The 115,343-nt window shown below is 41.1% G+C and carries 96 protein-coding genes and 2 tRNA genes (1 of these 98 cut by a window edge); 47 read left to right on the plus strand and 51 right to left on the minus strand.

Going from position 1 to position 115,343, the window contains the following annotated elements; all coding sequences use genetic code 11:
* The first annotated feature begins 307 nt into the window (after nt 1-307).
* A complete protein-coding gene (locus tag H589_RS20580; RefSeq protein WP_051249820.1) occupies nt 308-4,567 on the plus strand; it encodes a response regulator in 4,260 nt (1,419 codons plus the stop codon).
* Nucleotides 4,568-4,735: 168 nt separating this feature from the next.
* Here the strand turns inward: H589_RS20580 and H589_RS0118230 are convergent, their stop codons facing one another.
* From H589_RS0118230 to H589_RS0118240, 3 genes are all read right to left on the minus strand, one after another.
* Nucleotides 4,736-7,414 (minus strand): PAS domain S-box protein, encoded by a 2,679-nt coding sequence (locus H589_RS0118230; RefSeq protein ID WP_027723358.1) that lies wholly within the window; start codon nt 7,412-7,414, stop codon nt 4,736-4,738.
* Entirely contained in the window at nt 7,414-8,538 is a 1,125-nt protein-coding gene (locus tag H589_RS0118235; RefSeq protein ID WP_027723359.1) for a substrate-binding domain-containing protein, read from the minus strand. Before H589_RS0118235 ends, H589_RS0118230 begins: the two co-directional genes overlap by 1 nt.
* A 230-nt stretch (nt 8,539-8,768) precedes the next feature.
* Nucleotides 8,769-9,407: a queuosine precursor transporter gene (locus tag H589_RS0118240; RefSeq protein ID WP_027723360.1), complete on the minus strand. Its 639-nt coding sequence runs from the start codon at nt 9,405-9,407 to the stop codon at nt 8,769-8,771.
* Between the two features lie 246 nt (nt 9,408-9,653).
* Here H589_RS0118240 and queF point away from each other — a divergent pair, with 246 nt between their 5' ends.
* The 6 genes from queF (at nt 9,654) to H589_RS20120 (ending at nt 17,212) form a co-directional block, all read left to right on the plus strand.
* Nucleotides 9,654-10,190, plus strand: coding sequence for a preQ(1) synthase (queF, locus tag H589_RS0118245; protein WP_051249821.1), 537 nt, complete (start codon nt 9,654-9,656; stop codon nt 10,188-10,190).
* A 229-nt stretch (nt 10,191-10,419) separates the two neighbouring features.
* Entirely contained in the window at nt 10,420-10,836 is a 417-nt protein-coding gene (locus tag H589_RS0118250) for a putative zinc-binding protein (protein ID WP_027723362.1), read from the plus strand.
* 106 nt (nt 10,837-10,942) lie between these two features.
* A complete protein-coding gene (locus H589_RS0118255; RefSeq protein ID WP_027723363.1) occupies nt 10,943-12,184 on the plus strand; it encodes a diguanylate cyclase in 1,242 nt (413 codons plus the stop codon).
* A gap of 150 nt (nt 12,185-12,334) precedes the next feature.
* Nucleotides 12,335-12,637, plus strand: a complete 303-nt coding sequence (locus H589_RS0118260) for a late competence development ComFB family protein (RefSeq protein WP_027723364.1) — start codon at nt 12,335-12,337, stop codon at nt 12,635-12,637.
* A gap of 164 nt (nt 12,638-12,801) precedes the next feature.
* Nucleotides 12,802-13,986, plus strand: a complete 1,185-nt coding sequence (locus tag H589_RS0118265; protein ID WP_027723365.1) for an efflux RND transporter periplasmic adaptor subunit — start codon at nt 12,802-12,804, stop codon at nt 13,984-13,986.
* 79 nt (nt 13,987-14,065) lie between these two features.
* Nucleotides 14,066-17,212, plus strand: coding sequence for an efflux RND transporter permease subunit (locus H589_RS20120; RefSeq protein WP_035076716.1), 3,147 nt, complete (start codon nt 14,066-14,068; stop codon nt 17,210-17,212).
* Between the two features lie 194 nt (nt 17,213-17,406).
* Here the strand turns inward: H589_RS20120 and H589_RS20585 are convergent, their stop codons facing one another.
* The 5 genes from H589_RS20585 to greA form a co-directional block, all read right to left on the minus strand.
* A complete protein-coding gene (locus tag H589_RS20585; protein ID WP_051249822.1) occupies nt 17,407-18,045 on the minus strand; it encodes a phosphatase PAP2 family protein in 639 nt (212 codons plus the stop codon).
* A gap of 50 nt (nt 18,046-18,095) precedes the next feature.
* Complete coding sequence (locus H589_RS0118280) at nt 18,096-18,920, minus strand: sensor histidine kinase (protein ID WP_245577216.1); 825 nt, start codon at nt 18,918-18,920, stop codon at nt 18,096-18,098.
* 328 nt (nt 18,921-19,248) lie between these two features.
* Entirely contained in the window at nt 19,249-19,683 is a 435-nt protein-coding gene (locus H589_RS0118285) for an META domain-containing protein (RefSeq protein ID WP_051249823.1), read from the minus strand.
* Nucleotides 19,684-19,750: 67 nt separating this feature from the next.
* On the minus strand, nt 19,751-20,509 hold the full coding sequence (locus H589_RS0118290; RefSeq protein WP_027723368.1) for a hypothetical protein: 759 nt from the start codon (nt 20,507-20,509) through the stop codon (nt 19,751-19,753).
* 115 nt (nt 20,510-20,624) lie between these two features.
* The gene (gene greA / locus H589_RS0118295) at nt 20,625-21,104 is read right to left on the minus strand and encodes a transcription elongation factor GreA (RefSeq protein WP_027723369.1); all 480 of its coding nucleotides are present in this window, start codon (nt 21,102-21,104) and stop codon (nt 20,625-20,627) included.
* 373 nt (nt 21,105-21,477) lie between these two features.
* Here greA and H589_RS0118300 point away from each other — a divergent pair, with 373 nt between their 5' ends.
* From H589_RS0118300 to H589_RS20590, 3 genes are all read left to right on the plus strand, one after another.
* The gene (locus tag H589_RS0118300; protein WP_027723370.1) at nt 21,478-22,665 is read left to right on the plus strand and encodes an HD-GYP domain-containing protein; all 1,188 of its coding nucleotides are present in this window, start codon (nt 21,478-21,480) and stop codon (nt 22,663-22,665) included.
* Between the two features lie 176 nt (nt 22,666-22,841).
* Nucleotides 22,842-23,411, plus strand: a complete 570-nt coding sequence (locus H589_RS20130; protein WP_051249824.1) for a class I SAM-dependent methyltransferase — start codon at nt 22,842-22,844, stop codon at nt 23,409-23,411.
* A gap of 9 nt (nt 23,412-23,420) precedes the next feature.
* Nucleotides 23,421-24,038 carry a TetR/AcrR family transcriptional regulator gene (locus tag H589_RS20590; protein ID WP_027723371.1) on the plus strand — a complete coding sequence of 206 codons (618 nt, stop codon included), beginning with the start codon at nt 23,421-23,423 and terminating at the stop codon, nt 24,036-24,038.
* A gap of 11 nt (nt 24,039-24,049) precedes the next feature.
* On the opposite strand, the gene H589_RS0118315 is transcribed toward H589_RS20590, so the two are convergent.
* Nucleotides 24,050-24,349 carry a hypothetical protein gene (locus H589_RS0118315; RefSeq protein ID WP_027723372.1) on the minus strand — a complete coding sequence of 100 codons (300 nt, stop codon included), beginning with the start codon at nt 24,347-24,349 and terminating at the stop codon, nt 24,050-24,052.
* 935 nt (nt 24,350-25,284) lie between these two features.
* Here H589_RS0118315 and H589_RS0118320 point away from each other — a divergent pair.
* The 5 genes from H589_RS0118320 (at nt 25,285) to H589_RS0118340 (ending at nt 31,639) form a co-directional block, all read left to right on the plus strand.
* On the plus strand, nt 25,285-26,421 hold the full coding sequence (locus H589_RS0118320) for a class II glutamine amidotransferase domain-containing protein (protein WP_027723373.1): 1,137 nt from the start codon (nt 25,285-25,287) through the stop codon (nt 26,419-26,421).
* Complete coding sequence (locus H589_RS0118325; RefSeq protein ID WP_027723374.1) at nt 26,385-28,019, plus strand: glutamate synthase-related protein; 1,635 nt, start codon at nt 26,385-26,387, stop codon at nt 28,017-28,019. Before H589_RS0118320 ends, H589_RS0118325 begins: the two co-directional genes overlap by 37 nt.
* Before the next feature lie 30 nt (nt 28,020-28,049).
* On the plus strand, nt 28,050-30,377 hold the full coding sequence (locus H589_RS0118330; protein ID WP_027723375.1) for an FAD-dependent oxidoreductase: 2,328 nt from the start codon (nt 28,050-28,052) through the stop codon (nt 30,375-30,377).
* A 182-nt stretch (nt 30,378-30,559) separates the two neighbouring features.
* On the plus strand, nt 30,560-31,048 hold the full coding sequence (locus H589_RS0118335) for a GNAT family N-acetyltransferase (protein ID WP_027723376.1): 489 nt from the start codon (nt 30,560-30,562) through the stop codon (nt 31,046-31,048).
* A 27-nt stretch (nt 31,049-31,075) separates the two neighbouring features.
* Entirely contained in the window at nt 31,076-31,639 is a 564-nt protein-coding gene (locus H589_RS0118340; RefSeq protein ID WP_027723377.1) for a GrpB family protein, read from the plus strand.
* A 23-nt stretch (nt 31,640-31,662) separates the two neighbouring features.
* Here the strand turns inward: H589_RS0118340 and H589_RS0118345 are convergent, their stop codons facing one another.
* Complete coding sequence (locus tag H589_RS0118345) at nt 31,663-32,307, minus strand: RluA family pseudouridine synthase (RefSeq protein ID WP_027723378.1); 645 nt, start codon at nt 32,305-32,307, stop codon at nt 31,663-31,665.
* A 593-nt stretch (nt 32,308-32,900) separates the two neighbouring features.
* Between H589_RS0118345 and H589_RS0118350 the strand changes: the two genes are divergently transcribed.
* Complete coding sequence (locus tag H589_RS0118350) at nt 32,901-33,233, plus strand: NirD/YgiW/YdeI family stress tolerance protein (protein WP_027723379.1); 333 nt, start codon at nt 32,901-32,903, stop codon at nt 33,231-33,233.
* Nucleotides 33,234-33,393: 160 nt separating this feature from the next.
* On the opposite strand, the gene H589_RS0118355 is transcribed toward H589_RS0118350, so the two are convergent.
* The 4 genes from H589_RS0118355 to H589_RS0118370 all read right to left on the minus strand — a co-directional run bounded on the left by H589_RS0118355 (nt 33,394) and on the right by H589_RS0118370 (nt 39,060).
* Complete coding sequence (locus H589_RS0118355) at nt 33,394-35,712, minus strand: ATP-binding protein (RefSeq protein ID WP_027723380.1); 2,319 nt, start codon at nt 35,710-35,712, stop codon at nt 33,394-33,396.
* A gap of 34 nt (nt 35,713-35,746) precedes the next feature.
* Nucleotides 35,747-36,754 (minus strand): BMP family lipoprotein, encoded by a 1,008-nt coding sequence (locus tag H589_RS20140; protein ID WP_035076724.1) that lies wholly within the window; start codon nt 36,752-36,754, stop codon nt 35,747-35,749.
* 281 nt (nt 36,755-37,035) lie between these two features.
* Nucleotides 37,036-37,986: a DMT family transporter gene (locus H589_RS0118365; protein ID WP_027723381.1), complete on the minus strand. Its 951-nt coding sequence runs from the start codon at nt 37,984-37,986 to the stop codon at nt 37,036-37,038.
* Nucleotides 37,987-38,244: 258 nt separating this feature from the next.
* A complete protein-coding gene (locus H589_RS0118370) occupies nt 38,245-39,060 on the minus strand; it encodes a helix-turn-helix domain-containing protein (protein ID WP_027723382.1) in 816 nt (271 codons plus the stop codon).
* A 305-nt stretch (nt 39,061-39,365) separates the two neighbouring features.
* Between H589_RS0118370 and H589_RS0118375 the strand changes: the two genes are divergently transcribed.
* Nucleotides 39,366-39,677: an MGMT family protein gene (locus H589_RS0118375; RefSeq protein WP_027723383.1), complete on the plus strand. Its 312-nt coding sequence runs from the start codon at nt 39,366-39,368 to the stop codon at nt 39,675-39,677.
* 79 nt (nt 39,678-39,756) lie between these two features.
* On the opposite strand, the gene H589_RS20595 is transcribed toward H589_RS0118375, so the two are convergent.
* Both H589_RS20595 and H589_RS0118385 read right to left on the minus strand, forming a co-directional pair.
* Nucleotides 39,757-41,697, minus strand: a complete 1,941-nt coding sequence (locus tag H589_RS20595) for a PAS domain-containing sensor histidine kinase (protein WP_169433133.1) — start codon at nt 41,695-41,697, stop codon at nt 39,757-39,759.
* Nucleotides 41,698-41,836: 139 nt separating this feature from the next.
* Nucleotides 41,837-43,000, minus strand: a complete 1,164-nt coding sequence (locus H589_RS0118385) for a substrate-binding domain-containing protein (RefSeq protein WP_027723384.1) — start codon at nt 42,998-43,000, stop codon at nt 41,837-41,839.
* 377 nt (nt 43,001-43,377) lie between these two features.
* Between H589_RS0118385 and H589_RS20150 the strand changes: the two genes are divergently transcribed.
* Complete coding sequence (locus tag H589_RS20150; protein ID WP_051249826.1) at nt 43,378-44,613, plus strand: glycosyltransferase family 2 protein; 1,236 nt, start codon at nt 43,378-43,380, stop codon at nt 44,611-44,613.
* 172 nt (nt 44,614-44,785) lie between these two features.
* Here the strand turns inward: H589_RS20150 and H589_RS0118395 are convergent, their stop codons facing one another.
* From H589_RS0118395 to H589_RS20600, 4 genes are all read right to left on the minus strand, one after another.
* Nucleotides 44,786-45,586, minus strand: coding sequence for a hypothetical protein (locus H589_RS0118395; RefSeq protein WP_027723385.1), 801 nt, complete (start codon nt 45,584-45,586; stop codon nt 44,786-44,788).
* A gap of 36 nt (nt 45,587-45,622) precedes the next feature.
* Nucleotides 45,623-46,858, minus strand: coding sequence for a beta-1,3-glucanase family protein (locus H589_RS0118400; protein WP_027723386.1), 1,236 nt, complete (start codon nt 46,856-46,858; stop codon nt 45,623-45,625).
* 117 nt (nt 46,859-46,975) lie between these two features.
* Nucleotides 46,976-49,051 carry an amidohydrolase gene (locus H589_RS0118405; protein WP_027723387.1) on the minus strand — a complete coding sequence of 692 codons (2,076 nt, stop codon included), beginning with the start codon at nt 49,049-49,051 and terminating at the stop codon, nt 46,976-46,978.
* Nucleotides 49,052-49,258: 207 nt separating this feature from the next.
* On the minus strand, nt 49,259-51,388 hold the full coding sequence (locus H589_RS20600; protein ID WP_051249827.1) for a mechanosensitive ion channel family protein: 2,130 nt from the start codon (nt 51,386-51,388) through the stop codon (nt 49,259-49,261).
* Nucleotides 51,389-51,766: 378 nt separating this feature from the next.
* On the opposite strand from H589_RS20600, the gene H589_RS0118415 reads away from it, so the two are divergent.
* Nucleotides 51,767-53,257, plus strand: a complete 1,491-nt coding sequence (locus H589_RS0118415) for a S41 family peptidase (protein ID WP_027723388.1) — start codon at nt 51,767-51,769, stop codon at nt 53,255-53,257.
* Between the two features lie 469 nt (nt 53,258-53,726).
* On the opposite strand, the gene H589_RS0118420 is transcribed toward H589_RS0118415, so the two are convergent.
* Nucleotides 53,727-55,034 (minus strand): agmatine deiminase family protein, encoded by a 1,308-nt coding sequence (locus H589_RS0118420; protein ID WP_245577217.1) that lies wholly within the window; start codon nt 55,032-55,034, stop codon nt 53,727-53,729.
* A gap of 243 nt (nt 55,035-55,277) precedes the next feature.
* Between H589_RS0118420 and H589_RS0118425 the strand changes: the two genes are divergently transcribed.
* Complete coding sequence (locus H589_RS0118425) at nt 55,278-56,936, plus strand: CgeB family protein (protein ID WP_035076728.1); 1,659 nt, start codon at nt 55,278-55,280, stop codon at nt 56,934-56,936.
* A 93-nt stretch (nt 56,937-57,029) separates the two neighbouring features.
* Here H589_RS0118425 and H589_RS0118430 read toward each other — a convergent pair.
* The 4 genes from H589_RS0118430 to H589_RS0118445 form a co-directional block, all read right to left on the minus strand.
* Nucleotides 57,030-57,106: transfer RNA gene (locus H589_RS0118430), tRNA-Asp, on the minus strand.
* Between the two features lie 41 nt (nt 57,107-57,147).
* Nucleotides 57,148-57,223: transfer RNA gene (locus tag H589_RS0118435), tRNA-Val, on the minus strand.
* 161 nt (nt 57,224-57,384) lie between these two features.
* Nucleotides 57,385-58,143: a class I fructose-bisphosphate aldolase gene (locus tag H589_RS0118440; RefSeq protein ID WP_027723391.1), complete on the minus strand. Its 759-nt coding sequence runs from the start codon at nt 58,141-58,143 to the stop codon at nt 57,385-57,387.
* Between the two features lie 19 nt (nt 58,144-58,162).
* Nucleotides 58,163-59,419, minus strand: coding sequence for an RsmB/NOP family class I SAM-dependent RNA methyltransferase (locus H589_RS0118445; protein WP_027723392.1), 1,257 nt, complete (start codon nt 59,417-59,419; stop codon nt 58,163-58,165).
* Between the two features lie 401 nt (nt 59,420-59,820).
* Here H589_RS0118445 and H589_RS0118450 point away from each other — a divergent pair, with 401 nt between their 5' ends.
* The 7 genes from H589_RS0118450 to H589_RS0118480 all read left to right on the plus strand — a co-directional run bounded on the left by H589_RS0118450 (nt 59,821) and on the right by H589_RS0118480 (nt 66,509).
* Nucleotides 59,821-61,470: an FG-GAP-like repeat-containing protein gene (locus H589_RS0118450; protein ID WP_027723393.1), complete on the plus strand. Its 1,650-nt coding sequence runs from the start codon at nt 59,821-59,823 to the stop codon at nt 61,468-61,470.
* An 80-nt stretch (nt 61,471-61,550) separates the two neighbouring features.
* Nucleotides 61,551-62,582 carry a TRAP transporter substrate-binding protein gene (locus tag H589_RS0118455; RefSeq protein WP_027723394.1) on the plus strand — a complete coding sequence of 344 codons (1,032 nt, stop codon included), beginning with the start codon at nt 61,551-61,553 and terminating at the stop codon, nt 62,580-62,582.
* Nucleotides 62,583-62,780: 198 nt separating this feature from the next.
* Nucleotides 62,781-63,278 carry a TRAP transporter small permease gene (locus tag H589_RS0118460; RefSeq protein ID WP_027723395.1) on the plus strand — a complete coding sequence of 166 codons (498 nt, stop codon included), beginning with the start codon at nt 62,781-62,783 and terminating at the stop codon, nt 63,276-63,278.
* Nucleotides 63,279-63,294: 16 nt separating this feature from the next.
* Nucleotides 63,295-64,596, plus strand: coding sequence for a TRAP transporter large permease (locus H589_RS0118465; protein WP_027723396.1), 1,302 nt, complete (start codon nt 63,295-63,297; stop codon nt 64,594-64,596).
* A gap of 6 nt (nt 64,597-64,602) precedes the next feature.
* Nucleotides 64,603-65,472 carry an RluA family pseudouridine synthase gene (locus H589_RS0118470; protein ID WP_027723397.1) on the plus strand — a complete coding sequence of 290 codons (870 nt, stop codon included), beginning with the start codon at nt 64,603-64,605 and terminating at the stop codon, nt 65,470-65,472.
* A 266-nt stretch (nt 65,473-65,738) separates the two neighbouring features.
* On the plus strand, nt 65,739-66,278 hold the full coding sequence (locus H589_RS0118475) for a DUF2975 domain-containing protein (RefSeq protein ID WP_027723398.1): 540 nt from the start codon (nt 65,739-65,741) through the stop codon (nt 66,276-66,278).
* 9 nt (nt 66,279-66,287) lie between these two features.
* Entirely contained in the window at nt 66,288-66,509 is a 222-nt protein-coding gene (locus H589_RS0118480; protein ID WP_027723399.1) for a helix-turn-helix domain-containing protein, read from the plus strand.
* Between the two features lie 130 nt (nt 66,510-66,639).
* On the opposite strand, the gene H589_RS0118485 is transcribed toward H589_RS0118480, so the two are convergent.
* Genes H589_RS0118485 through H589_RS0118510 form a run of 6 tightly spaced genes read right to left on the minus strand, consistent with a single transcriptional unit; the run spans nt 66,640 to nt 71,732 of the window.
* Entirely contained in the window at nt 66,640-67,011 is a 372-nt protein-coding gene (locus H589_RS0118485) for a 4Fe-4S dicluster domain-containing protein (RefSeq protein WP_027723400.1), read from the minus strand.
* Between the two features lie 11 nt (nt 67,012-67,022).
* Nucleotides 67,023-68,099, minus strand: coding sequence for a hydrogenase large subunit (locus H589_RS0118490; RefSeq protein WP_027723401.1), 1,077 nt, complete (start codon nt 68,097-68,099; stop codon nt 67,023-67,025).
* Nucleotides 68,100-68,148: 49 nt separating this feature from the next.
* Entirely contained in the window at nt 68,149-68,520 is a 372-nt protein-coding gene (locus H589_RS0118495) for an NADH-quinone oxidoreductase subunit C (protein ID WP_027723402.1), read from the minus strand.
* 20 nt (nt 68,521-68,540) lie between these two features.
* Nucleotides 68,541-68,975 carry an NADH-quinone oxidoreductase subunit B family protein gene (locus H589_RS0118500; protein ID WP_027723403.1) on the minus strand — a complete coding sequence of 145 codons (435 nt, stop codon included), beginning with the start codon at nt 68,973-68,975 and terminating at the stop codon, nt 68,541-68,543.
* Nucleotides 68,976-68,979: 4 nt separating this feature from the next.
* Complete coding sequence (locus tag H589_RS0118505) at nt 68,980-69,828, minus strand: respiratory chain complex I subunit 1 family protein (protein ID WP_027723404.1); 849 nt, start codon at nt 69,826-69,828, stop codon at nt 68,980-68,982.
* Nucleotides 69,828-71,732 carry an NADH-quinone oxidoreductase subunit 5 family protein gene (locus H589_RS0118510; RefSeq protein WP_027723405.1) on the minus strand — a complete coding sequence of 635 codons (1,905 nt, stop codon included), beginning with the start codon at nt 71,730-71,732 and terminating at the stop codon, nt 69,828-69,830. Before H589_RS0118510 ends, H589_RS0118505 begins: the two co-directional genes overlap by 1 nt.
* A gap of 386 nt (nt 71,733-72,118) precedes the next feature.
* On the opposite strand from H589_RS0118510, the gene H589_RS0118515 reads away from it, so the two are divergent.
* The gene (locus H589_RS0118515; RefSeq protein ID WP_245577218.1) at nt 72,119-72,550 is read left to right on the plus strand and encodes a C40 family peptidase; all 432 of its coding nucleotides are present in this window, start codon (nt 72,119-72,121) and stop codon (nt 72,548-72,550) included.
* Nucleotides 72,551-72,621: 71 nt separating this feature from the next.
* Here H589_RS0118515 and H589_RS20160 read toward each other — a convergent pair whose 3' ends face one another.
* Nucleotides 72,622-73,140, minus strand: a complete 519-nt coding sequence (locus H589_RS20160; protein WP_027723407.1) for a hypothetical protein — start codon at nt 73,138-73,140, stop codon at nt 72,622-72,624.
* A gap of 559 nt (nt 73,141-73,699) precedes the next feature.
* Between H589_RS20160 and H589_RS0118530 the strand changes: the two genes are divergently transcribed.
* The 6 genes from H589_RS0118530 (at nt 73,700) to H589_RS0118555 (ending at nt 80,274) form a co-directional block, all read left to right on the plus strand.
* Nucleotides 73,700-73,987 (plus strand): FmdB family zinc ribbon protein, encoded by a 288-nt coding sequence (locus H589_RS0118530; protein ID WP_027723408.1) that lies wholly within the window; start codon nt 73,700-73,702, stop codon nt 73,985-73,987.
* Nucleotides 73,988-74,153: 166 nt separating this feature from the next.
* Nucleotides 74,154-75,449 carry an adenylosuccinate lyase gene (gene purB, locus H589_RS0118535; RefSeq protein ID WP_027723409.1) on the plus strand — a complete coding sequence of 432 codons (1,296 nt, stop codon included), beginning with the start codon at nt 74,154-74,156 and terminating at the stop codon, nt 75,447-75,449.
* Nucleotides 75,450-75,777: 328 nt separating this feature from the next.
* Entirely contained in the window at nt 75,778-77,007 is a 1,230-nt protein-coding gene (locus H589_RS0118540; RefSeq protein ID WP_245577219.1) for a L,D-transpeptidase family protein, read from the plus strand.
* Entirely contained in the window at nt 77,007-77,714 is a 708-nt protein-coding gene (locus H589_RS0118545; protein ID WP_027723411.1) for a hypothetical protein, read from the plus strand. The genes H589_RS0118540 and H589_RS0118545 overlap by 1 nt, the downstream gene beginning before the upstream one ends.
* Nucleotides 77,680-79,419 carry a M14/M99 family metallopeptidase gene (locus tag H589_RS0118550; RefSeq protein WP_027723412.1) on the plus strand — a complete coding sequence of 580 codons (1,740 nt, stop codon included), beginning with the start codon at nt 77,680-77,682 and terminating at the stop codon, nt 79,417-79,419. The genes H589_RS0118545 and H589_RS0118550 overlap by 35 nt, the downstream gene beginning before the upstream one ends.
* A gap of 45 nt (nt 79,420-79,464) precedes the next feature.
* Nucleotides 79,465-80,274, plus strand: coding sequence for a sugar phosphate isomerase/epimerase family protein (locus H589_RS0118555; protein ID WP_027723413.1), 810 nt, complete (start codon nt 79,465-79,467; stop codon nt 80,272-80,274).
* A 96-nt stretch (nt 80,275-80,370) separates the two neighbouring features.
* On the opposite strand, the gene H589_RS0118560 is transcribed toward H589_RS0118555, so the two are convergent.
* Together H589_RS0118560 and H589_RS0118565 are read right to left on the minus strand one after the other, a co-directional pair.
* Nucleotides 80,371-80,694, minus strand: a complete 324-nt coding sequence (locus tag H589_RS0118560) for an AzlD domain-containing protein (protein ID WP_027723414.1) — start codon at nt 80,692-80,694, stop codon at nt 80,371-80,373.
* Entirely contained in the window at nt 80,679-81,389 is a 711-nt protein-coding gene (locus H589_RS0118565; RefSeq protein ID WP_027723415.1) for an AzlC family ABC transporter permease, read from the minus strand. Before H589_RS0118565 ends, H589_RS0118560 begins: the two co-directional genes overlap by 16 nt.
* A 135-nt stretch (nt 81,390-81,524) precedes the next feature.
* On the opposite strand from H589_RS0118565, the gene H589_RS0118570 reads away from it, so the two are divergent.
* Nucleotides 81,525-82,958, plus strand: coding sequence for an aminotransferase-like domain-containing protein (locus tag H589_RS0118570; protein ID WP_027723416.1), 1,434 nt, complete (start codon nt 81,525-81,527; stop codon nt 82,956-82,958).
* Here H589_RS0118570 and H589_RS0118575 read toward each other — a convergent pair.
* The 5 genes from H589_RS0118575 to H589_RS0118595 form a co-directional block, all read right to left on the minus strand.
* Nucleotides 82,955-84,061 carry an HD domain-containing phosphohydrolase gene (locus H589_RS0118575; RefSeq protein ID WP_027723417.1) on the minus strand — a complete coding sequence of 369 codons (1,107 nt, stop codon included), beginning with the start codon at nt 84,059-84,061 and terminating at the stop codon, nt 82,955-82,957. The two genes, H589_RS0118570 and H589_RS0118575, sit on opposite strands and share 4 nt — an antisense overlap.
* 183 nt (nt 84,062-84,244) lie before the next feature.
* Complete coding sequence (locus H589_RS0118580; protein WP_027723418.1) at nt 84,245-84,754, minus strand: peptidylprolyl isomerase; 510 nt, start codon at nt 84,752-84,754, stop codon at nt 84,245-84,247.
* A 46-nt stretch (nt 84,755-84,800) separates the two neighbouring features.
* The gene (locus H589_RS0118585; protein WP_027723419.1) at nt 84,801-86,087 is read right to left on the minus strand and encodes a DUF401 family protein; all 1,287 of its coding nucleotides are present in this window, start codon (nt 86,085-86,087) and stop codon (nt 84,801-84,803) included.
* Nucleotides 86,088-86,227: 140 nt separating this feature from the next.
* Nucleotides 86,228-87,943: a tetratricopeptide repeat protein gene (locus tag H589_RS0118590; RefSeq protein ID WP_027723420.1), complete on the minus strand. Its 1,716-nt coding sequence runs from the start codon at nt 87,941-87,943 to the stop codon at nt 86,228-86,230.
* A 12-nt stretch (nt 87,944-87,955) separates the two neighbouring features.
* A complete protein-coding gene (locus H589_RS0118595; RefSeq protein WP_027723421.1) occupies nt 87,956-88,723 on the minus strand; it encodes a glycosyltransferase family 2 protein in 768 nt (255 codons plus the stop codon).
* Between the two features lie 225 nt (nt 88,724-88,948).
* On the opposite strand from H589_RS0118595, the gene H589_RS0118600 reads away from it, so the two are divergent.
* Complete coding sequence (locus H589_RS0118600; RefSeq protein ID WP_035076743.1) at nt 88,949-89,407, plus strand: hypothetical protein; 459 nt, start codon at nt 88,949-88,951, stop codon at nt 89,405-89,407.
* Between the two features lie 22 nt (nt 89,408-89,429).
* Nucleotides 89,430-90,206 (plus strand): dimethylarginine dimethylaminohydrolase family protein, encoded by a 777-nt coding sequence (locus H589_RS0118605; protein WP_027723423.1) that lies wholly within the window; start codon nt 89,430-89,432, stop codon nt 90,204-90,206.
* Nucleotides 90,207-90,221: 15 nt separating this feature from the next.
* On the opposite strand, the gene H589_RS0118610 is transcribed toward H589_RS0118605, so the two are convergent.
* The 4 genes from H589_RS0118610 to cbiQ all read right to left on the minus strand — a co-directional run bounded on the left by H589_RS0118610 (nt 90,222) and on the right by cbiQ (nt 92,668).
* Entirely contained in the window at nt 90,222-90,557 is a 336-nt protein-coding gene (locus tag H589_RS0118610) for a hypothetical protein (RefSeq protein ID WP_027723424.1), read from the minus strand.
* A 220-nt stretch (nt 90,558-90,777) separates the two neighbouring features.
* The gene (locus H589_RS0118615) at nt 90,778-91,173 is read right to left on the minus strand and encodes a 3D domain-containing protein (protein ID WP_156891789.1); all 396 of its coding nucleotides are present in this window, start codon (nt 91,171-91,173) and stop codon (nt 90,778-90,780) included.
* A gap of 23 nt (nt 91,174-91,196) precedes the next feature.
* Entirely contained in the window at nt 91,197-91,898 is a 702-nt protein-coding gene (locus H589_RS0118620) for an energy-coupling factor ABC transporter ATP-binding protein (RefSeq protein WP_027723426.1), read from the minus strand.
* The gene (gene cbiQ, locus H589_RS0118625) at nt 91,895-92,668 is read right to left on the minus strand and encodes a cobalt ECF transporter T component CbiQ (RefSeq protein WP_027723427.1); all 774 of its coding nucleotides are present in this window, start codon (nt 92,666-92,668) and stop codon (nt 91,895-91,897) included. Before cbiQ ends, H589_RS0118620 begins: the two co-directional genes overlap by 4 nt.
* Before the next feature lie 189 nt (nt 92,669-92,857).
* Between cbiQ and H589_RS0118630 the strand changes: the two genes are divergently transcribed.
* Nucleotides 92,858-93,538 carry a class I SAM-dependent methyltransferase gene (locus H589_RS0118630; protein ID WP_027723428.1) on the plus strand — a complete coding sequence of 227 codons (681 nt, stop codon included), beginning with the start codon at nt 92,858-92,860 and terminating at the stop codon, nt 93,536-93,538.
* Between the two features lie 58 nt (nt 93,539-93,596).
* Entirely contained in the window at nt 93,597-94,121 is a 525-nt protein-coding gene (locus H589_RS0118635; protein ID WP_027723429.1) for a shikimate kinase, read from the plus strand.
* Between the two features lie 38 nt (nt 94,122-94,159).
* Here H589_RS0118635 and H589_RS0118640 read toward each other — a convergent pair whose 3' ends face one another.
* The 3 genes from H589_RS0118640 to H589_RS0118650 form a co-directional block, all read right to left on the minus strand.
* Nucleotides 94,160-96,310, minus strand: a complete 2,151-nt coding sequence (locus H589_RS0118640) for a Tex family protein (RefSeq protein WP_027723430.1) — start codon at nt 96,308-96,310, stop codon at nt 94,160-94,162.
* Between the two features lie 140 nt (nt 96,311-96,450).
* Nucleotides 96,451-96,942, minus strand: a complete 492-nt coding sequence (locus tag H589_RS0118645; RefSeq protein WP_027723431.1) for a MamS/MamX family magnetosome protein — start codon at nt 96,940-96,942, stop codon at nt 96,451-96,453.
* 37 nt (nt 96,943-96,979) lie between these two features.
* Nucleotides 96,980-97,564 carry a hypothetical protein gene (locus H589_RS0118650; protein WP_027723432.1) on the minus strand — a complete coding sequence of 195 codons (585 nt, stop codon included), beginning with the start codon at nt 97,562-97,564 and terminating at the stop codon, nt 96,980-96,982.
* A gap of 140 nt (nt 97,565-97,704) precedes the next feature.
* On the opposite strand from H589_RS0118650, the gene H589_RS0118655 reads away from it, so the two are divergent.
* Entirely contained in the window at nt 97,705-98,241 is a 537-nt protein-coding gene (locus H589_RS0118655; protein WP_027723433.1) for a tetratricopeptide repeat protein, read from the plus strand.
* Between the two features lie 14 nt (nt 98,242-98,255).
* Here H589_RS0118655 and H589_RS0118660 read toward each other — a convergent pair whose 3' ends face one another.
* The gene (locus H589_RS0118660) at nt 98,256-99,176 is read right to left on the minus strand and encodes a 4Fe-4S binding protein (RefSeq protein ID WP_027723434.1); all 921 of its coding nucleotides are present in this window, start codon (nt 99,174-99,176) and stop codon (nt 98,256-98,258) included.
* Between the two features lie 147 nt (nt 99,177-99,323).
* Here H589_RS0118660 and H589_RS0118665 point away from each other — a divergent pair, with 147 nt between their 5' ends.
* The 3 genes from H589_RS0118665 (at nt 99,324) to H589_RS0118675 (ending at nt 103,610) form a co-directional block, all read left to right on the plus strand.
* The gene (locus H589_RS0118665) at nt 99,324-100,805 is read left to right on the plus strand and encodes an STAS domain-containing protein (RefSeq protein ID WP_027723435.1); all 1,482 of its coding nucleotides are present in this window, start codon (nt 99,324-99,326) and stop codon (nt 100,803-100,805) included.
* Nucleotides 100,806-100,937: 132 nt separating this feature from the next.
* Entirely contained in the window at nt 100,938-102,062 is a 1,125-nt protein-coding gene (locus tag H589_RS0118670) for an ABC transporter substrate-binding protein (protein ID WP_027723436.1), read from the plus strand.
* 42 nt (nt 102,063-102,104) lie between these two features.
* Nucleotides 102,105-103,610 carry a leucyl aminopeptidase gene (locus H589_RS0118675; protein WP_027723437.1) on the plus strand — a complete coding sequence of 502 codons (1,506 nt, stop codon included), beginning with the start codon at nt 102,105-102,107 and terminating at the stop codon, nt 103,608-103,610.
* A gap of 141 nt (nt 103,611-103,751) precedes the next feature.
* On the opposite strand, the gene H589_RS0118680 is transcribed toward H589_RS0118675, so the two are convergent.
* Complete coding sequence (locus H589_RS0118680; protein ID WP_027723438.1) at nt 103,752-104,762, minus strand: asparaginase; 1,011 nt, start codon at nt 104,760-104,762, stop codon at nt 103,752-103,754.
* Between the two features lie 174 nt (nt 104,763-104,936).
* Here H589_RS0118680 and H589_RS0118685 point away from each other — a divergent pair, with 174 nt between their 5' ends.
* Nucleotides 104,937-106,910 (plus strand): PAS domain-containing sensor histidine kinase, encoded by a 1,974-nt coding sequence (locus tag H589_RS0118685; protein ID WP_027723439.1) that lies wholly within the window; start codon nt 104,937-104,939, stop codon nt 106,908-106,910.
* Between the two features lie 68 nt (nt 106,911-106,978).
* Here H589_RS0118685 and typA read toward each other — a convergent pair whose 3' ends face one another.
* The gene (gene typA / locus H589_RS0118690) at nt 106,979-108,820 is read right to left on the minus strand and encodes a translational GTPase TypA (RefSeq protein ID WP_027723440.1); all 1,842 of its coding nucleotides are present in this window, start codon (nt 108,818-108,820) and stop codon (nt 106,979-106,981) included.
* Nucleotides 108,821-109,102: 282 nt separating this feature from the next.
* Here typA and thyX point away from each other — a divergent pair, with 282 nt between their 5' ends.
* From thyX to H589_RS0118705, 3 genes are all read left to right on the plus strand, one after another.
* Nucleotides 109,103-109,846 (plus strand): FAD-dependent thymidylate synthase, encoded by a 744-nt coding sequence (thyX, locus tag H589_RS0118695; RefSeq protein WP_027723441.1) that lies wholly within the window; start codon nt 109,103-109,105, stop codon nt 109,844-109,846.
* Between the two features lie 1,014 nt (nt 109,847-110,860).
* The gene (locus H589_RS0118700) at nt 110,861-112,213 is read left to right on the plus strand and encodes a chromosomal replication initiator protein DnaA (RefSeq protein WP_027723442.1); all 1,353 of its coding nucleotides are present in this window, start codon (nt 110,861-110,863) and stop codon (nt 112,211-112,213) included.
* Nucleotides 112,214-112,487: 274 nt separating this feature from the next.
* The gene (locus H589_RS0118705) at nt 112,488-113,186 is read left to right on the plus strand and encodes a DnaA N-terminal domain-containing protein (RefSeq protein WP_027723443.1); all 699 of its coding nucleotides are present in this window, start codon (nt 112,488-112,490) and stop codon (nt 113,184-113,186) included.
* Nucleotides 113,187-113,364: 178 nt separating this feature from the next.
* Here H589_RS0118705 and H589_RS0118710 read toward each other — a convergent pair whose 3' ends face one another.
* Complete coding sequence (locus H589_RS0118710) at nt 113,365-114,555, minus strand: PhoH family protein (RefSeq protein WP_027723444.1); 1,191 nt, start codon at nt 114,553-114,555, stop codon at nt 113,365-113,367.
* A 293-nt stretch (nt 114,556-114,848) separates the two neighbouring features.
* On the minus strand, nt 114,849-115,343 hold the end of the coding sequence (locus tag H589_RS0118715) for a molybdopterin molybdotransferase MoeA (protein WP_027723445.1). The gene runs 735 nt beyond the window's last position; the window shows 495 of its 1,230 coding nt (coding positions 736-1,230); its start codon lies beyond the right edge, outside the window; it ends in the stop codon at nt 114,849-114,851.

Below are 115,343 nucleotides of genomic sequence, written 5' to 3' on the forward strand. Positions count from 1 at the left end.
TATATCTCAGCGTACCCCCCTTTCTATATTCTCTGTTTTTTTCACGACCATTCTATTTATATTTTTAATCATAAGAGTTGATTATGCGTTTTTTATTAGCATGTTATTGCTGTCTTGAGCTCTCTTAGAGCAAATGCTATTGATTATAAATCAAGTCATCGGAGGGGAACGTTGATTCTTAAAATGAATAAAATATATTTCGTTTTGGTCTCTGTGTCTTTTGCAGTGGGACAGGCCGGAGTTTCGTATGCTTATTTTGAGTCTCAATTTTCTGTCCTTAATTAAGTAAAGTGTATCAGAGCCATAAATGAAAATTAATCCCAAGATTCATTATCAATATCTTGTCAGCGATCCTGAATACAGTGTTCTTGCTCAGCTTATACTTCTGCTTTTTATTATTATTTTGCTGGTTTTTATTTGGAATAGAAAGCTATCTAAACTTAATGGGTTTCTTAATGCAGAAGTTGCTCAGCGTAGACGAATGGAGCGTGTGCATTCTGTTTTGAATTGTATTGCTCTTGCAGTCACTGATGTGAGCGGTATTGAAGAGTTTTATCTGATTTTACAGCAACAGATCGGTAATTTGATGTTTGCCAGTAATTTCTTTGTAGTCTCATACGATAAAGAGTCCGATATTATCAGTTATCCATATTTTTCTGATGAGCTGGAATCCATGCCGTGCAAACGTAAACTTGGCTATGGGTTAACGGATCATGTTCTGAGAACTGGAGACTCTTTGTATGTGGATAAAGAGATACGTAAGGAGTTACTTGCCCGTGGCGAGGTTTACGAAATTATCGGTAAAGAGGCTTTCTATTGGATTGGTACTCCGCTTATATTTAAAGGAGATATTGTCGGAGCTATTGTTCTTCAAAGCTATGATGAACAGCATGTTTTGACCAGATCAGATCTTGATGTTTTAACCTTTCTTTCTTCTTATGTAAGTATCGCCGTTGAGCGGCTTTATTTACTTGAGCAAGGCAAAGAACAGACCGTCGCGCTAAAGGAAAGTGAGGAACGTTTCAGAAGCCTTTTTGAGGATTCAGCTGATGCAACAGTCCTTCTCGAATCCCAAAGCATTATTGAGTGCAATGCGGCTGCATATAAATTATTAGGAATGTCATCATGTGAAGACTTATTAGGTATGAATCCGTATCAATTTTCACCAGAATTTCAAGATGATGGAAATCTGTCCAGAGATTTAGTCGGAGTTATTCTTGATGAAGCTACACAAAAAGGAAGTATTCGTTTTGAGTGGAATATTAAGAGAAAGCTTGGAGAAATAATTCCAATAGAGGTATTGGCCACTCCTATTTCATATCGTAGTCGTGATATTTTCCATGTCGTTATGCGTGATATATCTGATCGAAAAGCCAGAGAAGCTGTACTTGCTGAAAGGGAAGTGATGTATCGATCATTGTTCGATCATGCCAGTGATGCAATTGTGCTGATGGATGAAAACAGAAATATGATCAGTGCTAATCCAGAAGCGGTATCAATGTTTCGCTGCTCATCAGAAAAGGAATTTACTTCGTATCATCCAGAAATATTTATGCCTAAGTTCCAGCCTGGAGGAGAGTCGTCTTCAAAAATTTTTGAGGGCAATATGAAAACTATTCTTGAAACTGGTGGGCTGGATTATGAAGTTATTTTAAGGCGTCTTGATGGAGATGAATTTTTTGCAAGGGTAAGGGCAAGAAAGTTGGTGATCAGCGGTAAAATTGTGCTGCTGGGTACATTTAATGATATTACAGAACGTCATCGTTCCAGAGCTGAAATTGAACGTTCTGTTTCACTTCTTACTGCAACAATTGAATCTTCCGCTGACGGTATTCTTGCGGTTGATGGATATGGCCGGGTTGTCGCATGGAACAGTTTACTTGCCGATATGTGGAGCTTGTCGGAGTATGATCTTAATTCAGGGATTATTTCAGATATTTTTGGATTTATTGTGGAGCAGGTCGACGAAGATCAATCCAGTATTTTTAACCTGTGTGATTTTTTTCTTGATTCAAATGAGGGGCAGGTTGATGAACTAGTACTTAAGGACGGGAGAATTATAGAAAAATATTCAAACCCGCAACGCATCGGAAATGATGTCGTGGGGCGTGTCTGGAGTTTTAGGGATGTAACCGATCGTCGTCTGGGTGAAGATGCTCTTCGCAGCTCTTATCACCAACTGAATGATATTATAGAATTTTTACCTGATCCGACACTTGTTGTTAATAATAAAGGGATTGTTGTTGCCTGGAATAAAGCTATTGAGATTGTTTCCGGAGTCCTCAAAGAAGATATTCTTGGCAAAGGAAATTATGAGTACTCATTGCCGTTTTATGATAAGCGCAGACCTATTCTGGTTGATTGTGCTCTCTCTGGATCTTTTGATATATTGACTGAGATGTATGAATCCGTGGAAAGTAAAGGGGATTCCTTGTACGGAGAAGTATACACCCCTTATGTTTTTGAAGGAGAGGGAGCTTATTTTTGGGGAGTTGCAGGGCCTCTTAAAGATGATTCTGGAAATGTTGTCGGTGCAATTGAGTGTATGCGCAATGTTACAGATCGCAAAATTGTTGAGCAAGAGCTTCACCGTGCGAAACTTGCTGCTGAAGCGGCAACCAGAGCTAAGTCTGAATTTCTTGCTAATATGAGTCATGAAATCCGAACTCCCATGAATAGTATTGTGGGTTTTGGCCATCTGTTGCAAAGCTCTGATCTTGATTTGATTCAGGAAGAATATCTTAAAAAAATGATGTCTTCAGCTGGTTTTCTGCTCTCAATTATTGATGAAATTTTAGATTTTTCTAAGATTGAAGCCGGGAAGTTTGTTCTTGAAGAAGTTGAGTTTGAACTTGATAGCGTTCTTGCCAAAATTTGCAATATGGTCGCTGTTAAGTCGGAGCAGAAGGACATTGAGTTCGTTCTTTCCGTAGCACCGGACGTACCTCATAAGATTGTGGGTGACCCGCTGCGACTTGAACAGATTCTAACTAATCTTTCAAATAATGCGGTTAAGTTTACTGAAAAAGGTGAAGTTAACCTTCTGATATCCAGTAAAGGGCAGAGCGATAAGTGTGCTGAAATTGAGTTTATAATTAAGGATAGTGGCATTGGTCTCAGTGAGGATGAGGTTAGTGATCTTTTCAGGTCATTTTCACAGGCTGATGCCTCAATTACCCGTAAATATGGTGGAACCGGACTTGGGCTGGCCATTACACACAGTCTTGTCACTCAAATGGGCGGCGATATACACGTTGAAAGTGAACTTGATCAGGGCAGTTCTTTTTCATTCACTGTTTCATTTGATATTGTTGAGAGTGATGTCTGTTTTTATCTTTCAAATAATATACGGCGGCCTAGAGTTCTTGTTGTTGACGATAATAAACTATCACAATTTTTCATAGCTTCAACGCTTCGAGATATTTCATTCGATGTTGTTTTAGAGTCTTCAGCAGTCAGTGCTATTAAAGTTTTAAAGAGTGCAGCTGACGAGAAGAATGCATTTGATCTAATTTATATGTCTTTTAGAATGTCGGGAATTAGTGGATTGGAGGCAGTCCAACTCGTCAAAGAAATACCTGTCATTAAAAATATCCCTATTATATTGATGGTTCCGGTGAGTGCTGATGAGGAATTTAGACAGGACGCTCTGGGAAAAGGAACTGCTGGTTTTATTAGTAAACCGGTTACTCGTTTGTCTCTTTATGAATCTCTTCGCAATAATTTTGATATAGAAGGAAATTATACTTCTGATTGTGTTGTCGAAGAGTCTGAACTTATTCAGGATAATGAAAGCCCAAAAAAGCGAGTGCTGCTGGTTGAGGATAATTTATTGAATCAGCAGGTAGCAAAGAGGATGCTTGAAGGTCTCGGTTGTACTGTGGATGTTGCCGTTAACGGTCAAAAGGGAGTGGAGGCTCTCTGGGCGAATTCGTATGATTTGGTTCTGATGGATATTCAAATGCCCGAGATGGACGGGTTAACCGCAACAAGGCTTATTCGTTCGGACAAACGGTATGATGATCTTCCTATTTTAGCTATGACTGCCCATGCTATGCAGGGAGATCGTGAAAAGAGTCTGAATGCAGGAATGAATGAGCATCTTACGAAACCGATCAACCCGAAGGTCTTAAGGGCTGCATTACGTAAGTATATAGATAAAGACTCGTCGTCTTACAAAGCAATTGGTAATTTTATTGATATTGGAGATGTTGCCTTGCCTCAAATCTCAGGCATAGACTGTGAAGGGGGGCTGAAAAATATCGGAGGAAATTATCCCAGTTATATTAGAGTGCTATATGGGTTTAGAAGTGAGTACACCGGGGTTGTTTCTGAACTGCAGGAAATGGTTGAAAAATCAGATTTTGATACGGCCTTAGTTGTTTTGCATTCTTTGAAAAGTGTAGCTGGGAATATAGGTGCAGTCCATCTTTGTGAGCTGTGCGGTGCTCTTGAAAAGGGTATAAAAGATAAAAATTACAGAAAAATTGAGCTTGATTTTCAGTTTTTTTCTGCGGAACTTGATATGATTATTGATAGCCTTGCAACTGTAGAAGACATTTTATAATCCAAATTTGACAAGCATATTTTTGATGAAGAAAGACCTTTTTGAATTATAAAAATGTATCAGAAACTAAAAGAAGGTGAAGTCGATTCCCTAGCTTATGAGACTATGTACAAAGTCCTGAATCTGACTGGCTGGACGCAGATTAATTGATATAAGTTGTGATAAAATTTATTCTCCGCTGTTCATGGGAAACCATATCTCATATGAAGTCCCTTCACCAAGGGAGCTGCTGCATTCTATTCTTCCTTTCAGGGCACGGGTAATAATATTGTAGACAAGGTGCATTCCAAGTCCGGCGCTGCCAGAACTTCTTGCTGTCGTATAAAATGGTTCAAAAACTTTCAGAAGTTGTTCAGTTCCCATACCTATCCCATCGTCTGAAAATTGTAATAGAATGCCGTTTCCATTCTGTTTTGCTACAATCGAAATATTACCGTTATCTCTATCTGGAAAGGCATGAGTGAGAGAATTAATTACCAGATTAGTAATGACCTGCATCAGTGATCCTGGCGGGATTTTGACTTCAAGCCCATTCGGGCAATTTACTTTGAGGTTATGGTTATGTTCTTTTAATTTAGGTTTTAAAGATAGGACAATTCCCTGAATATACTCATTAAGGTTAATTCGTCTTATATCATCAGAGGCCTGATCAACTGCCAGTTGTTTAAAGTTACTGATCAGGCGTGCTGATCTTTCAAGATTTTTCATGATATTTCCGATTGCCTCTGTTCCTGTTTGAAGACATTTTTCAAGATCTGATCTTTTCATCTCTCCAGATTCAAAAGAATTTTTAAGGTTAGCAATCATTTCTTTCATAAAAGATGCACTTGTAACACTTATGCCTAGCGGAGTATTTATTTCATGAGCTACTCCTGCGACTAACTCTCCAAGTGAAGCCATTTTTTCGGTTTCAACAAGTTTGTCTTGAGTCTGGCGCAGTTCATCCATTGATTTAAGCAGGGCTGTGTTCGCATTTTCGAGTTCCGTAGTTCGCATTGTAACCCGTTCTACCAGTTCTTTGTTCAAGGATTGAAGCTCCTGTTCAACTTCCTTTATGCGCGTAATGTCCATAGAAATTGTTAAAACGGCCGGTGTGTTGGTCTCGGCTGAGATATAAGGGACGCGAGTTGTTGACATCCAGTGTGTATCGCGATTTTCATCAAGAAAACTTTCTTCAGTGAGCATTTTTTCATTGCGTGAGAGTACCAGCTTGTCGTCTTCAAGTATGCGGTTCATTTCTACTGAGTCCAGAATAACATCATGAATATCTTTTCCGGTAATTTCTTCAACGTTTAAGCCCAGTTTTAAAGCCTTTATACGATTAACAAGCAAAAATTTACCATCCATGTCATTGGCGAAAATATCTTGCGGCAGAAGGTCAATAATCTGCCTGAGTCGAGCCTCACTCTCGTGGGCTTTTTTCATCGCTCTTCTATTCTGAGTGACATCTAACCCCTGTAAAAGAATAAAGTTCGGGTCAATATCTCTATCCATTTGTACTGGCGAAAATGTCCAGATAAAGAATTGCTCATCACCTGTCCCTGAATACACTGGTATCTCGACAACTGGAGGGGATTCTTCACTTGCAGCTAATTTTATGCTTTCCTTAAGTATTTCAGCATACTGTGCTGGAAATATTTTTGAAAGATTATAATCTGTGATGTTGTTGCTGAAACCGATAAGCTTTTCAGCTGCTGGATTCATATCCAGAATTACTCCATTCAAGTCGCAGTTTATTATAGGTGCTTTCGCTGCAGAAAAAAGCCGTGAGATATATGTGCTGTTTTCATCAAGTCTTGATACCATTGTCTCAAGGGTTTTACCCAGTTGGTTGAATTCTCTCACTTGTCCTTCCTTAAAGGACAAACCTTGCTCTCCTGTTGCGACAGCATGCGCATAATCAGTAAGGTTCTTGAGGGCTTTCAATATCCTTTTTTGCAATGCCCATGAGGTGAATATAGCCAGCAGCGTTGCAAGGGAAAGCAGTATCCCAAGGTTTTTCATATAATTTTTTTTGAGTGACTGGAATGATGGGTTTTTTCTTGAGAACGTGAAAAACAAAGGGGTGCCTGATTGCTGTGGCATTAGCTGTACTGTGGAATATACCAGATTATCATAAATCTTGAATTGATTTTGTTTAACTTCTCCTGCCCAGTCGAGAAGCTTTTTCATAGTTTCTTTGGAGGGATTAGAGCTTGAAATAATGAGGCGGTTTCGGCTAAAGAGTGCTGCATCAATTGAAGAAGAAACTTTCTTTAACATATCGATAAAGGATACATTCGAATTAAGATCAATCCCTCCATATAGAATGCCCGTGATTTCCCCTGTTTGCTCGTCAAATATTGGTATAGCACAAAACAATATTGTTTGTAACTTCTCCAGTGATCTGTATGAAATATGGGCCCATGTCGGGGTCGTGTTTATATTGTTATTGAAGCTGTTGCGTAGTTGGAGCATAGGAAGTTCAATGCTTCCTTCCTCTATCCAGTTTTTGCCGTTTTTATATATAGAAAGAACATCTAACAGATACCCTTGGCGTGAACTCATGAAGTCATACATTTTTTGACTGATGTATTCAGAATCATTGTTTTTAGCTGCTCTTTTAAATTCGGGAGTGACAGTCATTTCTATAAGGTCGTCTGTCATGTCTGTCAGAGTGTTACTCATTGCCAGATCGATGATAGTCTCTGTCTTGTCTAGATCAATTTTCAATTCATCTTCTAACGTTGTTTTGGACAGATAGAATGACCATGAGAAAATAAAAATCCCCATAACCATGACCAGTGCAAGCATGGGAATTAAAAGCTGCGCTGTCAGCCCTAATGTTCTTTGGGGATATTTATACATTAGTCTTTACCGGAAAAGCCAGAGTAGCGAAAACTTTCTCTTTGCAATTGTTCAAGATTTATGGGGTCAATGTCTTTTCCAATAAGCATCAGTCTTCCTGAGTAAATGAGAGGAAGTCTTTTGGTCTGCCCAAGCAGGTCCAAAATTATTGCATCTGCCATAGCAATACCATTGTCATCATTTATGCGCATTATCGTGAAATCAAGTTCTCCATTTTTAATTGCCTGCAGCTCAGGGGAGCCTCCTCCCCAACCGTTAACCATAATCTTACCAAGTAGAGATTTTTCTTTCAATGCTTCAACCGCGCCGAGAGCAATGTCTGTAGAACATGCATATATGAAACTGATATCAGGATGCTCTTTAACTATTTTAAGTGTTGCTCTACGCGACTTCTGTTTATTTATACCGGTCTGATAAACTGTAACAAGTTCAAGTTCTGTGTTTGCATCAAGCCATGTTGTAAATGATTTACCTCTTTCTTCGCTTAGATAGCCTGGACTTGGGAGAAGAACTGCGTATTTACCTTTTCCTCCGGTTTTGTTGGCATACTGTTGAGCAAGTTTGATAGAACCTGTCTCATGGTCAAAGCCAATATACATGAGAGGCTGTTTATCATTCCAAGCTTTTAGAGGTGTCGTAATATTTTGTAATATCACACGCGGTTTATTTCGGATTAATAATGGCTCAATCATGCGCTGATGACGCAAAGCATCGAGGGTGAATATCAGATAGTCCGGATTTGTTTTTAAGGCTTGTTTTAGTATTTTTCTCTGGATGTGTAACGGGTCTGTCGGGCTCATGAAGAAGGAGTTTATTTCTGTCTTTATTCCATACTGTTTAATTCTTTTGTCAAAGGCTTTATAACTTCTTCGCCAATAGTCTGAGATTTGATTTCCGGGATAAACAATTGATATTTTGACTTTCAGGTTATTCTTGATTTTTGCTACAATATTCCTCTTCACCAGTCTGTTAAAGCTTTTTAATTTAACTTCTTCATTTGGGTTTTCCTGTATAAATTCTTCCAGTGAGTAGTATTTTCCTGCAAAAACAGGGCGAACTGTAAGGCATAAGAATAATGCTACGAAAATTGTCAGGAGATATTTATTTTTTTTAACTGAACCCATGTTTATGTCACCATTTAGTGTAGGTTTAGCTAACCATATCAAAATTTTTTAGAAAAAGTAACGCTGGATAGAGACTTAAAGAAGTATATTATCTTATGAGGCGTATGCAGTAATTATCAATGTATACGCTGTTATGGTCAAAAAAAGGTTGAAAGCTACAGATTTGTTTGCGTAGCTTTCAACCGTATGTTTTTAGATATTAAGATCTAATTCTGGAATAGGATGAGTCTTTATGAGGCAGTGGCAAAGGCTGTCTTTTGTCTTAAAATGGAAACTCCTAAGTAGACAAACGGGGTATCGATCAGGGCTATAGCTACCTTTGCAAACCACTGACCAATGATAATATCTGTCACCGGCATGACTCCGTAAAAGGCAATAGTCACAAAGATAGTGGAATCAATTAGTTGTGAGATTACTGTCGAGAGGTTGTTGCGCAGCCATAGGTGTGAGCCATCTGTTTTCTGGCGTAGCATATGAAAAAGCCATACGTCATGTGTCTGACTGACAAGATAGGCTATGAGAGATGCCAGGACAATTCTGGGAGTACTTGCAAGGACGCTGGCAAAGCCTTCCTGACCGTGCCAGAAAGGAGCTGAGGCCCAGTGTAAAGCTGTCCATGAAAGAATGATGGCTGTGATAAGTGCAATGAACCCGCAATGAATGACTTCATTCGCCCGTTCTTTTCCCCAGATTTCGCTGATGATATCAGAAACAATAAAGGTAACTGAATATGCAAGAACGCCTGCCGGAGCATAAAAGCCGAAGATGTTGATTATTTTGGTGGAGACCACCGCAGCAATGACCAGCGAGCTTATGAAAAGACCCGTGAGTAGAGTGAACGCTTTGCGTTCAAAAGTAGAAGAGAGCATTTGATTCCCTTGTGTTGAAGATTCTTGTCATGAAACAGAGCCTCCCCGGCACAAGCAAAAGGGAGAAAGTCTTATGCCTCGGCAGTTCTGTTTCGGGGTATTAATTTATGTCAGAAATGGCCTGCCTGCATTTTGGATGGAAGTCAAAGCATAATTTAGAGTGCAAATTTATTTTTGTAGTACTTGCGTAGTTTTCTTTTGTGTTGCAACCTGTTATCAGCCCAAAATTAAAATAGTTAACAGCAGATGGCTGCTGTAGCAAATACATGGAGAAGAATTGTGAAGACAACTAAAAGTCAGGATAATACAGAATCGTTAGTTTCTCTTGGGAAAGCCGGAGCAACAAAGTACAATTATGACACCCCGTCTCCTGAGATACTTGAAACTTTCCCGAATAATTTTCCGGAACGTAACTACATTATCAGTATTGAATTTCCTGAATATACATCTTTATGTCCAGTAACTGGACAGCCTGATTTCGCCAATATCATTATTGAGTATATTCCCGATGAAGTTTGTGTTGAGTCAAAGAGTTTCAAACTTTACATGGGGTCATACCGCAATCATCAGTCTTTTATGGAAACTATTACAAATAACATGCTTGACCATTTTGTAGATAGGCTTTCACCTCTGTGGATGCGCGTAAAAGGTATTTTCTCTCCTCGTGGTGGTACCAGTCTGCATGTTTTTGCAGAACATTATAACAAAGAAAGTGCTCGGTATGATGAGGTTCGCGAGGCTGTAAGAGAATGGAAGATGGAGTGCGGAAGACATAACGCATAAAAAATGATTTGTTACATTCCCTGCTGTATTTTGTATCTGGCAGAATTTACACAAAGGGTTCTTTTCGGAAGCAATTATCTTAAAGATATTATTAGGCTATTCTTGATAACGTCTATATATGCCCGCAGCGTCATTACTGACTCTGCGGGTTTTTCTTGTCGAAAAGTTTTTTCTGTTTAATATTTATGGTAATAAGAAATCAGATAAATAATATCAGGAGGATTTGTTTATGGAGGAGAAGTACGAAACAGGTTTTATGGTTTTAAGTTGTTCGGGAGGTTCAAGTTCTGGACAGGCCGCAAATAACCTTGCTGTTGAGCTTAACAAGAGTGGATTTGCAAAGATGGTGTGCCTGGCTGGTGTGGGGGCCGGGAAGGAGGATTGCGTGGAAGATGCTGGTAAGGTTCATGATCTTATAGTTATTGACGGGTGTGATAAGGTCTGTTCAAAGAAGATGCTCGAAAAAATAGGTATTAATCCTGTTCATACTTTTTGCCTGACTAATATGGGGGTTGAGTGTCCAGCTGCCGATGTAGATCCTGAACTGCTTACTGAGTTACGTAAGAAAATAAAATTACTTTTCGGTCAAAACCGGGCAGATGTGAAATATGCTGTCTGCGGTTGTGATACTTGCGTCAGAGATTAATATTACACAATGGAGAAAGTAATATACATATAAATAATGTATTTTTTATTTAAACTATATAAATAGAACTAAGGCGCAAAGTTAAAAGTTGTTTGGGAGCAAAATAGTGGACAAGGTTTTAATTGTTGATTCCAGTAAAGTAACGGCTTCTTTTATTGAATATATATTGAAGCAGGAAGGATTCTTATGTGACCTGGCCTATACATACGATGAAGCCAAGGAACTGATCGCTCATAATGATTATTTTATTGCTTTAAGCAGCATCGTTTTAGAAGGAGTAAGTTCAGGTAAAGGTATTGATCTCTTATTAGAAAATGACGTTCCCACAATTGCAGTTACTTCTTCTCTAGACGATGAAATATTAAATGATATTTTCAAGAAAGATATAGTGGATTATGTGCTTAAGAAAAATGAACATGCTGAGTACATAGCCAGAATAGTACGCCGCATTCATAAGAATAAGGGGTTGAAGATTATGGTGGTGGATGATTCCTCTGCCGTACGAAATTGGATTTCTAATATTTTAAGGAGGCAGGGGTTAACCGTTCTTACTGCTTCAGATGGTAAAGAAGCATGTAAAATATTTTATAAAAATCCTGATATAAAATTGGTTCTCACCGATTATGCCATGCCGCAAATGGATGGAATAAGGCTTACAGCCCATTTACGGTCTATTAAGCGTATGGACGAACTTAGCATTATAGTTCTTTCATCTGATTCCAATTCTCGCACAGCTCCTTTATTTCTAAAGACCGGAGCCAATGATTTTATACACAAAAGTGCCAGTGTAGAAGAAATTTTTTGTCGGGTTAATTCTAACCTTGAATCTCTTGAACTGATTGCTGAATCACGTGATCTAGCGAATAGAGATTTTCTGACAGGTATATGGAACAGGCGTTATTTTTTCGAGTATGCAAATCCACTATACAATGAGTTTACATCGTTGGACCATGATCTATGTCTTGCTATTATGGATATTGATAATTTCAAGCATGTTAACGATACATATGGTCATGATGCAGGGGATGCTGTGCTCAAAATTTTCTCCCGTAAACTGTTTAATTACGTTGCAGATAGAGGTCTTGTCGCGAGGTTTGGAGGGGAGGAATTCATAGTCCTTTTAGACAGTGTTTCAAAAAATGATTTATATGTTTTTCTTGATGATTTCAGGCGGGCAGTAGAGAAATCCAGCGTGGAATACAATAGTGAAAGAATTTCATTTACTGTCTCAATCGGGGCTACTGCGGTCAAAGGGAATAGCCTAGAGAGTATGATAAGCTGCGCAGATGAGTTGCTTTATGGAGCCAAGGCTTCTGGTCGTAACAAAGTCATTTGTGAAAATAAATGATGATTTTTATTTCTGTTGAGCTGAGATTTACTGTTCAAGCCGATTATTTTATGCTGAAATTTTTGAAATTGGCTTTAAATCATCTTAGTAATGTTATATGATGAAGCAAAAGTATCACGATTGTAATTGCATAGAACATAGGAGTGAAAGATGTTGACACGAGATGAGTTCTTTAAATCCGGTGAGATTGTTAATTTGTCGGAACTTGCTGTCTATGATGAGTTGAAATCTTTTATTGATAAGAAGGAAGTTGAATTTTGTCAGTGTGATAAATGTCTTTTTGATATAGTGTGCGTTGTTTTGAATTCTATTCCCAGTCTCTATTCTTCCAGTCTTGTAGATAGAAATTATCCAAATTCTGAATTTAAAGCTGAGTATGGACAACTTAAAAGCCTTGCTGCAGTGGAGATTCCAAAAGCAATTATTCAAATTAAGGATAAATTACATCATTAAAAAATGATATCTAGTGGCTGCTTTTGTTGGATATGAATAATTTGCTTTTTATTGAAGTAGTATTCAGTTAGTGTCTCGTTGGTTTTTTTGATGAGCATATGTTGACAGATAGCTATCTACGTATGATGGCCTTATCAATTTGAAGTTATATTAAGGGGGCACTGGTGAGTGTAATAAATTTGGTGGATAAAAATGTATATGTGGGAAAAGTTTTATTCTTGTGCTCGCTTTTGTTCCTTGTTGCGGTCATCAGCGGTTGTATAGGAGATGATAGTAAAGCAAAGGTAAAAGCTCAAGCTATGCCTGTGAAGGTTTTTGAAGTTAAAGAAGTAAAATTTCCGATCATGGGTGAATACGTTGCCCAGATTCAAGCTATTAAAACTGTTGAAATTCGTTCCCGGGTTCAGGGGCATCTTGAAGAGCGGCACTTTGAAGAGGGGCAGGTTGTAGAAGAAGGACAACTTCTTTTTGTCATAGATGATCGACCATATATCGAAGCCTTAAAAAAAGCGGAAGCCGAACTTGCCAGCAGCAAGGCTTCTCTCAGTAAAGCTTTAAAGGATTATAAAAGGTTCAAGGCTCTTTTTGAGCAGGGTGCTGTGAGCCGGGAAGAGTATGATTCAAAAATTACAGATAAACAGGTTCTTGAAGCAAATGTAAGAACAGCCAAGTCTCAAGTTGCAGATGCAAAGATTAATCTTGGTTTTACTAAGATACATGCACCTATGACTGGGATTATTGGACGTACTCAGGTCGACCATGGTGCGCTGATCGCAAAAGAATCTACTGTGATGGCGACTATTTCAACTGTTGATCCTGTATATGTTAACTTCAGTATTCCCGAGAAAGAATATCTTGTTGCTGTAAGAGAAATGGATGCCCGCCGAGAAAAAGGACTTCCTCCTAGAAGCGATAATCTGCAGATTATTCTGGCTGACGGAAAATTTTATGCACACAACGGGACATTCAATATGGCCGATCGGGCTGTAGATTCTTCTACGGGAACATTAGGTCTTCGCGCTGAATTTCCCAATCCTGAAAGAATTCTGCGTGATGGTCAGTATGCCAAGATAGTGGCTTTGCTCAAAACGTATGACCATGCTCTGGTCGTTCCAACTCGCGCTGTTCTTGATGTGCAGGGCCGTAAATCTCTGTTGACCGTTTCTTCGAACGGAACGGTTGTTGAGAAACCAGTCGTGCAGGATTATTCTAATGATAGTGATACAGTTATCACTAAGGGGATCAGTGCTGGAGAACTTATTATTGCAGACGGTGTAAACAAAATTCGTCCTGGAATTTTAGTTGTTCCCAAGGTTGAAAATGCTACCTCAGCTAACCAGGTAGAGTAATTCAATTATTTGATCTGAATAAATCTCCCTGCGCTCGTAGGGAGATAATTTTTTTGCCCAGCTAATACAGGAAGTCGTCATGGTCAATTTCTTTATCGACAGACCCATTTTCTCTTCAGTTATCTCTATAATAATTACTATGGTGGGATTGCTTAGTATTTTTACTCTGCCAATCGCTCAATATCCTGAGATAGCTCCGCCCACAGTACAGATTTCAACTGTTTATACAGGTGCCAGCGCAGATGTTGTTGAGCAGACTGTTGCCACTCCAATTGAAGAGCAGGTCAACGGCGCACAGGATATGCTGTATATGAACTCAATCAGTTCAAACGATGGGCGCATGGTTCTTAATGTTACTTTTGATCTTGGCCGTGACTTAGAGCTTGCTACCGTCGATGTTCAGAACAGAGTCAGTCTTGCCACTCCACAGCTTCCAGCTGAAGTAACCAAGTCCGGCGTTTCAGTTAAGAAACAATCTCCAAGTATGATCTGCGTGGTTAGCCTCCTTTCTCCTGACGGTGTTTTTGATTCTCTGTTTCTTAACAACTATGCCAAGATTAATCTTTTTGATGCACTTTCCCGTATTCCAGGGGTTGGTAGTGTCTCCCTTTTCGGTGATCAGGACTATGGTATGCGTATCTGGCTTAATCCCGATAAGATGGCGCGTATGTCTATCACATCTGATGATGTGGTTAAAGCTGTACAGGAGCAGAACCTGCAGGCGCCAGCCGGACAGGTGGGTCAGCCTCCTGCTTCAGCAGGGCAGCAGTTCCAGCTTACAGTCAGGGTTAAAGGGCGTCTTAGCGAACCTGAGGAATTCGGAAATATTATAATCAAAGCTCTACCTGACGGCAGCACAGTTCGAATCCGCGATATAGCCCGTGTCGAGATGGGATCTAAGTCTTATTCCGCATTCGGTAGACAGGGTAAATCTGAAGCGGCAATGTTACTTATTTATCAGCTCCCCGGTGCAAATGCGCTTGATATTGTTAAAAGTGTCAGATCAACAATGAAAGATCTTTCAGGGTATTTTCCGACAGGGATGAAATATGACATTCCGTATGACACAACTCTGTTTGTAACCGCCTCAATTGATGAAGTTCTGCAAACTCTTTACGAAGCGATGGCGCTGGTTTTTATTGTTGTTTTTATCTTTTTGCAGAATTTGCGGGCAACCATTGTTCCGATGATTGCGGTACCAGTGTCACTTGTCGGAACTTTTGCTTTTTTTCAGGTGCTTGGTTTTTCCATTAATACGCTGACTCTTTTTGGTATGGTTCTGGCCATTGGTATTGTTGTCGATGATGCCATTGTTGTGGTTGAGGCTGTGCAGTTAAAAATAGATGAGCTGGGTATGGACCCAAAAGCGGCGACAAAAGCGGCCATGAAGGAAGTTTCAGGACCTATTGTAGCAACAACGGCAGTACTTATTGCCGTATTTGTTCCTGTTGCTTTCATGGGAGGTATTACAGGGCAGCTATATAAACAGTTTGCTTTGACACTTGCCGTTTCTGTGGCCATTTCTTCAATTAATGCTTTGACTTTTTCTCCAGCAATGTCTGCCTTGCTGCTTCGCCCTCAGCATGAAATGCGCGGTCCTTTGGGATCTTTTTTCAGGCTGTTTAATAAGTACTTCAGCGCAGTAACTTCCGGCTATACTTCAGGTGTAAAACTCATAATCAGGAAATCGGTTTTAGCTCTGGGCGTTTTTGCCGCGCTCATGGTTGGCGCGTATACTCTATTTAATACGGTCCCGACCGGATTTGTTCCAAATGAAGACCAGGGCTATTTCATGATCAATGTACAGCTGCCGGAAGGGGCGTCGCTTGAACGCTCTGACGCAGTTGTTAAAAAGGTTGAGGCAATTCTTGCGAAAGAAGCCGGAGTTAAAGACTATTTTACGCTTGGCGGTTTTAACCTTATTACTGCAGCATACTCATCCTATACATCCACTTTGTTCGCTATTCTTGAACCTTGGGATGCCCGTAAGGACCCTTCTTTAAATGTAAATTCTATTTTGCAGAAAGTGCAGAAAGAGCTCATGGGTATTCAGGAAGCCAGAATTATCTGCTTCAACCCTCCGCCTATCAACGGTATCGGTTCAACTGGGGGATTGCAGTTTGAATTGCAGGATCGTAGTGGCGGAAGCATTGAAGATCTTTCGCAAGTTGCATCAGATTATATGGCTGAACTGTATAAGCACCCAGAATTAACAGGTATTTTCACCACTTTCAGTGCAAACGTTCCACAGCTATATGTAGATGTTGACCGTGACAAGGTTCAGAAACTTGGTATTCCACTTAATGAAGTTTTCAGTGCCATGCAGACTTTCCTTGGTGGGTACTATATTAACGACTTTAACAAATACGGCAGGACATTCCGCGTAATGGCACAGGCTGATGCTCAGTTTAGAAAAAGCCCTGATGATGTGGCCAATTTCTATGTACGAAGTAACACAGGCAAAATGATTCCCCTGACAACTCTTCTTAATCAGAAGAAAATTTATGGTCCGGAATATATTCAGCGATATAACCTGTTCAGAACAATTGAGATAACAGCTGCGACAGCTCCTGGTTATAGTACTGGACAGGGCATAGCACTCATGGAAGAAATTGCCCGTAAAACTTTACCCAGAGGTTATGGTTTTGACTGGACCAACATTGCCTATCAGGAAAAGAAATCCGGTGGTGAGATTATAGTCATTTTTGCCCTTGCGGTTCTAATGGTTTTTCTTGTACTTGCCGCGCAATACGAGAGCTGGATTATTCCGCTGGCGATTGTTTTTGCTGTGCCGCTTGGTGTTTTCGGTGCAATTTCAGGACAGTTTCTACGAGGGCTTGATAACAACGTGTATGCACAGATCGGGCTCATTATGCTGGTTGGACTGGCGGCTAAGAATGCTATTCTGATCGTAGAATTTGCAAGGCAGAAACATGAGCACGGAATGACGTTGATTGAGGCGGCTGTAGAAGCTGCACATGTTCGTTTTCGTCCGATTCTCATGACCTCATTTGCTTTTATCCTTGGTGTCGTTCCCTTGGTAATCGCGCAGGGGGCAGGATCTTCAAGCCGACATGCGCTTGGAACTTCCGTTTTTTCCGGCATGATTGCAGCAACTATTCTCGGCGTGCTTTTTGTCCCACTGTTCTTTGTACTGCTTTCAAATATACAGCAAAAAACGAATAAGTTGAAAGATGGTCATTCGGATACAGATCAGAAGGAATAGTCTTCTTAAATGGGGTACCTGCGAATGTTCGGCATATATTTGATAATTATTAAGTAAAGAAAAGAGCCGTGCAGATTTCTAAATCTGTACGGCTCTTTTTAGTTTTTATTAACTAGTATCGTTTAATTTGCCTTTGCTGCTATTGGGAAAGCGTTTATGAAATTAGCTTATCTGAAAAGTCATCTGGAGAGTTTTTACTCGTTTTTACTGTTCCGCTGAAAAATAAAATAGTATGACCAGACGGCGCAAGTTGCCCCTATAAAACTTCCGAATATTATATCTGCAGGATAATGCTTACCGACAATGACACGGCTGATGGCTATCAGAGCTGCTATTAACAGCGGAATATACTTTTTCCTTGGTAAAAGCAGAGCTATGGATGTAGCAACGGAGAAAGCTCGCAGAGAGTGCCCGGATGGAAATGAATTTTGCAGATAGCGGTCAGAAAACCAAGTGAAACCATATGATCCGTTTTTGAAGTAAACTGGAGGTCTGAAACGTCCGAAAAACCATTTCAGCTCATCTCCGATCAGCATTGCTGTGATAGTAGAAAGAGCAATTAACAGTAATGCTTTTGAGCGGGTACTAAATCCGTAGAGCATCGTATCAATAGAGCCTGCAATCAGTGTAATAAATGAGATAGTCTGGATTATGTGTTGTGAGGCAAGATCACTGATAAAAGTACCTATGGTCACTGCAAAGGTTCCTTTCAGGATATGGGCTGCCTTTGCAATTGGTAGGTCGAAGGATTGATAAAAAAGTACAATTAAAGCTATAATGATAAGTCCTGCAAGGGCAGTATAGGCACTTAATTTTCGGCTACTACTGAACATTTTATTCTCCTTTATTAGAATAGGAAAATGGATGCTTTTCTGATCCAAATCTAATGTGGCATTAAGGGGAGTTTGACGTAAAAATTTGTTCCTTCCTCTTCAGATGAATCAAACCAGACTTTACCGGAAAGATAATTTTCTGTGAACAGTTTTACGCTATATGTTCCAAGTCCTCGTCCTGTGCCTTTGGTCGAGAATGACCTTTTGAATATCTGACTTGCTACTGTTCTTTGAATAGTCTTTTCATTACTTATGCAGAAAGTCGCAAACTCCTTGTCTCTGCTCGCTTTTACTGTGATCGTTTTATGTTCAGGAGAGCTTTCAAGTGCATTCTTGATTAGATTTTCAAGAATACGATAAAGAATTCTTTGGTCTGTGACAATTTTAAATTCATCAACTTTTTGAGATATGGTTATATTCAGTTTTTTTACTATACTGCTGTTGGCAAAAAAAGTGCAAACAGAATCGATTGTTTTTCGTGCATCCACAGTCTCATATTGAAGCTTAAGCTGTTTGTTTTCGGCAGAAATAAACAGGCGATGGGCATTAATTTCATTAACCATCAATCCGGCTCTGTCTACCACCATACCAGCCAGTTCATTAATGGTTTCAGGCGATGTTTTTTCTTTCAGCAGATTTCCAGCACAGGTTATTCCGTTTACCGCATTCATTAAATCGTGGAGGAATATCTTTTCCATGATTTCTTTATTCTTACGATCAGTTATGTCGGTAAGGTGAATAATAGCATAGGACTCGTCATCGATAGTCATAGGAGATGAGTGAACCATAAACGTGTGCGAATTCATTACACCGTCTGACTCAGAGAGCAGCATGCACTCTTCTGTCACTTTATGTCCTGCAAAAGCTGACAGCATAGCCTTATTCGCTCCACATTGAGCGCAGGATAAGGATTCTCCACAATTAAATTTGAGGGCATTTGTACATTGTAACAAATCTCCTGGATAGCTTCCAAGAATTCTTCCTTTTAGATGCTCATTTAGGATTTCCATGAATGCTTGATTGTAAAGTACAATTTCTCTTTGTCTGTTTACAAAGAATGTCACATGGGGCAGGGAGTTTAGAAAAGTCAGTGAGAACTTCTTCTTTAACTTCTCGTGCTGTTCCAAAATATATGGGGAACATAAGTTGTTCTCTGGCTTCATATTCTCTTAATTACCTGTCTTGAATAGTATTTAAAGGTAGTTATTTTTTTGAAAAGCGAAGTTTATGAGTGCTGCCGGTCATGTAGAGTATGTTGTCTTGTGTATGCATGGTCCGGATGTTTCTAAGAGCTTGCATGAATTTGGATTCTTGGATGTTGAGTGATGGAGAGCATGCTTTTCTTGTCATCGCAAAAGGCTGTGTTTTAAACTCGTTATTTTCAATGAAGTAGTTGCTTCGGAAATTATTACACCCACCGGACCCGTATATTTTTCTGTCACCATCGAATCTGAGCCAGATATGGGCGAAGTCAGTTATACCATGCCCGTCGATGTCTTCCAGCACCCATTTAGTATTCATGGCAGAACTGTAATCTGTTTTCATGCTTGGGACGTGGTTAGCACATCCAATGGAAAGCAGTATTGATAAAGATAAAAATAGGGTGCTGGCTTTTCCGATTATATTTATTTTTGACATTTTATGTACCTCTATTTCAATACTAACTGTAACTTGTATGATTTGATAGAGAAAATTCAAAATAGAATTAACTTAATCCGCAAAGCATATAACCGAGAATTAATCCGCATTTATCTGAACATGACGGGTAGAAATTCTTATGGATTTTAGTACCCGAACGATTCTCTTTACCATAATAAAATTCGGCGATGGAAATAGGTATCAGATTATTGCGGGCTGCATAATTGAGCAGCTTTGGAGCACAGCAATCTCCTGTTCCAGTTGGGATGCCTTTATTATTATTTACAATTTCAGGTATACTTCTTGTCTCACCGTTAAAGTTTTTGATTCGGTATATGGCGTGTATTTTACGCATCAGCTCCCTTGATAATTTTTTGCGTTCCATACCCAGTTCATGATGTTCTGGAGTTTCTTTGGATATTTTGTCCATTTCCCGTCCGATACTTTTAATCTTACGCTCGGTGGAACCCGTCAGTTCGTCGAACTCTTTCACATCAATAATAGGTGGAACCCAGCCGTTAGCCTGCCATTTCCCGTTATATTGGCCTGAAAAAGCTTTGGCTGTGTGAGTTTTTCCGGCAGTATCCAGATAAACCATGACTCCGAACATCTGCCCCCTAGCTTTTCCGAATAGATAGTCAGTAGAAAAAGAGTGGTCTGACTGACTATCGCATGAATCAAAATCAATCCGTCCGAATTTATCAAATTTATTTATCAGGTTATGGCAATGAGGAACGGCTATAGACGCACTTAAAGTGTGGGTGGTATTGCATACGGTACAGAAACCTGAACTATTCAGCTCTGGATTGTTTTGGGAGTTGTTCATCTGTTTGTCACAATATTAAAAAACGGGAATGCGCTAAAAGCGCATCCCCGTCTGAATTATTTAGTTTCTAAGCCCGTAAGCCCTGTCTGTTGGCAACGGAAAAGTTGAACTGCTATTATGCAGCTCCATTAAATTCAATAGAAACAATGCCGTATTCGATTTTGCCACGGGGGGCATTAACGATGACCTCATCACCTTCTTCTTTACCTAAAAGCGCCTTACCTACAGGGGATTCAATGGAGATAATTCCTTTTTTGAAATCGCTTTCATCAGGTCCCATGATGATATAGGTTTTCTCGTCACCGGTTTCGATATCTTCGAGTTTTACAGTGGCACCAAATGTTACTTTAGGGCCACCAAGTGTAGACATATCGATAACATTAAACTGGGGGATGCGTGATTCAATATAATTGATTTTTGCTTCAAGCATTCCCTGTCTTTCGCGTGCAGCATGGTAGCCGCCGTTTTCTTTCAGGTCGCCTTCTTCACGGGCTTCTTTAATAGCCTGAATTACTTCTGGACGTTCTTTTTTGAGCTGGGCCAGCTCTTTCTTTAACTTGTCAAAGCCTTCTTTTGAAATGGGGATGTTGCTCATTCCATAAACCTCAAATTATTCCGTCGTTGTCAATAAAAATGCAGCCACTAACAGGAACATATTTCCCGAAAGTGAAGCTGCGGGGTACAGGGCAATATTGGTGCGTATAAATCTGCCTAGAACATCCTTGCCGCTTGGTCAAGTTGCTTCTTTACCATTCAATTCTTGGCAGAGGTTATCTTTTCTAAAATTTGCAAAATGTTGATATCATATTTTAATTCTACAAAATAATAAGTCAATACCTTCTAGGTAATAAAATTATAATTGTTTAAGCAACAATTTTTATTATCATTTGAGCAAAATTAATATTTATTTACGAATTTAAATGAAGTGTGACCGTATACTTTTTTAGATGCAGTCAGGGAGGCGTATAGTGACCAGTGAGATCCGTTCAATTAAAAAAAGAGATGTTAAACCTGGTATGTTCGTGCATGGCTACGGTTGCGGAACCTTTCATGACCCGTTTGTTGCGGTCGGCCGTTTTGTCGAGACCTATGATGATATTGCAAAGTATTTGCCTGAAGAAACTGAGCAGGTGGAAATTTTAACAGATAAAATTTTTGAGAAGAAGATTAAGAATGATCATTCTGTTCGCAGTGCGGCTACTGCCGCTGCTGACTTGGCTGAAGCTCTTCCAGCGGCGCGTAGAATTCACGAAGATGCGTTAGACTACGCCCGTAAATTTATTGATGATGTACGAAATGGAAAAGAAATAAATATAGCTGAAGCAGAACCGATAATAGGGCAGGTTATTGAAAGTATCTCTACCAACGAATCTGCAGCGATTACACTGGCTTTTTTGAAAAGTTATGATGAATATACATTTACGCACTGTATAAATGTAAACCTCTACTCTCTCTTGCTTGGAAAAGCTCTTGGCCTTGATAGCGATGAACTCAAGGATCTGGGGCTTGCAGCTATGTTTCATGATGTCGGAAAGGGGCGTATTTCTAACACCTTGCTTAATAAACCCGGCAAACTTACTGATTCTGAGTTCGAAACGATGAAGGGACATTCGTTGCAAGGGCTTAAAGTTTTAAGTAATATTAAAGGTCTTAGTGAAGATGTGCTATGTGGAGTTTTTGAGCATCATGAAAGATATGACGGAAAAGGTTATCCCCAAAAAATTAAGGGTGATGAAATTCATAAATTTGCACGGATAATCGCAATTTGCGATGTCTATGATGCATTAACCAGTGTTCGGGTTTATAAACAAGCCATGACTCCTGCAAAAAGCTTAAGTCTTATGTTCAAGTGGAAGGGTACTGACTTTGATCCAGAATATTTTAATATTTTTATCAGGATTATGGGTGTTTACCCTCCAGGTTCCATGGTTCAGCTTGAAGACAAACGGTATGCAATTGTTCTTGAAACAAATGAGGCATTTCCTTTAAAGCCTAAAGTTAAGATTCTCTTTAACCATAGGATGCAACCAATCATTTCAGAATGTGTTGATCTGGCATCCTGTAGTGATGATGGTAGAGAATTGAAAGTCCTGCGTCAGCCTTTTCCTGCTTCCATGGGGATTGATATGAAACAGCTTAGCCGTTTTTTAGTCTAGTCCAAGACAGATATAAGTACATTCTCAGCCGGAATCAGATAATTATGATTCCGGCTATTTTTATTTATTTTAGACTCTTAGTTCTGTTTGTATTTAAAATGAACTAAGGTTCATATAATTTATTGACTAAAAATGAACTTTAGTTCATTTTATTAAAAAAACGGAGAAAAATAACTATGGCAAAGACTACGACTAATAATGAAGAAATGCATGTCTGCCCATGGTGGGTCGCTTATGCTTTTGACAACAAATTGCGCCGGATGATCGATCCGGCGGAAAAAGCATTGGAAAAATGGGTAGGCCCGGGTATGAAAGTGCTCGATTTCGGATGTGGATTAGGGCACTATTCTATAGGCGCAGCAAAGCTCGTGGGAGAGACTGGAGTAGTTGTGGCTGTCGATTTGCAGGAGAAGATGCTCAAGATCGCCATGAAAAAGGCGAGGAGGGCAGGAGTGGCCGGAAGAATAACCCCGCACCAATGCAGCGCGAACGGTATCGGTTATCCTAGTAAGGTTGATTTTGTGGTTGCCGGGAATGTGATTCACGAAACTCCTGATTGCCGCAAAGCTTTGCAGCAAATATATGATGTTCTGCTGCCCGGAGGCGGTTTTTTCTTTACTGAGCCACGCAATCATGTAAGGGCTGATTTGTTTGCACAAGAGTTGAAGCTAGCCGCTGAGATCGGCTTTATGATTGAAATTCTGCCTACATCATTCATGGGGCGCAGGGCATATTTGAATAAGTAAGGGTAGTAAATGATTCGCAAGCATGGAAACTTCGATACAGTACAGGAACGTGCCGATGTGACCAGAAATGATATTTTGGAGGCGGCTCTGACTGTGTTTTCCGATAAGGGGTACACAGTGGCCAATACCAAAAATATCGCTGCTGCTGCCGGTGTAGCGACTGGGTCGGTCTACCGTTACTTCAAGAATAAGAAGGCCATATTCATTGAAGTGGTTAATATGCTCCAAGGGCAGATGAGTTTCGATATTTTCGCCAAGGCTCAGGCCATGCTTGATGAGGGGAAATCATTGCGGGAGGTAATGCGTATGCTCGGTGTTTATTCAGTTGAGTCCCATCGCAGTAACCGGATGTTCTTCCGTGAAGTTATAGCTCTTGAAGCTACTGATGAGGAAATAGCGGATATCGGCAGGGAGCGTGACCGCAGGATACGCGAGAAATTACATGATTTTTTGAGCTCACAGCAGAAGGCTTTGAAAGTTAGTGACCTTGAAGCTGCTGTAGAACTCGTTCATCTGCTGGTGGAAGAGGTTTCGCATCGTGCAGTGATTTTTGATTCCGACGTAGGTGAAGATCGTCTTGTTTTTCAGATGGTGATGATGCTTGAAACCTATCTGCTTAAATCCTGATTCTAAATAGATCAAATTGCAAATTCCATTTCGCTGAATATGCGATCCTCATCATAGAGGCCGGGGTATTTGGCCGTTATTTCGTTCATTGTTGCGAAATAAGCATCCCAGCCCAAAACCTGCGCTTCTTTTTTTTTGTTCACAAATATTTTAAATGTTGTCCCTTTGGGGCATTTTGTCATGTTTAGCTCAATTACTCCTGCCTTGTTTGTTTCAAGCCATACTGTTGACCATGCACTGCGATCCCCTTCAGTCTTTTTGTATTTTTCGAAGTAAGCCTCAAATGTTTTTTCAATTTTCTTACGTTCCATTTTTACTCCATTTTTAGTCATATATTCTGTTATGTCGTGAATAATATCCTGATAAAATTGTCCATTGCAAGTTTAATGAGCAATTATGAAGATTAAAATTTATTTATTTGCCGTACTTTTTGGCATTCATTGAGCTCTTTAATACAACCTACAAAAATGTATTTTTTTGAGTATTTTTTAGTGCCGTATTTCAAAATTGTTAAATTTGCTGATGAGTCTATCTTTTAAAGCAGCCTTATGGCGTGGCCTTAGGGCTTACAGGGGGGAGAAGATCATTTTGTGTGCAATGTTTTGTGAAAAATTAAGTATTGCCAATCCTTTTATATCTGTTCATTTGTATTTTTTGACAAATAAAATACAAACCTGCGTCTTGGTAATAAAAGGGGATTAATTATAAAAATACACAGTTTTTTTATTGTGCAGATATTAAGTTTTATTAAAAAAATAGTTAATTAAACTGGCCACTTATTTACGATTTCAAAGTAGTTTTTTAGACTGATAGAATTGTATATCATCTAGTTGGGTGATGTTTTGCAGAGTTCTTATTCTGGCACTTGTTATTAAAAAACTTCATTTTCGTATTTTTGTTTGCCAAAATTGTTTCTTTCTGCCATGCTTTACTTCCTGAATCGCTCTAATCTACAAAAAATGCCTTTGTTATCTTGATTTCGAGTCAACTTCAGAACACTGAAACAGCTACAGGGTCGGTTTTGAGAGGTGGAAAGAACTCAAAATGTCAAAAATGATCAGATCCATTAAAGCATGCTTCGAAATATAGCTGATTAGAGCTACCATGGCTGATACACTTTTCTGCCACACCGCCAGCGGCCACGTCAAAATTAACCGGGACTTACCTTTCTGGGAAACGACCTGTATAAGCCAGTTTCAGCCGCTGCAATCGGTGTAAACTTATAATCATGGAGTGAGCAGACAATATGTGCCGTTTATTTGCGCTTACAAGTCGCGATCCAATTTCACCCATGCGGGCCATCAACGCTCTTAATGTAATGAAGGAAGGGCATGATGGTTCCGGAGTTGGGCTTTGTCTACGAGGATTGGGCGGACGTTTTGAAGAAGAATTTGAAGGCTGTCCAATTCTATCCGGAATTTTTACTGAATCCGGTCTGCGTAGACTGGAACAGTATACAATGGACCATGGATTCAAGTCACAATACAGTATCCTGTATACCCCTGATCATGAACCGCCGACAGGAACCCCTGTTCGTGGTACATACGCAGCCATTGCCTACAAAGTACCTAGAGGCTGGAATGATTTGACTGAAGCCCAGCAGGGTCAGAAACTTGTTCAGATGAGGCTTGATCTCAAAAAAATGGGCGAGGAAGAAGGAGACATTATGGTCTTCTCCTTTTGGCCTGATACAATTATTGTCAAAGAAGTCGGAGATCCTCTTGAAATCGGTGAATATCTCCAGCTCGATGCAAATAAAAATATTTACGCTCGTAGAATCTTGGCACAGGGCAGGCAGAATACAAACTATGCAATCAACCTGTACGCCTGCCATCCTTTCTTCATTGAAGGGGTTGCATCTATGACTAATGGTGAGAATACAGCCTTTATTCCCATTAAAGAATATCTGCAGTCCAGAGGTGTGCTTGGTTACTCCGGTTATCAGTCCGACTCTGTTGTTTTCACTCATATCGCACATTTTGTTACAAAACGTCTGGGTCTTGATATCAGAGCCTACAAGCATGTAATCACACCTTTGAGTGATCTTGAACTTGAAGACCACCCTGATCGTGATTTTCTGGCTACCATCAAGAAGTCATGCCGTAAGCTGGCTATTGACGGTCCTAACTGCATTATCGGAACTCTCGATGACGGTTCCATGTTTATGGCTCAGGATCGTAAGAAACTTCGCCCCGGTATAGTGGGTGGTAAAGACGGAATCTACGGATTTTCATCAGAAGTATGCGGGCTTGATGCTGCTATTCCTGATCGTGACCGTACAAAAGATTTCCAGCCCATGCACCTCGATACAGTAATTGTCGGACCCGACTGCAAGGAGATAAGCACATGCTCACAGAAAGACCAATTACCCCGTCAACTTTAGGCGTCAAGGATCTCCCTTGGCAAATTGAGTGGGACAAAGATCTTTGTACCCAGTGCGGCCGCTGTACATCGGTTTGCCCGGTAAACGCCATTGAGCTGGGAGTTTTTCGTAAACGTGAAATCAAGACTCCTGCGGGATTACGCACTAAAGCGGAAAACAGTTATTCAATTTTTTATGGAATCCGTCAGAAAACAGATCCTGCATATGCGTGCATCGGTTGCTCCATGTGCAACACTGTCTGTCCAAATAATGCCATAGGCCCTAAACGAGACGAGACCTCAGATACACTGAAATTTCATAATAATCGTGGTGGGCAGCCTAGAACACGCGGCGGACGTAGAAACTCCGGGGAGTCATTGCTGGATCAGATTAAGTTTATCCGTATTTCCATGCTCACTGACCCCGCACTTGATGCAGGGCGTCATGAGTTCCGGCTTAATACTCTTCTGGGGCGTGTTCAGTCTCCTGAAGAAAGTCTTAAGACTTATTCTGAACAGGGCTGGAAACCTCCTGTTCGTGAAATTTATCCGATGATCATCGGTGGTATGTCTTTCGGTGCTCTTTCCCCAAATATGTGGGAAGGCCTTCAGATGGGGGTTGCTTATCTGAACGAAGAAATGAATATGCCTGTACGCATCAGCACCGGTGAAGGGGGATGTCCTCCCAGATTGCTCCGTTCCAGATTTCTCAAATATGTAATCCTTCAGATTGCATCCGGTTATTTTGGATGGGATGAAATTATTCACGCCATTCCTGAAATGAAAGTCGATCCCTGTGCAATTGAGATCAAATACGGACAGGGCGCAAAGCCTGGCGATGGCGGATTGCTTATGTGGTATAAGGTCAACAAACTTATCGCAGCAATTCGCGGTGTACCTGAGCGCGTGAGCCTCCCCAGTCCCCCGACTCATCAGACCCAGTATTCCATTGAGGAGTCTGTAGCTAAGATGATTCAGTCCATGAGTATGGCCTGGGGATTCAGAGTTCCGGTTTATCCGAAGATTTCAGCTTCCTCCACATCTCTTGCTGTCCTTAACAACCTGACTCGTAACCCTTACGCCGCAGGTCTGGCCATTGACGGCGAAGACGGCGGAACAGGTGCAGCTTATAATGTGTCCATGAACCATATGGGGCATCCTATCGCCAGCAATCTGCGTGACTGCTACAACGCATTGGTTACTATAGGTAAGCAGAATGAGCTTCCTCTAATTGCAGGCGGCGGTATCGGTAAATCCGGTAACCTCGCAGCCAACGCTGCTGCATTGATTATGCTTGGTGCAAGTGCTGTACAGGTGGGTAAGTATGTAATGCAGGCCGGTGCAGGCTGTCTCGGTTCTGAAAAAGACCGCTGTAATGTCTGTAACATCGGAGTTTGTCCTAAGGGTATTACTTCTCAGGATCCCAGACTTTATCGTCGTCTTGATCCTGAAAAGGTCGCCGAAAGGGTTGTTGACTTCTATCTGAGTTTTGACACTGAAATTAAAAAGATTATTGCACCTCTCGGACGTTCATCCGCACTTCCTGTGGGAATGTCCGATGCGCTTGGAATCAGTGATCGCGCTGCTGCTGACAGACTCGGCATCAAGTACGTGGTGTAACTCTTGGGTCAAGACAGGGAGATAAAAAAAATGGCAACAGAAAAAATATGCATAAGCGGCCTCGAAGAAGGCGCCCGTGTTGAATCCCGTATCCTTGAGGAGCGGATTCAAAAAGCGGTGGCAGATGGAGCCCGCAGGCTTGAAATAGACGCCATGGGTCAACATGGCATTGGCGGAAGATTATGGATTTCAAAAGAAGAGCCTATTGAAATTGATGTGATCGGAACATCTGGTCAACGTCTTGGTTCAAAAGGATTCCCCGGAACAGTTATCAACGTTTACGGCTCTGTTTCCGATGATGTTGGCTGGCTGAATGCGGGAGCTGAAATCATTGTGCATGGCAATGGCTCCAACGGAGCCTGTAACGCCATGGCGCAGGGCAAGGTTATTATCGGGGGAGATTTAGGTGCCCGCGCAATGACCATGACTAAAACCAACCCTCGTTTTGAGCCTCCTGAGCTCTGGGTACTCGGTTCTGTAGGTGACTATTTTGCAGAATTTATGGCCGGGGGTACTGCCGTTGTCTGTGGATATGATCCTCAGGACACGGAGAATGTTCTCGGTTTCCGTCCCTGTGTTGGAATGGTTGGCGGACGTATTTTTGTCCGTGGACCGCATGGAGAATTTTCCACTGCTGACTCTATTCTTGCCCCGATAAGCGATGCTGATTGGGAATGGCTGACAGAAAATCTTAAAGAAAATCTTGCTAAGATTGGTAAATCAGAACTTTTTGATCTTCTTACGGACAGAAAAGAATGGCAGCTTATCCGGGCCAAGACTCCTTTTGAAAAGACTGGTAAAGTTCGTCTTTCCATGTCTAAGTTCCGTTCTGATGTTTGGGATAACGAGCTTGGACAGGGAGGTCTTATCGGGGATCTTACTGATCTTGATCGTTCTCCTATTCCGCTTATTACAAATGGAGAACTCAGAAGATTTGTTCCTGTGTGGGAAAATCGCAAATATCAGGCTCCATGTCAGTCATCTTGTCCTACAGGAATGCCGGTTCAAAAACGCTGGCAGCTTGTTAGAGACGGTCTGGTTGATGAAGCTGTTGATCTCGCTCTGGCTTACACTCCTTTTCCGGCAACAGTGTGTGGTTATCTTTGTCCTAATCTGTGCATGGACGGATGTACCCGCGGGGTTAAGGAAATGCTCTCCGTGGATATCACTAAGCTCGGACGTGAAGGCGTGAAAAGTCCTGCACCCAAATTACCGCCTCTTTCCGGCAAGAAAGTTGCTGTTATCGGCGGTGGGGCAGCAGGTATTTCTGTTGCATGGCAGATTCGCAGGAAGGGCCATGAAGCTGTTATCTACGATATGTCTGAGAAACTGGGTGGTAAAATTTCATCCGCTATTCCTGCCAGCCGTATCCCTAAAGAAGTTGTTGATGCAGAACTTGAACGTGTAGCAAAGGTCATTCCTCATGTTCATATGCAGAAAAAACTTACAGCTGCTGATTTTGCTGAGCTTAAGCAGAATAATGATGCTGTAGTACTTGCGATTGGTGCTCAGAAACCACGTATTATACCTATCCCGGGGCATGAACGTCTCAAGCCTGCTTTAACCTTTCTTAAAGATGTTATGAAAGGTAAAGCTGAGGTCGGTGAGCGCGTTGTCATCATTGGTGCTGGTAACGTAGGTTGTGACGTGGCAACTGAGTGCGGTCGTTTGGGCGCTAAAGATATTCTACTGATAGATATTCAAAAGCCTGCTGCTTTTGGTAAAGAAAGGGATGAAGCAGAAAAAGCAGGAGCTAAATTCCGCTATCCCTGCTTCACTCAGGAAATTACCGCTGAAGGTGTTTTGCTAAAATCCGGCGAGGTTTTGCCTGCTGACACAGTTATTATGTCTATCGGTGATACTCCTGATATTGATTTTCTGCCCGACACAATTGCTCTTGATCGTGGTCATATCGTGGTTAATGAAGATTATCAGACTACCGATCCCGGTGTATACGCCATCGGTGATGCTGTACGCCCCGGGCTGTTGACTCATGCCATCGGTCATGGTCGTCATGCCGCTGAAACTCTGGACGAAATTTTCACAGGAAAACGTCCGGCAGCTGAGGCTAAAGAGGTAATTGATTACAATAGAATGACTCTGGAGTATTTTGATCCTCGCCTTACCGAGTTCTCAGACATGAAGCAGTGTGCTGAGGAATGTTCATCCTGTGGATCGTGTAGAGATTGCGGACTTTGCGAAACAGTTTGTCCGCAGACTGCAATTTCTCGCAAGACACTTGAAGGCAAAGATTTTGAAATGGCTGTTAATTCTGATAAATGTATAGGCTGCGGCTTCTGTGCTAATGTCTGCCCTTGCGGTATTTGGAATTTAGTGGAGAACAGTCCTTTGGGTTAATTATATATAATATAAATAATAGAAGTTGAGCGCAGTACCTACCAATGCATTCAGTTTCAGAGTTAAAATAGAGATGGCTGCCTGATTTAATCAGGCAGCCATCTTGTTTTTGTAGACATCTATGACAGGATTTATCAGAATTAATTTATGCTTGAATTGGATAAATGCTTGGAGAATAAGAAATGAGAGACGCTGAGAGAATTGATTTATCTCGTATCGTAGAAATATATAATGCTGCGGTCCCGACCCGTTTTGCGACAGCAGATACTGATAAAGTGAGCGTTGAGGAAAAACGGGAGTGGTTTGAAAAACATGTTCCCGGTAAAAGACCTCTTTTAGTTCATGAGGAAGGCGGTCAAATTATCGGCTGGTTAAGTTTTGAATCTTTTTATGGGCGACCTGCTTATGATTATACAGCTGAAATAAGTATTTATATTGATCCTGCTCACTGTTCAAATGGAGTAGGTACAAGACTTATGCAGGAAGCAATAGAGCTGACTCCTAAACTTGGACTTAAAACAGTCGTTGGTTATATTTTTTCGCATAATGAATTGAGCATTGGGTTGTTCAAAAAATTTGGATTTGAAGAATGGGGCAGGCTGCCATATATCGCAGAAATGGATGGCGAAGAGTATAGCCTTTCAATACTGGGCAGGCGGATAGTTCCTTAAAAATCTTTATAAGGCATTAGTCGATTTATGATAAATGAGACTCTTCACGAAAAAATAAAGCGTGTAACAGCAGAATCTGTTGAAATTGAGGCTTATAATCCATGCTGGGTCAATCTTTTTGAACATGAAAAACAACATATCTATGAATGTATGCCTGAAGACTTAATCATCCGGATTGAACATTTCGGGTCTACTGCTGTACCAGGTCTTGCAGCTAAATCCATAGTTGATATGGTTATTGAAATTTACGATGAAGAGCTGGGTAGAATCATTATTCCAAAAGTCCTAGAGCCGCAGGGATATGATTGTTTCTGGCGGCCATTAGGCAATGAGAATGTACCTCCATATTTTACATGGTGTATTAAACGTGATGGACGCGGATCAAGGACACATCATTTGCATTTTGTGAAGGCTGGTTTCAAGAATAATGAATTACGATTTCGGGATATACTCAGGTCAAATCAGGCTATTGCAGCCGAATATGGAGCATTAAAAATAAGGCTTTCACAAGAGTATTCGAAAGACCGCATAAAATATACTCAGGCCAAAGGTGATTTTATTTGCGGTGTTTTGAATGCAGAAAACAAATAAAGATGCTGTTTTAAGGGTATAGTTTAGAACAGCGGTGGAATATCAAACTCCATGACCTCATTGGTTTTAGGATGTGTAAATGATAAGTAGCGTGCATGCAGTTTAAGCTGTCCCGGGGCTGTTCCTGAACCATACAGCCTGTCTCCAACAATAGGATATCCTAACCCTTGAGGATGTGCCGAGTGAACTCTCAGCTGATGGGTTCGGCCTGTATGTGGTGTGAATTCTATTCTGGTTAGTCCGTTTTCAATACCCAGCTTACGCCAGTGGGTAATACCAAGTTTTCCATGTATCGGATCATAGACCTGATACGGGCGATTAAATGGATCAAGACGGAAAGCCATCTCGATAACTCCTTCGTCTTCTTTTACAATACCCTCAAGTAATGCTTCGTAACGTTTCTTAACAAGTCTTTTTTGGAACTGATCCACTAATTCGCGCACAGCTCTGGCTGTAAGTCCTAGTACCAGCAGGCCGGATGTATCCATATCGAGTCTATGAACAGTGGGGAATTTTCGGCACTCAGGGAACATTTGTTGCACTCTGGTCACAACACAATCCTGATTTTCTGGGCCGCGTCCGGGTACAGATAGAAGTCCGCTGGGCTTGTTGACAACGACAATCTTGCGGTCAGCATATATTATATCGAGAAGTTCTGAGCTGTTCATAGATAAGAAGTGATTTTTGATGTTAATTTTTATTATCAGTCTTTATGATAGGTAAAAGTCTTTAACTTAAATAAGTTTAGATATAAAGAAATATCTTTGTGAATGAAATAACAGAATTGTAAGTCCGTATAATAGTGTTTTTATCGTCTTTAATTCATAAAAAAGAATATTTTTATGAATTTTATTCGTGATTTTTGATGTAATTTGAAATTTGAGTTTTATTCATACTAAATTGGTATTGAATAATTGCTTATAATGTGCGGTTGGACATTAAATAGTCTGAAAAATAGTAACACGAAACAGTAGGTAGTTATGCGTCTGAGCTGGTCAGAGTATGTGAAAAAAATATTTATAAGTAATTAGAGTAGTTAAATACTAGATTGTAATAAATTTCACAATCTACCTCTTTTTTTGATTGCATAATCAAATGAAGCTGGATATTAACTGATTAACGGATCAACACAAACTTCGAGATATAAATTCGGGGAAAGTTAGTAGCCGAAAGTTTTTAGTCAGGAATCAAAAGATAATTTATAATATTTTTTAAAATTTTACTTCCATTCTAAATGGAACAGGTAGCAGAGATGAAAAAAATGAGTGTTCTTTTTTTATTACTACTCGTGATTGTGGCTGCAGCAGCAACTTCTGAAACTATTGATTTTAAATCCAACGATGTAACAACCGTTGCCGAAGCAAGAGTTTCCGGGGCAGATACAAAGGCTGTCGTTAAAGGTCATATCGTAAGAAAGATCAACGACAATAAATACGTATTTCAGGACAAGACTGGCGAAATCATTATTGACCTCAGCCCTAAAGCGGGATCCCTCCCTGCTGATACTACTGCTGAGATTGAGATTGAAGGCCGGGTCGAGCAGGACCTCGTTTTCGCCGGAATCGAAGCCCAGAAAATATCCGTCCTTAACTAGTACGGACCTCACAGGAATTACCATTCCACCCTCAGAAAGGTCGTAAATCAGACTTCTTGAAACTGAATTGTCAGCAGTTATCAGGGCCGCGTCAGATGATGCGGCCTTTCTGTTTTTAAGAGAGTCATATACGGCAATTGATATTGAATTCTAGAGAAGTCTAATTAATTTCCATGATTGTTGATAGCAGTTTATCTTTTGATATCGGCTTGGTTAAGAATGAGTCACAGCCAGCAGCAAGAATTTTTTCCTTAGCTTCAGTTAACGCATGAGCTGTAAGAGCTACAATTATACAAGGATCGAAGAACTTATCTTTTTCCCATTCCCTGATTCTGCGCGTACATTCATAGCCATCCATAATAGGCATCTCAATGTCCATGAAGATTATATCAAAATGTAAATTCTGAACTTTTTTGAAGCCTTCTTCTCCATTATGGGCAATGCTCAGATTATGAGGCAGATCTTTTAAAAACATTTTAATCAGCATGCAATTTGCCTTATTGTCTTCAATCAGGAGTATATTAAGTGACCGGACTTTAAGCGTTTTGTCGTATATTTTATTGTCCGGAGTCTCCTTTGAGCTGTCTGTGCTGTTAAAGACTTCTTTCGCACAACTCTCAAGATTGAGCATATTTAGCGGACACAATTGTACACAGCCTTTAAAGTTATCAATATAGTCATGTCCTACTGTTGTCAGCAATACTATAAGTTCTTCCGGGACATTCAAACTTACTAACGATGACACTGTCTGCTGCCAGGACCATCCGTGAATTGAATCCTTGATAAGATAAAGGTCATACGGAGAGCCTTGTTTTATGCTGCCACCAATCAAAGATCTAGCGACATCTATGTTTTCTGCTTTATCAACTGTTTTTACCCGTGTCTTCAATCTGGTGGCAAGTGACAGTCTTGAGTAATCTTGATCGTTAATGAGTAGAATTGATTTATTTTTGAGTGTGGATTTATTATCAAAGTTATTCTGAACTATTGTAAATGGAATTTCCATATACACGGTAGTACCGAATCCTTTTTGACTTTCAATCCATATTTTGCCTTGCATAGCCTCACAAAGTGATCTGCAGATAGAAAGTCCCAATCCTGTGCCACCATATTTTCTGGTTGTGGAGGAGTCGGCTTGCGTGAATTGATCGAATATAGCCTCAACCTTGTCTTCAGGGATTCCTATCCCGCTGTCTTTAACCTCAAAGTGAACAAATATTTGATTTTCAGAATTCTGGCTTGCAGTCTTATTGATTGAAGTCTCAACGACTACAAATCCTCGTTCTGTAAATTTAATGGCATTTCCAATGAGATTTACAAATATCTGTTGAAGTCTTGATGGGTCGCCTGATACTTGCGTTGGAACATCGCTGTTGATGGTGTATGCCAATTCAAGCCCCTTGCTGTGCCCTGCATGAGCTGTAACTTTAAATGCTTTACCTATAATGTGGTCTAGATCGATTGTTTTATTTTCAAAAGCAAATTTGCCAGACTCTATTTTACTAAGATCAAGAATTTCATTTATTAGATGTAGTAAAGCATCTCCTGATTCCTGCAATATTCCAACTATTCTTAGCTGTTCTCTATCAAGGCCAGATTCAGCCAGTATGCTTGCCATGCCGAGAATAGCATTCATCGGAGTTCTTATCTCGTGACTCATTGCTGCTAAAAATTGGGATTTTGCAATAGTTCCTTTTGCGGCCTCAACGGCCATGGCTTCTGATTTTGCAATGGCTTTAACTAACTGCTCATTAGCTGCTTCCAATTCAAATGTCCGCTCTTGCACATTCACTTCAAGGTGTTTGTATAGGCTTTGCAATTTTTTGCTCATATGGTTGAAATTCAGGGCAAGTATCCCGATTTCATCCATCCTTTCTCCTATATCAACTGTTACAAACTCTCGGCGGGCAATTTTTCGAGTACTGTTTGCAAGAAGTCGTATCGGAGAAATAAGAATACGCTGGAAGAAGGCATCAAGAACTATAATGGTGCAAAGCATGCACGCACTGAACAGAATAATCAGGCTTATAGTTTTGTCCCTGATTTCTTTTTTTACTTTTTCAAGCTTAATGCCGATCTCAACTCGCCCAATATTCTCATTATCGACAACGATCGGATGTGAGACGATCATGATATTGTCAGAGTATGTAGGTCTGTTTTTTACCGTATGTACTTTGGAAAATATATTTCCAGACTGAAGAAGTGAGGTGCCTCCTTGATCAAATACTTCACAAAAAGCTACTTGGGGTGACTGTTCTATCGATAAAGCAAGGTCTTCCACTAAGAAGAAACTGAACCGGGGAAGATATTCCGCACATGATCTTGCTGCAAGAGCTGCAATTGCATTTCCATTCTCGTAGAGGTTGCTTTTCAACAATCTTTTTTGAGTTTCTACGATATAGTACCCAAGAATAAAAAAGAATATAATAAGAACTATGCCGGTCCCTAATGATATTTTTAACCGTAAACTGTTTTTCATATGGATTAATTGTATATTTTAAATTCAGTGATTATTATTTTAGTGAATTATGTGATGGGGTGTCTGTTTTTAAATCAATTGTGATTTTCCCATTGATAATCTTATTTTTTATGATGCTTATGTTGTTTAATATTTGATCAGATATTTTATCACGGGTGTATTTCATCTTACTTAATCCGACACCGTTCTCTTTTAGTCCGTAAAAAGATGGACCTGCATTAAAGCGATTTTTCATCAGGGCTTTAAGCTCTTCATAACAGGCCATATCAAGTTTTTTTATCATGCTTGTCAGCACAAATCCTTTGGCCAGAGAATCTTGATCAGAGTCAACACCTATAGCATATTTTCCGTTACGCCGTGCTGCTTCAATTACACCGTTACCTGTCAGGCCTGCTACTGTGAAAATAATATCTGCTCCGTCAGCGTACTGATTCATAGCAATTGCATTCCCTTTATCCGGTGCGTTAAAACCGGAAAAATCTCCAATAGGAGAGACGTAAGAAATTTCAATGTCTATATCAGGAACTGCGAACTTGGCCCCTTGTACATATCCTTTCTGAAACTTTAAGACAGGAGGTACAGGTGTCCCGCCGATGAATCCTATTTTCCCAGTCTTACTCATGTAAGCAGCAAGTGCTCCTGCCAGAAAGGAGCCTTCCTCCTGCTTAAATTCTACTGAAGAAACATTTGGTATTTTATTAAGCGGTATCTCAAGAAGAATAAATTTCTTTTCAGGAAATTTAGGTGCGAGAGTCTTTACAAGTTGAGCATGTTGTATACCTATCAAGATAACTGCATCACATTGTTTTATCAGCTTTAGAAAATCTTTTTCAGTGGTTTCGCCATTCTTTTCAGGTTCAAGAATAATTAGTTTAAATTTGAATTCTTGCTGGGCTTTTCTCACTCCACCGTAACTCATGTCGTTGTATGACAGGTCGCCCAGACCTGGTGACCCCGTGACAAATCCCACAGTCAGCGGCGAAGCGTAGGCTGTACCAGCAAGAATGACGGTTATCAGAATTGCAGAAATATATTTTTTCATTATCCACTCTAACTTTAGTGATATTAATTTAATAATTGGGACTGTCAATTTTGAAATAGTGAGAACCAAACCCGTTACTTTTAATTAAATATCATTAGATGTTCAAAACCAAAAGCCTTGTCTTTAGAGATAAATTATCTATCAGAGTATAATAAAAGATTGGATAATAGGTTAAATGCGTGAAAAGTTATTCAACCTGAATATAGTAGAAATGAAAAAGCCTTTAAACATGGGTGTTTAAAGGCTATATGTTTTACTGTAATATACGGTAGTTTATCTTTCTAGTCGAAGCGGGGTTTTTTCCGTAAAAAAGATAGTGGATTAGTTTTGATGTTGATTTTGTCACCACGCTGGGCCAATCCGACCCCCGCAAAGATGATTCCCGAGGCAATTATTTGAGTGAAAGTCAGAGTCTCATCCAGTATAGCCCATCCAAAAAAAGCAGCAATTGCCGGTACCAGGTTAATGAATGCAGAAGCTTTTCCTGCCGGAAGTCTGCTCATTCCAACATTATACAACCCAAATGCTCCGAGGGTTACAAATGCTCCGAGGTAACCAGCTATAGCCAGCGTATGCATGGGATCTGCACCGATTCCATCACGGATTAAAAGATATAGCCCCGGAAGAAAGAATACGCACCCAGCAGCATTTTGAACTGCAGTAAGTGTCCATGGGCCATAGCTGGCAGAGAGTCTTTTAACCAGAAGCATATATCCTGCAGCGCAGCACATAGCTAAAAGTTCAAGAAAATTACCTAAAGCTGGATTATTTGCATTTGCCGAAGGATTTCCGCTCATAGTCAGTGCTGCAACTCCAAGCATTGAAAGAGCAAGTCCAGCCCAGCCTGCAATTGTTGTCCTTTCTTTAAAAAAAATACCTGCGCCAACTGCGACCATAAGAGGTAATGATGCTGAGATTAGTCCTGCCTGAGTAGCGGATGTGTATGTTAGAGCATATGATTCAAATAAAAAATACAGGCATGGCATAAAGAAAGCCATAAGAGCCAGAGCCTTGCGGTCTTTTCCACCTCTTATAGGTGAATACATTTTTGCGGTGAATGGGGTTAGAATTAATGTCGCTATGCCTGTGCGTATCCACATTACCGCCCATGGATTAAGGAAGTTGACAAGATACTTCATAGCGGCAAATGCACTCCCCCAGAGCAATACAGCTCCTAGAATTGCCGCAATAGGTATAAGGGTTGAAGATGTCTTTGAGCTTTCGTTAATCATATTTTCACCTTTAGGGGCATGGTTATGAAACTATTGAATATGTGTCTTGGAAAATATTGCTGTCTGCCTTTGGACAAGTAGATAAGTATTCAACAAAAATATCACTAGAGCTGGATTGTATAAGTATATTCTCTGCTGTTATTAAAATATTCAATCGACAGGCTGGTTCTGATGGTATTTAACGATGGCTAATGTCAGGAATAATAACTAACTGGTGGTAAAAATTAGTATATCAAGATTTGATACATGATCCTTTCGCTAGATATTTGTATATTGAGATGGAGTTGCCCCAGTGTATTTGCGGAATGTATTAGTAAAATGGCTTTGATCTGAGAATCCACTTTGAAGTGCTGTTTCTGCAAAAGAAAGTCCAGAGCGCAAAAGTCTTTTAGCATGTTCGAGACGTTGCTGAAGGTGATAGCTGTGTGGTGGCAGACCAGTATTTTTACGAAATACTCTTAGTAGATGGTATCGTGATAATCCAGCCACCTTTGAAAGTTCGTCCAGTGAAATCTTGCTTGATAGATTTTCATTTAAGTACTCTCGAGCCTGCTTAACGGCTGCTGGTTCGTTTGTTCGCGGTACTTTTGAGGTTGTATCGCAGTGCCTTGTCAGTAAGGCTGCGGCAGCTCTTGCCAGAGCTGTATCAAGGGCCAGTTGGCTGCTTTGACCGGAAACAACTTGTCCAAGCTGGATCAGAGTTCCGGTAGTCAGTTTGTCTTCAATCACTACAGAACTGAATTCTGGAAGTCCGTCTTTTTCTGCTAAATCTTGAAGTGCTTTTTTTATGAGCGGATTTTCAAAGCTGAATACACGATAAGTGATTTCAGTTTCTGAATTTGTAAGAACACCGGAGTGGACAAGTCCGGGATTAAATAACGCAATTTCTCCGCCGCGAACGAATGAACTGCCTGCGCCAGGGCGCCGACAATAGCACCCACCTGACTCCATTACTCCTACAGAGTGAAATCCGTGGGTGTGGTTGGGGAAAGAGTGGTTGGAATTAATAACTTCCTGAATCTCAAGACCTTCAATTTCTTTGGGCCTGAGATATCTTATTTGGCCTTTGCTCATAATATTCACCGCTAAAAAAGATTCGCATATAGACTATTGCAATGCAAGCTATCTGTATACGTTTATGCGGTCTTGTAAAAAATTGCTGTATTATAAATTCGGCATGCAAATATGCTGAATATGTTTTTTATTTTGTAAAGGGCTCTACCTAATATATGCGGTTGAACTTTATCATTTTATGTATAAATAATTCTTGAGCATGGAAGTTAAGACGGGTGTGTTTATTTTGTGATGTCAGCATTGTTTACATCATTTGATGTCATTTCGTTTTAAAATTTAAAAAACTTATCTAACAAAAATTAATGATGGCAAAGCAAATATTTACTGCACAGGTTATTGAGGTTGTACGTGCAATCCCAAAAGGGAAAGTTGCAACGTATGGTGGAATTGCTGCATTGGCAGGTAATTCTCGTGGAGCACGGCAGGTGGTAAGAGTTCTGCATATTTATTCCGCAAAGGAGAATTTACCGTGGCAGAGAGTAGTTAATCGTGAGGGCTGTATTTCTTTAAAACCTGGACATGGATACGAGGAACAGAAGGAGCTTCTGGATCAAGAGGGCATTGAATTTGATCTTTCAAATCGTATTGATTTGGAGAAATATCTGTGGATTCCGTAAGAGCGATATGAATATCCCAGGTCGATAGTTATGACTGAAGTGTTAAATTATCCTGCTACATAACTATGAGCGGTCATTTTTATTTTGTATCTGATTTCTTATGATCATCTGTCGCTTCTATCGGCAGTTGAATTGTAAATATTGCTCCTGATTCTGGATTATTTCCAACTTCAATTGTTCCACTATGTTTGTTGACAACAATGTCATAGCAAATACTAAGGCCTTGTCCCGTTCCCTGCCCGACAGGCTTAGTCGTGTAGAATGGATCAAATATACGATCACGAATTTCTTCTGGAACTCCGTCTCCTGTATCTGCTACGGAGATTATGACAAAGTCGTCTTTTGATACTGTCGAAATATCAATTTTTCCCAATTCTTTTTCTTTATTATTTGAGTCTTGGATAGATTGAATCGCATTGATCATTAAGTTTAAGAAAACTTGCTGTATTTCACTTGCGCAGCACAGTATAAGGGGAATGTCGGGCGCAAAGTGAGTTTCAACGGTAGCCACTTCTTTGTATGAATTATGTGTAATTGTAATGACTGCGTCTAAAATTTTATTAATGTCATCAAATGATTTTTGGTTATTTCCTGGATGAGAAAAAGCTTTCATTGATTGGACTATTTTTGTGATATATCGCATTCCATCTTGAGATTGACTGATGGCTGAAGGAAGTTCTTCAAAAATATACAGGATCTCCTCGTTAGAGCATGCTTCTGTGAAGGCATCTGTTGCCTGTGATTTGGGTGAGGATTCAGCTAAATTTCGGGCAGCTTCAAATACATAGCGTATAGATGATATTGAATCGTTAATAAAAATTAAATTGTCACCAACATATTGAGCTGGCGTATTTATTACATGGGCCATACCAGCTGCCAGATGACCAATGGAAGCTAATCGGCCTGTCTGTATGGCCTCTTGTTGGCTCTTTATGAGATCGGCCTGAATTTCTTTTAATTTTGTTATATCAATAACAGAACCAACAGCCCACCATGCCTTATTTCTCCATAATTTTCCTACATGGACTAGTGTTGTAAGTTCTTTTCCATCTTTGTGGAGCGCAACCATTTCTTGCATTTTGTCCAGAACGGGGCCTTTTCCTGTTTTGCTAAAGTGGGCTAATCCTTTGGATGCAGTTTCTTGATATTTCTTTGGCACAAGCATCGTGTGCAGTTTCTTACCAATAAATTCCTCTTTTATATATCCAAACATAGTCTGTGCTGCTGGATTAACAAATTGTATAGTGTCTTTGTCGTCAATAAGGAAAACTGCACTTTGCACTGCATCAGTGATTGCTCTTTGCATCGCTTCACTTTGGGATAGTGATTGCTGTGCTAGTACAAGTTGCCGTCTATTTTCGATTAAAAGTTCGACGGAACGAGCCATTTCAGCAATTTCATCCTCTCCATATACAGGCACCATAGTCGAGACAGGTATGTTAACAGGATTACGTAGGTATTTACTTACAGTCTTTAAACGTGTGACAATATATTTCTCAAAGAAAAAATGTGATAGTAACCATGCCAACATTAAGCACGAAATCAACTGAAAAAATACCAACTTGCTGTTGTTTTGCGTTACCCTCGCAAGCCTTTCTATATTGGAACGATAATTTTGTGTAGATGATTTAGAAATACTGCTAGCAGCTGTGTGAATGGTATCCACCTGCTGATGAAGAATGTTCTGAAATTTATTCAAGATACTCTTGTGGGATTTTAATTCTTTTTTCTGTAGCTTCTGCGTGCGTAGAGATGTTACTATATACGCTGAGTTTCTTAGTTTTTGGCAGGACTGATGCAATGTCAGAATATCAGTATTATGAGCGAGCCTACTTAGTTTCGATGTGAGCCGGTCTAATTCAACAATATGCGGCATCAAACGTTGATAAGCATTTTCAACTTCATTAATAGAATCACCTGAAATAATGTGAGATTCAAGAGCAATAAGCGATACTTGTTGCACTAAATTCTGGGAATCTTGTAATTGTTCAAGCTGTTCTTCAGCAAGAATACGAGCCATTGAAGACGATTCGAGTAAGGATAATATCGATGTTACTCCACCAATTAAGATGAGCAAAGATAGACTTAAGATTCCAATAAAAAACTGTCTTTGTAGTGTTTTGGGAAAAAACGATCGTAGGTTTATGAATTTCATTCTTTTACCTTTTCCAAATCGTTTTATAAATGTCCTTATAACCGTTGTCAGGGTCAAAAAGGAACTGTGATCCTCCATCTGAAAGTGCATTATCAGTAGTAACCAAATGTGGCGGGGCTATATATCCGGTTACATTTTCACCGCTCATGAGTCTATTTAATTCATCGACTATCTGCCATCCTTGCATATTTAGTGGTTCTGCAACAGTATGGGTTTGGAGAGTTCCTGTTTGAATTCGCAAAAAAGCAGCATTGCTGCCATCTCCAGCAGAAAGAAAGTTTAACTTGTCCGATTTTGTCTCATCTACAATAAGTGTTGGTACAGCATAATCGAAGTAAATGTCGTTGATAGCAAGGGTGCATGTCCACCTATCTCCGTACTTGGTGAGTAAAGTCTTCACAACATCTGGAACTGTTTCTGAGCTGTTTGAAATGGCTACATCTACAATTTCCAATAACTCGCAACTGGGATAAGATTTTATAATGTCTGCCATAATGTTCGCTTTTTTCATGGCAATAGCAAAATTAGAATCAGTAAAAATAACGACGCCCGCTTTGCCATGTGAAGAAGTGATTGCTGCAAGTGCCGTTATCTTGGCGACTTCTGCCGGATCAGTTGATATATTCATGACTATCGGTCCTTCAAGAAGACGACCTGCTACGGGGCTTACATGCCAGCCTACGACGGGTATTTCTCTAGAATATGCCTGCTGTAGACCAGAACTGACTGCGTTTGCATCTGCCCCAATCAGAGCAATGCCATCCGGATTACTTGCCAGGGCGTCTGCGAAAGCTTTTTTGCGTCCCTGTGGTGTCCCTTCTGCATCATATACTTGCACTCGCCATTTAATAACGGACGCAGCTTCCTGAACTCCTTGTGCAACATGAAGTATGCCTCCATTTTTCAAGTCTTCACAAATGATGGCTATATATTGATCATGCTTTCCGGAGGGGCCCGATAAAGGACCATTCCACTCAGGTGAAGAGGAGCTTGCAGCCTTGACAACATGAAGCATGTCTTCAAATGTCATCCGTTTATTATCAGTTGCAGAGCCTGCTTTAGACTCAGCTGCCATGACCATTGCCACGCTGTTTGTTATGGCAGACAGGACAACTAGTATTACAAGAATACTCAATATCTTCGAAGAGCAGCTATTTTTTCTGGCCATTTGTACAGCTCCTTTTTTTATGGTGATTCTTCTTTCAATACATGCTGATAGAAAAAAAGTGAAGATCTGTTACATAAATACTCTGAAGTCACCTAGAGTTCCGATAGTTACAGTATATCCTTTGTCGGTGGCGATGCGAAAATTATTGAGAAGGTATAGTAATATAGTTACCGAATCATTTTCCATTTCCATACGTTTAAAACGTAATTGGCTTGGTGTGAAATAGACCGTTAGAATCATTTCTTGTGGATTAACGGTCTATCTTAAGAATGTGGCAGGATCAGTCCTTGTAAAGTGTAATTAAGTCAGTCTATGAATACTCTATATAAAGTATTTGTTGTCTATCCTTGTTATCCAAATTTTTACTGAGTCTCACAATGAAGAAGCCTTATCTTTCAATTATCATCCCCGTTCTTAATTTATGGAAACTGACCAGCGATTGTCTTGGAAGTATCCGAGATCATACTAATGGAAGTTTTTATGAAGTTATTGTTGTCGATAATGGATCAACAGATCAAACGAATATGGAGTGCTCCAGATTAGGGCGTAATCTTTTTGGTGATAATTTTCATTATATACGGCTTGAAAAAAATATTAATTTCGGTCCAGCCTGCAATTTAGGGGCTAAAAAAGCGAATGGATCAATGTTGTTTTTTTTAAACAACGATACCTTGCTGACCGATGGTTGGTTTGTTTCTTTATTTGAGGTCTTTAGAAATGATCCAAAGGTTATGGCCTGCAGCCCTCTTTGTCTGTTTCCTGAGAATAAAAGGATTCAATCGCTTGGAGTTGGTTTTGATGGCGGCCTTAATGTCCGTCATCCATATTTCTTATTTCCGGGAAATCATCCTGTAATACTTAAAAATCGTAAATTGCAGGCTTTAAGTGCGGCCGCCTTGATGATCCCGGCTTTTGTCTTTGATAATCTAGAAGGTTTTTTTTCGGAGTATGTAAATGGATTTGAAGATTTAGACCTTTGTTGTCGAATGCGTAAGTCTGGCGGTGTACTTATTCAGGAGAACAGAAGTGTTATCTATCATCTATCCAGTCAGACTCCTGGACGAAACCTGGCAGACAGTAATAATATCAAGTTGATTAATGAGCGTTGCGGAGGGTGGTTTCGTCCTGATTTACATAAAATGGCTATGGAGGATGGTTACTATTGTGAGCTTACTTCATGTCTTGAAATGATAGTTCGTGATCATGATACATCCAGATTGGCGGAATTAGAACATTTGCGGGCAGGGGATGAAGTTGCAGCTGCACTGACTGAATATCCGTTGTGGGAAAACGGTTATGATAAGCTTGCAGATATCTATGATGCTGACAGCCGGATGGAGCAGATGGCTGAGATACTTTTTTATGGCTCATATTTGTTCCCAACTATAGAACGGCTGCGCAGGTTATATGAAATTGCAGAGAAATTGGGCCACGCTGTGTATACTCGCCACGCTGAGCGCAAGATAAAAAGTATTATGAATTTTGATTCACTTTCTACTTCATTAAACACTCAAGCTCAGAAAGTATTATCGTGGGCAATGGATAACAGAGATACTGAATTGATCAGGATATATAAGAATTGGATTACAGAATATGGGGAAAAGATCGTATAAATATTTGGTGCTTATTTAATATTTCTTGCAACAAAGAGGTCTGCAAAACAGAACTATATCATATTGTTAAGTATCTCTACCAATTTACAATATTATGTTTTTTGAGCCTATGTACAATAAGATCCTGTGATAAATATAGCTATATTTATCACAGGATCTTATTATAACAATACTATTCGCGTCTGAAATAAAACTTACGCATGCATAGTAAGGCTAATGTCATAATCAGGAAGATTGTAAGTTCATAACTGAGGGTGGTTCCGGGATTCACTGTACAACCTGTACCCCCTGAAGATGAACTTCCAAGCGCTACGGGGTCAGTAATATTTCCCAAAGTTGAATCTTCATCGTATTCGCCATTATCTTTGATAACAAAATGAATATAATAATGCTCGCCTTTAGTCAGTTGATCGGTAAGAGTTTTGTGGTTTCCTGCTAGATCTGTAATCCACCATACCCCGTCAGAGTATTGAGGCCCACCTGAAGCATATGTCTTATATTTAGCAGAAGATCCGTTGGAGTAGAATTTCATGAATGTCAGCCCGTTAACAGGTCCGGTAGGTATGGCATTGGTATCGATCATGAAAGTTCCATATGATCCTTGGGGTGTTATTGTAGCATTAAATGAACATATGGAAGTGTGAGTCGTAAAATTATTTAAGCCATATTGTGAATTAATTTCAACTGGGGTTAATTGCTTTGGTACAAAATCAGAGACTTTTATTGTTACACCAGCGTCCTGTGTTGGACTTGGCAGGACAGCAGATTGACCTTCGGTATCTATACCAACCTCAAGGTAGGCATTGGGCTGGTCAACCCTGTTGAAATTGATAAGTGTTGCTCCATTACGGTCTTGTAGACCGAATCCATAGGCTCCTGTTATTCCATTTAACCCTGCCGCATAGATATGATAATTCTCATCGCTTCCGGGTTGTGCCTTTTGGTAAGTATACCCCCTACCAGCCGGAGACAAAGGTACACTATAAATTGTACCATCACCTGCAACACCTCAATACCATTCAACGCTGGTCATATTTCCTATAACTAGGTTGTTGCCATATGTGGCATTAAATTTAACATCGCTTCCCGGAAATCCCCAGCTTAATCCGGCTAATAAATCTCCAACAACCCATCCATAAAAGTCATTTTCAATTCCGGTTGTCGTTGTGCTTCCATATTTATAAGGAGGGTTGTTACCGTATATTCCAGTTGCGGCATTAAGAGCATTAAAGGTAATACTGATATCAACTTCTCCTACTCCATCTCCCTTGTTCGCACCTACTCCGGTAGCAGATCCGTTTCCAGATCCGCTTTGGGCCTTCATGGTAGCATCTCCATTAGCATCAAACGTTACTAAATAATCATAGCTTTGAGTCTGATTCCGAGCTGAGTTGGCGGCGCTTCCGCCATTGGCATTTGCAGGCTGTCCTCCGACTCCTCCGAAAAGACCACTTATTTTTACCGGTTTGTTGCCATGAGCTGGATCTGTAGCTTGATACAAAGTTGTTTTAAGGTAATGAGTCCAGTCATTAAACTTACCGTACATGTCAGATGAAGTAGGGGATAGTACTCTTGTAAACGTACTGCTTGGCAGTCTATCTGAAGAAGACGGTTGAACTGTAGAGTATGCACTTTTAGCCGTTTTACCCAGTATATCTGTTAGTGTCTCGCTGGTAACTGTTGTCAGTAATGGATTATTGCTTACGCTGGTTGTCGCGTTTTGAACCGTGAGGGACAATGCAATTGAAGCAAAATCGATGTATGTAAGATTCGTGTTGATGACAGGAGTTGCAATGCTATTTGTGCTGTTTCCAAGTCTGATGTCGAGTTCCATGAGCTGAAATCGTATGCCTAAATTGGCATCATTTGAAGAAGGTTCAGTTGATGGCTGTGTGCAGCCGAATGTTTTCATTTCGGAGTTATAGGAAATGAAAATTCTACCGGATTTGAATTGATTTATCATAACAGCAGGAACCCCTGCGGGGACACCTGTCGCTATAGACGTACTTCCTGTGATTTCAGCCATTGTGAATGATTGAGTGGTATCTAATGATAAATTCGTGCCGCTTGGGCCATTATATGTACCGATAATAGAGCTTAAGCTGTCGATGCAGTTATAGAATGTGACGTAAACATTGGCCGGTTTAAGATTCTCACGTAATTTAAAGACAATAGGTATGTCCGCGGAGTAAGCAAAATTGGGGACGCATATAAACATTAAAAGAAACCACTGTAGGATTTTCATAACTATCTCCTTTAATGTTTATTGCAGAGGAACGTTTTTTTGGGATAAATTAATAAACTTATTGAAGTGGGTCAATATGCCTTAGATTATTTGATAGGTTAGAAGAGTTTTTTTAGTTTAATCTCTAAGAATTGGGGATTCTTGTTTCATATATACAATCTTTCCATCGCAGATAGTTGTTTCTATTTCCAAGTTGAAGGACTCCTTTTCGAGTTCTTTTATATTTCCAGAAAAGAGCACTATATCAGCTAGCATACCGGCTTTGATTTCTCCTTTTATATTCTGGCAATACTCGGAAAAAGCTGCACCGGAAGTATACGCTGCAACAGCTTCTTCTAATGTTAAAGATTGGTTTCTGGCTCCTTCATACCAGGGCTTACGAGTCACTGCATGGCTGATCCCAGCTCTAGAATCGCAGGAAACTATGGGCCAGTCACTGCCGAAAACAAGTGTTGCATCGTCCACTAAGGCTTCTTTCCATGCAAAGGCTGTGTTCCAGTCTGACTTCGGGACCAGAGTGTGCCACATGGTCATCGGAGGTCTTTCATGCAGGGGTTGCATGGAGGCAATCACATCCAGTTTGCCGAATCTTGGTAAATCGTCCTGACTGCAGGTCTCAATATGCTCCACACGGTGGGGAATACTATAGCCCCTTTCTTTATCAATATTTTTATTTATTTCACGTGTTTTGGAAATTGAATCAAGCATGGACTTAACCGAGCCGTTTCCTATTGAATGGGCCGCAACCTGAATTCCAAGTCTGTCAGCAAAAGCCAGAAGCTTGTCTAGATCTTCCTGATTGAATTCCGGGATGCCCTGCGATGGTGTTTTATCGAGGCGGTAGGCGGTATCTTTTTCAATAACTCCATCCATAAAAACTTTTAGTGTGTCCAGTCTGACTTTAGCATGATAGCCTATATGTTCTGGCATGCTGCTTTTTCGGTGGGGATTCTTTCTTTTCGTATGATGCTCTATATGTTTTTTAAAAATAATGTCTGTTAAATTACGGGAGACTTTTAGTAACTTGTCCATCACGGGATGATTTTCGCCATGTCCGCCTTTAACAGCCATTCTTTTTACTTTTTCATGTCTATCGGTACCAGCATCTTTGAGTAATTCCAAAATACTGTCATGCAATTGTGCTGCGGTTATCTCTTTGTTACGTGCCTTGATGAGAAGGTCTCGTGCGGTGTAACCTATGAAGATATCTTGCAGCATATTGTGATCTGCAACAGAAGAAAATGAAGAGCTTACACGTATAGGCAAACGTCCTTGCTGCTCCAGTTCAAGGAGTAAAAGCAGAAATGATAAATCTTCTGCCGGCTGAGACAAAGCCATACGATGTACACCGGTGATTCCATGTTCTGCTAGCTGATTGCATACGTTTTCTAAATCGGAAAGCTGTTGCTCAACAGAACTGGGATATTTGGCATGCAGGGGGCCTTCAAGGAAAGAGTAAACATCAGGCTCCCTGAATTCTCCTGTGGGAATCCCATCAGAATCAACAATAATTTTTTGTTCCAACCCAAGCTCTTCAATCAGGTGTGGGTATGGGGGCATTTTGTGCAGTAGGTCAGCCTCTTCTAGAGCTTTTGTATTGGCCCATGCAGTATGCATGTCGTGGGCAAAAACAAGAAGGGGCTTGTCATCAACTATTTTATCAAGTGTCTGTCGACATGTCTCGGCAGGGATTATGGGGTCATCAAAATAGTGAAGTCCGAAGACATATAGAATTGGTAAGCTTGAATTCTCTTTAGCATAATCAGTCAGGCATTTTTTAAAATCAGTCGCTGTTGACACATCTTCAATCGTTAAAGTCCCTAGCCGTTGCATAGCGACATCTAAGTGCAGATGGGAATCAACAAAACCGGGTGATACAGAATTGCCTTTCACATCCAGAATCTTGGTTGCAGAACCTGTAACTTGATTAATTTCATCAGCTGAACCTACTCTGGTAATAATGTTTCCTACAACGGCAATATTCGCATTACTTCCATCATTTAAAAGTGCATTTTTAATGACCAGATCAGCCTCTGCATTCGGATCATATTCACATTCAGGCTCTATGCAATAATTAACATCCGGATCAATTTCTTCGAGTTTTAAATCTCTTTTCTCCACCCCCAGTAATTCAGGGTAGTTTCTTGTCAGAGTATGAAGCAATGCTGTTTCCGATCTTTTAGGGCAATTCATTTTGTACTCCTCTAGATTTCAGGTTACCATATTATGGACTTTACTTCAAAGACAAGGGCGGAAGCTGCGAGCTTTAATGTAATCAAGAAATGGGCTGATTTTGCAAAATAGCAGTGTCAGACATTTAATTATTTTTAATAAATTTAAATAGTTCCCAAAAAAACGCCCTCAGAAAATATTTTCTGAGGGCGTTTGAGTAATATCTTGTTAATTTTTTGTTTTTATAGGTCTGATGGCGTCGGCATAATTGCGGGCCTCGTTTATCGCATGGACATCCGACTGGAATTCCGGGGAGGCATCCGGGGTGTCCCTTCTCAGATGAACCGTGGTGGCAGGGAAGGCTATTTTTATTTTGAGTTCCTCGGCAAGACGCAATGCGTCCACAATGAATTCATGTCTTACCACGAGTTCTTTGGCCCAGTCTTCAGTTTTAAAAAAGATGTAGACCATGATGTTGATGGATGATGGACCGAAGTCATTGACCACAATATGAAAATCACTTTTCCTCGTATTGGGATGATTCATGACCAGCTGTTTTAAACCCTGCACATATCCGTTGAGGTTTTCGGCAGGAGTTTCATAGTCCACACCTATAGTAGTCGTGTATCTACGCCATTCTCTGCGTCCCATGTTGTCCACAGGAGTAGTGATGAATTTAGCGTTGGGGATGATCAGTTCGGAATTGTAAAATGTACGGAGGGATGTTGATCTGACACCTACTTTTTCTACTGTTCCGTCATGCCCGAGGAAACTTATCCAGTCTCCAACCGCAAATGGACGGGTGGTCATAATGACCATTGTTCCGAATATGTTTTCCAGAGTATCCTTGCCAGCCAGTGCTATTGCCAGTCCTCCAATTCCCATTGCCGCAACGATTCTTGTGGAATCCTGACCGAACAGTTGTGCGATATGGGCAAGCCCCATGAGGATGACGATCAGTTTGAATATCTGGGCAATGATAAGCATCATCGTGCCCTTGATGCTTGCTCCACCAGTTGCGGTTATAACATCGCAAGACAGGTTGGTGGTTATGGAAATGATCCAGATAGTTGAGAGGGTGCCTATAATTTTGACTCCGTAAAGGGAGAAAATCATTAAATCCTTATATAATATAAGTATTCCGACCATGGCTAGCCATGAGTATCCCATAGCCATAATTTGAACAGGGAGGATGAACTTGCGGCGATTTAGCGGGATGATTCCTTCAGGAAGTTTCTTTTCAACGGAGGTAAGGACGCCATTTAAAAGGTATGAAATTATCTTTACGGCAAAAGGTGTCAGCAGGAATAAGGCAAATAAGGCTATCCATTTATAAATGTTAGTATTCAGGTATTTGACCATAAGTTGTGGGTAGTTGCGCTGAAAAAAATCGTCGATGACGATATGCATCGGTAACTGCCTGCCGGCAAACGGATTAGTCCCTTCCTGTAGAAGCTCCTGTATTGTGCTGTCGTAACATGTCTGGACTACTTGCAGGCTGTGCGGAGTGAACTTCCATGCCTTACGTCCGTTTTCAAGAGTTACAACATGCATGGTTATTGAGCCTATCTCCGGTATGACCATGAACACTGGGGCATATTGACTGTCAGGAGAAGCGGAGAGTTCTTCAAGATGTAAGGGAGAGCAACTGTTGATAATCCTATACAGCATTACAGCCAGAATGGGGCCGTATACAGGTTTTTCAAGCACAGTGAAGTTGCTCATATCTAGAGCACTTACAGCGGCTTCCAGCTTATCATAGTTCTTTCCGTCAACCCCATATTTTAAAGTAAAAAAAGTACGATAGGGGGACATGAGGCTTTGTACAAAAGTGTCCCCCTCCATTTTTTCAGAGGTGAATTTGGCGTATTTATACTGTAGTTTTTTGACTAAGTTAATAAATGTTGGGTTTCTAAATAGAGTTTTAGAAAAATGCCAGCCCGCAGCACCTTTTTTCATCATAATATCAAGTGGCTGTCCTTCGTAGGAAAAGTGTAAATCAACTTGATCTCCCTGAGTGGTATCCGGGATATCTTCATCAATGTCATAGTTTATGTTTTCAAGTATTAGAAAGATATCTCGTGCTTTTTTGACTGCTTCGGATTTGTTGTCATCTGCCATGTCTTCCGGGGAGGAAACGACCTTTGTCAGGCAGTTGAATCCTGTATAATCATCTCGGTTGTAGTTGCGGACACTGTGCAGGAATGATCGTACGGCATTGCGAGGTGTTGAAAGGTCGCACGAGTTGTCGGTACTTAACAGTTCTATTTTGTTTTCTAGTACTGGGGTATTATCTGTAATCAAGAATAAACCGAGCAGAATTCCAGCCAGTAAGGCAATGGACCAATATATTTTCATTGTGCGATTCCAGTTGAAGATTATGTTAATATTTTGATGCCATTTATTGTCAATCATAGATACTAATAATTAATGGACCATGCTTCAAAGGAATTAGCAAACTTTCTCAGAGATAAAAATCGAAAAAGAACATTAATCAAATATCAAAGTATTTTTTCGAAAAGCGGCGGAGCCGGAGGGGGTTGAAACCTAGGGCTCAGTGTGATAAAATATAAAGGTTTATAATAATTGAATACTACCGCAGGGTTCTCTATTTGTCCTCACTTCAACTAGATTCACCAAATTAACAGTTGTTCATTTTTTTAGATTACATATATTATATAGTCCTTAAGCAAAGATTATGATATGTTAAAATATTTACCTAAAATTGGATCATTAATGCCAGCTACTTCTATAAATCCTTTTTTCCTAAGAAAATGTTTTGTAATTTTATTTGCATGGTTGTCGGTCTTCCTGCTGAGCGGAAATACTGGTTGCGGGGTTGATCCGACGACGCGGACTTTTAAAGTTGCTGATGTTGAAGATTTCAGCCAGATGGGCTGGCTGGACGCCTATGATGCATTTCATGCGCTGATGCAAAAGCAGTATGCTTTTGGTGATTGGAAAAGGGTAGATTGGAGTGCGCTTAATAATCGTATACGGCCTAAAGTTATTATTGCTGAATCCGCTGCGGCTGGAGACGACTATATAACAGCCATTCTTGAATACACACGATCTATACCGGATGGGCATATCTCTTGGAACAATTCCATATTTGGTATTATTGAACCAAATATTAAAGGAAGTTACGGTCTTGGAATGATCGGTCTTGATAACGGCAAGGTTATTGCGAATGTTATAACCGTAGGCGGACCGGCCGCAACCGCATTAATCGATGTCGGGTCTGAAATTTTGGAATGGAATGACGTGGCAATTGCAACGGCAGCAGCACAGGTTTCAACTTTGTGGCGTCCCAATCCTGCTTCTATAGCAACAAATGAACTTAAGTTGCTTGAACAGTACAGAGCACTCGCGCTTGATCCTGTAGGTACTAATAGTAAGGTCAAATACTTAAAATCCGACGGATCGGGACCATTCACAGTTACTTTAACTGCGGTAGACGACAATAGGCAAATTCAGACTGATACTGGGCTATGGAATAAAGTTGATGATGCGAATCCGATTAAGCGCGAAATCCTTGCCAGTGGATATGGTTACATTATGCTTGGCACGTTGGAGAGTGATGATATTTCTCAGGATCAACTTTTCAATAAATTTAAAGAGGCCATGGAGTTTTTGACCAACAATAACGTTCCGGGAATTATCATTGATCTTCGGGGAAATGGCGGTGGTTCTGATGAACTGGCCGCTAAAATTGCAGGCTTTTTTTATTCCGAAAAAACTTTTTATGAATACCAGAACTTGTATAATGCTCAAACTGAGCGACTTGAAATAGTTCTTCCCAGTGCAGATGATTCGTATATCATTGGTTGGAACCTTCCTTTGAACATTACCCCGCAATCTCTAAAGTATACCGGTCCGGTTGTTGCCATTGTTAACCCCGACAGCGTAAGTTCTGCTGAAGGAGTCGCAATGGCTATTAAAAACTTGGTTAATGGGCATGTGGTTGGTTTTTATGGAACAAATGGATCCTTCGGTATGACAGGGGGAGGCGCAAAACTTCCGCTTGGTTATCAAATAAGTTTTCCCAACGGACAATCCCTTAATATAAAGAAGGAAATTCAGTTGGACAGTCAGAACGGTATTGGTGGAATAGTGCCAGATGTTCGTGTTCCGCGAACATCTGCAAATATGATAACGTATGCTAAGAAAAACGAAAATGACGATGTTGAATTAAATGCTGCAGTTGCATATCTGCAATCTTTGTAATTTTAAGGGACTAGAATTCTTGGTTTAGACTGTCACAACTAGTTAATATCAATATTCCTGTAATTGCGTATGCCATTTTTTCGTGTTCTATTATTGCGGGGCAGTTGATTCATTATAAACACCTAAATGTCGTTGAGTCTTTCCCTCTCTATATACGTACTTGCCGATGATCAAAGCTAATCATAGTTTTGTATATGCAATATTCTTTTTAGCTTTTTAAAGATTAATCAAACATGCAAAACTTTCGCGTTTGTAGCTAGCCTCGTTTGAGGCTGGCTTTTTTGTAAGTTAAGTACGTATCTTACTTAGCTTGATGTTGAGGAAGGTGTAAATATCTGAGAAAGTAAATAGTGGTGACGTTATTCCTTGTTGTTGAGGTCTTCACCAGAGGCGTAACGAAAGAAACAATCCGTGATGCGCTTGAGATAAAATAGGCACCTTAAAACGCTCACGTCAGGGATTGACTCGTTTACTTTGTGCTCTTTTGCACTGCAGGCTCCTGCTGAGTTGTGCAGTGAATGCCTCCTCCACCTAAATTGATGCTCAAGGTGTTAATGGCAATCACTTTACGATTTGGAAAAATTCTTTGAAGCACTTTGAGAGCTTGTTCATCCTTTTTTTTGACAGATTCGGGGGCCCCTTTGAACCAATACTTCTGGGCCAAAACAATATCATTAGTGATCAGGAAATTACAATAACTCTGTGCTGGGATAAGTTTGATCGGACTACCAAAAGGAAAAACTGTTCCGTCCGCGAATTTGGGGAACGAGGCCAAATTTAAATAAGCGGCATCGGTGGGGGAGGCTGTAAAATATTGCAATTCGGGCATGGGAATACGAACAATCTTGAATGGCTTCCCATCTTGGTCACGAGCTTGCTTGAGGATTGCAACATTCTCCTCCATTCGCCGACGATTTTCCTTTTCAATCGGTCCATGGGAAGCTTCTTCCTCACTGACCTCAGCCAACAGGATGGTATCAGGGCCCACAAATCGGCAAAATTCGTCAGTATGGTTATTGGCCGATCCGCTACGGTACGCAACTCCTTTACCGTCTGGGGCGGGTAAAGTGGAAGTGTTGTACGGGTCATCATCTACGGTGCCGCTTTTAAGCCATATGAAATTGGTCACTCCTAACATCTCGGACAAGGCCGCTTCAATGTCAGTTCTTGATAGATTTGGATTGCGTTGAAACTCGCAGGCTTCAGTCAATATGATGGAACCTTTGCCATTAAGTTCCCGGTTGCCTCCTTCGCTAATCAATCGGCTCATGCGACTGGAAAGCCCAAGAAATTTAGCCGCATCTCGATCAACGCGCTCCATCATTCGGGCATGCGGATGAGATTCCGGGGTGTAGCCCCAACAATTGAAATTAAAGTCCGCAACGCTTTTAGCTCCACGATCATCTACAGTAAAAATGGGGCCGAAGTCCCGCCAGTAGAGCATGGTGAAGGGAGTGATGAAGAAAGAAATATTGCTAGTGTTTACAGAATTCTTATTAAGTAAGGAATAGACATGATTTTTTAGTTTCTCACTTGGAACACAGATACGGACCTTTACATGTTCCGCGAGATTGTAGGCCATTTCAAGGAGTACCGTGTCAGTGTTGAACCCCTTGATGTACTCTTTGGAAAGCCACCCCATCCAAACGGTTTCATGCTGTTCAAACTCTGCAGGGAAGCGCCATTTGGAATCCTGCAGCGCCGACGCCGACAATGGAAAAGCGAAAACAACAAGCATCAAGAGACTTAAAATACTGATAATAGGTCGGTTGTTCATGCTAATATCCTCGGTTGACTCTGACTTATGATTAATTCTGACTAAGATTATTGTTCTTTTCGAAAAGTGGAGGAGTCGAAGGGACTCGAACCCTCGGCCTCCGGCGTGACAGGCTAGTGTTGTCTGTGCTTCATATTGAGTTTCCTTGCGTTTTAGCAAATTTTTTACAGCAATTGAATGCCGCTTGATGTTTCCATGTCTTTATGAATAGTCTCACGAATAAATCAAAGAATAGGGTGGACTATGAAAGAGAAGCTCAATGTATGTATTGTCGGACCGTTTAACTCAGGCGTTATTGCACTGGAAAAGTTGGGGTATTCTGTTTTTGAAGTTCCTCATCATCCTGATATATTTTGCAATTTACAGGAATTGCTCAAAAAAAATAAATTTACCCCAGACCTAGTGTTACAGGTCGAGAACCTCGGTAGACGTACACTAATTCAGGGGCTAGAAGATTTTGATTGTCCAACTGTTTTCTGGGCAACGGATCCGCATCTGAATATGCACTGGCACAATTCCTATACTAAGTTGTTTGATCAGGTGTTATCCACCCAAAAGTCCATTATTCCATCGTTCAAAGCTGAGGGGCTTTCCGATGTCCGATGGCTTCCCAGATTTGCATATGACATGGCTGCACCTCCTGTTGCCGACCGTAAAAATGACATTGCCTTTGTGGGCAGGTTGAGTGATCAGCGTCCTGGTCGTAAGTGGATGATTGACTTTATCAAAAATTTGGCTGGCGACCGTCCTTTTCCGGTCGAGCAGTCCTTAAGCCATAGTGATATGTTGGCATTATATCAAGATACCAAAATAATTCCTAATGAATCCATTTTGGGAGAGGTTAATTTTCGGCTTTTCGAAGGGGCTTCCTGTGGTTGTCTGTTGCTTACTCAAGATCTCGGAGTTGAACAGGCTTCATTGTTTGAACCAGGGCGAGAAATAGACACATATGCAGATGTTGTGGAGTTGGAAGAAAAATTGAAGTTGTATTTAGGTAATGACAGCTTGATTCAAGCCATGGGGCAGGCTGCTTATGAACGGGTGCAATCAGAGCATTTGCCAATTCACCGAATAGAGCGAATTTTACAATACGCAAAGGATATCACACGTAACAGAGTGTCAGGGCTTGATGCTAAAAAATGGGAAGCGATTGCAGTGGCATCCATGTGGGAATCAGGCATGCTTGACTTGCCGGTGCGTGATGTGCTGTCACGTCTTGCTTCCTTAAAACAGGATCAGCACGTAGTTGTTGCCACGCTTCGCATACAAGCCGTGATCGGTGTGAACTCGGTAATGGAAGATAATTTAATGAGCTTGCTTGGAGGTAAGCTATACGAAAATTCTTTTTGCTTGAATCTTACTTGCTCGACTGTGGCTCTGCGCCTTGACAAATGGAATATGGCAAAGGCATTTTGGTATCGACATTTGAAGTCTACTGATCTCATTAATAAACTATTGCCAAAGACTCCAAAGGATCTTCTTATTCTTTGGGCCAAGGAACTCAAGCAACGTAAGCTTATTTTTCGGGGAGGATTTCCGTTTAACTCTAAAAAACATTTGCCGCACACTGCAATAGACTGTCTAACTATTCTTTATGAGGCAGATCCGGGAGATTCTGAGGTATTACGACTTATTGATATTATGCTGCGTTCTCATAAGGAGCTGGATCAGGCTCGTGGTAGCTTCCTTTCTTCACTTACCTTGAATTCATTAAATGACTGGCGGCTTATATTTGAGTTGGCTATGACAAATTTACATAGCTATCGGCTTGATGATGGTTTGAATAAAATTGTGCTGGCGAGAGACATAGCCAGAGAACAAGGTCAGGAGAAATCGTTTTTCATGGCCTTGAAGTGCCGTGATGAATCTGGGCTAATTTACAAACGGTTGATGAACAATTGATCTGGAAAACATTGAGAAGGGGACGGTAGGGAAAACTACATATTTAAACAAGAAAAAGGGTCACATCTTTCGATGCAACCCTTTAAGGAAAAGTGGCGGAGCCGAAGGGACTCGAACCCTCGGCCTCCGGCGTGACAGGCCGGCGTTATAACCAACTTAACTACGGCTCCGCATATATATAATAACGCGTTAAGCAGCGTTTTTTGATTTGTGGTAGGCGAAACAGGGCTCGAACCTGTGACCCTCGGCTTGTAAGGCCGATGCTCTCCCAACTGAGCTATTCGCCCACAATCAATTTCAAAGTGTGACTTTTAACATAAGCCCCTTGAATGTCTGTCCACATTCGGTGTTGCTCACTGCCACGAGGAGGGATACTGCCGATGTCGTGCTGTTTTGTCAAACGATTTTTTAGATATATTTAAAATAATTTTTAACTACTTTAAATAATTTATTTTTTATGTGCAATTTGAGCAAACTTAGCCATGCTTTCAACAGGGTTTTCTGTCTGAAAAATATTTCTACCGATGCAACATCCCTTACATCCGGCTTTTAATCCGCTCACGGTGTTGTCCAAAGCTCCTTCAACACTTTGCCCAAGTGGACCGCCTGTAACCAGAATCGGAACAGGGCTGGCGGCAACAGCTTTTGTAAAAGCATCTCCATTATTCGGGTATGGCACTGCTACTATATCCGGTCCCAGTTCTGCGCCAATGCGAATACAGTGCCCTACCAGTGTAGAGTCATGCTCGTTGATAATCTGGCTGCCCCGGGCAAAGACTGTTGCCAATACTGGTATGCCCAATTGATGAGCTTCGTCTGTCACCATGCCAAGGTCAACAAGCATACGATCTTCAAGTTCATTTCCGATGTTTACTTGCAGGGAAACAGCATCTGCCCCTAGTCTAAGAGCTTCGGAGATGGAGCATACTATATTTTTGTTGTAGGCTGGAGAGCCGTGTCTGGTCCCTGCATTTAGTTGGACTATGAGGTTGACGTCTGGTGGAACCATTTCTCCATAATGCATTGCCAGACCTTTATTCAAAATTACACCTTGCACTCCTGATGCAGGCAGGGCTTCAAGGATAGATGGAATAGCACCCAGCCCTTCTATCATACCTTCATTTGCGCCGTGATCTAGAGCAAGAATAAGTGCGTTGCCGCTGTTTTTATCAAAAAGCCGTTTCATGCGGCGGTTAGTTCCTTTCATTTAATTTAGTCCTTTTTTATTATTTGTCTGTCCAGATAAAGCGGTTTCCTTTTTTTCCGCAAAATCCGAGGAGCATATCTTTATAATATAATCCAACAGGTCCTTTACCTTTTGCCGGAGCGCTCAGACTTTGGCCCGACAACAGATTGGAAAGATCTTGTGCTTTTTCTATTACCAGAGCCGAAGAAGCTGGTTTTGATGGTAGTAGGCAGCGCGCAAACGGGTCCGGCCTGAATTTGTCTCTATTTATTTTACCTATTGAAAAGCCCTGCCACCGCAGTCCCTTAGGTAATTTTTCTAATGCATGACGATTCAAAAACATGGCCTTGCCTTTGAATTCGTAGATATCTCCATCTGGAAGCAATGAGAAATCAACAGCTTCAGGGAATTCTATCTTTTGCAGGGTAATTTTTCTCCCATTCGGCGTACCTGTCTCTGGCAATTCCGTTTCCTGATTTCCTGGTTTGCGCAGGCCGCAGAGATAAAATCCCTGCCCTCCGCCGGAACCGTCAACACGCAGCACGCCGTCCATGTCGGGAAGCAAGGGGTCTGCAATGGTGAACCCCTCCGGCCTAGGAAGGTGTAAAAGCTCAAAGCCAAGCTCCTCAGTAGCATATCGTGTTTGTTCTTCGTTTTCCTGAATATTTGTTGTGCACGTTGAATAAACAAGTTTCCCCCCTGGAGCCAGCAATCCATATGCTTTTTCAAGCAGTAAACGTTGCAGGTTTACCAGTGGAATTGTTTTTCCACCTTTCCATACATCCATTGCTTTAGGATTTTTATTTAGAGTGCCCCATCCACTGCATGGCGGGTCAAGCTGTATGGTTTTCCAGCTTGATAGTGGTAAAGGAAGTTTTTGTGACTCATAATGAACTGTTGCTGTATTTACGGCTTGAACTTTACGTAAATTCTGTCGCAGTAGAGCCAGTCTGTCACTTGATGGTTCACTCGCAAGCACAAAACCATCCCTGCCGGTTAGCCTTGCAAGGAGTCCTGTTTTACTGCCTGGAGCCGCACACATATCAAGCACAATCTCTCCGGCCTGTGGATTTAACATTAACGGAGGAAGCATTGACGAACGATCTTGGATATAGATACGTCCATAACGTGCAGCAATTGATTCTCCCAACGGGAAAGGTTCTTTTTCCAGAATGCGGGCCATGGAGTAGAAGGGTTCCGGTCGGAATTCAAAACCTTGCTCACGAAGCAGTTCTTCTACCGATGAAATATCTTTATCAGCACATACAAGTCTGAAAGTTCTTAAATCGTTTGCCATAATTTGGGGGATATTATTGATTATAAAGTTGATAGGATAAATTGGCTGGACAGATTTTTTTATATACGTTTTTTTTATAAATATTGATTAATATCTAGATATTTAGTTTGAAAGGAAAAGAGTTGATTTTCTTTGATATCAGATATCTAAATTTTTCAGTATAACACATGAGCAAAACAAGTAAATCAGAGGGCTCGATTTGACAAGAGCCTGGTGCGCAGTCCCTATCTTTAACTTTGCGTACTATTGAGTTAGCTGATACAAGCTTTCTACCCGTTTTTAAAAATATGGCATGGTTTTGCAGGCAATGTAGTTTACTTCTTGCCTTGATACCATTGGATAATATTTAGCAAATTCTTTTTTATATTAATATTTATATGTTTACCCGGAGGGTTGAATTTATGAAAGTTAGTCGTTTGACTGCTTATTTACTTGTTGTTTTATCTCTGTTTGCAGCAACTGCATCGTTTGCAGCAGGAGCACGTACTTACGCAGTTTTTCCTTTAGAAATTAATGGACCAGACCAATACAAATATTTGAGTCGTGGCGTTCAGACCATGCTCATTTCACGCCTTAACTGGACCGGGCATTTTGAGCCGCTTGCCGGTTCAAGAGATCTGAAGGAAGCTGATCGTCCTAAAAATCAGGTGGAAGAACTCAAAAGTGTTCAGAGTCTTGGCGCAGATTATCTTGTCGTAGGGGCTGTCACGATTATTGGAAAGGAAGCCTCTATTGATCTTCGTATGATTAATAAGGACGGTAAGTCATGGCCTCAGGATGCAAAAACAACCATTTCTGAATTGATTCCTACTCTCGATGGAATGGCCAAAGACATCAAAGGTAAACTTTTTGAAAAGCCGGGCAGCAAAAAAGAAACAGCACAAGAAAAAGCCCGTGAGGATGCCCGCCCTGAAAGTCCTATGAATCCTGAATTTTTGACAGCAGCTTCTTCTGGGAAACTTGTTGAAAGCAACATTAACCCACAGTTTAGATACGAAGGAGGTACAGAAACTCCGGGACGCTGGCGTAGTCAGAACATAAAAGTGGTAAATCTAGGTGGATTTGTTGCGGATGTTACCGGTGATGGCAAGACAGATACGGTTATTCTGACTGACAGAGAGGTGAAAATTTTTGCAATTGAGAAGCAAAGATTGACAGAAGTGGGGTCTTACAAGTTCGCAAGCCGTGCAGAAGCTTTAAGAGTAAGTGGAATTGATATTGATCATGATGGTGTTGAAGAGGTTGTTCTTACCACTATGATGAACAATAAGCCTTACTCTTACATACTTTCCTTTAAAGGAAATATCCCCAAAGTATTGCTGGACCGTAACCCCAATTTTCTTTCAGTTATTAGAATACCTCCTAACTTTACAAAGACCATAGTGGGGCAGCGTGTTGATTCCAGCAGGACCTTTTATTCTAAAGATTTGATGGAGTATATTTTTTCCAATGGTCGCCTTGTTCCAGTGAAGAAGATGACCGTTCCAGCTTTTGCTAATATATATAATATGTATTATCTGCCTATGAAGGGTGATGATTATAAGGTTATTGTCATTAATAAGTATGGTCACCTCAATGTGTACGATAAGAACCTTGAGCCTCTATATGAAAGTCAGGATTCATATAACTCTGTTGATGTGAAAGTTGAGGTCTCATCAAAAATCAGAGGAATGGGGAATGAAAATAAGCGCGAGAAAATGGAGAATTATTATTATATTCCCATGCCTATAGCCATTGTCTCCTTATCTGATCCTACAAAAAAGGAAGTCTTGTTGAATAAAGACCTTACTGTTGCTGGTCAGGTTTTCTCAAATTACAAGAGTTACGCCTCTGGTGAAATTCACTCTGAGTACTGGGACGGAGTAGGTCTTGCCCTTGCCTGGAAGACAAGACGTATCAAAGGAAGTGTCACCTCGTATGGTATCGCTGATGTTGATAATGATGGGCAGGATGAACTTTACTGTATCATTAATACTTTTCCAGGGTCTCTTGGGATTAAATACAGGAAGACTATGATTATCGCTTACGAGCTTAATGTTGATAAAAAATAAGTTGAGTAAGGCCTCCAGCTTACGGCTGGAGGCCTTATTTTATTGTGCAATTTGAAATTAATCTTCACTCGGGAGGGACTATGGTCAATTCTGCAAAATATTTAGGTCTCTTTGCATTCTTTTTATTCTTTGCATCGATTCTTTGTGTTGGTGTGCCGGCAAAGGCGGCAAAGGCGGCAGAGGTCAGCCTTAGTTACGCGAATTTCCCTCCTGCTAAAACTTTTCCTTGCGTCCAGATGGAACGCTGGAAACAAGAAGTAGAAAAAAGGACCGGCGGTAGAGTCGAGGTACAGACTTATCCCGGATCAACTCTGCTTGGTGCTAAAAATACTCTGCGCGGTGTTATGCAGGGACAGGCTGACATCGGGTGCATCAGCCTTGCTTATCATCCGGGTGTTTTTCCATTGTGTTCTGTTTTTGAACTTCCCCTCGGGTTTACAACATCGACTTCAGCCAGTCTTGCTCTTTGGGACTTGTACGAAAAATATCAGCCTAAAGAATTCAAACGTTTCAAAGTGCTGACCATGTTTACCTCAGCTCCATCAAACCTTATGACCAAGACTCCTATCCGTAAACTTGAGGATCTGAAAGGTCTTGAATTGCGTGCATCAGGTATTTTGTCTAAAATTCTTGAGTCACTGGGGGCAACTCCTGTTTCCATGCCTATGTCTGAGACTCCCGAAGCATTGCAAAAAGGCGTTGTAAAGGGACTTTTTTCGTCTTTTGATGTGCTTAAGGATATGAATTTCGCTGAAATATGTCATTACGAGACAGTAACTAACACCGCAGTATATCCTTTTGCTGTTATCATGAATATGAATACATGGAATGCGTTGCCTGATGATGTGAAGAAAATTTTTAATGATCTTGGGCGTGAGCAGGCAGAGTGGACTGGAAAATATATGGATCAGCATGTGAAGGATTCCATTGAATGGTCCAAAGATAAATATGGTATTGAAATGATCAAACTTTCTGATGCAAATATGCAGTCTGTAAAGGAAAAGACCCTGCCTCTTATTAAGAATTGGAAAACCAAGGCTGATGCATCCGGTATAGATTCTGCAGCTGTTCTAGCTGACATTAAAGCTTCTCGGTTAAAGCTTGAGAAGTAGTATCCAGTTATTATGATTTATTAAGGCCTTCGGTATGTTTGCCGGGGGTCTCATTTTTGTAATGGATTTTTACAATTGGTCTTTTCAGGTACGAGGGTCAGCCCCTTTTAAAACTATTGGCAGCTGAATTCATACCTTCAATCAATGTTCACTGCACATTTATAAGTGTTGTTGTGTCCTATGCGGGGCAATAAATTTATGATGAATTTTATGGAAAAGTCAGCTCTCTGGATATGTAAAATTCTGGCATGTTTTGCAGGAATAACTCTTTCTTTGATGATAGCTCTGGCTTGCGTAAATATGATCTCCCGTGCTGTTTATGTCCCTGTGAAAGGTACATTTGAGCTGATGGGCTTTTTCGGTGCGGTTACGGCTGCCTTTTCATTGGGGTATTCTCAGCTGAATCGCAGTCATATTGCGGTAGGGTTGTTATTTAATAGATTTCCAAAACCCATACAGATATTTTTGGAAGCACTTTCAGGAGCTGCGTCATGTTTGTTCTTTGCATTTTGTGCGGTAGAAACAGTTAAGTGGGGGCTCTTTTTGTACGATCTGGGAGAAGTCTCGGAAACACTTGGAATTCAGTTTTATCCTTTTGTTTTTGCTGTCGCTCTTGGATGTGGTGCTATGGCGTTTGTTTTACTGCTTGATATTGTCAGAACTCTGACCGGTAAAGAACCTATCAAAACGGCTTAAGGCGGATGATTATTTAATGGAACCGATTACTATAGGCCTTGTAGGCATTCTCTGTCTGTTGCTGGTAATACTTGTTTTACGTATTCCCGTGGCTTTCGCAATGGGCATTATAGGCTTTGTCGGCTTTGCCAAGGTGCTGAATTTGAAAGCAGCATACGGAATGCTGGGAACAGAGGTTTGGAATGTATTTTCTTCGTATGGATTGACGGTAATCCCTCTGTTCATTCTCATGGGGCAGATTTGTTTTTATTCCGGCGTAAATGAGAGATTGTACAAATCTGCATATGCATGGATGGGGCATATTCGGGGTGGGATTGCCATGGCGACCGTAATGGCCTGCGCTGGATTTGCTGCTATCTGTGGTTCCAACACAGCCACTGCTGCAACCATGTCTACTGTTGCTCTGCCGGAAATGAAAAAATTTCGTTATAATCCTATACTCAGTACAGGGTCTGTTGCTGCCGGTGCAACACTTGGAGTTGTTATACCTCCAAGCGTTGTTCTTATTATCATAGGGTTGCAGACGGGCGAATCAATAGGTCGCCTTTTTATGGGCGGAGTTATTCCCGGTATTCTGCTTTGCGGACTTTTCCTGCTGACAGTTTATTTTATGTGCATAAGCCATCCCGACTGGGGGCCTGCCGGGCCTGAAGTTAGCTTCAAGGAAAAATTGAGTTCTTTGCCCGGCTCAATTGAAATGGTAATTCTTTTTCTGCTGGTCATGGGTGGATTGTTTGCAGGTTGGTTTACTCCTACCGAGGCCGGGGCCGCCGGTTCTGCTTTTGCGCTTTTGATTAGCATAGTTTCCCGGAAAATGAGCTTCAAGAAATTTAGTGCCGCAGTTGTTGATACTCTGAAAGTTTCCTGCATGATTATGATGGTTATGCTTGGAGCGGTCATTTTCGGACGATTTTTAGCTATTACACGTATTCCTTTTGAAGCAGCAAATTTTGTTTCAGCGCTACCCATTCCTCCTACCATAATCATTCTGCTTATTTGTGTAATATATGTTATCGGGGGAATGGTAATGGATGCTTTAGCCCTACTGCTGATCACCATCCCTATCTTTTTTCCTATTGTCACAGCTATGGGGTATGATCCCATATGGTTTGGTGTCTTGATTACCATTGTTACAACAATGGGTGCAATTACCCCACCTGTAGGTGTTACTACATTTATTGTCGCCTCAATGGCTGAAGATGTGTCAATTGATCGCGTTTTTTTAGGGGTGAGCTATTTCATGGTTGCCTATATTGTCCTAGTCGCCTTGATGCTTATGCTTCCTGCAACAGTCACCTTTTTACCTACACTGCTTTAATCCATTATGCCTGCTGAGTTTGTAACAGTTACCAAGGCTGAGTCCGGACAGAAAATAATCCGTTTTCTCGAGCGTAGAGTAGGTGGTGAGGTGCCCCGAGCAGCTATTATGCGTTGGATTCGTAAAGGTCATGTGCGGGTCGATAAAGGCCGTTACAAGCCTTTTGATATAGTGAAAGAAGGGCAGACTGTCAGGATTCCTCCGTACAAGGCTGATCCCAAGCCGAAGCATGATTTATTGCCACCACTTAAAGTTATTTACGAGGATCATAATTTTCTGGCTGTGTACAAGCCTGCAGGCCTTCCATCTCAGGGTGGCTCAGGGCACAAGGACAGTGTGGCAGACAGGCTTCTCGGTATGTATGCAAATGATCATTTCAAGCCTGCTCCAGCTCATAGACTGGATCGGGACACTTCTGGTGTTCTGCTGGCAGGTAAAAGTTATGAGGGACAAAAAAAACTTTCTGATATGTTTGCAGCAGGGGAAGGTGGGAAATACTATCTAACTGTAGTCAAAGGACAGTGGATGGCAAATGGCTGGCAGGAGCTTCATGATTTTATGGGGAAATCAGGTGAGTCTGGGAATGAGAAAGTTGTTACCGGTATTGGTAAAAAAGCATCTTCTTCTGTTTTTCCTTTGGCAGTTTCTGAAAGTGAGACTGTTCTTCTTGTACAGCTTCACACCGGTCGTACACACCAGATCAGAGTTCAGCTTTCTTCAAGGGGATTTCCGATTATCGGTGATGGTAAATATGGCGGAGGTACAGGAGCAATGCAGTTACATTGCTGGAGAATAGAAACTCCGTGGTTTACAGCTGAGAGCCTTCCTGACTGGGATGTTGGACTTCCTGAGGATATAAATTTTTTTATATCATGATTTTGCTATAATATCGAAAGGTTATATTCATGATTTTTGAGACGGCTGGACACATGTGTCCAGCCGTTTTTTTATTATCTCTGCTTGAGTTCAATTTTCGTATTAAGTGATTTTTTTAAATAGAATATGTCCATATAAAAAAGGAGATTATGCTTTTAATATTTTGCTGATCTTTATAAACATGAAGTAGTTATTGACAAACGATAATTTATTGCTGTAATTCATGAATTTGAGAGAGGGGTTAAATTCGTTATCAGGAGTTACAAATGGAAAAAATAAAAAAAATCAGCATTCTTCTAAAATATGCCTTCTTAGTGACACTTATAATTATACCTTTATTTGAGGTTTGCGCCTGGGTTTTATTTAACGGGAGTTATGACTCTTTTTTTATACCAGAGTTTTTAGTTAAATCAGAATTGTATATCTTAAGTCCTCTGAGTGATATGCAAAAAGCATTGGGGCTGGCCGCTTCAGCTCCATATATATTGTTAAGTTCCTACAGCATTTGGCAAATGGTTAAGCTCTTTACTCTATATTCACATGGAAAAATATTTACCGCTGAAAATTCAGCTTGTTACCGGCGTGCAGCATGGGCCTTGCTGATTGGAGAGATCGTATATTCTTTTAGTCTTACAGCTGTAATTCTTGTGGTGACCATGAATAATAAAGTCGGTGAAAGGTTGCTGGTGTTCGGTTTTGACGATGCGAATATCGGCAATATTGTCATTGCCTGTGTAGTCTTGGCTATTTCATGGGTTATGGATGAGGGGCGTAAGCTTCAGGATGAAGCCGAGCTTACAATTTAAGGGGTCAGTATGGCGATACTTATTAATTTAGATGTGATGCTCGTAAAGCGTAAAGTTTCATCAAAGGAGCTGGCCGAAGCAGTAGGAATTACACCACAAAATCTTTCAGTTCTGAAGACCGGAAAGGCTAAAGCCATACGGTTCTCGACGCTAGAAGCCATATGCAGTTTTTTAGAGTGCCAACCCGGAGATATTTTAGAGTTTCATGAAGATGAGGATATTACTTTATAAGAATGATATTCATCAGTTGTGATTTTTGAATGGTTCAGGCTAAGTTCTGTGATTTTAATTTATAACAAAAGGCCCCGCGACCAGAATGGTTACGGGGCCTCTTTTTAGTACAAGACAAGCCAGCAAATTATTATTTGGCTTTCTTTTTGGGTGGCTTAACTTTGCCGACCTGCTCTATCATTTCGCGTTCCGCAGATGGAGCGCGGTGTACGGGTTTCATGTACAGACTATTCGTCGGACAATGATCCACGCAGATTGAGCAATATACACAGGCAAATGGATCACAAACCCATGTGCCTGTGCCGCTATCTTTGTCTTTGGTAACTGTTATGCACTGTGAAGGGCATTTTATCTGGCATTTTTTGCAGAAGATGCAGTCATCAATGTTATTGAACAGTTCACCTCTGTAACGGTCAAAAGGCTCACGCTTTTCCACTGGATACATGCGTGTTGAGCTTTTTGAAAGGAGGTTTTTCAGTACAGTGGGAGTCATGTTAAGCATGTCTCGGCCTCCTAGCGTTCCGTGCAGCTGATGCACGGGTCGATTGACAGAATGATAACAGGAACGTCAGCAAGTTCGCAGTGTGGCAGCATTGCCAAAAGCGGCGGAATATTAGCAAACGTAGGCGTGCGGATGCGAACCCTGTCAAGATACTTACTGCCATTACCTTTAATGTAGTACAGGCATTCACCGCGGGGCTGTTCCACACGGGTTATAACTTCTCCTTCGGGATTACCTTTGACCTTGGTTGCAATCTCTCCCTGCGGAAGTCCCGCGAGAGCCTGTCTTACCAGCTCTGCAGATTGTAAGGTCTCGCGGAATCTGACTGTGGAACGTGCATAGCAGTCACCGTCATTTTCAACGACAGGTTCGAAGTCGATTTTATCAAACGCAGCATATTTAAGCAGACGCATATCAGAGGCAACGCCGCTACCACGAAGGGTAGGCCCGGCGGCTCCTAGGTCATATGCCTGCTCTTTAGTCAGTACGCCTACTCCCTTTGTGCGGGTGCAGACAGTGTAATCATTAAGTATGGTGTTCTGAAGACCTTTGATTTCTTTTTCCGCAGTATTTACTTCAGAAAGAATCCATGAACACATTTCAGGAGTAAGATCCTGACGGACCCCGCCAACGACGTTGACTGAAGTGATAACGCGGCTACCGGTTGTAGCTTCGTTAATATCCATGATGCGCTCACGTATGCGCCAGAACTGCATGAACAGGGCTTCAAAGCCGAAAGCATCGGCAAATAAACCCAGCCATAGCAGATGGCTATGCATACGATGGAGTTCAGACCATATAGTACGGAGGTATTTAGCTCTGTCAGGAACCTCTACTCCCATAATTTCCTCAATGCCCTGACAGTAGCACATGGAGTGAATGTTGGAGCAGATACCGCAAACACGTTCAACAATCTGGATCATCTGGTGATAATCACGGATTTCAGCAAGTTTTTCCAAGCCTCTGTGAACGTATCCAAGCGCGGGAATGGCCTCCTGTACGATCTCGTCTTCCACGACAAGCTTCACATGCAGCGGCTCCGGAAGAACCGGATGCTGCGGACCGAAAGGTATGATGGTACGTGCCATAGTTTACCCTATAGTTGTTATCGTCTTGGTTTTCATCCGGGAAGACGAGTTATTTTTTAGGAGTCATCGCCTTAGTGTTATTACACATAGGGATGATTGTTATTTCATCATCAAGGTACAGCTTGCGACCGTAGTCAAGTACCAGTCCCTCAAAAGTAAGAGCGAACTGGTCCTGAAGTTCGTTTTCAACAAGCAGAGCTGCAAAGTAGATACCGCTTACTGACGGGATCGGTTTATCAATATCCGCAGTCAGTCGTAAGTTAGTAAGTACTTCATCTTTGTCGAAGTGATAGATTATATCCACTTTGCCTTCACCTATATTGGTGCAGGATAAAGTGACGAAACGCTGTCCGGCACTTTTCATTTTGGATACTTCTCCGACTAAGCTTTCCAGAGTTATTTCTATCTGATTTTCAATCACGTTGTTATCCCTCGTAATGTTTAGCCTTTGAGGCCTTCAAACTTGGCAAGGGCAGTGACCACGCCGTCGATGATAGCTTCGGGTTTCGCAGGGCATCCGGGGACATATACGTCTACGGGGATAACCTTGTCGACTCCGCCGAGTACGTTGTAACACTCGCGGAAAACACCGCCGGAAAGACCGCATGCCCCAATGGCTATTACGCCTTTAGGATCAGGCATCTGGTCATAGATGTTACGCAATACTTTAGCGTTACGGGGATTCACTGTTCCGGTTACCAGGAGAACGTCAGCATGCTTGGGGTTACCCACATTGACAATGCCGAAACGCTCAACGTCGTACAGCGGTGTCAGGCATGCCAGAACTTCGATATCGCAGCCGTTACAGCTTCCGCAGTCAAAATGCATGATCCACGGAGATTTGGCGCGTGAATTTTCAATGAATTTCTTGAACATAAGCTTAACCTGCGTACAGCCAGATGAGGTTGACGAAAGACATGGCCAGACCGATGCTCCAAACGTATTTAAGCATCCAGCGCCAGGTCATGCGCGCCATAGTGTTGTCAATGATCAGCTCTGCAAAGTATGTGGAAACGAGCAGAAGTATGACACCCACAAGGCTGGTGTGCCAGAAAAGGGCACATATACCGAGAATGAAGATAGTCTCATACCAGTGGGCAATCTCAATGATGCCGAGGTATGGACCTGAGAACTCGGTCAGAACACCTTTGACGATTTCCTGATGTCCGTGATGGGAAGTGGAGAAGTCAAAAGGTGATTTTCTAAGTTTAATTGTCAGAGCGTAACCCAGAACTACAAACATCAGTGGAAGCTGAATAAGCAAAGGCTGTTTGTAGGCTAGGATTTCATCGATTCTGAAACTTCCGGTCACCATAAAAATGGACGCGAAAACCAGAATGATAAGTGGCTCATAGGTAAGTACTTGAATAAGCTCACGCTGTGCGCCTACCTGACTGTATGGAGAAGGAGTGGAAAGTCCACCCATAACCAGAAATACAGCACCGATAGCCTGAACAAAAAAGACCAGAAGCAGATCCGTTTGTCCAAAAAGCAAAGCAACGGACAGGGCGGCAGCAATGAGATAGACCCAAGAGCAGAATACCTGCCAGAAGTTGCTGACAACTTTATCTTTACCGAACAGTTTGGCAACATCGTAGAAAGGCTGCAGAATTGGAGGACCGAAACGGGACTGCAGACGTGCTGTTACGCGTCTGTCAATACCGGCAATAAGTCCACCAAGGATTGGGGCAATAACGATACCGAGAATCATAAGGATTATAGTTTTCATTAAAGAGCCCCTCCCAGCATAAGAACGATGAGAGCCAGTGCAATAAAGTTAACCCATAGAGTGAGTTTTTCTTCACCGAAGAACTCTTTCATATAGTAGTTACTTGCTTTAACAGCCACAGGAGTGTTCATGGGACCAATGAAGGACTGAACGCCTGTTTCTTTGACGTTGGCTCCACACATATAAGACTGTGAAGTCTTAGCGTTGGCAGATTTTTTAGTTTCAATCCATGAATAGATGAACGCACCTGCGAGTATAATGAAGATAGGATAGACAGCGAAAACTCCCATTGGTGATGCAAATACACCAGCAGTGATTTCGAAAGTTTTTCCAACCATGGGCTCGATAAGTCTAGTGTAGATCATCGGAGAGAAGAGAGACAGGACCACTGCAATACCGGCAAGAACAGTCAGGGTGAGTTTTGTCAGTATACTCTGAGACTCTGCCGGTACTTTATCACGAAGAGGCGCTGTCAGCAGGATTCCTGCCCAGCGGGCCCAGAATACCAGAGAGACTGCGCTACCAAGTGCAAGCATCGTGATCACGAACATGTTTCCTGATGCAGACTCAATTGCCATCCACTTGCCAAGCAATACGCCGAATGGAGGAAGCAACATGGTCAAAACACCAATGATTGTGATAACTGCAGTGCGAGGCATCTTAAGATAGAGGCCATGCATATCTTCAAGGTCGCGACTACCTATACCATGCTCAATTGTGCCTACACACAGGAAGAGCAGGGCCTTGGAAGCTGCGTGGAATATGATCAGAATTATTGCTGCGGTAATGGACCATTTGGTATTTAGTCCGGCGCAACAGATAATCAGACCGAGGTTACTGATGGTTGAGTATGCAAGTATCTTTTTGCCGTTACTTTGACTAACCGCAATCGCAGCACAGGCAAGGAACGTAAAAGCTCCACAGAGTGCAATTCCCTGACTGAGGAATGTGCCTGCATACGCCGGCGCAAGTCTCAAGACAATGTAGACGCCTGCTTTAACCATAGTACTGGAGTGGAGCAGTGCAGATACAGGAGTCGGAGCAACCATTGCTCCGAGCAGCCAGCTCTGAAAGGGGACCTGAGCAGCTTTTGTGAAACCTGCAAGACAAAGCAGGCCGAGAGGAGCAAGCATCAGCCCGCCCATGGGTCCGGAATGGATAATGACCTGAAGGTCAAGTGAACCTGTTTCAACATAGGCCCAGATCATTCCGAAAACAAAAGCGACACCTCCAAGAGCATTCATCCACAATGCGCGGGTGGCGTTCTTGACTGCAATTTGGTTCTGGTCATGCCCGATGAGCATGAAAGAACAGAAAGTGGTTACTTCAAAAAAGAAGTAGAGCCAGAGGATGTTGTTTGAAAGTACCAGCCCGTTCATTGCTCCGAGGAACAGAACTAGAAAGAAAAAGAACTGTGGCTGTTTAGACTTTACAAGGTGCAGGTGCTCTTCATGCTCTTTCATGTATGGGATCGCAAAAAAACAAATCAGCGAACCTATTACAGAAATTACAGCAACCATGATCAGTGAAAGACTATCTGCAAAAATAGCAGGAGTTTCAACTGCATGATCAATTACAAATAATTCAAACAAAGCCAGTGGAATAATCTGAAGTATTACAAATACTTTAATTAACTGGTTTTTTAGTTTGAATGCGTAATAAAGCATTACGAAAAGCAGGGCAAAATCCGCCAGAGTAACGAGGGAATCCCAGCTGATTCCTACGATAGTACCTGGGGAATACGTGAACGATCCCTGCCCCAGAAGGGCGAGAGAAACAGCGGCAACACATACTCCTGTGGCAAGAACGATCAGGGTTCTGATCGCACTCACACGCAAAAAGTAGCAGCCGATAGCAGCCACCAAGGGCAACAAGATGGCTATGACTAGCATCATGGGCAACATACGGACCTCACTGTAACGCGATGTTGTGCCAGATTTAGAAAAACATACCTCAGCCGTGTTAACTTTTTAAAATTCGTGCAACTTATGAAAATGTCTCACAAATTTCTGTAAAAGCGTAGAAATTTGTCTTCAAAATTCAACAAAAAGTCAATACCTAATTGAGAATTAGCACGTTACTTGACTTATCAGGAAAACTGATAACACTGTGTTATATTGTGAAAAATAGAACTATTAATTAGGTTGTTAGAGGTAAAACCTATTGTTAATCACGATTTTTCAGGTTAAAAGCTATTACTATGATAAGTAGAACAAGCGGTGTAAGACGGATTTTTTTGATATTATTTTTTTTGAGTTTGACTATCTTTTTTACCGGATGCAGTAAAAAAGTGATTTTAATTTCCGGGCGAACGGATATTTCAGGTCATAAAAAGTCAACAAGTAGTCTTGCTTTTTCCGTAGTAAGGAGTGCAAGGTCTCAGATAGGTAAGCCTTATCATTGGGGTGGATGTTCACCTTATGAGGGGTTTGATTGTTCTGGTTTGGTCTGGTGGGTTTATAACGATAACGGTATCAATATTCCGCGAGTGTCCTGGCAGCAGTTGAAAACAGGACGGGCTGTGCATAAAAGTAGAATGCAGGCCGGGGATATCGTTTTTTTTAGAATTCCGGGGCAAGGTAAAAGTTTACATACTGGAATCTATTCAGGGAATGGAAATTCTTTTATACATAGTCCTAAAAGCGGACACACTGTGCGAGAAGAGTCTATGAATAAAAAATATTGGCAAAAATATTTTATCGCAGCTCGCAGGGTCTTATGATTAATCTCAATGCTAATAAAAAAGGGAACTTCATATGAAGTTCCCTTTTAAAATTTAAGTAATACAGGATTCTATTGGACTGTGGTGCAGGTGGGGGGCTGGATATGAGCTCCGTTGCCTGCGTTTCCGAGTCTTTCTATATAGTTTTTAACTTCGTCCTGCTCTCTCCATCCGTTGTAGAGCTCTTTCCAGTCGGAAAAACTCATGACTTCTGATTCAAGGTAGGATTCATGCCCTTTGATCCAGAGGTTGAAAAGATACATTTCAATTTTAAAACTTTTCGAATCAAAAACTTTGGGAACAATTTTAGGGCTATACTTTGAGCCGTCAAAACGTGCTCCGATGTATGCACAAACACTATTCATGGATTTTTGCTGGTCAATTTCTTCATTATTGAAGAGGTCTACCAATCCTTTGAGGCCAGGATATTCTTTTTCAATCTGATCACCAACTTCGTCAGGAACTTTCACGATCAGTTTTTTGCCTTCTTCAAAAATAAAGTAGAATCTCATCCAGTGATCAAACATGAACACTTCAGATATATCTTCAACAGCTCTATCAAATGCATCGTTTGATTTAACTTTTTTCATGGTTTCTCCTCACGGTCTTTTTGCTGGGCCGGGAGCTGTGTCTCGGCAGGGATTCTTGTATATGTTCATGATAGAGCCTGTAGTCAAGTGCTAAAATGAGTTGTGTAAAAAATTATTCTATAATTACAGCGTATTAGTTTGTGAAAAAAATATTTTTCATCTTGTGTGAGAGGAGCATGAAAATGGGTTATGTTAAGTTCTTTACAATTGCACTCTTTTTAGGGTAATACCACCTTCTTTGCAGCATATAATCGTGCAGCAAGTACGAAAATTTATATTAGGAGGTCCTCCAAATGGGCAGGCACAAAAAGATTGAAAGAAAGAAAGAACTTCAGCGTAAACGCCATCGCAGAGCTAAAAGAATTAAAGCTCGTATCGCAGAAGCAAAGGCTGCAGCAGCCAGTTAAGTTTTTTACTGTTCTGTTTTGTCCGGTTTTTCAAGACGATATCTTGTCTTATTGTGCTGGATAATTCAGGTCAGCCCCTCATTTTTTTAGGGATCAGGTCCGCCAGCCTCTATGTATAGAGGTATGGCGTACCTTTTTTATTGGAGGGATTTATGCCGATTTATGAATACCAATGTCACGAATGTCAGCAGATATTTGAAGAATGGCAGACAAGTTTTGAAGACAAAGAATTGGAATGCCCTGTGTGTGGCGGTCTTGCTACCAAGGTTCTTTCCAACTCATCTTTTGTCTTGAAAGGTGGGGGGTGGTATTCTTCCGGATACTGTAAGACCGACTCAGCTGCCGGAAAAACCGGCAACTCTAGTCCGGCCGGCAGTGGCTCCGGTGCATCCACTTCCTCGGGCTCTTCAAGCAAGAGTTCTGACAGTACGTCAAGTTAGCTGATGAATGGCCAGACGGTCCGGTATATCCGGGCCGTCTGTTTTTTTGGCATCGCCTTTACTCTTATGATCCCTATACCTTGTTATGACCTCATATTTATAATATGATGAGTCCTAATAGTCATAATATAATTTCATATCACAACAATTAACCGGAATTGGTAAAATGATTGAAAGATATACCCGTCCCGCCATGGGTGAACTATGGGCTCTGGAAAACCGTTTCAGAGTTTGGCTTGAAGTTGAAGTAGCAATTTGTGAAGCCTGGCACAGACTTGGCCGTATTCCAGCAGAAGACATGCAGATTATCCGTGATAAAGCTGACTTTGAACTGGATCGTATCCTTGAGATTGAAGAGAAAACCAAGCACGACGTGATTGCCTTCCTGACAGCTGTAGAAGAAAAAGTCGGACCATCCTCACGCTTTATTCACCTTGGCTGCACCTCTTCCGATATTGTTGACACTGCCAATGGTGTATTGCTTAGCCGTGCTGGAAAGATGATTCTCAAGGATCTTGATGAATTCTTGGAAACACTTAAAGAAATGGCTTATACCCATAAGGGCAGAATGTGCATGGGCCGTACCCACGGTATCCACGCTGAGCCTACAAGTTTCGGTCTTAAAATGACAGGATTCTACGCTGAGTTTTCCAGACACCGTGAGCGCATTGCTCAGGCTGTAAAGGGAGTCAGTGTTGGAAAGATTTCTGGGGCTGTGGGAACATATGCCATGCTTGATCCTGAAGTTGAACGCATTACCTGCGAACTTCTTGAACTCGAGGTTGATCCTATTTCCACTCAGATTGTTCAGCGCGATCGTCATGCAGCTTTTTTTACCGCTTTAGGACTTCTTGGCGGTGGAATTGAGCGGCTTGGTGTTGAGCTTAGACATCTTCAGAGAACTGAGGTTCTAGAAGTTGAGGAAGGTTTCAGCAAGGGACAAAAAGGTTCTTCTGCAATGCCTCATAAAAAGAATCCAATTTCTGCAGAGAATCTTTCAGGTCTTTCAAGACTTTTGCGTACGAATGGTATTGTTTCCATGGAAAATATGCCGTTATGGCATGAGCGCGATATCAGTCATTCTTCAGTTGAAAGGGTTATTATGCCTGACTCAACTATTCTGGCTGACTATATTCTCGGCCGTATGAATGGTGTTATTAAAAACCTGAGAATCAATGGCGACAACATGGATCGCAATCTGATGGCTTCTTATGGATTGTTTTATTCACAGCGTGTTTTGCTTGCCTTGGTTGATTCCGGTCTGGAAAGACAGAAAGCCTATGAAATGGTTCAGAAAGTGGCCATGCATTGCTGGGAAAATAAAGTTTATTTTCCTGATGAAATCCGTAAGGATGAAACTATCTCAGCTCAGCTTGATAGTGGAGCTTTAGATGAAGCTTTTGATATGGGCTATTACACCAGATACGAAGATATGATTTTTGATAGAGTCTTTGGTGAATAGTTTGTAAAAAACGATATAAGATATTGGTCACCCGGCTAAGTCCTACGGCTTGGTCGGGTGCTCTTTTTTGCAGGATTTGCTCTTTCATGGTAGTGTCCTTTCAAAACTGTTTTTAGCTGTCTAAATGTGAGTCTTTTTTGTTTTATCTTGTAGTTTTTTCTGTGAACGAGCTTTAAGACCGAAAGACTATACTCACAATTGTATAAAAGTAATCTTTCTGGCACAGTCTTTGTTAATGATTTTAATATCGTCGTTTCATGCTTTTAAGCGATGGGGTACTGGCTTCAGTATGATGCATTTTTTGAGATTATTATGGGTAATATTTTTTTTGCTCGCAGGTCTGTCATCCTTTTGCTTTGCTGAAGGATGGAGTTCTGCCATTGGAGCGACTCCTTTAGTTCCAGATTACTTAGTCGCAGTTGACAAGGGGGCCCAGAAACTTCATTTGTTAGCCCACAAAAGCCCTTTGCATGCTGAGGCCTCCTTTACTTGCGCTACGGGACAGGTGGCTGGTGACAAAGTTTTTGAAGGTGATTTAAAAACTCCTGAGGGTGTTTATTTTACAACTGGTAAAAGAACCGGGCTTAAAGATTTCGAACTCTATGGCACAATGGCTTTTCCGCTTGATTTTCCCAATCCGATTGATCGAATCAAAGGTAAGACCGGTTACGGTATATGGATTCATGGACGAGGAAAAAAGCTAGTCCCCATGGATACCAAAGGTTGTGTGGCTCTGGTTAATTCTGATATAGGTGTTATAGATACACATATTAAGAGTGGAACTCCCGTTGTTATTGGTGAATCTGTTAGCTGGACTCAGGCTGACGATGAACAGCTGGAGGAGTCCAGGCAGCTCGAAAATCTTGTTTACAAGTGGGCTCATGATTGGGAGAAGAGGGATAATGGCTTTTTCGAGGCTTATGATCAGGAATTATTTAGCAAGTCTGAAAGTAAGTCTTTTAAGTTTTTTAAGAATCGTAAGAAAAGAATTTTTTCCAACACTAAGTGGATTGATATTGAAATTTTAAATTTGCGGGCTTTGCCCGGACCTGATTACTGGGTTACGTGGTTTGACCAGTATTATAGGTCTGGGCGATTGTCTTCATCGTCTTCTAAGCGTCTGTACTGGCAGAAGATTGATGGTAAATGGAAAATCGTAGGGCGTGAATACGGTCCTGCCGGAAAATCACTTAAAGCCAAATATCTTGAATTGAAGATGAAAAGTGTTAGTATCTTTTTGGATAAATGGCGTGATTATTGGCTTAGTGCTGATGTGCCAGATTATTTGTCAATGTATGATGGAAAAGCCTTACAAGGAAATAGGCGCGGAGTTAAATCCATTAAAGCACAGAAAAAAGCAATATGGGAAAGTCGCAAGCCGAAGTCTATCAAGTTTGGCAAGGTTAGACTTCATGAAAATCCACAGGGACTTGAAGCTACTTTCAGGCAGGAGTATTCTGATGAGTCAGGGTATAGCGATAAGGGATTGAAAAAAGTAGTCATCCGTCCTGAAGGGGACAGCTGGCTGATTGTTGATGAACAATGGAGAAAGCTCTAATGGGCAACACCAAGTACAATGTCCTTTTTATGAAGGATGATGACACTGTAAAAAGATACAGACTCAGTCCTTTATGGCTTAAAATGCTTTTCTGGTTCATTTTGCTGCTTGCTCTTTGTGCCGGAGCCGGAGCATGGTCCGGATATACTTTCTGGAATCAGAATACCATGCTGAAACGCGAAAAATTAGAGTTGCATAAAAAACTCAATGACGCTTCTGTGCAGCTTGAGCGTTTAGAAAATGTGAATAAGATTCTTGATTCTTATGATCCTAATGAATTGCAATCATTACTGGCTTCTGTCCCTGTAGAAGAAAAGAAAGTTGAATCAACTGGCGTAAAAGTGGATTTAACCAAGCTTCTTTTTTACAAAAATCTTATGCGTGCCGGTGTTGAAAATGTGAAACTTCGCAGATCCGGTGGAAGTCTGGCATTAAGTTTTGATCTCAATAATCTGCAAACTTCTTCAGCTTTAAGCGGGGAAGCCAAGATAGAGCTGATTAAGAACAGTGGTAGCGGAGTTCGCATAAAGTCTAATCCTAATGATATGTCTTTCCATATTCAGCGTTTTAAAGTTGTCCGTACAAGATTCGGGTTACCTGCAGGAGTTAACTATGACCATCTGTATGGCATACGTCTTATGATAACAACTAAACAGGATGAGTTGATTTTCAGTGAAGTATATCCTTTGTCGCGCATTCTTAATTAGCCTTTTGGTTCTTGGCCTTGCCTGCAGTGCTTCTGCACAGCAGGTCCGAAGCTATACCCTTTTTGGGGGAACACAATATCCATTACGGGTTACCTGGGTCTTTGGTGATGAACCAGGACCTACTATAATGGTGCAAGGTGGTATTCAGGGAGATGAGCTTTCTGGATTTTTTACAGCTCAACTGCTTACCAGTTGTAAGTTGCACAAAGGAAATCTTATAATTGTTCCTCGTGCTAACGAACCTTCTATTCTTCGTAGGACCCGTCAGATCAACGTTGACCTTAATCGCCGATTCGACAAAGAATACAACAATTTCTATGAAGACCGTCTTGCACGCGCCATTAGATTTTTGATTAATGATGTAGATGGATTTATTCATTTACATGAAGGTAGCGGGTTTTATAACCCCAAGTATGTAAATAATCTGCGTAATCCTAAACGTTATGGGCAGTCACTGATTATTGATGCCGCCGTATACAAAAATATCCATCTGGCTGAAATGTGTAATCGCGCAATTTCGAGTCTCAATGACGATATTCCGAATAAATCTTATCATTTTAATCTATTTAATACCGACACTTTTGCTAAAGCAACCCATTATCCGGAAATGCGTAAATCACTTACCTGCTACGCATTGGTTGAACAAGGGATTCCTGCTATGGCTGTTGAAGTCAGCAAGGATATTAAAGATCTTGAGTGGAAAGTTCGTCAGCAGTTGAAAGCAACGGAATATCTTCTTGAAGAATTTGGTCTCAGGCTTGATGTGCCTAAGTTTACTTTTCCCAAGGCAGGACGGCCCAACGGATTGAATATCTTGATTAATGGTAAACCTCTTAAGGGCAGAAGTATAGATCTCGTTCGTGGTGCTCCTGTTTCAACCAGTGGTTCTGGGTTGGCTGTAACTGAATCAGGATTGGAACCTGCTCTTGCTGTTTTTGCAAGTGACCGTCCTAATCTTAATTTACTTACAGCTCCGCGCATGGCCCTTTCATCGTTCCCCGCACTGGAAGTCAGCCTTGATGGTAGCAAAATGACTAGTGCAAAGGTTCGTTGGAAAGGATCCAAGGTAAATTTACCTGAGCCCAATGGTCCTGTTTTTCTTTGCTGGCTTAATGGTAAACCTCGGTTTGTCAATGTTTCAGGTACGCTTAACGCCGTTGAAGGCGATCAGTTTATCATTGAGGGAGTGCTCGGAAGCAGCATCGAAGAGGTTTTGAATCTGAAGGGATTTGTGGCTTCAGTTACTGTTAACAGCGGGCAGGATGTGGGATACGAAATTATTGCTGATCCTGCTAATTTTATGTCAAAATATAAGCTTACAGGCCCCGAAGGTCTTTCGCGATACAGGGTTGTTCGCGAAACTCCGGGAAAACGTAGGTCTGAATTTTATCTGTCTATTGTTCCACGCCGGATTAAAGCGCTACAACTTGTTCGCAGGCAGGCAGATGATGTCTTGGTGAACTGGATGGATGGTCGTGTTGAGAATATTTATCCTGACAGTTATATATTGAGCGATGCTTGGAGTAACGGTGATCTTCAGAAGTTACAGCCGTTTATAGATGATATACCCATTTCATGGGGTGATTCTTTTGAGGTTAAAACTGGAAAAGATACAGTCTTAACTATGCGGCATGCTACCACTTTTGAGCCTATCGGGCGTATGGTTTTTCATGGTAAGGATTTTTTGCAGACTTCGCTTAAATGATCATATTTTCATAAATAGATAAATTTGAAACGGGAGATTTTAGCTGTGAAGCCAGAATTTGAAAACTGCTTTGTAAATCTTCCGTTGCGTTATATTTATAATTCACCTGAGTATCTTGATTTTTTTATTGATAATTCTATTCAACCTGAACTCGGTCTTGATTGTTTGGGCGATGAATGTCTGAGTATGGACTGGCTTCTGGATATCAAGGGAAAGTTGGAAGAAGCTCAACTCAAATGTACCGCTCATCTGCCATTCCTTGATTTGAAACCATCCAGCCTTAATCCGGCAATAAGGAATGCATCGATTGATACGCTTTGCGCCGCATTTGAGCTTGCAAAGTTGTTTTCTCCACAACGCATGGTTATGCACCCTTCATTGACTTCGTGGCTTGAAGAACCATTATTTGAACGATCTTATGCCAATTGTCTGGAAGGATTGCGCAGATTAAGCAACTCCTGGCCTGATCACCCACCTTTGTGTCTTGAAAATACATACGAGTATGATCCTGAATCGATTGTCCGTCTGGTAGAAGATCTTGGAAGAGAGAATATAGGAATCTGTTTTGATCTTGGACATTGGCATTCCTTTTCTAAAGGTTCAGAGCATGATGATTTCGATCTCTGGTTTGATGCTTTTGCTCCATATATAAAGCATCTTCATCTTCATGATAATAATGGTCGTAAGGACGAGCACCTTGCTTTAGGTCAGGGGGGAATTAATTGGGATCATGTTATTCCACGCGTAGCTGAATTGATTCATGCTCCGACAATAACCCTTGAGCCGCATAATCGTGATGATTTCGATGTAAGTTATGAATATTTTAAAACCAAAATTGCTCCGAATATTTTTTAATATGAGATATGTTGATAAAATTAAGACACCGTCCTGCAAAAACATTTTGCAGGACGGTGTCTTAATTTCTGATAGTATTCGGTAGCGATTCAATATTTATAAAAAATACCTTACAGCGGCGACAAGTCCCATGCCTACAGCAACTGTACCGAAGAAGTTACGGGTAAACATTGCTACTGCAAAAGTAGGAATTGCCACCCAGAAGTAAATATTGTCGAAGCCCAAGCTGATGCTCCCTTCGGGGGCAATAAGTGACGGTACCAACATAGCCGAAAGTACTGCGGTTGGTACATAACTAAGCCATTTTACAATAACAGGTGGCAGTTCTCTTGAGCTGAGAGTCAGTGCCGGAAGCAGCCGTGGAATATATGTTACAGCCATCATACCGACGAGTGTGAAGAGTATTAGTTTCTGGTCCATGATATTGCTACTCCCAGTGTTGCACCTATAAGGGTGGCGATGATTACGTTCCATTGGCCTGAGCCGCCAAGGACAAGTGCAGTGGATAGAATCCCTGTTGTGAGGCCTACAATCACGTGGCTTTTATCTTTGATTTGAAAAATAAGCAGGGCTATAAACATTGCAGGCAGTGCATAATCAAGGCCCATCGGTTTTACATCAGTTATCAGAGTGCTTGAGAAAATCCCTAGAACCGTTCCACCAACCCATGCAGCCTGGGCAATGCTGTTAATTAGATATGTTTCACTTTTACTCATGTCACCGTTGCTGAATCTGGTGGAATGAACAGCGAAACTTTCATCGGTCAATTGGAAAGAAAAAATTGCAAGTTCAAGTTTTGTCCATTTCTTAAGATAAGGTGAGAGAGCTGCAGACATCAGCAGATGGCGTAGATTGACTATAAATGTAGTAATTATGACAGATAATGCAGAAGCCCCTGAAGCAAGCAGTCCTACGGCAATAAACTGTGCTGATCCTGCGAAGACAATTAGAGACATGAGCACTGTATTATCGATAGAAAGGCCGGCCTTGCGCGCAAGAACACCATATGCAAATCCAACGGGCAGATAGCCGAGGACAATGGGAAGAGCTTGTTTTATTGCCGACATGAGCACAGCGTCGTATTTATTTTTTGAGGAACTAATCACGGATTCCACATTTACCTCCAGTAGTGATAAAACTCAATCAGGCTATTCGATCTACTTGCCACCTTATATGAAATCTGACATCAGTACAGATACAGATAATACAAATTTTAATCATAACAGACTTTGACAGATAAGAGGTTTATGATGAGGTTCAGCGGAGCAGACAGTCAGTACAGATATAAGAAAGTAGAGCAAGAGCTATCAAAGCATATTGATGCAGGTGATCTTGTACCAGGTGATAAGCTTCCGTCTTTGCGCCAGATGAGCAGTACATTACAGGTTTCTATCTCTACGATAAGTCATGCATATGAGGAACTTGAAAAGCGCGGTCTGATTGAATCACGTCCTCGTTCCGGTTATTTTGTGCGTAGCGAGTTCCGTCGCATTCCAACTCCTGAAATTAAAATCACTCAGAAAATTGAACCTCGAGCGGTAACAAAAAATAAACTTATTCAGACAGCGCTTGAAACAGTAGGGAATAAAGATTTGCTGCCACTTGGTGTTGTTTGTCCATGCAATGAGCTTCTTCCAACACGCCAGCTTGCTAAGATTATGTGTAGTGTTATTCGAGATAATCCAATGGAAACAGCTGGGTACGAAATGATTCATGGTAATCTTGATCTGCGTAGACATATAGCATTCCGGTCGGTTGATTGCGGATCGAATATTACTGCAGATGAATTGCTTATTACTACCGGAGCTATGGAAGCCCTTTATATTTCACTTAGAACTTTAACAAGGCCGGGAGATCTTGTTCTCATACAGTCTCCATCTTATTATTGTTTCTTGCAGCTAGTGGAGAATCTAGGGTTGCGGGCTATTGAAATACCGTCATGTCCAGATAAAGGGATAAATCCTGATCGTGTTGCCGAAATAACAAAAACTTTTGATATCAAGGCGTGTATTTTCTCAGCTAATTTTAATAATCCTGACGGTAGTTTGACTTCTGACCGGCGTAAGCAGGAAATCGTTAAAATACTGGCTCAAAATAGAATTCCATTGGTGGAGGATGATGTATACGGGGATATTTATTTCGGAGATTCCCGTCCTCGCACTTTTAAGTCATATGATCGCGATGGAAGAGTTCTGCTGTGTTCTTCTTTTTCAAAGACAATTGCTCCGGGGTACAGGGTTGGTTGGCTTGCACCAGGGCGTTATCTTGAGAAAGCTCTTGAAATCAAGGCGACGACTAATGTTTCCTGTGTTGCACCGACCCAGATGGCAATTGCCCGTTATCTGCGTGATACTTTTTACGATAAGCACTTGAAAAAATTGCGTTTTGCCATGAAAGAACAAATGAATAAGATGCGTACTGAAATAGGGCTTTCATTTCCGGAAGGGACAAAAGTTACTAATCCGAAAGGAGGATCTGTTCTCTGGGTTGAGCTTCCGGAGAATATTGATGGGGTCGAGTTGTTTTTTAAAGCAAGGGAGGAGGGCATAGGAATTGTGCCAGGGATTGTTTTTTCCCCTCAGGATGTTTTTTCAAATTACATCAGGTTATCAAGCGGCTCACTGTGGAGTGCCGAAATTCAGACTGGTGTCCGCAGACTAGCTGAGCTCGCCGCAGGTCTTTAACCGTCAGGAAAGTCACGGCGCAGTTCTAGAATTTCCTCAATGTTGTCAAAGAACAGGTCTGTCAAATGTGGATCGAACTGTTTACCCTTTCCTTCAGCAAAGTATCCTGTAATTTTTTCGATAGACCACGCTTTTTTATATACTCTTTCACTGCCGAGAGCATCGAATACGTCGGTGATTCCGGTTATGCGTCCATAAATATTAATTTCTTCAGCAGTAAGTCCGCGCGGGTATCCTCTACCATCCCAGCGTTCATGGTGTTCATAGGCAACTATAGCGGCAGCTTTGATAATGGGACGTTCAGAATGTTTTAAGATTTCATGACCAATTGTTGTATGGGTCTTAATAATCGCGACTTCATCCGAGGTCAGCTTGCCAGGTTTATTGAGAATTGTATCTGGAATTCCTATTTTCCCTACATCGTGCATAGGGGATGCAAGGCGCAGTAATTCAGCTTCTTCTACACTGAGCCCGTAACGTCGGGCAAGAATATATGATAGTTCTGCTACACGGCGTACATGGTTGGCTGTTTCATTAGAGCGAGTTTCAACTACTTCGCCGAGGGTCAGGATGATTTCTTTTTGAGTTTCAATCACCTCATCCTGCAAGGACATTAGTTCATCCTGAGCAGCACGGCGAACCTTTATTTCATGGTGCAGTGCTTCGGTTCTCTTAGTCACCTCTGCTTCAAGATGTTCTTTGTAACGTCTGTTTTCTTTAATTAGAGAGGCTCTCTCCAATCCCTGACCCAAAACATGCTCAAGAATATTAAGGTCAACAATGGGTTTTGTCACAAAGTCCCATGCTCCGCCTCTTATCGCAGTTATAGCATCCTGAATGAGACCTGCCCCTGAGACAACTATTATAGGAGTATCAGGGCTTTCTGATGATACGGCTTTAAGAACTTCAAAACCGTCAACTTTGGGCATATTGAGATCAACCAGCATTGCATCTGGTTTTTGCTCTCTGAAAATTTTTAGTCCTTCTTCACCGTCACCGGCGCCAAGAATTTCAAAGCCGGAATCACTCAGATAGTCACTGATCGTTTCACGAACAAAATCTTCATCATCAATGACGAGGATAGTTATTTCAGAATTGTCCAAGAGTTACCCCTGAAAGGTTATTGGATGCATAAAAAATCATTTATATGATTATCTTATAGCAAGGAATTGCTATCTTTTGAACTCTTAATATTTTTGTACAAAAAAACAAGGTTTTTTGCAAAAAAATAACGCCGGAGAGAGTAGCTCTTTCCGGCGTTTAAATATCATTTACAGCTTTAAGTCCTAGTCTTCAAAGCGTTTCATGGAAATTATGCTGATGGGATCAGCAGGAACATCATCCATGTGGCCATAAGAGCGGGTTTTAACTTTTTTGATTTTTTCAACAGCTTCCATTCCGTCAACAACTTTTCCGAATACACAATAACCCCAGCCTTGAGGATTTTTGCCGGAATGGTTCAGGAAACCATTGTCTTTAACATTGATAAAGAACTGTGAAGTTGCTGAATGTGGATCCATGGTGCGAGCCATTGCAAGGGTTCCCAGATCGTTTTTAAGGCCATTGTCAGCTTCGTTTTCAACAGGAGCATGGTTATCTTTTTCCTTCATATTGAAGTCAAAACCGCCTCCCTGAATCATGAAGTTATTGATAACTCTGTGAAAGAGAGTTCCTTCGTAGAATCCTTCATCAATGTAACGTAAGAAGTTTTCAACTGTTTTAGGTGCTTCTTTTTCGAAAAGTTCGATAAGCACTTCGCCTTCAGGTGTTTCCATCAGTACCATAGGATTAGACATATTTATCCCTCCGATTTTTATCTTTCATTTGAAATGAGAATTTTTCTTATAATAAAATAAGAAAGTACGCTACCCCGAGCAACATAAGCATCAAGCTGGGGATAGCAACTCTTTTCCATGCAGAATACATATCAACTTTAAAATATTCACAGGTCAGAAGAAAACATATGTGAAGCGGTGAAGCCATAAGACCTGAAAAGCCGGAGAACATGCATAGGATTACCCATGCATGAAGTTGATGTGATAGACCTGTGGCGTGGACAAGTCCGACTACCAGAGGCATTGATGCGCCGACATAAGCGAGTGTAATACCGGAAATAAATCCAACAAGAAACGGGACAAGTACTGCCGCGGCTATAAGTGCAGCTCCGCCTCCAGCAAGTTGAGAAAGGTCGTCTATTAATCCGCTGGCACCGAGAATATCTTTGAAAATAAATACACATAAGATCATGAAGATCATGTTTAAAAAACGTTTTTCTACCAATAGTTCACGGGTTATTTTAAAAGATCCAGGATTAGCAAATATTGCACAGCAGACAGCAGCAAATAGGGCTATTACAATACCTGTTTCAAAGGGGATGCCGGGGAAAAGAGCTGCTAGAGTCCCTTCGAAAAATAGTGCACCGACAATGGCTGTAATGAGCGGTAAGCCTTCAATTAATATTTTTTTAACGCCGGTTTTGGCTGTAGTATTTTCAGCTACGGTGGTACTGCCGGTCATGGGGAGAACTGAAGGACGTAAAAAGAATAAATATCCTAGAACTATACAGGCCACTGCTCCTGGAAAAGTGTAGCTGATGAATTCAAAAATGGACATACCGGATAGTGCCGATCCGAGAATCATGCCTGGATAAAGAGGCCATGTCAGTTCCCATACATGGCGGAACCAGTAATTGATAACAACTTTGTCTTTCCCTGAAACATCAAGACCGTTTGCAGCTTCTTGAATCATAGGGGCAGAAAATATAGCTCCTCCGGGCATAGGAAGTAGTCCTATAAGAGCCGGAAAGAACACAAGCCGCAGGCGAGGGCTTTTTAAATATCCGGTTAAGGAGTTCATTATTCTGCCGGCCTGTCCTGTTCTTTCCAAAAGTCCGCTTAAGACCATGATCAGAGCTACAATTACAGCTAGAAAAAGAGTTTTCTGGTCAGCTAAAGCAGCGCCGGATGCTGTAAGAAAGGATGTTACTCCCATTGAAGTGAGTAAGGCGAGAATGATTGAGCCAAGGAGAATAGATGGTCCAACTCCTAAGCGTAGCCTGATTCCGGCAAGCATAGATATGAAGACAAAAAGAATTTTAAATAAGGGAAGAAGGTTGTAAAGAAAGTCCATACAGAGCTCCGTGGGTAAAGAAGGGATTAGTAAAGAAATGAATTTCTTATGGCAGGGCTGTCAGTGACAGACAACTATTTAGTAAAACAATTCTTTTTCAACCTAATTAAAATGATATGTCAAATACTTTGATTAGGCGATCAATGAATCATACTTAAATTTTTGCGAGCCAACTTATTTTCAGGGTCAAGGGAAAGAGCTTTTAGTAACCATTCTTTTGCAGAAGACTTGTCGCCACGTGTATAAAATAGAAGTCCCATGTTAATCATTGTATTTACATGATTGGGTTCAAGTTCTAGGGCCTTACGGTAGTCTGCTATCGCAAAATCATATTTACCCTGCTTATGATAGCAGATTCCTCTGTTGGCATATGCTGTAGCGTAGTCAGGATTGATTTTTAAAGCCTGATTGTAAAGATTCATAGCGCTGACATCTTCTCCCCGGCGGGATAGAATTATGGCAAGATTGGTCATAGCTTTGTAATGTGAAGGATCTGCTTTAAATGCCGCTTTATAATGCTCAGCGGCCTTGTTCAGTTCTTTTTTGCGCTCCATCAGATTGCCGTAATTGTAGTGCATGTGGTGGTTGTTTTTTGTTACAGCAAGAGCCCGGGGATATAATGTTTCACTGTTTTCCCAATATGAAGTCTGTGTGTATGCGACGGCAGTCAGAATCGCCACAATTGCAGCTCCTGCAGCTATTAGAGTTTTTGCCGGAATATAACCCTTTTTGACCGCAAAGGATGCACTGTAGATTATTGCTATATAGAGCCCAATGAAGGGGATGTATGCATAACGGTCAGCCATGCACTGATCTCCGACTTGTACCAGACCTATTACCGGAACCAGAGTTCCAAGATACCAGAACCAACCAACGGCTGCGAAGGGGAATTTTTTAATATAACGCAGGCAGATACCGGAAACGGCCAGTATGAAAATAAAAGCTGTAACTGGTTTCCAGATAGGTATTTCATGTGGATAGGGATAAAAAACAGCCAGATTTACTGGTGCGAGTAATTCTCGGAGGTATGCTATCCACGAAACAAGGGCATTGGAGACTCTGAGACTGAAAGGAAAGGATTCCATTGACTGCATAGCCCCTCCACCTTTTTGGGCCATGACGGTTAATACCGCTGAGAATACAGAAAGACAGAAAAGTGGCAGTTTTTCAGCAGTCAGTTTAGCTAATTGAGCAAATTTATTTTTGGTAATGTCTATTCTATTCAGAGGCCAGATATCAAGCAGAATCAGTGCCGCAGGAAGAGTCACAACCATAGGCTTTGCAAGTATTCCCATGCCTGTAAAAAAGAAAGTAAGTGCATAGCTGGACATTTTTTTATGTTTTGCCCAGTCGAACCAGCTGTGCATAGCTGCAAGCCAGAAAAAGGTGGAAAGAACGTCTTTACGTTCGGAAATCCATGCAACTGATTCTACGTGAACGGGATGTATGGCAAAGAGAGCAGCAACGAAAAATGCAGGAATAAGGTTCTCTTCATCTTGTGTTGACGTTGCTTTGAGCAGGAAAAAAAATAGTAAAAGAACGTTAATCAGGTGTAAAAAAATATTAACAAGATGACGTGCTCCTGCTGAATTGCCAAATAGAGTGGTATCCAGCATATGAGAGATCATGGTTAGGGGGTGGTAGTTGGATGATTGGAAAGAACCGAATGCCCAGCTGATGTTTTCAGCAGATATTCCCTGCATCACTCGTGCGTTATTGGTGACATAGCTTGTGTCGTCATAGCTCACCAACTCAAAAGTCCCGCATTGTCCATATACGATGAGTATCAGTGCGGAAAGCATCATAGCAGCAAGTAACACTTTTTTTGAATTCAACTTAATCCCTGACTTGTTCATAACTGCTGCCTGCTAAGATTTGTTGCCTGGATTTCTGCTCATACCTTTCAGAAAATCACATTCCAACCAGCCAAGCCTGTGAAGTAGAGTTTCAGTTGAGCATTTAAGAACGCCCAGACCGTATTTAACAGAACGTTTAAAACTTATGGATGATGAATCATCCATATAGCGTGTGGGGCAGGTGACTTCACCTATATCGTAATTTGCATAGATGATCTGGCATAACATTTGATTATCAAAAACAAAGTCGTCACTGTTGCCTTCAAAGGGAATATGTTCAAGGAGGTCACGGGAGAAAGCGCGGTATCCGGTGTGGTATTCAGACAAATGATAGCCCACGAGCAGGTTTTGGAATATGGTCAACGCACGGTTTGAAATATATTTATATAGGGGCATGCCTCCTTTGCGTGCTCCTGTGCCGAGTATGCGCGAACCTAGCATGCAGTCAAATACTCCATGTGCAATTGGTGAAACCATCGCTGAAAGAATAAGTGGAGTGTATTGATAATCGGGGTGAACCATGGCGACGATATCTGCTCCCATATCAAGGGCTGTTTTATAACATGTTTTCTGATTGCCGCCGTACCCTGTGTTGCAGGTATGAACTACCGTTTTAATTCCGAGTTGTTTTGCCTGTGAAACGGTACCGTCTCTGCTGCAATCATCCACCAGCAGGATTTCATCTACTAGATTTTCAGGAAGTTCATCAATTGTCTTTTTCAGCGTGGATGCCGCATTATAGGCTGGCATTACCATTACCACTTTCTTACCATTTACCATCAGAAAACTTCTCCTGAAAATCAAACTGTTCTATGGGAATATTGAAAAGTAAATTATCTATTATTTAGTAAAATGGAGGCTTATCAACTAAGATTTATATGAATCAAGTCAGCTGTCAACGGCTTTGTCCATTGTCGCCACCAGACAGTTGCCTGTCGCTGGCCTTTTTAGTAATCAATCGCCATTAATTCATGAATAATTTTTGCGTAAGCAGAGGAAATAGAAATGGAAGAAGTTAAGATTAGAGAATATATCCATAGAATAATAATGGATAAATGTCTTGGAAATGAAGATGCGCGGCAGGACGCTCTTGGTGAGTTTATAGCTATGACTATGCCTAATATTGATGAAGGCGCTGTTAAGAATATAAAATCTATGATTCCTCCTATTGCTGAACTTTACGATAAATGGGCTGTAATGTTTATTGATCGTCTTCTTGAGACTGTTCCTCGTAATCAGATTGAGGAGCTTTGCAGCGGAACTTCGGAAAATGATTCTGCGCTGGTTTTAATCTATATTATGTTTATGGAATCAGAGCGGATGGAAAAGCAGGTTGATCAGGATATTGCTTCTTTTGCACCTACTCAGAATGATGAAGCCGGTAATCTTGCCAGTGAATATATCCGTTCTAAATTGACTCTCATTGCCGATCAGCAAAAAGCTAAAGATGTAACCATTCAGTAAATTATACTTTTAAGGAAAATATATGTTCAGCAAAGCTATTGTCAGAAAGCCGGCCCGGAGCCTTGGACAGGGTTTGACCGCAGCAGGGCTTGGATCTCCTGATATGGAACTGACTTTTAAGCAGCATCAGGCTTACATTGAATCATTTGAAGAGGCTGGAATTAAAGTAACTGTCCTTGACGCAGTGGAAGAATATCCGGATTCAGTATTTGTTGAAGATACAGCTGTAATGATTCCTTTTAAGGGAGGAACAGCTGCTTTTCTGACTTGTCCGGGGGCAGAATCAAGGCGCGGTGAAGTCAGAGTAATCCAGTCTGTATTATCTGATCATGCTGATGAGATTATCCGTATGGAAGGTGACGGACTTATGGAGGGCGGAGATGTATTGCTTATGGGTGAAACGTTCTATGTGGGCATAGATACCCGTACTAATAAATCAGGGTTTGAGCAATTTTCTATAGCTGCATCAAGGTTCGGATATAAGTGTATTCCGGTTCCTTTTGACAACGGTATGCCGCATCTTAAGACAGAACTTTCTGCTCTGGATGAGGAAACTTTGATAATGAGTGCTCGTTTTGCAAAGCGTGATGAGTTTACTGGTTTTAAAAAACTGATGGTTCAAAAGGGTGAGGAGTACTCTTCTAATTGCTTGCATTTAGGTAGTAAACTACTGGTTCCGGCAGGATTTCCGGCAACAGCTGAGCTGCTTGATAAAAACGGGTTTAATCCAGAGTTTATAGATATGTCTGAATTTAGAAAGATGGATGGCGGGCTGACTTGTCTGTCTTTACGCTGGTAGGTATGGGGCCTTTTTTTAAAGGCCCGGTAGCGTGAGATAACTTTTTTCTATTTGCCTTTTTTTTCTGCGCTGTATTGTTTTGGGGTGTATACCTAATCTAAAACGGCGTAACACGCATTCTTTCTCTTTACAGTCTCTGATAGCCTGGCGGTCGCCAACTGTGCAGGCCAGACAGTGCTTTCGTATTGCCCGTATACATGTACGTTGAGATTCATCTGTTGCCGGACCGCGAAGCTCATAAAGGGAGCAGGCCTCGTCCTCACACTCCTTGACAAGCTGTGGACTTCCGCCCATGCACCATAGGCAGTATGCTCTGATAGACTGGTGAGGATTTCTTTTCCGTTCGCTCAAAATATTCTCCGTTCATCGCAGCAAATATGATTTGCCGAGGTCCACTTTGTAAGTAGATTGGGGCGCTGCGAAAGGCCATCTTTACGTAAAACAGGCGGAAAAATAAAGCATGGAAAAGCTAAGTTGTAATATTTTTTTAATAAGCTGTTTTTGTTAGTTAAAAAACATAAAAGACTCGGTTTTGAGCCTTTTACGCTTTTTACATATAAACTTAGTATCGCTATTTATCCGCTTTGGTAAAAGTGATTGTCACTTCACGTTTGCCCCAGTCTTTTGCTGCAGCTGTATCAAGTCCCATATATATATCAATCTTATCGGTCCAGCGTTTATTCATCTTATCTTTAACCAGATACTCTCCGGAAAGTCCTTCGATTTTAACTTTAGTATCGTGCGTAAGTCCTTTCTCGATAAGGTCACGTGAAACAGCAATAGCTTTCATACCCGGTTTAAGTTCATCACCCCATGCGCCGAGAAACGGGTGTGCAGATGTTTGTCCCACTTGAGAAGTGTACGCCGTAGCATGAACTTTGATGGAAACAGTTTTATCTTCGTTTAGACATCCTGAGACTGCGAAAATAGTGATAGCAAGCAATAAAATAGTTTTGATTTTCAGCATTAAGTTTCTCCTGATATTGTTTTTTAAATTTTACACTCACCGAAGTTATGATCTCCGTGAAAAGCTGATGCCCCTTTAACTACTGTGTTGTTGCAGCACGAGTATTCGTTAGTTGTAGTCTGTTTTAGAAAATCAAGATCATGAGAAACAACAAGCATAGCAACATCCAGAGAGTTAAGTATTTCAATAAGCCTTGCACGCATAGACGGATCAAGGTCATTTGTAGGCTCATCTAAAACCAATGCTTCCGGTTGCATTGCAAGAACCGTCGCAAGAGAGACAAGTTTCTTTTCTCCACCGGACAAGCGGTAGGATACTCTATTTTCATAACCTGAAAGGCCAAGCATGCAAAGGGTATACATTGCAATTTCTCGAGCTTCATCACAGGTTTTACCAAGATTGAGTGGACCGAAGGCAACATCTTCAATCACTGTAGGACAAAAAAGTTGATCATCAGCCTGTTGGAAAAGCAGCCCAACCCCTTTGCGCAGTTCTTGAAAGTCCTTTTCGCCGACCATAGGAACATCTTTATATAAAATTTTACCTGATGTTGGTTTAAGCAGTCCCATAATTAAATGCAGCAAAGTTGTTTTTCCCGATCCGTTATGTCCGGTAAGGGCAATCTTGTCGTATGCATTCAGTTTAAAATTAACATTATTTAAAATTTCAGCACCATCTGTATAGCTGAAGCTGATTTCTTTGAGAGAAAAAATAGCTGCACTCACAACAAAACCCCAATTTTATAAAACTCAAGAACAATAAATACGGTTGAAAAAACTATGCTGATTATGAGTAGAAACCAATCTCTGCCATGCACTTCAAGACTGTTTAGAGTATGAAAAGTACCTGTAAAGCCGCGGCAAATCATGGCCTGCCATACACGTTGCGCTCTATCCAGACTGCGTACAAGAAGCATCCCCATCAGCCATGCATAGGTTTGGTATGTGCGCAAGTTCGTACGTGGCTGGAAATTACGCATTGTTGCGGCCCGTCTCATTTTATAAAATTCAGTACTCATGACATGCACGTATCGCCATGTGAAGAGAAATAGACGGCAAAATTTGTCAGGAATATGTAAAGACTGCATTCCTGCTCCCATTTGCTGTACGGCCATAGTGGAAATCAGAGAGGTCATTGCCAGAATGACTCCATTAGATTTCAAAGTGATTATAGTCGTATACGCAACTCCCTGAGTCGTTGCTGTAAAAGGACCTATAGTAAAAAGAGGGTCTCCTGGACGGGAGAATGGCAGGAATATCCAAAGAAAAAATATAAAGAAGTTTACAAAGAAAAGTCTTTTAATAAGCTTTAAGAATGGAAGTCTGGCCGCTAAAGCAAATATTACACCACAGGCAAAAACGCACTCTGCTGCACTGATATTTGTTACAAGTGCTCCGCATAGTGAAAACATAAATGCACAGCCGACTCTGAAGCCGGGGTGTGTGCTATGAATAAAAGAATTACCTGAAATAAAATGCTCGGTTATCTGCTGCAAAAAACTACTCCTGATTTCGCTTAAATCGAGTAACACGCATCAAAATTTCATGCAATTCGAATCCGGTTCTTGAGTTCGCTATGCAATACAGTTATATGCGGAAGCTGTGTCAGAAAAAATTAATAATATGAGCCTGACTCAAATTTAAGGTTTTATCATAATCACCATAACCAACTGGAAGTATTTGCAATGACCAAGAATGCTGAGCTTAAAAAAATTGTGGAAGAAGTTGGTAAAAGTCTTATCTGGCGTCCATTGTATGACTTCGAAAATAAGACTCTCGCCGGAGGAGTCGGGCATGATATAGACGGGATTGATCCAGAATTTACTGCACTTGATTTTAAGGGCAAAAGTATCTGTGACCTTGGTTGCAATCTTGGACATTTCACTTTTCATGCTCACAGGTGCGGAGCTAAAGAGGTTGTGGGTTATGACATGGAGCAAAAGGTCATAGCCGGGGCGAAAAAACTGGCAGAACTTTATGGCATTGAAGGTGTTGATTTCAGAGTTTGCAACTTTGCTTATGAAAATCCTGAGCAGACTTTTGATATGGGAATGTTGATTGATATTCTAGGTAAAATTAATATTTCAGATGGGCATCTGGTCCCGATACTCCGTGGTCTTGAGAAACGTTGCAACTCAGAAATGCTGCTGACATTCAGACCTATATACCTCGTGGAGCGTCATTTTAAAATGAGCGAACAGGATTTTCTTAAACTATATCCTCAAGCTAAAATTGAGAATGGATTTTTTAATCTTCTTGATTTTGTTAGAGACCTTTTCGCAGCGAACTGGGAGATGGTTTATCTATCCAAAGAACTTCCTGATGATGAGCAGTATAAACGTACGGTTTTCTTTCGGCGTAAATAGTAATACCACCGCATATTGTAATGATTATATATCCCTCAGAAGAGTGCAAGGAGCAGTTATGCAGAAAAGAGAAACTGATATGCTTGATGTTGAGTATGAAGTTGCCGATGAAAACAAGAGAAGTGTTTATGTGCCGGGTATGGCTAAGGACATGCTTATAGGAGGGCGTGATTCCGGCAATGTATTTATCTTTTGCCTTAATGATGAACTGCGTAAATCTATTGCCGCAAAGGTCGCCGAAAAACTGGGCCGTAAATTTGTAATAATCAGCCGCAGTGATGGAAATCCTGTGCTTAACGAAGTTGCTACCGGAGATAATCAGATCGTAAGTATGCCCCGAGGTGCAGTAAAGTCTGAGAAAAATCGTGAATTATTAAAAAGTAACGGTAAAGTCATTACCATTATGTCTGATTTTATGACTTTACTTAATGCTTCAGACGGTTCTGATGATGCCCGCGAGCAGATTTCTCTTATGCTTAATCGTTTTGAACCAAACTTTATGGAGGCTTCACACCACATCGTGCGTTCCGATCAAAGTGAAGATGAAATTTTGCAGGATGTACTTGATAAAATAGCTATCTAAGCTGAAAATAAAATAAGGTAAGGCCCTTGCGGGCCTTCTTACATATCAGAAGGCCGCATTGACATGGAAATACGTTTGCGGTCAATATCTACTTCCATAACTTTTACTTTAACAGCCAGTCCCGGATGCACTATTGTAGACGGGTCTTTTATAAATTCATCTGCAATACGGCTGATATGCACAAGCCCGTCCTGATGCACTCCTACGTCAACAAATGCTCCAAAGGCGGTAACGTTTGTTACTATGCCGTTGAGGACCATTCCTTCACGCAGATCTTTAACTTCTTTTACTGAATCATCGAAATTTACTGCTTCAAATTGTTTACGCGGATCACGTCCAGGTTTTTCCAGCTCTTTCATAATATCCTTAAGAGTTGGCAGGCCGAGATCTTCAGTAATATAATTATCCAGTTTTACTTCAGAACGCAGTTCTGAAGATTTGATTAGAGCCGCAATATCAGTTCCTATATCTTTAGCCATTTTAGCTACTGTTTTATAGCGCTCTGGATGCACGGCAGTATTATCAAGAGGATTTTTTGCATCCCTGATGCGTAAGAATCCGGCACATTGTTCAAAAGCTTTTGGGCCTAGACGGGGAACTTTCAGCAGGTCCTTACGTGAGCCAAATGGTCCGTTTTCATCCCGGAATTTGATTATATTAGCGGCAAGGACAGGACCTAGTCCTGATACTGATTGCAAAAGACGGCCGCTGGCCGTGTTGAGCTCCACCCCGACCATATTTACACATGATTCAACAACCCTATTCAGACTTTCAGCTAAAGCTTTCTGGTCAACATCATGCTGATATTGCCCGACACCTATAGCTTTAGGATCAATCTTAACCAGTTCAGCCAATGGGTCCATCAGTCTGCGGCCGATGGAGACAGATCCTCGCACGGTGATATCGTAGTTCGGAAATTCCTCACGGGCTATTTCAGAGGCCGAATATACCGATGCTCCGGACTCATTTACCATGATGATACTGATTGCTTTATCAAGGCCTAATTCTTTTACAAACTGTTCTGTTTCACGTCCTGCCGTTCCATTGCCGATGGCAATGGCTTCAATTTTATATTTGTTTACCAGCTCAGTTACTATTGCGGCAGCATCTTTCTTTTTGTTCTCAGATGTTACAGGATAGATGGTGTCATTGTGCAGCAGAGCTCCCTGTTCATCCAAACAGACCAGTTTTGCTCCGGTACGAAATCCGGGGTCCAGAGCCATTATTCTTTTACTGCCCAGAGGAGGAGCAAGAAGAATCTCCCGCAAGTTGGATGCAAATACTTTGATGGCTTCTGTTTCTGCTTTTTCAAGTAGTATGGCGCGCAGCTCTGTTTCCATTTGCGGGGCAAGAAGTCGTTTATAGCTGTCGGTTGCCGCTTTTTCCACTTGCTTAGAGGCCTCAGATGCTGAACGTACTAATTTTCGGTGCAGAACTTCAAGTCCTTCAGCTTCATCCGGTCTGATGGAAACTTTCAAAAATTTATCACGCTCACCACGCAAAAGCGCTAAAATACGATGTCCGGCTGCTCGCTTGGCTGGTTCACTCCAATCAAACCAGTCTCTAAATTTAGAGGCTTTATCTTTGTTTACATCTTCCAGCGCTGTTTTTGTTGCTTTTGATTCAATGAATGCTTTGCGTTCAAAAAGAGTACGGATTGCTTGGCGGGTGCCAGTATTTTCAGAAATCTTTTCAGCAATAATATCGCGTGCTCCGGCAAGAGCATCGTCTATCGTTTCAACTCCTTTGTCCTTGGAAATATATGCCAGTGCTTCTTTCTGGGGCTCACATTGCTGAGCAAAAATTTTGTACGCTAAAGGCTCGAGTCCTTTCTGGATTGCAGTCTGACCTTTGCTTTTGCGTTTAGGCTTGTATGGCAGATATATATCTTCAAGCTCACGCATTGTCGCCGCAGAATCAATTCTGCTTTTAAGAACACTGTCCAGTTTTCCCTGTTCATCAATGGATTTAAGAACAGTCTCCCGTCTTTTATCGAGTTCTTTAAGTTTTCCAAAAAGGTCATTGACTGAGGATACTGAAACCTCATCAAGGCTGCCTGTTGCTTCTTTGCGGTAGCGTGAAATAAAGGGAATGGTAGCCCCTTCATCAAGCAGTTCAACAACAGCTTTTACATTTTTATGAGGGATGTTCAGTTCAGACGAAATTCGGGAAATATTATCAGGATTCATAAGGCTCATTTATTATTTAAAAAGATTTATGCAGTAGGAATAAACTGTCGTATTTATAAAAGTATAAAATTGTGTTGGGGGAAATTTCAAACCGGTGAGCCTTTCACTGAAAAACTCACCAGTTTGATTGCTGAAATTAATTACTGCTTAAGCTCAGACTCTTCGTGTTTAAGTTGTTCGGGAGTCAGTGACCAGAACGGGGTTCCGTCTTTGGTCAGGCGAAATTTGTATTGCCGCTCTTCCCCTGCTTTTAACTTGGCGCAAATATACTCATAATCATTACCTATTGTTACAAGTACTCCGTAAACTTTCAGTCTCACACCTGGGCGAAGTCCTTTGATACGTGGTTCAACAAAGTCTTTGGGACCAAGATGAACCAGAACCTTTTCTCCATCGTCTTTGTCTTTTACAAGTAGCCCTATGCCGGTAGTCATTCCATCCATGGGAGTTATTTCTTCGATATCAATAAGGGTCCCCTTAAACACATCACGATCGGTATTATCGTATAGCTGATCATATTTTCCATTCTTTTCCCAGCCTTTGATATTGATATCTGATGCATAGACCGCAGTCGTCATGCTTGCCATAAGACATAAAGCAGTTAATATTTTCAAATTAATTTTTCTCAACATTACGGTCTCCGTCTTGTTTATAGTTCGCTGGTAACCCTTATTTGTTTTGTAAAAGCCATTTATTAAAAGCCCGCAAAGTTATTATTTTAACGTCCGCATAGGCTCTTTTGTTTAAAAAATCAGTTCGTATAAAATCAACAGTGACCTGCTTTGTTGCAGGGTCAACTATAAATATTCTTACATAATCATTTTTGCTATCTAACGAACCAAGATCATTGGAAACAGCGTTGTCTGCTGATACATTATAAAGCAAGGCAAGATCAGCTCCTAACGTAGAAGCAATTTTTGATACCTTCTCGGGGTTCGGTGCATAATTGCCGTATTTTTTTTGTTCCCATAATTGTGTGGCATTCATATTCGGGATTAATTGAACATTTCCTCCATTTACCGGGTATGCTGACCATTTTAAGTCAAATGCACCAGCCTGTTTGCATGCAGCACGTAAAGCCTGTGTCATTGTCCAGCGATATTTGAATTCGAAGTTCATTGTCGATGCTTTCCACGGTAGCAGGGCTATTTTGTATATCTTCCCGCCTGTATCAAATGGAGTCTTGTATGATGGCATTCTGGTACATGCCGAAATTACAAATAATAAGGTCAGTAAAATAAATAATTTTTTCATGATTAATCCTCGATATTGTTCATTACAAGATTCTTTATGTTTATAATGGAGCTATTCATAAGTCCATACCTGTTGATGATATGACTTGGCGTTCTATGCATTTGCCGTTACACTCCGTCAGTTTTCATTTGGAGGTAATTATGTCCGGGAAAAAGAAACCACAAAAACTTTCCAGAAGGGGTTTTCTCTTTGGCGGCTTCAGGAATAAAGAAGATCGCGAGCAGCCGCAGAGTGCAGCTAAACCTATTGCTGCGAAAGAAGTTGATCTTGATACTCTTGCACAGGCTAATGTTGCCTATGAGAATAAACGTTACGAAGAGGCTTCTGAAAAGTATAAAGAGTTTATCAAAACAGAACCACAGAATGCCGATGCCCGAAAACGTCTGGGGCATTGCCTATATAAGTGTGAAAAATATATTCAGGCAAAAGTTGAGTTTGAAAGGGCAATCAGGATTTTGGGTAAAGATAATTTTTCTTATCTCTACTTAGGTCTTTTACTGTGTCGGGCTGGAGCAGGAAAAAAGTCAATTCCAGTTTGGAGGCTATATTTTGATCCTGAGAATATAACTTTGCAGCGTGAGATAAATCTACAGATTGCTCTGCTTGAATCTGACCCGGAAGCATCATTTGTCGATGCTGCGGACATGATTGAAAAGATTATAGAAGAAACTGCGTAAGTCGTTTAGTCCATTTATTTATCAAATTCATCTACTAATAGCGGGGCGGGGTGCTTTTTATTGCGTGCAAGGCGCAAAGCATCTTTACGGCATTTATTGATGCAGACTCCGCAGCCCATGCATTTCTCAGGATTGATGCGCATGCGTTTGTCCCGTACAGCCATAGCTCCGAAGGGGCAGTATTCCATACATTGCCCGCACCCGATGCACTTGTGCGGATCAACAACGGAGATATATCCTGATGGGATCAGCATCGGGATTCCGTTACGGGTAGCCTCCATTGCTCCGCAGCAGCAGGAGCAGCAGTTGCAGATGGCATAAAATCTTCCAAGCATTACATCCTTAAAAAAAGCATGATGTACATGTCCACGTGCATTTTCAGCTTCAAGGATGCGTATTGCTTCCTCTTCTGTTATGCGCCGAGCTTTTTCCGGATGGTTTTTAGCAACAAATGATGCAAATGGTTCACCCATGATCAGACATACATCCATAGGCAGGCATGGATTTTCTCGTGACGCGCGGCACGGGCATTCAAAAGCTACTATGTGATCCGGGTTTTGCAGTACAACATCTCTGGCTCTTTTAAATGGCAGAACTTTCTCAGGAACAGTTGTTACTACATTTTTATTTATTTTTACGAATTTAACAGCTTCTTCTGTAATGAGAACTTTTCCATGATATGATTCGGCAAACTCTTTTTTTAGCTGCTGGCGCTTTTTCCTGTTCTTTGGAGAAGCCATGAGGCTAGAAATAAAATCAGCAATAGGAGCAAGATTATTCTCGCCCAGTGCTGCTCCTATGTATGCTTTAGGCCAGCGAATATACATGTACCCGTGAAGGACATCCTTCATGGTCATGTTTCTATCCTCAAGGGCTTGTTTAAGAAAATCACCGGTTGCAGTATCCGGTATGAATTTCTGTAAGACTTTTTTCATTGGTTGGCCTCTTATATTCGTAATTATCAGAGCTATAAAAAATAGTACAGTTTTTCCATAAGAACTTCACAACTTGAAGCTCTTATGCCTATTCTCATATCAAGTCGCATGTAATATAAGGGAAGATGTTGAAGAGGAGTTACTGCAATGGATATTTCGGTACGCAGGCACAGTGGAACAGTGGTCGTTGTCATGGGGGGAAGAATTGATGCCTATGGGGCCGGGGAACTTGATAAATCTCTGGATGAACTTTTGAGCGATGAAAATCTTGCTTGCATGGCTTTTGATATGACTGAGGTTCGCTACCTCAGCAGTGCCGGGATAAGAATTATTGTAAGCTCTTTAAAAAAACTACGATCACGTAAAGGGGCTCTGGCTCTATGCGGAGTTCAAAGCTATTGTAAAAATGTTCTTGATACTGCCGGTATAAGCCGCTCACTTGATATATTTAAGACTCGCAGTGAGGCGATGAATTTTTTACAGGGTGTACACTGGGAAAGACAGGCTCTTGAGAATTGGGAGGGTATGGAGCAGATGAATTCGCCTATAGGTTGTTTTCGCTTTATTCCCGGAGAAAATACTCAGGCTGAGATTAAAATTATTGGTTCTGTTGCAGACATTTTTCATTCCAGAGTTGATGATAGCCGAATTTTTTCACGTCGATTTTCTCAGACAGAATATTCTATAGGAGTTGGAGGACTTGGCGAGATTCCTGAAGATTATATGAAGGTGCTTGGAAGCATGATTACCATAGGCGGTACCATGGCCTGGCTGCCGACTGATGGTCATGATATGGCTGATTTTCTGGTTCCTCAGAATGACACAGGATCAGTAATGATAAGAACTCCATTTAATTTGGCTTTATCGGGTGGATTTAACGAATATATTATGTTTGAATCTTCCGAGAAGGGAGGAACTACGCTTGATAAGCTGTATAGAGGGCTGTTTCTTCTGGCACGCAGGAGGCGTAGAGACTTCAAAGGGGTAATGGGGGTTGCTGCCTGGATGCAGACAAGCGAACTTTATGCCGCTACTCTCATGAAATCTCCTGTCAGGGAGTATGCTCCTGAAAATAAGAGAACAATTAATGATCCTGTTAATAGTGATGACTGGCTGCGACGTGATGTTTTGCCTAGATACCGTGATGTGACTTGTCTTACCTGTGGTGTTGGAGTTGACCTTTCCTGTGACCTGTCTGTTTTTGACCAGTCCGGTATGTATGCTGCTTTTTATATTGATCCCGGAACAGCCGGTGATAAAGGGCAGATATTAAATAATCACGGCGCTGTATTTGAAAAAATTGCCATGCCTGAAAAGATGGTCTGTCTCGATAAAATGGTTCATGACGTTACAGCTAAAGCCGAGTTTAAAGATATGCGTAAGCTTCGGGACTGTACCCGAGTTTCAAGAGCTTTTCTTGGCGTAAGCTATACTCAGAAATTCTCCCGTGACACTTCTGGATGGCAGGGGACGGCAATGGAAATGCCGATAAACCGTAATCTGGCCGATAAGCGTTATCGCAAAGAATCTGATTTTCCATCAATACCTGAAAAGAGGGAAGCTGAGCTTACAAAATTTCAGCAATTTTTAGAGGAACAGCAGACTAAACTTACTATGAACAAAAAATAGAAATTTTGCGACTGAAAGTGATACACTGATGCTATTCTCATGTTGAAAAATGTGCTAGAATTAGTAATCATATCTATGATAGATATTAATAAATAATAGGTAGTTATTCTCTGTCGCTCAGAGGGGGTAAATATGCGGATCAGTGCTTTTATTGTGTTTTTTTTGCTTTGTTCTTCAAGTGTTTTTGCAGGTGGTGATTCGATTAAAGTCGGGGTGCTCTATAATCTTACCGGTGCTATGGCGGCAATCGATCAACCAGGATTGCATGGAATGGAGCTTGCCAAAGATATTATAAATGCTCAGGGCGGCGTCCTTGGCAAGAAGATCAGTCTGGTTGTTTCCGATTGTCGTTCAAATCTGGACTCCACTGTATTGGCTTCCAATATCCTCGCCGGGCAGGATGGTATGACCGCTGTTATTGGTCTAAATGATACTGACTATGTTATGGCTGCAGCACCAGCGGTTACCGCGCAGGATATTGTCTTTATTACAGCCGGTGCTACTATGCAAAATCTTCCCTATATGTATGGAAAATATTTTTTTATGGCGGCTTTCGGTGATAATATGCAGGCCAGAGCCGTAGCTAAATTCGCCAAGCGCAGACTGGAAACACAAAATGCATTTGTGGGGACAGATCTTTCTAATGAATTTACAAAAGCACTCTCCAAATATTTTAAGCGCAGGTATCGTAAATATGGTGGGAAAATAACTGACGAGGTCTGGTTCAGTTCCGGTGATGAAAACTTTCCAGTGCCGGGAGTAAAGGATCCGGCTCCTGATGTGCTTTTTCTGTCATCTATCCCGCCTGATGCGCCTAAATATGTGACCGCTTTGCGCAGTGCCGGCTTTAATCAGCCTATTGTCTCAGGTGATGGATTTGACACTCCTGGATTAATGAAAATTCCGGCAGAGTATGCACACTCAATTTATTTTGCTACACACGTCGCTCTTGATAATCCTGATCCTGTTGTTCAAGAATTTGTAGATAGTTATGAGCATGTTTTCGGAAGCAGGCCTGAATCTGGATTTGCCGCGCTTGGATACGATACTCTCATGCTTTTGGCTAACGCTATTGAGAAGGCTGGAAGTGATAAACCGGAAGAAGTACGTGAAGCCCTTGCTTCCACCTTGGATTTTAAAGGTGTAACTGGTAATTTCAGTTATCCTGAAGGGATCAGAGTACCCATGAAAAGTGTTGATATCATGAAATACTCAAACGGAACATTTTCTTTTGTGGAGCAGATTAAACCAAATTAGATGTCAGGGACCTATTAAATATAAAACGTTACGGAGAATCAGATGGAATTTAATGTAGTAGTCGATCCTGCTGCGGCTTGGTCTGCGGATGCTGTTATATTTTTCGCCTTTAAAGATACTGACGACTATCTCCCGGGCTTTTCTTCCTGGATGTCTTCGGAAGCAGACTGGGTATCCGGCTCTCAAGCATTAAATGATTTTTCCGGTGAGCTTGGCAGTACTTCCGTTATATACGGGGCTGGAACATCTATCCAGCGGGTTTTGCTGGTTGGACTAGGTTCTGAAAATGAATTTGGTGTGGAACAGTTTTCTCAGGCTGTTGCCTCTGCTTTTCAAAAATGCCGTGAGCTTAAGTTTCGTATTGTAGGCGCTCCACTTCCTGCTTTTGAAGGCATTGTACTTGAAGATCGTTATGAGCATTTCGTGGTCGCAGCAATAAGTGGTTTATATTCTTTTGATCAGTTTAAAACGAAGAAAGATGACAAGGCTGACTTACCTGAATCAGTGCGGTTTTTGACTGAAGAGGAGCCTGAGGAGTATTTTTTAGAATCCATTGCTAAAGGTAATGCCGTCGGTCTGGCTACCTCTTATGCCCGCGACCTAGTCAATCTGCCTCCCAATATTGCTAATCCTGTTTACCTTGCAGAAGAAGCCAAAAAAATGGCTAAAAAGTATGGCTTTAAATTTAAGACCATGAAACGGAAGGAAATAATCGATAAAGGTATGGGGGCATACGCATCAGTGTTTCGTGGTTCTGTCGATGAGCCTCGTCTGATAACTCTTGAGTATTGTCCTAAAGATCTTGAGGGGACTAAGCCTTTGGTTTTGGTCGGTAAAGGGGTTACTTTTGATACCGGTGGTATTTCACTTAAACCGACTGGTTTCATTGAAGATATGAAATGTGATATGGCTGGAGCTGCAGCGATACTTGGTTTTTTCCAAGCTCTAGGTGAACTTAAGCCTGAAATTTCAATTGTTGGTATATTGCCGTGTGCTGATAATATGCCTGATGCATCAGCCACCCGTCCTGGAGAGGTTGTTACATCCTATTCTGGTAAAACTATTGAAATCCTGAATACCGATGCTGAGGGCCGATTGTTGCTTTGTGATGCGCTCGCGTATTCCAAGGTCTTTGAGCCTGCTGCGATAATAGATCTGGCAACACTTACCGGAGGCTGTATTATTGCTTTTGGCTGGAATGTTGCTGCTGTTATGGATAATTCTTCCAAGATGCAGGACTTGGTAATGGAATGCGGTATGAGTGTTGGGGAAAGATTTTGGCCTATGCCTCTTTGGGATATTTATAAGGATGAACTGAAAAGTGAAGTTGCTGACATTAAAAATATCGGTTCGAGAGAGGGGATGACTATTCATGCCGGAATGTTTCTTAAGGAATTCGTACCTGAAAATGTTCCATGGGCACATTTAGATATAGCAGGGCCAGCTTGGAGAAAGAAAAAAACACCAGCAGGCGCGGCTGGTGGATCTGGGTTCGGTGTACGGACGCTTATAGAAATTGTTACCCGTATAGATTTAGGGGATATGTAGAAAGGATATATGGTGTTAATAGAGGGGTAACTCAGCAAGTCTGAGGTAAGATTCTTTATTTTTACTTTATTATCTATTTATTTGTACATTTGAAAATAAGGGTAAACACTGCCAGTCAGTTGGCTGTGTTTACCCTTATTTTTATACACTTTCTTCAGCAAAAATTTCACGAATGACGTTCATATTGCATTCGCTTCCAATGAGCATCTGTAATAACAGGGTAGCCTTAAGTGCCGAGAGAGCTCCTGCTATAATAACTCCTTTCTGTTTTAGAAAGGCGGCTCCTCCGGGATAAGCATATATTGGCCATACTCCACCTTCGACACAGCGGGTGCATAGCACTACCGGAATATTCTTGGAAATACATTGTTCTATGCCTGAAACAAGTCCTGGAGGGGTGTTACCTGCTCCAAAACCTTCCAGAACTATTCCTTTAGCTCCGGCCTCGATAAGTTTTTCAAGAATAGTTGAGTCCATGCCCGGATGACACCCTACAAGATGTACATTTTCTGCAGCTTTAGTGACCATAAAAGGCAGGCGTGGACGTCTACCTGATTTTGCCATGGTAAGAATGACTGATTCACCGGCAATAAATCCAATACGCCCTGTATTTTGACCGATAAAAGGATCAACGTTAAGCGAGCTTGATTTAATAGCATTGCGAGCAGCAAAAAGTTTATCTGCCATCTGTATAATCACATCTGTTCCTTCCGGAGGAGGAAGGAGGCAGACTCTAACCGCATCAACGAGATTGCGGATTCCATCATATCCAGATTCATTGAAGTAACGCATAGCTCCTGTCAGGATAACCGGTTTTGGTGATTTAACTGCAATATCGAGAACATATGCAGTTTCAGCCATGAGGTCGGTACCGTGTAGAATGACAGCTCCCAGAACTTGATCCTCAGCAAGATAGCCATCAACATCATGGGCAAGATTAAGCATCTTTTCCGGTGACATGTGCGGGCTGGGGACATCAGACCAGAGTATAGGGCGAATTGTGATATCGTGTTCGTCGGGGGTAATTTCGGTAAGAAGTTTGGTAAAATTATCATCGGGAACGACTCCGCCTGCATCCGGTTTATCGCTCATTCCGATTGTTCCACCTGTAAATATGAGAATTACCTCACCTGAAAGATTCTTTGAACCCATTTTATTTCTCCGAAAAGTGTGGATTATGTGAAAATCTGGTAACGCAGGATCTCTTATTTAGCAACAAATGAAAAAATTAAATATCGGGAAGTGTCTTTTTGCTTTTTTTATAACTGCGCTGTGGTATAGTGAATACTAGCTTACACTGTAATTAGGTTTCGGAGGTTTTTTAAAGTGGCTGTATTTGAGCGTGATATCTTACAGGCTGTTGAATTTATCGCTCAACACTATCCGGGTGTAGTGGTTGTCCTGAATGATGATAAAAGAGTTGTTTTTGTCGGAGGAATTGAAGCAAGAATTCTCTCCGGGCTCATCAGTTCTGGAGATTTTTTATCGTCATCTAAAATGTATAGCAGTGGATTTGAAGAATTTTTGAATACAGTTGTTCATTCTGAGTCAACTTTTTCAGGATATTACGAAAGTAAGGTCAGTGGGGTAAGCGAGGTTCTCTGGAATGGAAATTATTTGGAATCAGGGATAATTATTTTAAAAGGGAAAGTGGTCAGGGGGAATACTGGGTCTTTTTCTGAACCTGACAATGAACTTGATGCACTCCGTGCTAAAGAGAGAATTTTTTCCACTTTGCTGAGTAATTTGCCGGGGATGGTTTACCGATGCAAAAATGATGTGGATTGGAGTTTGGATTTTGTCAGCGAGGGATGTCTTGAGCTTACAGGATATGAGGTTGAGGCTCTACTTGGAAATCGTGATATTGCTTATGCGGACCTTATTTTGCCCGAGTTCAGAGCTTATGTATGGGAATGTGTACAAGAGGCCATTCAGGATAATGAGCCCTATGAAATAATGTATAAGATTAGAACCTTATCAGGTGAATTAAAGTGGGTTTGGGAAAAAGGAGTAGACGTTTACGAGGATGGAGAGTTTATCGGGTTGGAAGGTTTTATTACCGATGTGACTTTGCTGATGGAAACAGAGCAGGCTTTGCATCAAAGCGAAGAACGGTATCGGCTTATGGCAGAGAAAACAGGTCAGATGGTTTATGATCTAAACTTAAATACTAATGAGATAATCTGGGCGGGGGCTGTAAGGGAGATCTCCGGATGCACTGAAGAGGAATTCCAGTCAGTTGATTTGGATGGGTGGGAAAAATTAATACACCCTGATGACCGCGAGCATGTTGTTGCAGATTTGGAAAAGAGCCTTAAGCGGGCATGCTCATTTGTGTCAACGTACAGGTTCAGGCGCAAAGATGGCAGTTTTTTATATGTTGAAGATGAAGGCGATTTTTTGCTTGATGTCACTGGAAAACCTATACGTATGATTGGTGCTATCAAGAACTATTCTGATAAAATGAAAGTTCAGGAATTGATGATTCAGTCTGAAAAAATGACCACTGTGGCGAGTCTTTCAGCTGGTATGGCTCATGAAATTAATAATCCTCTCGGAGTCATTTCTCAATCAGCACAAAATATTGAACGCAGACTATTGCCTCATTTGGCAAAGAATAAAGAAGTTGCTGATAAAATAGGGGTACCTATTGCGCTGATAAGACAGTATTTAGATGAGCGTAATGTTACAACGATGCTTGACTCCATTAAAGAGGCTAGTTCTCGTGTTGCACGCACAATTGTGAACATGCTTAATTTCAGCCGCAAATCTGGCGAGGATAAAAAAAATTGTAACCTTAAAGAATTACTGGAACAGGCTCTTGAGAAGGTGAAGACTGATTTAAATTCATGTGCAGAGTATGAGTTTAGCCGTGTAAATATAATTAAAAATATACAGCCTGATTTACCGGAAATTTTATGTTTTGGAGCAGAAATTGAACGAGTATTCTTTCAACTGGTTAAGAATTCAGCGCAGATAATATGTTCAAATAAATCTGTAATAGAAGAGCCCACTATAAAGATTAAACTTTTTAGCAATGATGCTTACTTAACAATAGAAATTGAAGACAACGGTCCCGGCATGGATGCCATTACCCGTAAAAAAGTATTTGAACCTTTTTTTACAACCAGAATAAACCAAAAGGGGAGCGGGCTGGGACTTTCAATCGTTTACTTTATTATTACCCATAATCATGGGGGGGCAATCAGGCTTGATTCAGAACCGGGTGAAGGTTCTAAGTTTACAATCAGTCTGCCAAGAGGGCCTGTTGCAGATTTGTATTCTAATGGTTCGTGGTAAGCTGGGTATATAAAAAAGCCTTCCGGTTTGTGTTCGGAAGGCTTTTTAAATTTGAATTGGAGTGCTGATTACTTTTTATCTTTAATTTGTTTTCCGCGTGCCATGTGGCGTTTGGAAGAAGAAAGTTCCATCTTGCGCAGGCGGATGGATTCAGGTGTAATCTCAATAAGTTCGTCGTCCCTGATAAAATGCATGGCTCTTTCAAGAGTCATGGGACGAATAGGGGTAAGCGTAACCGCTTCGTCTTTACCAGAAGCACGCATGTTGGATAGCTTTTTCTCTTTGGTTGGGTTGATATTGATATCATTGTCCCTGTTATGCTCTCCAACGATCATACCTTCATATACTGGATCACCTGGTTCAACAAAAAGTTCACCACGTGGTTCGAGGTTGAAGATCGCGTAAGCAACGCTTTTACCGCTACGGTCAGCAACCAGTGAACCTGTGTAACGGGAAGGGAAATCTCCGCGGTAGTCGTCATAGCCGGCAAACAGAGAGTTCATAATTCCTGTTCCCTTGGTGTCGGTCAGAAATTCATCACGATAACCGATGAGAGAACGTGAAGGAGCTGAAAATTCCAAGCGTACACGACCTTTACCGTTGTTAACGAGGTTGCTCATTTTCGCTTTGCGTGAAGAAAGTTTTTCTGTAACTACGCCCATAAAGCATTCTTCGCAGTCGATAAAAACCTGTTCCATAGGCTCAAGTTTTTTACCGTTTTCTTCTTTGAAAATAACTTCAGGTCTACCTACAGAAAGTTCAAAACCTTCACGGCGCATAGTTTCAATCAAGATTGCGAGCTGGAATTCTCCACGACCCTTAACTATGAAACTGTCTTTTTCGGCACTTTCTTCAATTTTAACAGCAACGTTAAGCAGAGTCTCTTTATTGAGCCTTTCACGAATCTTAGAAGACTGAACCAACTTTCCTTCAAGACCAGCCATGGGAGAGGTATTGATAGTAAAACGCATGGAAACAGTCGGTTCATCAACAGTGATACGGGGCAATGCCTTCGGTGCTTCTTTAGTACAGATTGTATCACCGATGGTAACGCCTTCAATACCGGAAACAACTACGATATCACCTGGGTTGGCGATGTCGGTTTCACAGAAGGTGGGGCCGTCATAGCTCTGAATTTTGGTCAGGCGCAGAGAAACATTTTCGCCTTCTTCGTTGATGCAGACAAGAGGTTCGTTTTGCTTGGCAGATCCATGGATAACTTTACCAATGGCGAGTCGTCCAAGGTAGTCAGAGTAGCCCAGGTCTGAAACAAGCATCTGGAAAGGTTCAGTTTCGCAGTAAGATGGTCCTGGAAGAAAATCGATAACCATATCCATGAGCGGGTGCAGGTTTTCGCCTTTTTCTTCAAGAGTTTTTTGAGCAATTCCATCACGTCCGATAGCGTAAAGAATAGGAAATTCAAGCTGCTGTTCATTGGCATCAAGGTCAATGAAAAGGTCATAAACTTCGTCTAAGACTTCATCAGGACGAGCATCACCGCGGTCAATTTTGTTGATGACAACGATAATTTTAAGGCCTGCTTCGAGAGCTTTTTTCAATACGAAGCGAGTCTGAGGGAGAGGTCCTTCAGAAGCATCAACAAGCAAAATTGCACCATCAGCCATGCTTAAGGAACGTTCAACTTCTCCGCCGAAGTCTGCGTGACCAGGGGTATCAATTATGTTGATTTTTACGCCCCTCCAGTCAACTGCACAGTTTTTTGCAGCAATGGTGATGCCTCTTTCACGTTCAAGATCCATACTGTCCATAAGACGGTCATCTACTTCCTGTCCTTCTCTGAACAGTCCGCTTTGCTTGAACATACCATCAACCAAGGTTGTTTTACCATGGTCAACGTGTGCTATGATAGCTATATTTCTGATTTTTTCGTTAGTAGTCAATGTAGTCACGGATTCCTCCGGCGCATAAGATCTGCCATAAATTTCCCGTGCATCGGGATGGTGCAACAAAAATATGGGGCATAATCTCAGAGGCTGGTTAAATTAGAGATAAGGAGACGTTATTTAGGGCATATTGCCACTACTGGCAAGGGAAAAAATGTATTTAAAGGTTATATATATGCAACAGGTTTGTTTTTGTACACATTTTCGTGATTAAAAATAGGACAAAGCTCACTGTTGCACCCAATTCTTAATTACTTTATGAAGGGGCCATAAATTGAAGGAGCTCATATGCCGGAAAAAGATTTAAGAGTAGAATTATTGTCGTTGACGCCTAATGCACTGGAGTTAATTTTTGCTGCCTTCCGGCAGTGCTACCATGCCGGTTTTGTAGCCGATATGTGGCCAAAGCTTCTGAGCGGCGAGATTGATAAAGATAAACAGGATCAGTTTGTATCAAAAATACTTGAGTCAGGGCATGACAGTCCAATTGAGCATGTCAGCTTTACTTTCGCAATTGAGGGAATTTCCAGAGCTTGTTCTCACCAGATTGTACGACACCGCATAGCTTCGTATTCCCAGCAGAGTCAACGCTATGTGGCAGAAAGTGATATGGATTATATTATACCTCCCGCGATCAAAAAGATTCCTGAAGCTCGGGCAAGATTTGAAAAATTCATGGATGAAGTCGGTAGTGCTTATAACGATTTGCGCGAAATTTTAGTTGCAGCCGGTCGTGAGAGTAAAGCGAACGAGGATGCCCGTTTTGTTTTGCCGCAGGCTGCTGAAACAAAAATGGTTGTAACCATGAATTGTCGGTCGTTGATGCATTTTTTCAATTTGCGCTGCTGTCAGCGGGCTCAGTGGGAAGTTCGCATTATGGCTGACAAGATGTTGAAGATTTGTAAAGAAGAATTTCCGGCAATTTTCAGGCATGGCGGAGCGCGTTGCGAGCAGCTTGGATACTGTCCTGAGTCAGAACGGTTTGCATGCGGACGTTATCCTACTCTAAAGGAATTGACTGAAAATAAATAAATCCTCTACATTATTATATATAAGAGATGATGTTTTGAATTATTTACGAGACAACTCTGATTATTTGTATTATACAATATATGGGTGTAGTAAAAATAAATAATAAAAGTTCACTCTAAGCCTGTCCAAATTTTTGGGCAGGCTTTTTTTTTGCTGTTCGTAACCCAAAATCATGCTTTATCGCCTAAAATCGCGAAAAATATAATTTGGAACCAAATTTTGTGGATTTAATATTGTAGAGTTTAAATCATATGTAAATGGGTAATTGCAACCATACTATACCTTCTTAGTAGTATTGAATGAGTGTTCAATTTTTGCTTGTTTTTATTTAATTAAAATTATTATATCTTCCTATATTTCTTTGAAAATTAAAGTATTTCACACTCATTTATATCTTATTATATTTATAGTTATCTATTCAAAACGGATAACCTGCATTACTGTTGGTAAGTCTGTCTTTTCTTAGCCCTTTGTTTATGGGGTTATAGAATGTCAAGAATATAAAAAGTTAGTTTTTGTAGTGTGTTACAAAATGTTCTAAAACCAAATTTGTTCTTAACCCCCAGTTTTATTGGTCTTAGCCGCATTTGGAATTTAAATTTTTTTTTATAAACATTAATAAATAATAGAATTATTTTATATAAATTCAATTAATTAAGATGGTTATTTTATTAAACTTGTTTATTTTATAAAAAATAGTAAACTGGAATAATGAGTTATAAAAATATCATTACAAAGAAAAAGTGAGTATTTTTCTAAAAAATAGATAAATATTGATATAATCCTGTGGAAAAAGTTTTCAACATATGTTGAAAACTTTTTCTGTAACATGCAGGAATCCCGATATAGCGGCGTTTAACGTACAATGTAATCAAAATGCTAAATTGCTTGTGTTAAGATAAACTCTAATAAATACAATGTGTTGTCTTGTAGATAAACATGTTAGCGTCATTGGGTGACTACGGGGTTATCTAGAGTTGATGGGGTAAGAGTATTTGTCTTAGTTACGTTTCCATGATGAGAGACAGCTGGAATAAAATTTTAAAATTTCTTGAGAAGGGTCTTAACCCCGGCCTCTACAAGGTTTGGATAAAACCGTTGAAGGCTGAAATCAGCAATAATACTATTAAGCTTTATGCTCCTAATGATTTTGTTGCTGCTTGGGTTAGAGATCGGCTCATGGATAATATTAAGGAAGCCGGAGCACAGGTTCTCGGAGTCGATCCCAAGGTGGAAATCGGGGTCAGGAAGGCTACTGAGAGACCTGCTGTTAAGGCTAAGCCTGCCGTAGCGAGACCTGTACAGACCAGAATGGGCCTGCCCATGATGAGTCCTCCAGTTGTTAACACAAGAATTCCGCGTTGGCGTTTTTCTTTTGATGACTTTATTGTTGGAGAATCCAATCAACTGGCTTGTGCTGCGTCCAGAAGCCTATGCGATAACTCTCTGCCCGGGGATCAGCTTTTTTTAAGCTCAACTCCTGGTCTTGGGAAAACGCATCTTCTGCATTCTATTGGCAAGAATCTTTGTGCAACCAGTAACAAAAAACATGTGTCAATTGCCTGTTTAACTGCAGAAGAATTTGCAAACAGGTTGGTACTAGCCCTTAAGTCTGGCGAAGTATCTCGTTTTAAATCAGAATTTAGGGATAATGTTGACTGTCTTCTTCTTGAAGATGTTCATTTTTTTCAGGGCAAAGAGAAAATGCAGAATGAAATTCTGGAAACATTGAAATCTTTGCAAATACGCGGTTCAAAAGTTGTTATGACCAGTTCTTTCCTACCTCGCGAGTTGGAAAAAATTGATCAGCAACTTGTTTCCCGCTTTAGTTCCGGGCTTTTGGCTGTTATTGCTACCCCTGATTTTGAAACCAGAAAAAGAATTGTTCAGAGCAAGGCCATGCGTCTTGGAACTCAGGTATCGGATTCAATTTCAGAGCTCCTTGCTGATAGGATTACTACAGATGTAAGACAGCTTGAAAGCTGCCTTCAGAATCTGGTTCTAAAGGCAAGACTCCTCAACCGGAATGTTTCTCAGGAACTTGCATGGCAGGTGCTTGAAAATTATGCTGTAGCTAATGCTGCACCGAGTTATGAGTCAATTGTTGAGCATATTTGTCGTTCATATGAGCTTACACCGGACCAGTTGCGTTCGAAAAGCCGTAAACGTCAGATCGTTTTAGCACGAAACACTGCATTCTTTCTTGCTCGTAAACATACAGAACTTTCTCTTAAGGATATCGGCACAAAATTGGGCCGTAGACACTCAACAGTAATCAAAGGCATCACCAATATTGAACGTGAGATTTCTTTGCAGACTCCACTTGGAAGACAGTTGCAGGATACTATTGAACGTTTGACTCCGTAAAAGACTTTATTTCGGTTTTAGAGCACATTTTAAGTGCAAATGTTGGTTTTAAATTTCCTTTTTTGAGGAATTTTTTATTTTGTTTTGATTGCGTATTGGTGCAGATTTTAAATTATTATATCTGCACCAATACGCCTTTAGTGTTTAGAGTAGACAGATAATTGCCTGTTTGCTTTTATTTTGGTTAGAGAGTTATTCATTGCAGCCGGCTTTGAAATGTCGTAGATCATCCCTTTTGCAATTTAACGGGACCTTGACTTCAGGGGTAGGAAAAATGAATTCTAATGTATGGAACTCCATAAAAAAGAAACTTAGGATTCGCATTAATCCTGTATTGGTGCGTGTCTGGGTTGATCCGCTTTCAGCTGTATATGAAGGCGGGGTAGTGCAGCTTACTGCTCCTAATGAATTCGTACTTAACTGGGTTCGTGACCATCTCCTTGATCGTATCAAGGATGCGGCTCAAGAAGTTCTTGAATCTAAAGTAGGTGTAACTATTGATTTGCATCCTTCCTCTGAATCGGTATCTCCACGTCAAATTATGACTGATGTTAATGCCTTTTATGCTGCAGATGAAATCCTTGCCAGTATCAATCGGTTGACTGGAATTGTTCGTGAATCCTTTCCATATTTTTCAGAAGAAGCAGACAAGAGAGTTGAAGAGGATGAGCTGGTTGAAGCTGTTCTTGAGCCGCAGACTTTTGATTCAATTCTTGATGCCGTCCTTGAAGCATTTGCAGTAACTTTTCGTGAGCTTATGATGCAGGAAAATGAACATGCCATGCTTGCCAGACGGGCACTTTACTATCTGTGCTTTCGCTATGGTATCCCCGCCGAAGAAGTTGCTCTTAATATGGATTGTACTGTTTCAGAAGTCCGCAAAGGAGCAAGTGTTTTAGAAGATGAGATCTCTTCAGCCATAGAGAATGGTGAAGATCTTGACGAACTTTTATTGCGGGTTTTCCAGAAGTGAATTTAGTCCTTTCCTGGTGATTATGATAATTGTTTTTAGTATGCGTTTTTATAAAATTTTTAATAAAAAAGAAATTTATTATGCCAGCCCAGCTGATTAAATCAGTCAGGCTGGCTTTTTGCTTTAGGCTTAGTTTTTACGATTTAAAATTGTTAAGATTTAAAAAGGTCAAATGTTATTACAATCCTGTTTTTATGATTAAATCGGTTATTGGCCCTCTTGATCTTTCACCTTTAAGAACCATATGCGCATATTCTTTGTTGTTTTTAAGCTTTTTTACTATCCAGTTTAGTCCGTTATTGCTTTCATTCAAATAAGGGTTGTCGACCTGCCGGGTGTCGCCAAGGCAGATGCATTTTACGCCCTCACCCATGCGAGTGAGAAGGGAGCGAACTTCCGATCGTGACATATTCTGCATTTCGTCAATAATGACGACGCAGTTTTCTAAGTTCATACCTCTTATATAAGCTATAGGTAGAATCTCAAATTTCTTCTGATTAAAACGAATTTTTTCGGGATCGCTGTCCATAAAGATGCGATTGGCCGGTCGCTGCTCATGTAACTTCACAGCCAGATCATGTATGTATCGTATATAAGGCTGCATCTTTTCTTCCACTGTGCCTGGCAGAAACCCCATTTTAGCTCCAATTTCCCATAATGGTTTAACAAGGTATACCTTTTCGTAAGGGTTATCTTTCTTTTCAAGGGCTAAAAAAAGGGCTGACGCCAGAGCAAGAAAGGTTTTGCCGTATCCTGCTTCTGATTGAACTGATATAATATTGAGTTTATCGTTAAGCATCAGTTCTATGGCAAGATTCTGATAAATGTTGCGAGGTGTAACTCCCCATACTTCATGGGTGTAGGTAACAGCTTTATTTTCTTTATGACCATAGAAAACCGGGGTTCCATTCTCCCAGCGAAAAGAGTTTATAATCGGGCTTTCTGTTTCAGCGGTAAATCCAGTATATATTTGCGAATCTGACCGGAATGGCTCTGAGTCCTTATATCCTTCACATTTAAGGCTGTATATCCCCGCTTTGATTTGCAGTATGCGGTCATTGGTAATCAATACTGGCTCATCAATCCCGCTGTTAATGGTTTCCTTAAGAATGCAGTCGTCAGGATTAAGTGCAGTTAGACTTTCAGCATATTCTGGCGGAAGTATCGTAACTATCTTGTCTTTAAGAATTATAGATATTGCCTGCGCAACAATATGCCCTATGCGGGGATCTCTTTTCAGCTTATCAAGCTCAGTCAATACCGTATATGGAATATGAATTTTGTTGTCCTGACCATTTCTTAGAGTTGTAATGCATTTAGGGTTCTCAATAAGCACGTTAGTATCCAAAACAAAATTTTTTTGTCCCATAATCCCTCAGCTCTTTTTTGCAGGTTATACGAAAAGAGAAAAGGCAACCGTGAAATGGTCGCCTTCATCAAGAAAGATTTATTAATGCTGCTTCAGCTTTGATGTATATTTTGCAGACTGACTTTTGGTACATGTTATTTATATACACGAACCATGTTTCTATATTGCTCCGAGCCTGTAGCTGTCATGTTACGGATTCATGAAAATACTATATAATTGTCTGCAAATGAATAGATTGTGCTCAGCAGTTAAAAGTAGGAAAGCTGTGAACTAAACAAAATGTTAAAGTCGATTTATGCAAATTTAATTACTTGAACTTTGCATCCTTTTTCAAGTTCTCCGCAATCAGGAGGGAGAACAATTATTCCGTTGCTTATATTCATTACTTTGCGAGGAGACAGGTCAGGTGAGGTTAGCGGGTCAGCGATGAGCTTTCCTCCTTGTTCGAAAACCAGGCAGGGACGCAACTTTTCTCTTTCATTGGCTCCGATCACGCTACTGCTTAAATGAGCTGTGAATTTGGGGGAAATATCTGGCTGTCCAAGAAGGATGTTTATAATAGGTTTGATTACAGTATGAAATGCAAGATTTACGGCATTAGGAGGACCTGGAAGACCAACAACGATGCAACTCCCTAGCTGACAGGCAAAAATGGATTTTGCAGGGTGCATGGATAGCCCCTTGAAGATGGGGGTTCCACCGGCTTCAAGAACAGAATTAAAGACAAAGTCTCTATTTCCGGGGCCTGTTCCTCCTGTGGTGATAATTAAGTTACAGTGTGAGTATGC

Origin of the sequence: Maridesulfovibrio zosterae DSM 11974 (assembly GCF_000425265.1) — a bacterium.
In the GTDB taxonomy this organism is placed as follows: domain Bacteria; phylum Desulfobacterota; class Desulfovibrionia; order Desulfovibrionales; family Desulfovibrionaceae; genus Maridesulfovibrio; species Maridesulfovibrio zosterae.

Excerpts from the sequence above, each read along its gene's own strand:
- H589_RS20590 (WP_027723371.1), top strand. The coding sequence starts at position 23,421 with ATGATTCGCAAGCATGGAAACTTCGATACAGTACAGGAACGTGCCGAT.
- H589_RS0118235 (WP_027723359.1), bottom strand. The coding sequence starts at position 8,538 with ATGGGTTCAGTTAAAAAAAATAAATATCTCCTGACAATTTTCGTAGCA.
- H589_RS0118480 (WP_027723399.1), top strand. The coding sequence starts at position 66,288 with ATGGCGATACTTATTAATTTAGATGTGATGCTCGTAAAGCGTAAAGTT.
- H589_RS0118560 (WP_027723414.1), bottom strand. The coding sequence starts at position 80,694 with ATGGACCAGAAACTAATACTCTTCACACTCGTCGGTATGATGGCTGTA.
- H589_RS0118630 (WP_027723428.1), top strand. The coding sequence starts at position 92,858 with ATGACCAAGAATGCTGAGCTTAAAAAAATTGTGGAAGAAGTTGGTAAA.
- H589_RS20600 (WP_051249827.1), bottom strand. The coding sequence starts at position 51,388 with ATGAAAATATATTGGTCCATTGCCTTACTGGCTGGAATTCTGCTCGGT.
- H589_RS0118415 (WP_027723388.1), top strand. The coding sequence starts at position 51,767 with ATGCCAGCTACTTCTATAAATCCTTTTTTCCTAAGAAAATGTTTTGTA.
- H589_RS0118370 (WP_027723382.1), bottom strand. The coding sequence starts at position 39,060 with ATGAGCAAAGGCCAAATAAGATATCTCAGGCCCAAAGAAATTGAAGGT.
- H589_RS0118615 (WP_156891789.1), bottom strand. The coding sequence starts at position 91,173 with ATGCTGAAAATCAAAACTATTTTATTGCTTGCTATCACTATTTTCGCA.
- H589_RS0118470 (WP_027723397.1), top strand. The coding sequence starts at position 64,603 with ATGCCTGCTGAGTTTGTAACAGTTACCAAGGCTGAGTCCGGACAGAAA.
- H589_RS20120 (WP_035076716.1), top strand. The coding sequence starts at position 14,066 with ATGGTCAATTTCTTTATCGACAGACCCATTTTCTCTTCAGTTATCTCT.
- H589_RS20580 (WP_051249820.1), top strand. The coding sequence starts at position 308 with ATGAAAATTAATCCCAAGATTCATTATCAATATCTTGTCAGCGATCCT.
- H589_RS0118465 (WP_027723396.1), top strand. The coding sequence starts at position 63,295 with ATGGAACCGATTACTATAGGCCTTGTAGGCATTCTCTGTCTGTTGCTG.
- H589_RS0118450 (WP_027723393.1), top strand. The coding sequence starts at position 59,821 with ATGAAAGTTAGTCGTTTGACTGCTTATTTACTTGTTGTTTTATCTCTG.
- H589_RS0118325 (WP_027723374.1), top strand. The coding sequence starts at position 26,385 with ATGCTCACAGAAAGACCAATTACCCCGTCAACTTTAGGCGTCAAGGAT.
- H589_RS0118710 (WP_027723444.1), bottom strand. The coding sequence starts at position 114,555 with ATGGGACAAAAAAATTTTGTTTTGGATACTAACGTGCTTATTGAGAAC.
- H589_RS0118545 (WP_027723411.1), top strand. The coding sequence starts at position 77,007 with ATGGGCAACACCAAGTACAATGTCCTTTTTATGAAGGATGATGACACT.
- H589_RS0118700 (WP_027723442.1), top strand. The coding sequence starts at position 110,861 with ATGATGAGAGACAGCTGGAATAAAATTTTAAAATTTCTTGAGAAGGGT.
- H589_RS0118605 (WP_027723423.1), top strand. The coding sequence starts at position 89,430 with ATGTTCAGCAAAGCTATTGTCAGAAAGCCGGCCCGGAGCCTTGGACAG.
- H589_RS0118385 (WP_027723384.1), bottom strand. The coding sequence starts at position 43,000 with ATGGCCAGAAAAAATAGCTGCTCTTCGAAGATATTGAGTATTCTTGTA.
- H589_RS20595 (WP_169433133.1), bottom strand. The coding sequence starts at position 41,697 with ATGGCTCGTATTCTTGCTGAAGAACAGCTTGAACAATTACAAGATTCC.
- H589_RS0118590 (WP_027723420.1), bottom strand. The coding sequence starts at position 87,943 with ATGAACAAGTCAGGGATTAAGTTGAATTCAAAAAAAGTGTTACTTGCT.
- H589_RS0118490 (WP_027723401.1), bottom strand. The coding sequence starts at position 68,099 with ATGGCACGTACCATCATACCTTTCGGTCCGCAGCATCCGGTTCTTCCG.
- H589_RS0118670 (WP_027723436.1), top strand. The coding sequence starts at position 100,938 with ATGCGGATCAGTGCTTTTATTGTGTTTTTTTTGCTTTGTTCTTCAAGT.
- H589_RS0118635 (WP_027723429.1), top strand. The coding sequence starts at position 93,597 with ATGCAGAAAAGAGAAACTGATATGCTTGATGTTGAGTATGAAGTTGCC.
- H589_RS0118375 (WP_027723383.1), top strand. The coding sequence starts at position 39,366 with ATGGCAAAGCAAATATTTACTGCACAGGTTATTGAGGTTGTACGTGCA.
- H589_RS0118405 (WP_027723387.1), bottom strand. The coding sequence starts at position 49,051 with ATGAATTGCCCTAAAAGATCGGAAACAGCATTGCTTCATACTCTGACA.
- H589_RS0118290 (WP_027723368.1), bottom strand. The coding sequence starts at position 20,509 with ATGAACAACTCCCAAAACAATCCAGAGCTGAATAGTTCAGGTTTCTGT.
- H589_RS0118330 (WP_027723375.1), top strand. The coding sequence starts at position 28,050 with ATGGCAACAGAAAAAATATGCATAAGCGGCCTCGAAGAAGGCGCCCGT.
- H589_RS20150 (WP_051249826.1), top strand. The coding sequence starts at position 43,378 with ATGAAGAAGCCTTATCTTTCAATTATCATCCCCGTTCTTAATTTATGG.
- H589_RS0118340 (WP_027723377.1), top strand. The coding sequence starts at position 31,076 with ATGATAAATGAGACTCTTCACGAAAAAATAAAGCGTGTAACAGCAGAA.
- H589_RS0118230 (WP_027723358.1), bottom strand. The coding sequence starts at position 7,414 with ATGTATAAATATCCCCAAAGAACATTAGGGCTGACAGCGCAGCTTTTA.
- H589_RS0118335 (WP_027723376.1), top strand. The coding sequence starts at position 30,560 with ATGAGAGACGCTGAGAGAATTGATTTATCTCGTATCGTAGAAATATAT.
- H589_RS0118650 (WP_027723432.1), bottom strand. The coding sequence starts at position 97,564 with ATGAAAAAATTATTTATTTTACTGACCTTATTATTTGTAATTTCGGCA.
- H589_RS0118640 (WP_027723430.1), bottom strand. The coding sequence starts at position 96,310 with ATGAATCCTGATAATATTTCCCGAATTTCGTCTGAACTGAACATCCCT.
- H589_RS0118570 (WP_027723416.1), top strand. The coding sequence starts at position 81,525 with ATGAGGTTCAGCGGAGCAGACAGTCAGTACAGATATAAGAAAGTAGAG.
- greA (WP_027723369.1), bottom strand. The coding sequence starts at position 21,104 with ATGAGCAACATCCCCATTTCAAAAGAAGGCTTTGACAAGTTAAAGAAA.
- H589_RS0118420 (WP_245577217.1), bottom strand. The coding sequence starts at position 55,034 with ATGAACAACCGACCTATTATCAGTATTTTAAGTCTCTTGATGCTTGTT.
- purB (WP_027723409.1), top strand. The coding sequence starts at position 74,154 with ATGATTGAAAGATATACCCGTCCCGCCATGGGTGAACTATGGGCTCTG.
- H589_RS0118580 (WP_027723418.1), bottom strand. The coding sequence starts at position 84,754 with ATGTCTAATCCTATGGTACTGATGGAAACACCTGAAGGCGAAGTGCTT.
- H589_RS0118285 (WP_051249823.1), bottom strand. The coding sequence starts at position 19,683 with ATGTCAAAAATAAATATAATCGGAAAAGCCAGCACCCTATTTTTATCT.
- H589_RS0118400 (WP_027723386.1), bottom strand. The coding sequence starts at position 46,858 with ATGAAAATCCTACAGTGGTTTCTTTTAATGTTTATATGCGTCCCCAAT.
- H589_RS0118665 (WP_027723435.1), top strand. The coding sequence starts at position 99,324 with ATGGATATTTCGGTACGCAGGCACAGTGGAACAGTGGTCGTTGTCATG.
- H589_RS0118485 (WP_027723400.1), bottom strand. The coding sequence starts at position 67,011 with ATGCTTAACATGACTCCCACTGTACTGAAAAACCTCCTTTCAAAAAGC.
- H589_RS0118585 (WP_027723419.1), bottom strand. The coding sequence starts at position 86,087 with ATGGACTTTCTTTACAACCTTCTTCCCTTATTTAAAATTCTTTTTGTC.
- H589_RS0118510 (WP_027723405.1), bottom strand. The coding sequence starts at position 71,732 with ATGTTGCCCATGATGCTAGTCATAGCCATCTTGTTGCCCTTGGTGGCT.
- H589_RS0118350 (WP_027723379.1), top strand. The coding sequence starts at position 32,901 with ATGAGTGTTCTTTTTTTATTACTACTCGTGATTGTGGCTGCAGCAGCA.
- H589_RS0118445 (WP_027723392.1), bottom strand. The coding sequence starts at position 59,419 with ATGGCAAACGATTTAAGAACTTTCAGACTTGTATGTGCTGATAAAGAT.
- H589_RS0118660 (WP_027723434.1), bottom strand. The coding sequence starts at position 99,176 with ATGAAAAAAGTCTTACAGAAATTCATACCGGATACTGCAACCGGTGAT.
- H589_RS0118675 (WP_027723437.1), top strand. The coding sequence starts at position 102,105 with ATGGAATTTAATGTAGTAGTCGATCCTGCTGCGGCTTGGTCTGCGGAT.
- H589_RS0118500 (WP_027723403.1), bottom strand. The coding sequence starts at position 68,975 with ATGTTCAAGAAATTCATTGAAAATTCACGCGCCAAATCTCCGTGGATC.
- H589_RS0118600 (WP_035076743.1), top strand. The coding sequence starts at position 88,949 with ATGGAAGAAGTTAAGATTAGAGAATATATCCATAGAATAATAATGGAT.
- H589_RS0118475 (WP_027723398.1), top strand. The coding sequence starts at position 65,739 with ATGGAAAAAATAAAAAAAATCAGCATTCTTCTAAAATATGCCTTCTTA.
- H589_RS0118440 (WP_027723391.1), bottom strand. The coding sequence starts at position 58,143 with ATGAAAGGAACTAACCGCCGCATGAAACGGCTTTTTGATAAAAACAGC.
- H589_RS0118250 (WP_027723362.1), top strand. The coding sequence starts at position 10,420 with ATGGAGGAGAAGTACGAAACAGGTTTTATGGTTTTAAGTTGTTCGGGA.
- H589_RS0118260 (WP_027723364.1), top strand. The coding sequence starts at position 12,335 with ATGTTGACACGAGATGAGTTCTTTAAATCCGGTGAGATTGTTAATTTG.
- H589_RS0118315 (WP_027723372.1), bottom strand. The coding sequence starts at position 24,349 with ATGGAACGTAAGAAAATTGAAAAAACATTTGAGGCTTACTTCGAAAAA.
- H589_RS0118345 (WP_027723378.1), bottom strand. The coding sequence starts at position 32,307 with ATGAACAGCTCAGAACTTCTCGATATAATATATGCTGACCGCAAGATT.
- H589_RS0118460 (WP_027723395.1), top strand. The coding sequence starts at position 62,781 with ATGATGAATTTTATGGAAAAGTCAGCTCTCTGGATATGTAAAATTCTG.
- H589_RS20130 (WP_051249824.1), top strand. The coding sequence starts at position 22,842 with ATGGCAAAGACTACGACTAATAATGAAGAAATGCATGTCTGCCCATGG.
- H589_RS0118240 (WP_027723360.1), bottom strand. The coding sequence starts at position 9,407 with ATGCTCTCTTCTACTTTTGAACGCAAAGCGTTCACTCTACTCACGGGT.
- H589_RS0118365 (WP_027723381.1), bottom strand. The coding sequence starts at position 37,986 with ATGATTAACGAAAGCTCAAAGACATCTTCAACCCTTATACCTATTGCG.
- H589_RS0118320 (WP_027723373.1), top strand. The coding sequence starts at position 25,285 with ATGTGCCGTTTATTTGCGCTTACAAGTCGCGATCCAATTTCACCCATG.
- H589_RS0118680 (WP_027723438.1), bottom strand. The coding sequence starts at position 104,762 with ATGGGTTCAAAGAATCTTTCAGGTGAGGTAATTCTCATATTTACAGGT.
- H589_RS0118505 (WP_027723404.1), bottom strand. The coding sequence starts at position 69,828 with ATGAAAACTATAATCCTTATGATTCTCGGTATCGTTATTGCCCCAATC.
- H589_RS0118645 (WP_027723431.1), bottom strand. The coding sequence starts at position 96,942 with ATGTTGAGAAAAATTAATTTGAAAATATTAACTGCTTTATGTCTTATG.
- thyX (WP_027723441.1), top strand. The coding sequence starts at position 109,103 with ATGCCGGAAAAAGATTTAAGAGTAGAATTATTGTCGTTGACGCCTAAT.
- H589_RS20160 (WP_027723407.1), bottom strand. The coding sequence starts at position 73,140 with ATGAAAAAAGTTAAATCAAACGATGCATTTGATAGAGCTGTTGAAGAT.
- H589_RS0118280 (WP_245577216.1), bottom strand. The coding sequence starts at position 18,920 with ATGCTGTCAGCTTTTGCAGGACATAAAGTGACAGAAGAGTGCATGCTG.
- H589_RS20585 (WP_051249822.1), bottom strand. The coding sequence starts at position 18,045 with ATGTTCAGTAGTAGCCGAAAATTAAGTGCCTATACTGCCCTTGCAGGA.
- H589_RS0118355 (WP_027723380.1), bottom strand. The coding sequence starts at position 35,712 with ATGAAAAACAGTTTACGGTTAAAAATATCATTAGGGACCGGCATAGTT.
- H589_RS0118425 (WP_035076728.1), top strand. The coding sequence starts at position 55,278 with ATGAAAGAGAAGCTCAATGTATGTATTGTCGGACCGTTTAACTCAGGC.
- H589_RS0118455 (WP_027723394.1), top strand. The coding sequence starts at position 61,551 with ATGGTCAATTCTGCAAAATATTTAGGTCTCTTTGCATTCTTTTTATTC.
- H589_RS0118705 (WP_027723443.1), top strand. The coding sequence starts at position 112,488 with ATGAATTCTAATGTATGGAACTCCATAAAAAAGAAACTTAGGATTCGC.
- H589_RS0118595 (WP_027723421.1), bottom strand. The coding sequence starts at position 88,723 with ATGGTAAATGGTAAGAAAGTGGTAATGGTAATGCCAGCCTATAATGCG.
- H589_RS20140 (WP_035076724.1), bottom strand. The coding sequence starts at position 36,754 with ATGAAAAAATATATTTCTGCAATTCTGATAACCGTCATTCTTGCTGGT.
- H589_RS0118530 (WP_027723408.1), top strand. The coding sequence starts at position 73,700 with ATGCCGATTTATGAATACCAATGTCACGAATGTCAGCAGATATTTGAA.
- H589_RS0118655 (WP_027723433.1), top strand. The coding sequence starts at position 97,705 with ATGTCCGGGAAAAAGAAACCACAAAAACTTTCCAGAAGGGGTTTTCTC.
- queF (WP_051249821.1), top strand. The coding sequence starts at position 9,654 with ATGGCTGCTGTAGCAAATACATGGAGAAGAATTGTGAAGACAACTAAA.